Origin of the sequence: Kitasatospora sp. NPDC056731 (assembly GCF_040687675.1) — a bacterium.
Lineage (GTDB): Bacteria > Actinomycetota > Actinomycetes > Streptomycetales > Streptomycetaceae > Kitasatospora.
The window spans coordinates 1-113,061 of record NZ_JBFBNR010000018.1 but is presented as its reverse complement, the minus strand read 5'-3'; the positions used below and the strand labels follow the sequence as shown (position 1 = coordinate 113,061).

The 113,061-nt window shown below is 74.1% G+C and carries 97 protein-coding genes (1 of these 97 only partly in view); 52 read left to right on the top strand and 45 right to left on the bottom strand.

Annotated elements, in window-relative coordinates; all coding sequences use genetic code 11:
- Positions 1-2,476: the 5' portion of a hypothetical protein gene (locus AB0R04_RS20635; protein ID WP_363373091.1), read on the bottom strand. Its footprint begins 347 nt before the window's first position; 2,476 of the gene's 2,823 nt are visible here — the first part of the coding sequence; the start codon lies at positions 2,474-2,476; the stop codon falls past the left edge of the window.
- Positions 2,473-5,838 (bottom strand): FtsX-like permease family protein, encoded by a 3,366-nt coding sequence (locus AB0R04_RS20630; RefSeq protein WP_363373089.1) that lies wholly within the window; start codon positions 5,836-5,838, stop codon positions 2,473-2,475. The genes AB0R04_RS20635 and AB0R04_RS20630 overlap by 4 nt, the downstream gene beginning before the upstream one ends.
- A gap of 394 nt (positions 5,839-6,232) precedes the next feature.
- Here AB0R04_RS20630 and AB0R04_RS20625 point away from each other — a divergent pair, with 394 nt between their 5' ends.
- Positions 6,233-6,958 (top strand): ABC transporter ATP-binding protein, encoded by a 726-nt coding sequence (locus AB0R04_RS20625; RefSeq protein ID WP_363373087.1) that lies wholly within the window; start codon positions 6,233-6,235, stop codon positions 6,956-6,958.
- 105 nt (positions 6,959-7,063) lie between these two features.
- On the opposite strand, the gene AB0R04_RS20620 is transcribed toward AB0R04_RS20625, so the two are convergent.
- From AB0R04_RS20620 to AB0R04_RS20610, 3 genes are all read right to left on the bottom strand, one after another.
- Positions 7,064-7,339: a hypothetical protein gene (locus AB0R04_RS20620; RefSeq protein ID WP_363373084.1), complete on the bottom strand. Its 276-nt coding sequence runs from the start codon at positions 7,337-7,339 to the stop codon at positions 7,064-7,066.
- Positions 7,340-7,396: 57 nt separating this feature from the next.
- Positions 7,397-9,019 (bottom strand): FAD-binding protein, encoded by a 1,623-nt coding sequence (locus AB0R04_RS20615; RefSeq protein ID WP_363373082.1) that lies wholly within the window; start codon positions 9,017-9,019, stop codon positions 7,397-7,399.
- A gap of 498 nt (positions 9,020-9,517) precedes the next feature.
- Complete coding sequence (locus tag AB0R04_RS20610; protein ID WP_208869033.1) at positions 9,518-11,137, bottom strand: alpha/beta hydrolase; 1,620 nt, start codon at positions 11,135-11,137, stop codon at positions 9,518-9,520.
- Between the two features lie 402 nt (positions 11,138-11,539).
- Between AB0R04_RS20610 and AB0R04_RS20605 the strand changes: the two genes are divergently transcribed.
- From AB0R04_RS20605 to AB0R04_RS20570, 8 genes are all read left to right on the top strand, one after another.
- Positions 11,540-12,061, top strand: a complete 522-nt coding sequence (locus AB0R04_RS20605) for a MarR family transcriptional regulator (RefSeq protein WP_363373080.1) — start codon at positions 11,540-11,542, stop codon at positions 12,059-12,061.
- A gap of 125 nt (positions 12,062-12,186) precedes the next feature.
- Entirely contained in the window at positions 12,187-12,669 is a 483-nt protein-coding gene (locus tag AB0R04_RS20600; protein ID WP_363373078.1) for a hypothetical protein, read from the top strand.
- Positions 12,666-13,532, top strand: coding sequence for an NmrA family NAD(P)-binding protein (locus AB0R04_RS20595; protein ID WP_363373076.1), 867 nt, complete (start codon positions 12,666-12,668; stop codon positions 13,530-13,532). The genes AB0R04_RS20600 and AB0R04_RS20595 overlap by 4 nt, the downstream gene beginning before the upstream one ends.
- Before the next feature lie 438 nt (positions 13,533-13,970).
- Positions 13,971-17,927: a Pls/PosA family non-ribosomal peptide synthetase gene (locus AB0R04_RS20590; protein ID WP_363373074.1), complete on the top strand. Its 3,957-nt coding sequence runs from the start codon at positions 13,971-13,973 to the stop codon at positions 17,925-17,927.
- Positions 17,924-19,288, top strand: a complete 1,365-nt coding sequence (locus AB0R04_RS20585; RefSeq protein ID WP_363373072.1) for a M1 family metallopeptidase — start codon at positions 17,924-17,926, stop codon at positions 19,286-19,288. The genes AB0R04_RS20590 and AB0R04_RS20585 overlap by 4 nt, the downstream gene beginning before the upstream one ends.
- Positions 19,289-19,533: 245 nt before the next feature.
- Complete coding sequence (locus AB0R04_RS20580; RefSeq protein WP_363373069.1) at positions 19,534-20,913, top strand: serine hydrolase domain-containing protein; 1,380 nt, start codon at positions 19,534-19,536, stop codon at positions 20,911-20,913.
- A 351-nt stretch (positions 20,914-21,264) separates the two neighbouring features.
- Positions 21,265-22,101 (top strand): GNAT family N-acyltransferase, encoded by an 837-nt coding sequence (locus AB0R04_RS20575; protein WP_363373066.1) that lies wholly within the window; start codon positions 21,265-21,267, stop codon positions 22,099-22,101.
- The gene (locus AB0R04_RS20570) at positions 22,098-22,910 is read left to right on the top strand and encodes a lysophospholipid acyltransferase family protein (protein WP_363373065.1); all 813 of its coding nucleotides are present in this window, start codon (positions 22,098-22,100) and stop codon (positions 22,908-22,910) included. Before AB0R04_RS20575 ends, AB0R04_RS20570 begins: the two co-directional genes overlap by 4 nt.
- 41 nt (positions 22,911-22,951) lie before the next feature.
- Here the strand turns inward: AB0R04_RS20570 and AB0R04_RS20565 are convergent, their stop codons facing one another.
- Positions 22,952-24,577 (bottom strand): MFS transporter, encoded by a 1,626-nt coding sequence (locus AB0R04_RS20565; RefSeq protein ID WP_363373063.1) that lies wholly within the window; start codon positions 24,575-24,577, stop codon positions 22,952-22,954.
- A gap of 181 nt (positions 24,578-24,758) precedes the next feature.
- Between AB0R04_RS20565 and AB0R04_RS20560 the strand changes: the two genes are divergently transcribed.
- From AB0R04_RS20560 to AB0R04_RS20550, 3 genes are all read left to right on the top strand, one after another.
- Positions 24,759-25,436, top strand: coding sequence for a TetR/AcrR family transcriptional regulator C-terminal domain-containing protein (locus AB0R04_RS20560; RefSeq protein WP_363373062.1), 678 nt, complete (start codon positions 24,759-24,761; stop codon positions 25,434-25,436).
- Between the two features lie 129 nt (positions 25,437-25,565).
- A complete protein-coding gene (pip, locus tag AB0R04_RS20555) occupies positions 25,566-26,519 on the top strand; it encodes a prolyl aminopeptidase (protein WP_363373061.1) in 954 nt (317 codons plus the stop codon).
- Between the two features lie 152 nt (positions 26,520-26,671).
- Entirely contained in the window at positions 26,672-27,670 is a 999-nt protein-coding gene (locus tag AB0R04_RS20550; protein ID WP_363373058.1) for a YdcF family protein, read from the top strand.
- 126 nt (positions 27,671-27,796) lie between these two features.
- Here AB0R04_RS20550 and AB0R04_RS20545 read toward each other — a convergent pair whose 3' ends face one another.
- Positions 27,797-28,381 (bottom strand): PaaI family thioesterase, encoded by a 585-nt coding sequence (locus AB0R04_RS20545; protein WP_363373055.1) that lies wholly within the window; start codon positions 28,379-28,381, stop codon positions 27,797-27,799.
- A gap of 201 nt (positions 28,382-28,582) precedes the next feature.
- Here AB0R04_RS20545 and AB0R04_RS20540 point away from each other — a divergent pair, with 201 nt between their 5' ends.
- Positions 28,583-30,025 carry a PHB depolymerase family esterase gene (locus tag AB0R04_RS20540; RefSeq protein WP_363373052.1) on the top strand — a complete coding sequence of 481 codons (1,443 nt, stop codon included), beginning with the start codon at positions 28,583-28,585 and terminating at the stop codon, positions 30,023-30,025.
- A gap of 23 nt (positions 30,026-30,048) precedes the next feature.
- On the opposite strand, the gene mca is transcribed toward AB0R04_RS20540, so the two are convergent.
- Complete coding sequence (gene mca / locus AB0R04_RS20535) at positions 30,049-30,990, bottom strand: mycothiol conjugate amidase Mca (protein WP_363373050.1); 942 nt, start codon at positions 30,988-30,990, stop codon at positions 30,049-30,051.
- Between the two features lie 126 nt (positions 30,991-31,116).
- Here mca and AB0R04_RS20530 point away from each other — a divergent pair, with 126 nt between their 5' ends.
- The 4 genes from AB0R04_RS20530 (at position 31,117) to murQ (ending at position 34,562) form a co-directional block, all read left to right on the top strand.
- On the top strand, positions 31,117-31,863 hold the full coding sequence (locus tag AB0R04_RS20530) for a helix-turn-helix domain-containing protein (protein WP_363373047.1): 747 nt from the start codon (positions 31,117-31,119) through the stop codon (positions 31,861-31,863).
- A gap of 96 nt (positions 31,864-31,959) precedes the next feature.
- Positions 31,960-32,640: a DUF6445 family protein gene (locus AB0R04_RS20525; protein ID WP_363373044.1), complete on the top strand. Its 681-nt coding sequence runs from the start codon at positions 31,960-31,962 to the stop codon at positions 32,638-32,640.
- A 170-nt stretch (positions 32,641-32,810) separates the two neighbouring features.
- On the top strand, positions 32,811-33,428 hold the full coding sequence (locus AB0R04_RS20520) for an HAD family phosphatase (RefSeq protein WP_363373041.1): 618 nt from the start codon (positions 32,811-32,813) through the stop codon (positions 33,426-33,428).
- A 207-nt stretch (positions 33,429-33,635) separates the two neighbouring features.
- The gene (gene murQ / locus AB0R04_RS20515) at positions 33,636-34,562 is read left to right on the top strand and encodes an N-acetylmuramic acid 6-phosphate etherase (protein ID WP_363373038.1); all 927 of its coding nucleotides are present in this window, start codon (positions 33,636-33,638) and stop codon (positions 34,560-34,562) included.
- A gap of 64 nt (positions 34,563-34,626) precedes the next feature.
- Here the strand turns inward: murQ and AB0R04_RS20510 are convergent, their stop codons facing one another.
- A complete protein-coding gene (locus AB0R04_RS20510; protein ID WP_363373035.1) occupies positions 34,627-36,819 on the bottom strand; it encodes an MMPL family transporter in 2,193 nt (730 codons plus the stop codon).
- A gap of 411 nt (positions 36,820-37,230) precedes the next feature.
- Between AB0R04_RS20510 and AB0R04_RS20505 the strand changes: the two genes are divergently transcribed.
- The gene (locus AB0R04_RS20505) at positions 37,231-38,535 is read left to right on the top strand and encodes a sensor histidine kinase (protein WP_363373033.1); all 1,305 of its coding nucleotides are present in this window, start codon (positions 37,231-37,233) and stop codon (positions 38,533-38,535) included.
- 44 nt (positions 38,536-38,579) lie between these two features.
- Complete coding sequence (locus AB0R04_RS20500) at positions 38,580-39,263, top strand: response regulator transcription factor (RefSeq protein ID WP_363373199.1); 684 nt, start codon at positions 38,580-38,582, stop codon at positions 39,261-39,263.
- 282 nt (positions 39,264-39,545) lie between these two features.
- On the opposite strand, the gene AB0R04_RS20495 is transcribed toward AB0R04_RS20500, so the two are convergent.
- On the bottom strand, positions 39,546-40,193 hold the full coding sequence (locus AB0R04_RS20495; RefSeq protein ID WP_363373030.1) for a TetR/AcrR family transcriptional regulator C-terminal domain-containing protein: 648 nt from the start codon (positions 40,191-40,193) through the stop codon (positions 39,546-39,548).
- A gap of 123 nt (positions 40,194-40,316) precedes the next feature.
- Between AB0R04_RS20495 and AB0R04_RS20490 the strand changes: the two genes are divergently transcribed.
- The gene (locus tag AB0R04_RS20490) at positions 40,317-41,645 is read left to right on the top strand and encodes an MFS transporter (protein ID WP_363373028.1); all 1,329 of its coding nucleotides are present in this window, start codon (positions 40,317-40,319) and stop codon (positions 41,643-41,645) included.
- Between the two features lie 38 nt (positions 41,646-41,683).
- Here AB0R04_RS20490 and AB0R04_RS20485 read toward each other — a convergent pair whose 3' ends face one another.
- The gene (locus AB0R04_RS20485; protein WP_363373026.1) at positions 41,684-42,235 is read right to left on the bottom strand and encodes a YcxB family protein; all 552 of its coding nucleotides are present in this window, start codon (positions 42,233-42,235) and stop codon (positions 41,684-41,686) included.
- Positions 42,236-42,455: 220 nt separating this feature from the next.
- Here AB0R04_RS20485 and AB0R04_RS20480 point away from each other — a divergent pair, with 220 nt between their 5' ends.
- Positions 42,456-43,895, top strand: coding sequence for a hypothetical protein (locus tag AB0R04_RS20480; RefSeq protein WP_363373024.1), 1,440 nt, complete (start codon positions 42,456-42,458; stop codon positions 43,893-43,895).
- A gap of 72 nt (positions 43,896-43,967) precedes the next feature.
- On the opposite strand, the gene AB0R04_RS20475 is transcribed toward AB0R04_RS20480, so the two are convergent.
- The 3 genes from AB0R04_RS20475 to AB0R04_RS20465 form a co-directional block, all read right to left on the bottom strand.
- Positions 43,968-45,173, bottom strand: a complete 1,206-nt coding sequence (locus AB0R04_RS20475; RefSeq protein WP_363373022.1) for a hypothetical protein — start codon at positions 45,171-45,173, stop codon at positions 43,968-43,970.
- Entirely contained in the window at positions 45,170-47,791 is a 2,622-nt protein-coding gene (locus tag AB0R04_RS20470) for a hypothetical protein (protein ID WP_363373020.1), read from the bottom strand. The genes AB0R04_RS20475 and AB0R04_RS20470 overlap by 4 nt, the downstream gene beginning before the upstream one ends.
- A 216-nt stretch (positions 47,792-48,007) precedes the next feature.
- Positions 48,008-49,477, bottom strand: a complete 1,470-nt coding sequence (locus AB0R04_RS20465; protein WP_363373017.1) for a glutamate synthase subunit beta — start codon at positions 49,475-49,477, stop codon at positions 48,008-48,010.
- A 206-nt stretch (positions 49,478-49,683) separates the two neighbouring features.
- Here AB0R04_RS20465 and AB0R04_RS20460 point away from each other — a divergent pair, with 206 nt between their 5' ends.
- Both AB0R04_RS20460 and AB0R04_RS20455 read left to right on the top strand, forming a co-directional pair.
- Positions 49,684-50,367 carry a response regulator transcription factor gene (locus AB0R04_RS20460; protein ID WP_363373015.1) on the top strand — a complete coding sequence of 228 codons (684 nt, stop codon included), beginning with the start codon at positions 49,684-49,686 and terminating at the stop codon, positions 50,365-50,367.
- Positions 50,364-51,749, top strand: coding sequence for a HAMP domain-containing sensor histidine kinase (locus tag AB0R04_RS20455; protein WP_363373012.1), 1,386 nt, complete (start codon positions 50,364-50,366; stop codon positions 51,747-51,749). The genes AB0R04_RS20460 and AB0R04_RS20455 overlap by 4 nt, the downstream gene beginning before the upstream one ends.
- 98 nt (positions 51,750-51,847) lie before the next feature.
- On the opposite strand, the gene efeB is transcribed toward AB0R04_RS20455, so the two are convergent.
- From efeB to AB0R04_RS20440, 3 genes are all read right to left on the bottom strand, one after another.
- Entirely contained in the window at positions 51,848-53,176 is a 1,329-nt protein-coding gene (gene efeB, locus AB0R04_RS20450; RefSeq protein ID WP_363373009.1) for an iron uptake transporter deferrochelatase/peroxidase subunit, read from the bottom strand.
- A complete protein-coding gene (gene efeU / locus AB0R04_RS20445; protein WP_363373006.1) occupies positions 53,176-55,236 on the bottom strand; it encodes an iron uptake transporter permease EfeU in 2,061 nt (686 codons plus the stop codon). The genes efeB and efeU overlap by 1 nt, the downstream gene beginning before the upstream one ends.
- Positions 55,237-55,443: 207 nt before the next feature.
- Entirely contained in the window at positions 55,444-55,767 is a 324-nt protein-coding gene (locus AB0R04_RS20440) for a hypothetical protein (protein WP_363373004.1), read from the bottom strand.
- 395 nt (positions 55,768-56,162) lie between these two features.
- Here AB0R04_RS20440 and AB0R04_RS20435 point away from each other — a divergent pair, with 395 nt between their 5' ends.
- Positions 56,163-57,785, top strand: a complete 1,623-nt coding sequence (locus AB0R04_RS20435) for a ubiquinol-cytochrome c reductase cytochrome b subunit (protein WP_363373197.1) — start codon at positions 56,163-56,165, stop codon at positions 57,783-57,785.
- Between the two features lie 85 nt (positions 57,786-57,870).
- Here the strand turns inward: AB0R04_RS20435 and AB0R04_RS20430 are convergent, their stop codons facing one another.
- Positions 57,871-58,269: a cytochrome C oxidase subunit I gene (locus tag AB0R04_RS20430; protein WP_159398309.1), complete on the bottom strand. Its 399-nt coding sequence runs from the start codon at positions 58,267-58,269 to the stop codon at positions 57,871-57,873.
- A 256-nt stretch (positions 58,270-58,525) separates the two neighbouring features.
- Here AB0R04_RS20430 and AB0R04_RS20425 point away from each other — a divergent pair, with 256 nt between their 5' ends.
- The 3 genes from AB0R04_RS20425 to AB0R04_RS20415 all read left to right on the top strand — a co-directional run bounded on the left by AB0R04_RS20425 (position 58,526) and on the right by AB0R04_RS20415 (position 61,222).
- Positions 58,526-59,137 (top strand): TetR family transcriptional regulator, encoded by a 612-nt coding sequence (locus tag AB0R04_RS20425; protein WP_363373001.1) that lies wholly within the window; start codon positions 58,526-58,528, stop codon positions 59,135-59,137.
- Between the two features lie 27 nt (positions 59,138-59,164).
- The gene (locus AB0R04_RS20420; RefSeq protein WP_363372998.1) at positions 59,165-60,715 is read left to right on the top strand and encodes an FAD-dependent monooxygenase; all 1,551 of its coding nucleotides are present in this window, start codon (positions 59,165-59,167) and stop codon (positions 60,713-60,715) included.
- A 69-nt stretch (positions 60,716-60,784) separates the two neighbouring features.
- Positions 60,785-61,222 carry a YchJ family metal-binding protein gene (locus AB0R04_RS20415; RefSeq protein WP_363372996.1) on the top strand — a complete coding sequence of 146 codons (438 nt, stop codon included), beginning with the start codon at positions 60,785-60,787 and terminating at the stop codon, positions 61,220-61,222.
- Between the two features lie 54 nt (positions 61,223-61,276).
- On the opposite strand, the gene AB0R04_RS20410 is transcribed toward AB0R04_RS20415, so the two are convergent.
- The gene (locus tag AB0R04_RS20410) at positions 61,277-62,254 is read right to left on the bottom strand and encodes a polysaccharide deacetylase family protein (protein WP_363372993.1); all 978 of its coding nucleotides are present in this window, start codon (positions 62,252-62,254) and stop codon (positions 61,277-61,279) included.
- Between the two features lie 228 nt (positions 62,255-62,482).
- Between AB0R04_RS20410 and AB0R04_RS20405 the strand changes: the two genes are divergently transcribed.
- The gene (locus tag AB0R04_RS20405; protein ID WP_363372990.1) at positions 62,483-63,004 is read left to right on the top strand and encodes a GNAT family N-acetyltransferase; all 522 of its coding nucleotides are present in this window, start codon (positions 62,483-62,485) and stop codon (positions 63,002-63,004) included.
- Positions 63,005-63,013: 9 nt separating this feature from the next.
- On the opposite strand, the gene AB0R04_RS20400 is transcribed toward AB0R04_RS20405, so the two are convergent.
- Positions 63,014-63,904, bottom strand: coding sequence for a carbohydrate kinase (locus tag AB0R04_RS20400; protein WP_363372988.1), 891 nt, complete (start codon positions 63,902-63,904; stop codon positions 63,014-63,016).
- Positions 63,905-64,268: 364 nt separating this feature from the next.
- On the opposite strand from AB0R04_RS20400, the gene AB0R04_RS20395 reads away from it, so the two are divergent.
- The 3 genes from AB0R04_RS20395 (at position 64,269) to AB0R04_RS20385 (ending at position 67,500) form a co-directional block, all read left to right on the top strand.
- Entirely contained in the window at positions 64,269-65,744 is a 1,476-nt protein-coding gene (locus AB0R04_RS20395; protein ID WP_363373195.1) for a M1 family metallopeptidase, read from the top strand.
- Between the two features lie 384 nt (positions 65,745-66,128).
- Entirely contained in the window at positions 66,129-66,653 is a 525-nt protein-coding gene (locus AB0R04_RS20390; RefSeq protein ID WP_063346063.1) for a SigE family RNA polymerase sigma factor, read from the top strand.
- A complete protein-coding gene (locus AB0R04_RS20385) occupies positions 66,640-67,500 on the top strand; it encodes a hypothetical protein (protein WP_363372985.1) in 861 nt (286 codons plus the stop codon). Before AB0R04_RS20390 ends, AB0R04_RS20385 begins: the two co-directional genes overlap by 14 nt.
- Positions 67,501-67,847: 347 nt before the next feature.
- Here the strand turns inward: AB0R04_RS20385 and AB0R04_RS20380 are convergent, their stop codons facing one another.
- The gene (locus AB0R04_RS20380; RefSeq protein WP_363372982.1) at positions 67,848-68,948 is read right to left on the bottom strand and encodes a chemotaxis protein; all 1,101 of its coding nucleotides are present in this window, start codon (positions 68,946-68,948) and stop codon (positions 67,848-67,850) included.
- Between the two features lie 310 nt (positions 68,949-69,258).
- On the opposite strand from AB0R04_RS20380, the gene AB0R04_RS20375 reads away from it, so the two are divergent.
- Positions 69,259-69,495, top strand: a complete 237-nt coding sequence (locus tag AB0R04_RS20375) for a hypothetical protein (protein ID WP_063346066.1) — start codon at positions 69,259-69,261, stop codon at positions 69,493-69,495.
- A gap of 41 nt (positions 69,496-69,536) precedes the next feature.
- Here the strand turns inward: AB0R04_RS20375 and AB0R04_RS20370 are convergent, their stop codons facing one another.
- The 3 genes from AB0R04_RS20370 to AB0R04_RS20360 form a co-directional block, all read right to left on the bottom strand.
- On the bottom strand, positions 69,537-71,057 hold the full coding sequence (locus tag AB0R04_RS20370; protein ID WP_363372980.1) for a sigma-70 family RNA polymerase sigma factor: 1,521 nt from the start codon (positions 71,055-71,057) through the stop codon (positions 69,537-69,539).
- A 118-nt stretch (positions 71,058-71,175) separates the two neighbouring features.
- Positions 71,176-72,219: a CAP domain-containing protein gene (locus tag AB0R04_RS20365; protein WP_363372977.1), complete on the bottom strand. Its 1,044-nt coding sequence runs from the start codon at positions 72,217-72,219 to the stop codon at positions 71,176-71,178.
- Positions 72,220-72,394: 175 nt separating this feature from the next.
- Positions 72,395-72,862: a GNAT family N-acetyltransferase gene (locus AB0R04_RS20360; RefSeq protein WP_063346069.1), complete on the bottom strand. Its 468-nt coding sequence runs from the start codon at positions 72,860-72,862 to the stop codon at positions 72,395-72,397.
- A 213-nt stretch (positions 72,863-73,075) separates the two neighbouring features.
- On the opposite strand from AB0R04_RS20360, the gene AB0R04_RS20355 reads away from it, so the two are divergent.
- The 5 genes from AB0R04_RS20355 (at position 73,076) to AB0R04_RS20335 (ending at position 77,178) form a co-directional block, all read left to right on the top strand.
- Positions 73,076-74,617, top strand: a complete 1,542-nt coding sequence (locus AB0R04_RS20355; RefSeq protein WP_363372975.1) for an ATP-dependent DNA ligase — start codon at positions 73,076-73,078, stop codon at positions 74,615-74,617.
- Between the two features lie 194 nt (positions 74,618-74,811).
- Positions 74,812-75,030 (top strand): ferredoxin, encoded by a 219-nt coding sequence (locus AB0R04_RS20350; protein WP_363372973.1) that lies wholly within the window; start codon positions 74,812-74,814, stop codon positions 75,028-75,030.
- 178 nt (positions 75,031-75,208) lie between these two features.
- On the top strand, positions 75,209-76,390 hold the full coding sequence (locus tag AB0R04_RS20345) for a cytochrome P450 (RefSeq protein WP_363373193.1): 1,182 nt from the start codon (positions 75,209-75,211) through the stop codon (positions 76,388-76,390).
- Positions 76,391-76,571: 181 nt separating this feature from the next.
- Complete coding sequence (locus AB0R04_RS20340; RefSeq protein WP_159398310.1) at positions 76,572-76,736, top strand: hypothetical protein; 165 nt, start codon at positions 76,572-76,574, stop codon at positions 76,734-76,736.
- 100 nt (positions 76,737-76,836) lie between these two features.
- Positions 76,837-77,178: a hypothetical protein gene (locus AB0R04_RS20335; RefSeq protein WP_363372970.1), complete on the top strand. Its 342-nt coding sequence runs from the start codon at positions 76,837-76,839 to the stop codon at positions 77,176-77,178.
- 38 nt (positions 77,179-77,216) lie between these two features.
- Here AB0R04_RS20335 and AB0R04_RS20330 read toward each other — a convergent pair whose 3' ends face one another.
- The 4 genes from AB0R04_RS20330 to AB0R04_RS20315 all read right to left on the bottom strand — a co-directional run bounded on the left by AB0R04_RS20330 (position 77,217) and on the right by AB0R04_RS20315 (position 79,112).
- On the bottom strand, positions 77,217-78,038 hold the full coding sequence (locus AB0R04_RS20330; protein WP_363372967.1) for a hypothetical protein: 822 nt from the start codon (positions 78,036-78,038) through the stop codon (positions 77,217-77,219).
- A 102-nt stretch (positions 78,039-78,140) separates the two neighbouring features.
- On the bottom strand, positions 78,141-78,425 hold the full coding sequence (locus AB0R04_RS20325; protein ID WP_363372965.1) for a DUF427 domain-containing protein: 285 nt from the start codon (positions 78,423-78,425) through the stop codon (positions 78,141-78,143).
- A gap of 131 nt (positions 78,426-78,556) precedes the next feature.
- On the bottom strand, positions 78,557-78,793 hold the full coding sequence (locus tag AB0R04_RS20320; protein WP_063350858.1) for a DUF6296 family protein: 237 nt from the start codon (positions 78,791-78,793) through the stop codon (positions 78,557-78,559).
- Positions 78,794-78,875: 82 nt separating this feature from the next.
- Positions 78,876-79,112, bottom strand: coding sequence for a DUF2277 domain-containing protein (locus AB0R04_RS20315; protein WP_350886016.1), 237 nt, complete (start codon positions 79,110-79,112; stop codon positions 78,876-78,878).
- Positions 79,113-79,268: 156 nt separating this feature from the next.
- Between AB0R04_RS20315 and AB0R04_RS20310 the strand changes: the two genes are divergently transcribed.
- Entirely contained in the window at positions 79,269-80,483 is a 1,215-nt protein-coding gene (locus AB0R04_RS20310; RefSeq protein WP_363372961.1) for an MFS transporter, read from the top strand.
- Here AB0R04_RS20310 and AB0R04_RS20305 read toward each other — a convergent pair.
- The 3 genes from AB0R04_RS20305 to AB0R04_RS20295 form a co-directional block, all read right to left on the bottom strand.
- Complete coding sequence (locus tag AB0R04_RS20305; RefSeq protein ID WP_063346077.1) at positions 80,480-81,028, bottom strand: gamma carbonic anhydrase family protein; 549 nt, start codon at positions 81,026-81,028, stop codon at positions 80,480-80,482. The two genes, AB0R04_RS20310 and AB0R04_RS20305, sit on opposite strands and share 4 nt — an antisense overlap.
- Before the next feature lie 77 nt (positions 81,029-81,105).
- Positions 81,106-82,308, bottom strand: a complete 1,203-nt coding sequence (locus AB0R04_RS20300; protein WP_363372958.1) for a serine hydrolase domain-containing protein — start codon at positions 82,306-82,308, stop codon at positions 81,106-81,108.
- A 197-nt stretch (positions 82,309-82,505) separates the two neighbouring features.
- Positions 82,506-83,072 carry a DJ-1/PfpI family protein gene (locus AB0R04_RS20295; RefSeq protein ID WP_063346079.1) on the bottom strand — a complete coding sequence of 189 codons (567 nt, stop codon included), beginning with the start codon at positions 83,070-83,072 and terminating at the stop codon, positions 82,506-82,508.
- A 256-nt stretch (positions 83,073-83,328) separates the two neighbouring features.
- Here AB0R04_RS20295 and AB0R04_RS20290 point away from each other — a divergent pair, with 256 nt between their 5' ends.
- Positions 83,329-83,877, top strand: coding sequence for an alpha/beta fold hydrolase (locus AB0R04_RS20290; RefSeq protein ID WP_363372956.1), 549 nt, complete (start codon positions 83,329-83,331; stop codon positions 83,875-83,877).
- A gap of 31 nt (positions 83,878-83,908) precedes the next feature.
- Positions 83,909-84,493 carry a hypothetical protein gene (locus AB0R04_RS20285; RefSeq protein WP_363372955.1) on the top strand — a complete coding sequence of 195 codons (585 nt, stop codon included), beginning with the start codon at positions 83,909-83,911 and terminating at the stop codon, positions 84,491-84,493.
- Positions 84,494-84,501: 8 nt separating this feature from the next.
- On the opposite strand, the gene AB0R04_RS20280 is transcribed toward AB0R04_RS20285, so the two are convergent.
- The 3 genes from AB0R04_RS20280 to map all read right to left on the bottom strand — a co-directional run bounded on the left by AB0R04_RS20280 (position 84,502) and on the right by map (position 88,233).
- A complete protein-coding gene (locus AB0R04_RS20280; RefSeq protein ID WP_363372952.1) occupies positions 84,502-84,798 on the bottom strand; it encodes a hypothetical protein in 297 nt (98 codons plus the stop codon).
- Positions 84,799-84,866: 68 nt separating this feature from the next.
- Positions 84,867-87,284: a transglycosylase domain-containing protein gene (locus AB0R04_RS20275; protein WP_363372950.1), complete on the bottom strand. Its 2,418-nt coding sequence runs from the start codon at positions 87,282-87,284 to the stop codon at positions 84,867-84,869.
- Positions 87,285-87,465: 181 nt separating this feature from the next.
- Complete coding sequence (map, locus tag AB0R04_RS20270) at positions 87,466-88,233, bottom strand: type I methionyl aminopeptidase (protein WP_063346084.1); 768 nt, start codon at positions 88,231-88,233, stop codon at positions 87,466-87,468.
- A gap of 140 nt (positions 88,234-88,373) precedes the next feature.
- On the opposite strand from map, the gene AB0R04_RS20265 reads away from it, so the two are divergent.
- The gene (locus AB0R04_RS20265) at positions 88,374-88,643 is read left to right on the top strand and encodes a helix-turn-helix transcriptional regulator (protein WP_063346085.1); all 270 of its coding nucleotides are present in this window, start codon (positions 88,374-88,376) and stop codon (positions 88,641-88,643) included.
- A gap of 143 nt (positions 88,644-88,786) precedes the next feature.
- Here AB0R04_RS20265 and AB0R04_RS20260 read toward each other — a convergent pair whose 3' ends face one another.
- The 3 genes from AB0R04_RS20260 to AB0R04_RS20250 form a co-directional block, all read right to left on the bottom strand.
- Complete coding sequence (locus AB0R04_RS20260) at positions 88,787-90,178, bottom strand: ABC transporter substrate-binding protein (protein WP_063346086.1); 1,392 nt, start codon at positions 90,176-90,178, stop codon at positions 88,787-88,789.
- Positions 90,179-90,242: 64 nt separating this feature from the next.
- Positions 90,243-91,151, bottom strand: a complete 909-nt coding sequence (locus tag AB0R04_RS20255; protein WP_079135349.1) for a carbohydrate ABC transporter permease — start codon at positions 91,149-91,151, stop codon at positions 90,243-90,245.
- On the bottom strand, positions 91,148-92,068 hold the full coding sequence (locus tag AB0R04_RS20250) for a sugar ABC transporter permease (RefSeq protein ID WP_063346087.1): 921 nt from the start codon (positions 92,066-92,068) through the stop codon (positions 91,148-91,150). Before AB0R04_RS20250 ends, AB0R04_RS20255 begins: the two co-directional genes overlap by 4 nt.
- 280 nt (positions 92,069-92,348) lie before the next feature.
- Here AB0R04_RS20250 and AB0R04_RS20245 point away from each other — a divergent pair, with 280 nt between their 5' ends.
- Complete coding sequence (locus AB0R04_RS20245) at positions 92,349-93,011, top strand: SMI1/KNR4 family protein (RefSeq protein ID WP_363372945.1); 663 nt, start codon at positions 92,349-92,351, stop codon at positions 93,009-93,011.
- Between the two features lie 103 nt (positions 93,012-93,114).
- On the opposite strand, the gene AB0R04_RS20240 is transcribed toward AB0R04_RS20245, so the two are convergent.
- The 3 genes from AB0R04_RS20240 to AB0R04_RS20230 form a co-directional block, all read right to left on the bottom strand.
- On the bottom strand, positions 93,115-93,876 hold the full coding sequence (locus AB0R04_RS20240) for a glucose 1-dehydrogenase (protein WP_363372942.1): 762 nt from the start codon (positions 93,874-93,876) through the stop codon (positions 93,115-93,117).
- On the bottom strand, positions 93,873-95,378 hold the full coding sequence (locus AB0R04_RS20235) for an MFS transporter (RefSeq protein WP_363372939.1): 1,506 nt from the start codon (positions 95,376-95,378) through the stop codon (positions 93,873-93,875). Before AB0R04_RS20235 ends, AB0R04_RS20240 begins: the two co-directional genes overlap by 4 nt.
- Positions 95,379-95,497: 119 nt before the next feature.
- On the bottom strand, positions 95,498-96,079 hold the full coding sequence (locus AB0R04_RS20230; protein WP_363372936.1) for a helix-turn-helix domain-containing protein: 582 nt from the start codon (positions 96,077-96,079) through the stop codon (positions 95,498-95,500).
- A gap of 151 nt (positions 96,080-96,230) precedes the next feature.
- Between AB0R04_RS20230 and AB0R04_RS20225 the strand changes: the two genes are divergently transcribed.
- Positions 96,231-96,716, top strand: a complete 486-nt coding sequence (locus tag AB0R04_RS20225; protein WP_363372933.1) for a DoxX family protein — start codon at positions 96,231-96,233, stop codon at positions 96,714-96,716.
- Positions 96,717-96,831: 115 nt separating this feature from the next.
- Here AB0R04_RS20225 and AB0R04_RS20220 read toward each other — a convergent pair whose 3' ends face one another.
- Positions 96,832-98,316, bottom strand: a complete 1,485-nt coding sequence (locus AB0R04_RS20220; RefSeq protein ID WP_363373191.1) for a SulP family inorganic anion transporter — start codon at positions 98,314-98,316, stop codon at positions 96,832-96,834.
- Positions 98,317-99,142: 826 nt separating this feature from the next.
- On the opposite strand from AB0R04_RS20220, the gene gcl reads away from it, so the two are divergent.
- From gcl to AB0R04_RS20205, 3 genes are all read left to right on the top strand, one after another.
- A complete protein-coding gene (gene gcl, locus AB0R04_RS20215) occupies positions 99,143-100,924 on the top strand; it encodes a glyoxylate carboligase (protein ID WP_363372930.1) in 1,782 nt (593 codons plus the stop codon).
- Between the two features lie 135 nt (positions 100,925-101,059).
- On the top strand, positions 101,060-101,524 hold the full coding sequence (locus AB0R04_RS20210; RefSeq protein WP_063346094.1) for a pyridoxamine 5'-phosphate oxidase family protein: 465 nt from the start codon (positions 101,060-101,062) through the stop codon (positions 101,522-101,524).
- A gap of 83 nt (positions 101,525-101,607) precedes the next feature.
- Positions 101,608-102,096, top strand: coding sequence for a glutathione peroxidase (locus AB0R04_RS20205; protein WP_363372928.1), 489 nt, complete (start codon positions 101,608-101,610; stop codon positions 102,094-102,096).
- Between the two features lie 86 nt (positions 102,097-102,182).
- On the opposite strand, the gene AB0R04_RS20200 is transcribed toward AB0R04_RS20205, so the two are convergent.
- The 3 genes from AB0R04_RS20200 to AB0R04_RS20190 form a co-directional block, all read right to left on the bottom strand.
- On the bottom strand, positions 102,183-103,013 hold the full coding sequence (locus tag AB0R04_RS20200) for a glycosyltransferase family 2 protein (protein ID WP_363373190.1): 831 nt from the start codon (positions 103,011-103,013) through the stop codon (positions 102,183-102,185).
- 391 nt (positions 103,014-103,404) lie between these two features.
- A complete protein-coding gene (locus AB0R04_RS20195) occupies positions 103,405-103,530 on the bottom strand; it encodes a hypothetical protein (protein ID WP_363372925.1) in 126 nt (41 codons plus the stop codon).
- A 163-nt stretch (positions 103,531-103,693) separates the two neighbouring features.
- On the bottom strand, positions 103,694-104,614 hold the full coding sequence (locus AB0R04_RS20190) for a LysR substrate-binding domain-containing protein (RefSeq protein WP_363372922.1): 921 nt from the start codon (positions 104,612-104,614) through the stop codon (positions 103,694-103,696).
- A 96-nt stretch (positions 104,615-104,710) separates the two neighbouring features.
- Here AB0R04_RS20190 and AB0R04_RS20185 point away from each other — a divergent pair, with 96 nt between their 5' ends.
- The 4 genes from AB0R04_RS20185 (at position 104,711) to AB0R04_RS20170 (ending at position 108,717) form a co-directional block, all read left to right on the top strand.
- Positions 104,711-105,415, top strand: coding sequence for a succinate dehydrogenase cytochrome b subunit (locus tag AB0R04_RS20185; protein WP_363372919.1), 705 nt, complete (start codon positions 104,711-104,713; stop codon positions 105,413-105,415).
- On the top strand, positions 105,412-107,355 hold the full coding sequence (locus AB0R04_RS20180) for a fumarate reductase/succinate dehydrogenase flavoprotein subunit (RefSeq protein WP_363372916.1): 1,944 nt from the start codon (positions 105,412-105,414) through the stop codon (positions 107,353-107,355). The genes AB0R04_RS20185 and AB0R04_RS20180 overlap by 4 nt, the downstream gene beginning before the upstream one ends.
- The gene (locus tag AB0R04_RS20175; protein WP_363372913.1) at positions 107,352-108,089 is read left to right on the top strand and encodes a succinate dehydrogenase/fumarate reductase iron-sulfur subunit; all 738 of its coding nucleotides are present in this window, start codon (positions 107,352-107,354) and stop codon (positions 108,087-108,089) included. Before AB0R04_RS20180 ends, AB0R04_RS20175 begins: the two co-directional genes overlap by 4 nt.
- 325 nt (positions 108,090-108,414) lie before the next feature.
- The gene (locus tag AB0R04_RS20170; RefSeq protein WP_363372911.1) at positions 108,415-108,717 is read left to right on the top strand and encodes a hypothetical protein; all 303 of its coding nucleotides are present in this window, start codon (positions 108,415-108,417) and stop codon (positions 108,715-108,717) included.
- 48 nt (positions 108,718-108,765) lie between these two features.
- Here AB0R04_RS20170 and AB0R04_RS20165 read toward each other — a convergent pair whose 3' ends face one another.
- Positions 108,766-109,704, bottom strand: coding sequence for a DUF2797 domain-containing protein (locus tag AB0R04_RS20165; RefSeq protein ID WP_363372910.1), 939 nt, complete (start codon positions 109,702-109,704; stop codon positions 108,766-108,768).
- A gap of 88 nt (positions 109,705-109,792) precedes the next feature.
- On the opposite strand from AB0R04_RS20165, the gene AB0R04_RS20160 reads away from it, so the two are divergent.
- Complete coding sequence (locus AB0R04_RS20160) at positions 109,793-110,464, top strand: maleylpyruvate isomerase N-terminal domain-containing protein (RefSeq protein WP_363372907.1); 672 nt, start codon at positions 109,793-109,795, stop codon at positions 110,462-110,464.
- A gap of 136 nt (positions 110,465-110,600) precedes the next feature.
- Positions 110,601-112,745, top strand: coding sequence for a restriction endonuclease (locus tag AB0R04_RS20155; RefSeq protein WP_363372904.1), 2,145 nt, complete (start codon positions 110,601-110,603; stop codon positions 112,743-112,745).
- The last annotated feature ends 316 nt before the right edge of the window (positions 112,746-113,061 follow it).

Genomic DNA, 113,061 nt, shown 5'->3' with positions numbered 1-113,061 from the left:
GCACCAGGGTCAGCAGGACGGCGAGCAGGGCGAACCCGGCGCCGGCCGCACCCGAGTACCAGAACAGGCGTTCCGCGGAGCGCTGCAGCGGGTCGGCGGCGAGCGTGGCGGCCACCTCGTGGCTGCTGCGGACCGTGTACCCGGGGGGCAGCCCGTAGGCGCCCTTGCCGGCGGCCACGGCCTCGTCCCGGATCAGCTTGGCGAGGCCCGTGGCGGTGGTCAGGCCCTGGTCCAGCAGCAGGTTCCTGACCTGGCCGGCGTCGACGTCGCCGACGGAGAGCCACTTGTTGGTCCGCTTGAGCTCCGGAAGGCGCTCGGAGGCGGGCCCGACGGGCACGACCATGAACGGCTTGCCCGGGTCGGGCAGGGCGGGGGTGCCGGTGACGATCCCGGCGACGGTGGCGCGCAGTTCGCCCCCGTTCGGGGTGCGCAGCCGGGCCGGGCCGTCGGTCAGCTGCTTGGACAGGCCGCTGCTGAACAGCGCCGGCACCGGGCTGTCCGGGCCGCCCGGGGTCCCGGCGAGCGCCGCCGGGTCGAACTCGCCCACCCCGAAGGTCCGGGCGATCTCGGCGTAGGCCTTCGGCTCGGCCACCACGAGGATGGCCGCGGTGCGGTCGCCGCCAGTGCCGATGAAGGAGGCCCCGGGCTCGACCCAGACCCCGGTCGCGGCCCGCACGCCCGGCAGTTCGGCGGCGGCCGTGGTGAACGCCTCCGGCAGGGTGGCGTAGACCGGGAGGGAGACGGAGGCGTCGCCGCCGGTGGTGATCCGGGCGGCGCGCAGCCGGACGCTGTCCACGGTGTCGAGCACGGTGGCCCCGAAGCCGGTCGTGGTGACGGCGATCACCAGGGCGAGCAGCGGCAGCGCGGAGGGCCGGCGGCGGCCCGAGCTGTCGCGGGCGGCACGGGCCAGGCCGAGGAAGCCGATCAGGCCGCGGCCGCGCCCGGCGAGGGCGGCCAGCCAGCCGACCACCAGCGGCTGGATCCGGGCCAGCAGCAGGCCGCCGGTGAGGGCGAGCATCAGCGGGGCGGCCACCAGCAGCGGGTCCAGGCTGTTGCCGGGGGCGACGCCGCGGCGGCGGACCTCGGCCACGGCCGCGGCGGTGACGGCCAGGACGGCGAGTTCGCCGACGAGTCGGCGCCAGCCGGCCACGGCCTTCGGCGGGGACAGCAGTACGGCGGCGCGCGCCGGGAAGGCCAGCACGGCGATCAGGGCGACGGCCAGGGCTGTGAGCAGGGCGTTGCCCCACCGGGGGGTGGGCAGCAGCACCAGGGCGAGGGCCGTTCCGAGCAGGGCGGAGGGCAGCACGGTCGCCGCCCCCTCGCCGAGCAGGCGCAGCAGGATGCCGCCGCGCGAGCCGCCGCGGGCCTGGAGCAGCCGGAGCTCGGCGGTGCGCCGGTCGGCGGTGAGGGCCGCCGCGAGGCACAGCACCACGACGGCCACCCCGGCCACTCCGGCCGGTCCGATCGCGGCCAGCGGGGCCGCGGCGTCGTAGCGGGCGGTGGCCCGGGTGAAGATGTCGGGCAGGAGCGAGGTGACGTGCAGGTCCGGGCGCTTGGTCACGTCGGCGAGGGTGGTGGCGCCGCGCCCGACCAGGAAGGAGCCGACGGTGGCGCGGGTCTCGGCCAGCTGGTCGGCGCGCAGGGCGGCGGAGTCGACGGGCAGCCGCCAGAAGTTCACGCCGCCGTTGCCCCAGAGGATCAGCTGGTGCAGGCCGCTGTCGGTGACGAAACCGGTGGTCGCCCAGTGGAGCTCCGCGCCCTGGCCCTCCAGGCAGGCGCGGGCGGGACAGCCCACGTCGTCCCAGGTCGGGTCGGTGGGGTTGTTGACGCGGTAGAAGCCGACCACGGTGGACCGGGTCCGGCCGGTCAGGTCGCTGCCGTTGTCGACGACGTCACCGAGCTTGACGCCGATGGTCTCGGCGGCCTTCTGGCTGATGATCATCGGCAGGGGTGCGCCCTCGGCCGCAGGGCCCGGCCAGACGCCGTCGGTGAGGGTCACGAGCTCCTTGAGCCCGTGCAGGTACAGCAGGCCGAGCACCGGCGGATGGTCGGAGACACGGGCGTAGCCCTCGTTGAACATCTTGCGCGGGGACTTGGCCCGGCTGCCGTAGAGCTGGCTGGTCTCGGTGAGCGGCAAGTTCCGGCCGATCTCCGCGGTCAGCTTCTGCTGCACGTCGTCGAGGGCGGAGGCCGGGTCGCTCAGGTTCGGCTCGGAGGTGGCCTGCAGGCTGGTCGCGTTGACGCCCTTCTGGTGCACGAAGTCCCGCAGGGCGCTGTCCGCGCTCCGGTCGACGACGCGGGGGAAGGCCGCCGCCATGAACACGGTGACGAAGGCGAGCGCCGCCATGAGCAGGGTGGCCAGCGGCGTCGCGCGGAGCCGGGTGCGGACCCAGGGCGCGGGGCCGTGGGCGGGCGCGGGCTCGGGCTCGGGCTCGGGCGAAGGGGTGGGCACGGTGGTGCCGGCCTTGGTGGTCACATCTCCTCCACGTGGCGCAGCCGGGCGGCCACGTCTCGACGGCGGCGTCCGATCAGGAAGGCCGAGAGCAGGGGAACGACGGCGATCGCGGCCGTGAGCAGCAGGGCCTGGCCGAACGGCAGCTCGATCAGCGCCCCGGGCGTCGGGCGGCGGGCGGCCGGCGTCAGCACGACGAACGGCACGATCAGGTGGACGAGCAGCGTGCCGAGGCCCAGCCCGACGGCCCCGCCGAGGGCGACCAGGAGGGCCTGTTCGGCGGCCATGGTGCGGGTCACCTGCTTGCGGCGGGCGCCCAGGGCGAGCAGCAGGGCGGAGTCCCGGGAGCGTTCGCGGGCGGAGGCGGCCACGGCGGCGCCGAAGCCGATCGCGGCGAGCACCCCGGTGACGACCGCGATGACCATGAGCGCGCTCTGCGGGGCGGCGCCGACCGGGTCGCTGAGGAGGGCCTCGGCGGTCTCCTCGTAGAGCTGGACGTCCTGGGCGCCGGGGGCGGCGCGCAGGGCGGCGGCGGCCTCCGCGGGGGTCCGGTCGCCGGGGCCGGTGGCGGGCAGCCACCACTCGGCGCGGTTGGGCAGTTCGCCGCCCTGTGCGGCCAGCAGCCGGGCCGTGGTGGAGAGGTCGACCATGAGCGCGTTGGGGCCGGCCGCCGGCAGGGCATCGACCACGGCGGTGATCTTGACCGGCAGGACGATCCCGGAGAACGGCACCTGGATGGTGTCGCCGACGGAGCCGCCGACGACCTTCAGGTAGTCGCGGGTGGCGATCCCGGACACGGTGTCCGGCACGCTCGTCCCGGTCGGCTGGAGCACGGCGCGGACCATGTCGCCGAGGCCGTTGGCGAAGCGGTAGCGGATGGTGAACAAGCGGTCGGCGCCGGTCGGTTCGGATCCGAGGACGGCGGCCGGCCCGGGCACCACGTCGCCGACGGCCCGGACGGGGGGCGCCGTCGCCGTCCAGCCGAAGCCGGCCGGCACCTGGACGGCGGTCGCGGGGCCGTCGGCGCTGTCGGAGACGGACAGCCGGTGGACGGTCAGCTCGCCGTTGGACCGGTCGCCGAAGGCGACGATCACGCCGACCACGGTCAACGGCGCGGCGGCCGAGCCGAGCGGGGCGTCGACCAGCGTGGTCAGCGAGGCCGAGACCTTGGCGTCACCGGTCAGCGGGAGCGTGCCCAGCGAGACCTTGTGGATCATGCCGAAGCGGTCGCGCAGCAGCAACCTGGCCTCCGGGTGAAGCGACGGACGGGTACTGCCGCCGGGCGTCCCGGCCTGCTGCTCCGGCTGCTGGACGGTGACCTCCGCGTCGATCCGCAGCGGGTGGCCGGGCAGTTCCAGGCCGGCCGGCGGCCCGGTGGGGGCGGGCTGGGCGAGCGACCCGAACAGGTCCTCGCGGGTGCGCCCGCCGAGCAGGTCGGCGCGGACCGGGACGCGCTCGGCGAAGGCGGAGGTGTCCACGGCGAGCAGTTGGCCCTTGCCGTTGGGCAGGGACTGGTCCTCGCGCACCACCGGGACGATCCGGTCACCGCCGGGCAGCGCGCCGTAGCGGCCGCCCTGGCCCATCAGGGCGTTGTGCGAGGCGGAGATCCGCAGGCCGCCGAGCGTGTTGAAGGCGGCCTGGTCACGCTGGGAGGCGGTCCAGGTGGCGTGCTGGCCGAGCGCCAGCACGCCGGTGGCCACGGCCATCACGAGCAGCAGCACGGGGCCGGTGGCGCGGGCGGGCCGACGGGCCAGCTGCCAGCCCACCAGGGCCGGGCCGAGGCCGCGGCCGCGGGCGGCCACCCGGGCGCCGAGCCGGGCGGCGAGCGGCAGCAGGCGCAGCACCACCAGGGTGCCGGCGCAGAGCGCCAGGGTCGGGGTGGCGACCAGCAGCAGGTCCACGCCGAGCCGGCCGGAGGAGTCGGTGGACAGCCCACCGCCGTACTGGCTGAGCTGCTGGTAGGCGAGCACGGCCAGGGCGAGCACGACGAGGTCGCCGCCGTTGCGCGCGACGCCGGAGACCAGGGCCTGGCGGCGGCCGGAGCGACTGCGCAGGGCGGCTCCGGCCCCGCTCAGAAGGCTGGGCAGGCTGGCCAGCAGGACGCAGGCGAAGGCGCAGAGCACGGCGATCGGCCAGAGCGACCAGCTGATGCCGGTGTCCAGGGGCACCTGGTGGTCGCTCCCGAAGCCGGCCAGGGCGCGGACCAGGAACGGAGTCAGCAGGGGGGCCAGCAGCGCGGCGGGCAGGGCGAGCAGCAGCGACTCCGTCGCGGTGAAGAAGCCGAGCCGGGCGCCGGAGGCGCCGCGGGCGGCGAGCAGCTCGTTCTCGGCCGTCTGCCGGGTCGCGATCAGGTTGACGACCAGCAGCAGCGCCGCGACGGCGAGCACGGCCAGCTGGAGGGCGCCGATCAGCAGGGTGGTCCGGGCGACCATCATGCTGGAGGACAACTCGCGCAGGATGTCGGGCAGTTCGGTCCTTGAGCCGATGCTGGCGCGGGACTGCAGGTCATCGGCGAGGCCCTGGGCGCGGTCGCCCATGGCCTCCGCCGAGGACTGGCCGATGCCCGTGAAGTCGGCGTCGAGCAGCCAGCTGCGGCTGCTCTGCACCAATCCGGCGGTGGTGAAGGCGCTCTGGTCGACCAGCATCGGGCCGTAGGTGGTGAAGCCGCTGACCTCCACCTCGTGACCGCGGACCGGGTCGATGCGCCAGTACGCGTCGGCCGGGTCGACGGCCCGGTAGACGCCGGTGACGCGGACAGTCAGCGGCTTGCCGTCGAGGCGGTCCGCCAGCTGCACATCGGCGGGCAGGGCCTGGTCGGTGAGGCCGAGCCGGGCCAGCATGGTCTGCGGGACGGCGACCTGCGGGGCGGCGGTCCGGACCGGGCCGGAGGCCGCGGCGGGCCACGCGCCGGCGAGCAGGTGGGTCCGGTCGCGGTCGAGGTCGGCGAGGACCGTCAGGTCGGGCTGGGCCCCGACTCCGGGGACCGCGGACCCGGGGGCGCCGCTGGTGCTGGTGGCGCCGCTGGTCCCGGTAGTACCGCTGGTCCTGGTAGTGCCGGTAGTACCGGCGCCGTCCGGCAAGCCGTAGGAGCGGCTGCGCAGCAGGCTGTCGGTGCGCACGGGCAGGTCTCCGAAGAGCCTGCCGCGGTAGGCGGCGAGCTCCGCCTCGTCCTTCGCACGCTGGTCGAGCCCGTGTTCGGCGGTCACCACGACCGTGGTCCGGGCGTGGCCTGTCCCCTGGAGCGCCTGCCGCAGACCGGCCTCGCCGACACTGCGGTTGAACGCCACCAGCGCGGTCAGCACGGCCGTGGTGATCAGCACTGCGAGCAGCACGGCGGCAGCCAGCGGCAGTCGCCCACGCAGTCGGCGCACGACGAAGCCGAGCATCAAGTTCCTCCCCGGTCTTTACGTCCCCAGGTTGCGTCCCAGCCCGGTCCATCGATCCGATTTGGTCACAACTCGGCTACGAACAGACACACTTAGGGCACATCGACGCAATGATCACCGGCATTTGATCACCGGATAGCGGACGACTCTGTCAGATTCGATCCAGGAACGGAAGGGACTTGCGCTAACAAGTAAGTAATGAGCAAATTCCTTGCATTGGCGACTCCCCCACTTCGGGCGCCCGCCAGAATGCCATGAACATTTCACAACTAAGGCTCCACAGCACGCCTTTGGGAACGCCGACCCGCACCCCGGAAATCGCCGCCCGAAACCGTGAACCCGTGGCGCCGCCCGTCCGTAGACACTGGGTAGACACACACAGGGGGAAGCCTCAATGACGCAGCCTCAGGCCACCGCCACCACCAACACCCCGATGGTGGCCGTGACCGACCTCCGGCGCAGCTTCGGCACCGGCGAGCGGACCGTGCACGCGCTGCGCGGCGTCTCCTTCACCGTCGGCCGCGGCGAACTCGCCGCGCTCAAGGGCCGGTCCGGCTCCGGCAAGACCACCCTGCTCAACCTCGTCGGCGGCCTGGACGCCCCGACCGCCGGCAGCATCGCCCTGGACGGCACCGACCTCGCCGCGCTGAACGAGGACGGCCGGCTCGCCCTGCGGCGGGAGCGAATCGGCTTCGTCTTCCAGTCCTTCGGGCTGATCCCGATGCTCACCGCCGCCGAGAACGTCGGCGTGCCGATGCGGCTGCGCAAGGTCTCGGCCGCCGAACGCGAGGAGCGCGCGCACACCCTGTTGGCCCTGGTCGGCCTCGCCGACCAGGCCAACCAGCGACCCGGCGAGCTCTCCGGCGGCCAGCAGCAGCGCGTCGCCATCGCCCGCGCGCTGGCCAACGAGCCCGGCCTGATCATCGCCGACGAGCCGACCGGCCAGCTGGACTCGGAGACCGGCCGCTCGATCATGCAGCTGCTGCGCGCCGTCGTCCGCAGCGAGGGCGTCACCGTGGTGGTCGCCACCCACGACCCGACGCTGATGGAGCTCGCCGACCGGGTGATCGAGCTGCGTGACGGGCGGATCGTCGAAGAGGCGGCGAAGCCGGCCGCGTAGGGGTGGCCCGTCCGGTCCGTCCGTCCGGGCGGGCCGGACGGTCGAGCGGGCCGACGCACCCCGGGCGCGGCCGGTGGTGGAACCGGACGCGCTCCGCGAGCCCGTTCAGGGCGCCTTGAGCACCGTCTCGCAGGCTCGGCACCGCCGGGTGCGCTGGGACGGCGGGTACCAGGGCTCGCCGGGCCCGGCCGGGCGGTAGGGCTCCCGTTCGAGGTCCGCCGTGTCGAGGCCGCAGTAGGTCACCGGCCCCGGATCCTCCGGCACGTCCGGATCCGGCGGCGCCGCGTGCACCCAGCGAATCCGCGCGCCCACGTCGACCTCGCCCGCGTCCAGCACCTCCGTGGACGACTCCAGCTCGACCAGCACGACCACTCCGCTCATACCTCGACCCTGCGCCCCTGCGGCGGCTCGCGCATCCGGTGGCGGGCCCCCTCCCGGTCAGGCCCCGGGGAGGGTGATCGACTGAGCGTGGTGGAACACCCCCGCGCCGTCCCAGTACGCCTTGGTGCGCTGCAACCGCGGGTAGTTCCCCTTGTAGTAGAGCCGCTGGTAGGCCGGGTCCGGCTGGTCGGCCGTGCCCAGGTCGACGTCCGGGTAGTTGACGTAGGCGCCGTCCGTCGCGGTGTCGATCTCCGGGACACCACCGGTCTCCCGGTAGACGTCCCGGTAGAGCCCGCCGAGGTACGCCAGGTGGTCGGCGTCCTGGGCCTCGTCGGTCCAGTACGTCTGGTACTGGAGCTTCATGATCGAGTCGCGCTGGGGGACGGCGGTCTCCTCGGGCCCGCGGGTGTTGATCCGGCAGCCGTAGGAGTCGATCTGCACCAGCGTCTTCGTGAGATCCACGCCCTCGACGTCCCGCACCAGCCAGTCCCAGAAGGTGGCGATCTGGGCCCGGCTGAACGGCTCGCGGTGGTAGGCCGACTTGTACTTGCCGCGCTGGTTGTCGCCCGACGGGTTGAGCGTCATGGTGGCCTGGAACCAGGGCAGTTGGCGACGCTTCTCCGGGTAGGGCAGGAACAGCCCGCCGGCGCTGTGGGTCTGGACCACCGAACGCGTCGCCATCCCGCGCTCGACGGCCGCCAGGAACGCGTCGAGCGGCGCCGGGTCGTCACCGTCCCACTGGCTCACCAGGACGACGTTCCCGTTGGAGCGGTGGGTGAGCTTGAGGATCGCGAACAGGCCCTGGTAGGTCGGCTCCTGCGGGCCGCTGTGCTCGGCCATGAAGGCGCCGAAGTTGCGCACCAGGGTCTCGAAGTCGCCGGGCCGCTTCACCAGTTCGCCCCAGGGCCAGGCGACGCTGCTGAGCCAGACCCGGGGCGGCGGCTTCGGCACGCCGACCGCGAAGTGGTAGCGCAGCACCACCCCGAAGTTCCCGCCGCCGCCCCCGGTGTGGGCCCAGAAGAGGTCCGCCTCCGGGGAGCCCTCGCCGTCGTCGCGGTGCGCCCTGGTCACCACGGCGGTTCCGCCCCGCACGGTGACCACGTCGACCTGGACCAGGTGGTCCACGGTGAGCCCGTGCCGCCGCGAGAGCAGGCCGAACCCGCCGCCGCAGATGTGCCCGCCCGCGCCGACCGAGTAGCAGGACCCGGCCGGCAGCGTCACCGCGTACGCGCGGAAGAGCGTGGTGTAGACGTCCCAGTTGGTGGCCCCGCCCTCCACGCAGTACGTCGGGTGGCCGAACTTGTCCGTGGCGGCGGCGACACCCCGCATCATGCCGAGGTCGAGGATGACGCCCCCGTCGTTGTCGACGAAGCCCTCGTAACAGTGCCCGCCGCCGCGGACGGTCGGCCGCAGCCCGTGGTCCAGCGCCCGGTTCAACTCGCCCACGGCGTCCGCCTCGTCGACCACCAGGCGGATGTAGGCGGGGTTGCTGCGCCAGCGCTGGTTGAAGCCCTGGCCGAGCGTCCGGTAGCGGGGATCGCCCGGCCGGACCGACCGCCCCTCCGGCGGCTCCCGGTGCGCACCGGCCGCGGCCACCGTACCCGTCGAGCCGGCGGACACCCCGGCCGCCGCCGCACCGGCGGTGCCCAGGAATCCCCGTCGGGAGAATGCGCCCTCCATGGCCCGACCTCACTTTCTCGGCGATGAGAGAAGCTGGCGGCGGCACGCTAACACAGGTATTCGAGGGTGGGAATCCTTTAACGAACTAGTGTGACAGTACGTCCTTTTCGGCGAATCAGCGCAGGTCCCGGACCGGTGCGGGCCCGGCGGCCGATTGTCAGTGGTATCGGCTACGGTCCCCGACATCCGAGAAGAATCCGAGAAGAACTCGTTTCCGAGGAGGGCCGGATGGCGATCCACCGTCGCATTCACGCCGCATTTCCCGTTCGCACCGTCATCCGCGCTCACGCCGTCGTCCGCGTTCGCACGGCCATCCGTGTTCACGCCGTCCTCCGGGGGCTCGGCCGGAAAACACGGATGTGGTGGCCGGCGCCGCCGACCACCACATCTGTTCATGCGCACCTCAGGCCCCCGGGGGCCGCCCGGCCAGTCCTGCCGGGCGGGCCCGGCGGGACGTGCAGGCCTTGCGGGCCGGCACCGGCCGGCTGCTCAGCCCCGTCAGGCCGCCGGGAAGATCGCCGCGTCCGGCTTCAGCAGCTGGCCCGGCTTCGGCGCGGTGCCGTCCACCAGGTAGCGGGTGACCAGCGCGTTCAGCGCCTGGCTGCGGCCGACGGCGCAGTGCTCGATCGAGTCCACGCTGACCAGCACGGCGTTGCCCAGCTGCTGCTGCATCCGCTGGGCGAACTTGTACTGGGTGGCCGGGTCGTAGAGGTTGCCGATCACCATGACGGTGTTCGAGGTCTTCTTGTTCCACGGGCCGCTGAAGCGCTCGGCGTCCCGGGCCGGGGCCGGCCAGCTCGCGCAGGCGGGCGCGTCGAAGGCCTGGTAGCGGCCGAAGGTCGGCGACTCCTTCTCCCAGGCCTTGGCGACGTTCGGGAAGACCCGGTCGTTCGACGGGTACGGCTTGTCCTGGCAGTTGACGCCCATGTAGGAGTCGTCGGCGGTGTACTCGGAGTCGACCGGGGCCTCGCGCAGCGCCCGCGGGGCGTTCACCGCGAGGATGTTGGCGTCGTCGTCCGAGACGGTCGCCTTCGGCGCCATCAGGGTGTTCGCGGCCGGCTTCTGGACCAGCTGGTACGTCGCCTGCAGCGACTTGGCCAGCGGCGCCAGCTTGGCCTGCGAGTACAGCGCGCTGGCCACCTCGCTGGTGAAGGTGCTCAGCGTCACCTGGGAGCCGTTCGGCAGGGTGACCGGGCTGGTCCGCAGGTGGTCGCGGAGCTGGTCGAACTTGGCCCGGGTGTCGCCCTCGCCGAAGGCGCAGCGCGGGGCGCCGGCGGCCTGGCAGCGCTTCAGGAACTCGTCCAGGGCCAGCTCGAAGCCGCCCGCCCGCTGACGGTCGTACTCCAGGCCGTCATGCAGGCGCAGGTTCGGGTCGACGTTGCCGTCGACGATGATCGTGCGCACCTTGTTCGGGTACATCCCGGCGTAGGTCGCGCCGATCAGGGTGCCGTAGGAGAACCCGGCGAAGTTGAGCTGGGAGTCGCCGACGGCGCGGCGCATCCGGTCGAGGTCGCGGACCACGTTGATGGTCGACATGTGCTCGATCAGCGGGCCGGCGTTCTTGCTGCACGCGTCGGTGTAGTCCTGGTCCGCGTCCAGCGTCTCGTTGATCTCGGCCTTGGTGACCGGCACGCCGACCATGCGGCCGTTGACCGCGTCGGCGTCCTCCTGCGTCTTGAAGCACTTGAGCGGGTTGCTCCGGGCCACGCCGCGGGGGTCGAAGCCGACCAGGTCGAAGCGCGACTGCACCTCGGTGCCGAATCGGGTGGTGGTCGCCCACAGGTAGCCGCTACCACCCGGGCCGCCCGGGTTGAGGAACAGCGAGCCGATCCGCTTGGACGGGTCGCTCGCCCGCCGGCGCATCATGGCGATGCCGATCTTCTCACCCGACGGGTTGTCATAGTCCAGCGGCACCGGGTACACGGCACAGTCGTAGATGCCTGGGTCCGGCTTGCTCGGGTCGGGGTTACACGGGGTCCAGTTGACAGCGGCGACCTTCGCCTCGGCCGCCGCACCCGGCGCCAGGTCTATCGGCGCCGCCGACGCCGCGACAGCACTACCGGTGACGAGGGCGAGGGCGCAGGTGACCGCTCCGGCCAGCGTGGATATACGGGACAAGGAACCTCCTCAGTACTGAAAGGGCGGCCCCAGCCTGTCAGTCTGAGATCTCCATGTGAAGACCTGGAAGCAGCGTAAATGTTTCGATGGCTTCCATTTTGCGACCGGATTATTCTGTGAATGAACCAACTTGACGGTTGATTGACCTGATGGTTCGTCACCATGGAACCCAGACACCCAGACACCCAGACACCCGGACACCCGGACACCCAGCGCCGCTCGACGGCCGGAGCGCCGCCCGACGGCCGGAGCGCCGCCCGACGGCTGGCAGAGCACCCGCCCGCACACCCGCCCGCCACCGACGCCGGCCGCCCCGCGCAGCGCGGCCGCCTTCGGACGCCGGACATCGAACGCCGGACGGTCGACTTGACCGGGAAACTGATGAGGCGCCATATTACTTTCATGACGCAACGCCCCGACGCCGGCAGCGGCGCCCCCACCCTCGATCAGGCACGCCGCCAGATCGCCCGCTACGGCCTCACGGCCGACCCGCAGGCGATCCTGGTCGCGGCCAGGCTGATGGCGGCGGGTGCCCGGATCGGCCAGGCCGGGGAGGTGCACTTCGCCCGGTTCGGGCTCTCCACCGGCCGCTACCGACTGCTGGCCGACCTGGAGGACCACGGCGGCGAGAAGTCGCCCTCCCAGCTCGCGGCCGGCCTCGGCGTCTCGCGGGCGACCGTGACCGGCCTGGTGGACGGCCTGGAGCGGGAGGGCCTGGTGGTCCGCCGCCCGTCCGCCGAGGACGGCCGCGCCAACGTGGTGGTCCTCACCGCACGCGGCGCACAGCGGCTGCGCGATCTGGCGCCCGAGCACTTCGCCCGGATGCAGGCGCTGGTCGGCGGGCTCTCGGTCGAGGAGCGCGCCACCTTCCTCGACCTCCTGGCCAGGGTGGTCGAGGGCGCCGACGCGCTGACCGCGGACTGACCCGGCCGAGAACGGCGGGCCGCGCAAGGCGGCCCGCCGACTTCACGACCCAATAGTTAGGCACCTAAGCACAAATAGTTAGCCACCTAATCACTTTCACCCCAGCACCTCCGCAGGAGAGGCCCATGAGCAAGAAAGCACCCGGCGCACCGCCCCCCTTCACCCTGTGGCGGGAGGTCCTCGTCGCCTACGCGATGCCCGCCGTGATGGCCGGCATCGGCGGGGCCGTCACGCACCAGCCGCAGCTGATGATCGCCGCGGCCACCACGATCGGCGGCACCTCGGCCGTCGTCGCCACCCTGGTCGGCTCCGCCCTGCGACGCCGGTCCAACCGCTCCCCGGACGGCCGGGCACCGCGCGCCCTGCTGGCCCCCGCACTCGGCCTGGCCGCCGCGGCCGTCGCACTCGCCGTCGGCCTCGCGGCCGCGCACTGGCTGCCGCAGATCCACGGGCTCGCCACCAGCCCCTGGCCCGGCCGCCTTCCGATCGACCTGCCGGTCTCGTCGGCGATCGCGGCCACCGTGATCACCTGGCGCTGGCGCGGCAGCCGCCGGCCCCGATCCCCGCAGCACCGACTCTCCACCCGACCGGAAGGACAGACCTCATGATCGTCGTCATGGGCGCCGGAGGCGCCACCGGCAGTGCCACCCTGCGCAGCCTCGCCGCCCTCGGTGCACCGAGCCGCTCACTCAGCCGCGACCCCGCCCGCCTCGCGGCCGGCCTCGACGACCGGACCCTCGCACTGACCGAGACGCTCCCGGCCGACGCCGCCGACCCGGACTCGCTGCGCGCGGCCTTCCGCGGCGCGCACCAGCTCTTCCTCACCATGGCCAACGGCCCGCACCAGGTCCAGCACGAGCTGGCCGCGATCGACGCGGCGGTCGAGAGCGGCGTGGAGCACATCGTCAAGATCTCCGCACCCGCAGCCGAACCGGACTCCCCCGTGGCCGTCTCGCGCGGCCACCATCTGATCGAGGAGCACCTGCGCGCGTCCGGCGTCACCGCGACGGTGCTGCGGCCGTACGCGTTCATGCAGAAGCTGCTGCTGCTGGCACCCGGCATCGCCGCCGCCGGGGTGGTGCACGGCGCCCTGGGCCAGGCCCGCTGCAACTACGTCGACGCCCGGGACATCGGCGACGCCGCGGCCGGGGTGCTCACCCGCCCGGAGCTCACCGGCGGAACGTATCCGCTCACCGGCGGCCGGGCGTACAGCTACCCGGAGCTCACCGGGCTGCTCGGCGAGTTGCTCGGCCGCCCGGTCCGCTACCTCGACCTGCCCCCGGCCGAGCTGCACGCCCACCTGGTCGAGCGGGCCGGGATGCCGCCCTGGCTGGCCTCCCACGTGGTGGAGATCCAGCAGCTCGCGGTGGTCCGCCAGGAGGCGCCCGACGACACCCTCACCCACCTCACCGGGCACGCCCCGCGCACCCTGGAGGCGTTCCTCCGGGAGCACCTGCACTGCTTCCGCTGACCGTTCGGGCGCCACTCGGGCACCACCCGGGCACCTCTCTGGCGCCACTCGAACACCACTCCGACACCATGGCGGGCCCGGCGGCCGGGCCGGAACCGGGCCGGGAAGCCGGGCCCGCCACCCGAAGGGAGCAGCATTCGCTGTGGCGTGGATCACGATCGAGAATTCGGCCTGACGATCCGTCAATTCGACTGACATCCAGTCACATGACTTCCACGCCTATCCAGTTGTTGACTGACGCAACGTCAGCTCAGGCCATTTCCGGCCTAGTTGGGCCAGGTGTCGGGCCGTACGGCGCCTCGCACCCGGGGCTACCATCAGTCGGGTTGTCCGCTCCGGCCCCGGAGTGGGGTCACCCGGTCAGGCAAGTGCTCCCACCGCCCCGAAGGGCCGGGCATCGGTCGGAACGGGGCGAGGACGAGGAGCGTACGGGCTGCCATGACAGCTGAACCGAGCACGGAGCAGTCCGCCACGCCACCCCGAGCCACACCTCCCCGAGCCACGCCGCCCCACGCCACGCCGCCGCAGGCCCCACCGCCGCACGCCCTCTTCCCGGGCCGTCCGGCCGCCGCACCGCGCACCCTGGTCGACGTCCTGGACGCCGCCGTCCGCGCCCACCCCGACGAACCGGCCCTGGACGACGGGCGCACCGTGCTCGGCTACCGCGCCCTGGCCGCCGAGGTCGAGCAGCTGCGCCGCCGGCTGGCCGCCGCCGGGATCGGCCCCGGCGACCGGGTGGGCGTGCGGGTGCCCTCGGGCACCAACGACCTGTACGTCTCGATCCTCGCGGTGCTCGCCGCCGGCGCCGCCTACGTGCCGGTCGACGCCGAGGACCCGGACGAGCGTGCCCAGCTGGTCTTCGGGGAGGCCGGCGTCGCTGCGGTGCTCGGCGCCGACCGCGCGCTGACCGTCCACCGCGAACGCCCGGTGCCCCACCCCGGCGAGGCGGCCGCGGACCACCGCCCCCGCCCCACCCCGGCCGACGACGCCTGGATCATCTTCACCTCCGGTTCCACCGGCCGCCCCAAGGGCGTGGCCGTCACCCACCGCAACGCCGCCGCCTTCGTCGACGCCGAGGCGACGCTCTTCCTCCAGGACGAGCCGATCGGCCCCGGCGACCGGGTGATGGCCGGCCTGTCGGTGGCCTTCGACGCCTCCTGCGAGGAGATGTGGCTGGCCTGGCGCCACGGCGCCTGCCTGGTGCCCGTCCCCCGCTCCCAGGTGCGCAGCGGCGCCGACCTCGGCCCCTGGCTGGCGGAGCAGGAGATCACCGTGGTCTCCACCGTCCCGACGCTGGCCGCGCTCTGGCCGGCCGAGGCGCTCAACGAGGTGCGGCTGCTGATCTTCGGCGGCGAGGCCTGCCCGCCGGAGCTGGTGCAGCGGCTGGTCACCGAGGGCCGCGAGGTCTGGAACACCTACGGCCCCACCGAGGCCACCGTGGTCGCCTGCGCCGCGCTGCTGACCGGCGACGGCCCGGTCCGGATCGGCCTGCCGCTGGACGGCTGGGACCTCGCCGTGGTCGACGAGGCCGGCGAGCCGGTCGCGGCCGGCGGCACCGGCCAGCTGGTGATCGGCGGGGTCGGCCTGGCCCGCTACCTCGACCCGGAGAAGGACGCCGAGAAGTACGCGCCGCTGGCCTCGCTCGGCTGGGAGCGCGCGTACCGCAGCGGCGACCTGGTCCAGGCCGACCCGGCCGGCCTGCTGTTCCTCGGCCGCACCGACGAGCAGATCAAGCTCGGCGGCCGCCGGATCGAACTCGGCGAGGTCGACGCGGCGCTCCAGGCCCTGCCCGGCGTGGCGGGCGCGGCCGCCGCCGTCCGCACCGCGCGCGGCGGCAACCAGCTGCTGGTCGGCTACCTGGTCGTCCAGGACGGCTTCGACCGCGAGCAGTCCGTCGAGCGGCTGCGCGCCGAGTTGCCAGCCGCCCTGGTGCCGCTGCTCGCGCCGGTCGACACCCTGCCCACCCGCACCTCCGGCAAGGTCGACCGGGCCGCGCTGCCCTGGCCGCTGCCCGAGCTGGAGAACGCCGGGCCGAGCGAGCAGCTGTACGGCACCGAGGCCTGGCTGGCCGAGCAGTGGGCCGAGATCCTCGGTGTGACGGTGAGCGGCCCGCGCGACGACTTCTTCGGCATCGGCGGCGGCAGCCTGGCCGCCGCCCGGCTCACCACGCTGCTGCGCACCCGCTACCCGAACGCCGCCGTGCTGGACGTCTACCAGCACCCGACGCTGCGCAAGCTCGCCCGGCACCTGGAGCGCACCGCCGCCCAGGGCGGCCAGGCCCGCACCGTCGCGCTGGTGCCGACCAGGGCCAAGCTGCTCCAGCTGCTCCTGCTGATCCCGCTGTTCACCGTGGTCGGCCTGCGCTGGACGGTCGCCCTGCTGGCCGCCGGCAACCTGCTCTCCCACCTCGGCGACTACCCGTGGGCGCCCACCGCCTCCTGGTGGGCGGTCGGCGCGGGCGCCCTGGCGCTGTACACCCCGGCGGGCCGGCTGGCGATCGCGGCCGGCGGCGCCCGGCTGCTGCTGCGCGGCCTGCGACCGGGCAGCCATCCGCGCGGCGGCGCCATCCACCTGCGGCTCTGGACCGCCGAGCGGCTCGCCGAGCTCAGCGGCGCCACCGCACTGTCCGGTGCCTGGCTGGTCCGCTACGCCCGGGCGCTGGGTGCCAAGGTCGGGCCCGAGGTGGACCTGCACTCGCTTCCGCCGGTCACCGGGATGCTGAAGCTGGGCCGGGGCTGCGCCGTCGAGGCCGAGGTGGACCTGTGCGGCTACTGGCTGGACGGCGACCGGCTGGAGGTCGGCCAGGTCAAGGTCGGCTCCGGCGCCGTGGTCGGCACCCGCTCGACCCTGCTGCCCGGCGCCCGGGTCGGCAAGCGCGCCCAGGTGCTGCCCGGCTCCAGCGTCACCGGGCAGGTGCCGACCGGCCAGCGCTGGGGCGGCGCGCCCGCCGTCAAGCTGGGCCGCGTCGAGCGGGCGTGGCCCAAGGAGCGCCCGCCGCACCGGGCCTTCTGGGCCGCGCTCTACGGCGCCAGCGGCACGGCGCTCGGCCTGCTCCCGGTGGCGCCCGCGCTGGCCGCGCTCGCGGTCCTCGCCGGTTTCGTCCACCAGGGCGACGACCTCGGCGCGGCGCTCGGCGGCGCGCTGCTCGGCCTGCTGCCCGCCACCCTGGCGTACGGCGCGGTGTACGCGGCACAGCTGGTGGCCGCCGTCCGGTTGCTGAGCCGCGGTCTGGTCCCCGGGGTGCACCCGCTGCACGGCCGGGTCGGCTGGCAGGCGTGGACCGTCACCCAGCTGATGGACCGGGCCCGGGAGGTGCTGTTCCCGCTGTACGCGGGGCTGGTCACGCCGCTGTGGCTGCGGGCGCTCGGGATGAGGGTCGGCCGGGGCGCGGAGGTGTCCACGGTGCTGGCGCTGCCCAGCCTGACCACCGTCGGCGACGGCGCGTTCCTGGCCGACGACACCCTGATCGCGCCGTACGAGCTGGGCGGCGGCTGGGTGCGGCTCGGCGAGGCGAAGGTCGGCGAGCGGGCGTTCCTCGGGAACTCGGGAATGACCGCGCCGGGGCGGGCGGTGCCCAAGCGGGGCCTGGTGGGCGTGCTGTCGGCAACGCCGGAGAAGGCCAAGAAGGGCGGCTCGTACCTGGGCATGCCGCCGATGCGGCTGCCGCGCGCGGCGGACGAGGCCGACCAGAGCCTGACCTACGAGCCGCCGGTCCGGCTGCTCTGGGCGCGCGGACTGGTCGAGCTGGCCCGGCTGCTGCCGGTGCTCGCCTCGGGGGCGCTCGGCATGCTGACCGTCGCGGTGCTGTCCCGGCTGTCCGTCTCCTGGCCGGCGGGCGTGGCCGCGCTGCTCTCGGGCCTGGTGCTGCTGGGCGCCGGCGCGGTGGCCTGCCTGGTCGCGGTGGCGGCGAAGTGGCTGCTGGTCGGCCGGTTCCGGGCGGTGGAGCACCCGCTGTGGAGCAGCTTCGTGTGGCGCAACGAGCTCGCGGACACCTTCGTCGAGGTGCTGGCGGTGCCGTGGCTGGTCGGCGCGGTGCCGGGCACGCCGGTGCTGAACCTCTGGCTGCGGGCGCTCGGCGCGCGGGTCGGCCGCGGCGTCTGGTGCGAGAGCTACTGGCTGCCGGAGGCGGACCTGGTCACCCTCGGGGACGGCGTCACCGTCAACCGGGGCTGCGTGGTGCAGACGCACCTCTTCCACGACCGGATCATGCGGATGGATACTGTGGTCCTCCGCGAGGGCGCCACCCTGGGCCCGGGCGGCATCGTGCTGCCCGGCAGCACGGTGGGCGCGCGCAGCACGCTGGGCCCGGCCTCGCTGGTGATGCGCGCCGAGTCCGTCCCCGCCGACACGCGGTGGCTGGGCAACCCCATCGAGGCGTGGCAGCCCACGCCATGACCACCCGTCCCGGCCCGCAGGAAGTGCCCGCCCCCGTGAAGCCCAAGCACGTCCCGGCGGCCGCCGGCGCCCCCGACCCGTACTTCCCGGCCAGCGGCGACCACCGCTACCGGGTCCACCGCTACGAGCTCGCGCTGGACTACCGGCCCGGGCCGAACCGGCTGGCGGCCTCGGCCCGGCTGAGCGCCGTGGCGGACGCGGCGCTGGCCGAGTTCGCGCTGGACCTGGCCGAGTTCCGGATCGGGCGGGTGCTGGTCGACGGCAAGGCCGCCCGCTACACCCACCGCGCCGGCAAGCTGCGGATCCGCCCGGCCAGGGCGCTGGCGGCGGGGGCGGCGTTCACCGTCGAGGTGCACTACACCGGCAACCCCCGCCCGGTGCGCAGCCCGTGGGGCGGCCTGGGCTGGGAGGAGCTGACCGACGGCTCGCTGGTCGCCAGCCAGCCGATCGGCGCGCCGTCCTGGTTCCCGTGCAACGACCGGCCCGCCGACAAGGCGACGTACCAGATCGCGATCACCACGCCGTCCCCGTTCACCGTGCTGGCGAGCGGCCGGCTGCTGACCCGCACCACCCGGGCGTCCAGCACCACCTGGGTGTACGAGCAGAGCGCGCCGACCTCGCCGTACCTGGTGACGGTGTCGATCGGCCACTACCGGCCGGTGCCGCTGGCGGCCCGCCCGGCCGTGCCGCAGACCGGCTACGTGCCGGAGCGGCTGGTCCCCGCGTTCACCCGGGACTTCGGCCGGCAGCCGGAGATGATGGCGTACTTCGGCGAGGTGTTCGGGCCGTACCCGTTCGGCGAGTACGCGGTGGTCGTCGCGGACGAGGAACTGGACGTTCCGGTGGAGGCGCAGGGCGTCGCCACCTTCGGGACGAACCACCTCGGCGGCGGCTGGCAGCGCGAGCGGCTGATCGCCCACGAGCTGGCGCACCAGTGGTTCGGCAACAGCGTGACGATCGCCGACTGGCGGCACATCTGGCTGAACGAGGGCTTCGCCAAGTACGCCGAGTGGCTGTGGTCCGAGCACGCCGGCGGCCCGGCCGCGGCCACCCACGCCGCCGCCGCGCACGGCCTGCTGGCCGGGCTCCCGCAGGACCTCAGGCTCGCCGACCCGGGCCGCAGGCTGATGTTCGACGACCGGCTGTACCAGCGCGGCGGCCTCGCCGTGCACGCGCTGCGGCGGGCGCTGGGCGAGGACGCCTTCTTCGCGATGCTGCGGGACTGGACGAGCGTCCACCGGCACGGCGTCGTCGGCACCGCCGACCTGCTCGCGCACGCCTCCCGGTACACGACCGCCACGCTGGCGCCGGTCTTCGAGGCCTGGCTGCAGCGGCCCGAACTCCCGCCGCTGCCGGGCTGACCGGACCGGCGGCGACATCGCGGGGCGTTGACGGGGCATTCGCGGCGCGATCGCGGGGCGTTTGCGGAGATAACGGGTGGATCCTTCGGAGCGGCCTGGCTAGGTTGGGTTCGTCTGTCGCCCGTCCGTGTTGACCGGCGGCCCCCGCCTGCGGACCTCGCCGACGGTCTCGCCGGCGGACCTCGTGGCAGACCACACCGACGGGCCTCCCCCGCCGGACCGCGCCGAAGGATTCAGAGGATCAGATGACCGATCAGTCCGACGAACTGCTGCCGACCACCCGCCGCGCCCTGCTGCACCGGATCGCCGTCGCCCAGGCCGAAGGGCGCACGCCCTCCCTGGCCGCCGGAGTGGTCCGGGACGGCCGGCTGGTCTGGAGCGGCGCCCGCAGCATGATCGACGGACACGCGCCGACCCCCGACGTCCAGTACCGGATCGGCTCGCTCACCAAGACCTTCGTCGCCGTGCTGGTGCTGCGGCTGCGCGACGAGGGCCTGCTCGACCTCGCCGACCCACTCGCCCGCCACCTGCCCGGCACCCCGGCCGACGGCGCGACCATCGCGCAACTGCTCGCCCACACCGCCGGACTCGCCGCCGAGACGCCCGGGCCCTGGTGGGAGCGGACCGACGGCTCCCTGCGGCCCGGACTGGACGATCTGCTGGAGCCCGGCGCCGCGATCAAGCACCCGGCCGGGCGCCTCCACCACTACTCCAACCCCGGCTACGCGCTGCTCGGCGCGCTGGTCGAGCGGCTGCGCGGCGAGCCCTGGGGCGAGGTGCTGCAGCGCGAGGTGCTGGCGCCGCTCGGCATGGACCGCACCACCCTGCTGCCCGAGCACCCGCACGCCGGGGGCTTCGCCGTCCACCCGTGGGCCGACGTCATGCTGCTGGAGCCGCTCACCGACACCGGCCTGATGGGCCCGGCCGGCCAACTCTGGTCCACCGTCGCCGACCTGGCCCGCTGGGCGGCCTTCCTCGCCGCCGGGGACGACAAGGTGCTCGCCGCCGACTCGCTCGCCGAGATGCGCCGGCCCGCCACCGGCCCCGACAACACGACCTGGACCACCGGATACGGCCTCGGCCTGCAACTGCGCCGCCACGAAGGCCGGGTGCTGTACGGCCACACCGGCTCGATGCCCGGCTTCACCGGCGCACTGTGGGTCAGCGACGAGGACGGCCTGGCCGCGATCGCCCTGTCCAACGCCACCACCGGCGCCGGCACCACCCAGGTGGCCACCCAGTTGATCACGCTCACCGCCGAGCACGAGCCCCGGCTGCCCGAGCCCTGGCGCCCGCTGCCCGAGGTCGACGAGGAGCTGCTGGCCCTCACCGGCCCCTGGTACTGGGGCACTTCGGCGCAGGCCCTGCGGCTGCGGGCCGACCGCGGCCTCGAACTGACCTCGCTCACCGGCGGAGCCCGCAGCTCCCGCTTCCGCGCCGAGCCGGACGGCACCTGGACGGGACTGGACGACTACTACACGGGCGAGACCCTGCGGGTGGTCCGGGCGGCCGACGGCACGGTCAGCCACCTGGACCTCGGCTCCTTCATCCTCACCCGCGAACCCTACGGCCCCCCACCCGTCATCCCGGGCGACGTCGACCCGAAGGGCTGGCAGGCCTTCTAGGTCCCACCAGGGGCGCGCCCTGCTCGGGGCACGCCGGTCGCACGCAACATCGCACCCGTCCACCGGAGTTCCGGGGGAATCCCGAGGGAGAGAGGCCGGCCCGGGCGCACAGGCGCCCGGGCTGTCCACCCCCGGCGGGCGAGCGCCCGGTGCCCGGCAGGTGACCGGGAGGCGACGGGTGGTCCCATTCAGCAGTTGCACATCTGCGCTCCGCCGCGCCGCAACATGGATGCCAACCGGCTCGGAGAGATATACGGGGACCGGTTCGCGTGCAGGCCCAACGCCTGCGGGCCGGGCCGGTGCCCTGGCGATCCAGGGCGCCGCCGATCGTGCTGCCCTGGAGGGTCCGCCATGACCACCGTCCCCACGTACACTCCGACCGCAGTAGCCCCCACCCAGGACGCCCCCGCCGTCCCCACCCCCCGCCGGCCGCAGGCCCCGGCCGCCTACACCGTCTCCCTCGCCCGCGACGCCGACGACGTGCGCGCCGCCCAGCGGCTGCGCCACCAGGTGTTCGCCGCCGAGCTCGGCGCCGTCCTGCACAGCCCGGTCGCCGGCCTGGACGTCGACCCCTTCGACGAGTACTGCGACCACCTCCTGGTCCGCGAGGGCGAGCACGGCGCCGTCGTCGGCACCTACCGGCTGCTGCGCCCCGAGGCCGCCCGGCGGGCCGGACGGCTCTACTCCGACGGCGAGTTCGAGCTCTCCGCCCTGGCGCCGGTCCGCCCGGGCCTGGTGGAACTCGGCCGCTCCTGCATCCACCCCGACCACCGGGGCAACGGCGCCGTCATCAACCTGATGTGGGGCGGCATCGCCCGCTACCTCTCCGACACCGGCAACACCTGGGTCGGCGGCTGCTGCTCGATCCCCCTGGACGACGGCGGCGCCACCGCGGCCCGGGTCTGGGACACCGTCAGCGCCAAGTACCTGGCCCCCGAGCAGTACCGGGTCACCCCGCGCCGCCGCTGGGACGCCACCGGCGTGCCGCGCGCCGAGCGCGGCGCACTGCCCGCCCTGCTCCGCGGCTACCTGCGGCTCGGCGCCTGGGTCTGCGGCGAGCCCGCGTACGACCCGGACTTCGACTGCGTCGACCTGTACGTGCTGCTGTCCCTGGAGCGCACCGACCCGCGCTACCTGCGGCACTTCCTGTCCGGACTGCCCGCCCGGCCCCTCGGCGCCTCATCATGAGCGTCTGGCTGCCGACGGCCCCCTGCCGGCCCGAGACCTGCCTGGCCGACCCGGCGCCCGCCGTCTCGCACCCCCGGCGGGCGCTGCGGCTGGCGGCCTGCCTGGCGGCGGTGCTGGCGGGCGTGCTGCTCAGCCTGCCCCTGCGCCTCCTCCCGTACGGGACCCGGGAGCGGCTGATCCGGCTCTGGGCGCGCGTCCTGTTGCACACCCTCGGGGTCACCGTCCACCTCGGGACGCCGGGCGGCACGCTCGGCGGCGGGACGCTCGTGGTGGCCAACCACGTGTCCTGGCTGGACATCCCGCTGATCGCGGCGGGCCGCCCGGGCCGCTCACTGGCCAAGACCGAGGTCCGCCGGTGGCCGGTGCTCGGGCCGCTGATCGCCTGGGGCGGCACCGTGTTCCTGGACCGCGACCGGCTGCGCGCGCTGCCCGACACCGTGGCGGCGGTGGCCGAGGTGCTGCGCGCCGGCCAGCCGGTGATCGTCTTCCCGGAGGGGTCCACCTGGTGCGGGCGGGAGAGCGGCCGCTTCCGGCCCGCACTGTTCCAGGCGGCGGTGGAGGCGGGCGCCTTCGTCCAGCCGGTGACGATCCGCTACCGGCTGGCGGACGGACGGCCGACCAGCGTGCCCGCCTTCATCGGCGACGACGGACTGCTCACCTCGCTCGCCCGGGTGGTCGCGGTGCGCGGGCTGGTCGCCGAAGTGACGTTCCTGCCGCCGATTCCGCCGCCCGCGCCGCAGGCCACCCGGGCGGGGGCGCGCCGGGAGCTGGCCCGCACGGCGCAGGCGGCGGTCGAGGGCATCCGCTGACGTGGCGTCGGCACGCGGATCGGTCAGGTCGGTCAGGTCGGTCAGACCGGCCGGGCCTCGGCCAGCGGCTCCGGGCTGGGGCTCGGGTCGGGGCCGGGGTCGGAGCCCGGGTTCGACGCGGAGTCGGGGGCCGATCCCGGGAGGCCGGTGCCGCCCGGGGCGAGCGGGCGGGCCCGGCCCAGCAGGACGGCGACCAGGACGGCGGTGACGGCGAGCGCGGCCGCACCGCAGCGCGCCGCGAGGTGGAGGCCCTCGATGAAGGCGCCGTCCACCGCGTCCTGGACCGGGCCGGGCAGCACGGCGGCCGCGCCGCCACTGCCGCGCCCCGCCCCGGCGGGCGCGTCCGCGATCGGGCCGACGGCGTCCGGCGGCACGCCGAGCCGGTGCAGGGCGGCGGTCAGGCTGCCGGTCATCCGGTTGGTCAGCACGGCGCCGAGCACCGCGATCCCGAGGACGCCGCCCAGCTCGCGCAGGGTGTTGATGCTCGCCGAGGCCATCCCGGTCTGCGCCGGGGCGACCCGTTGGAGCACCGCGATCGACACCGGGGTGAAGGTCATCCCCATCCCGAGGCCCATCGCGAACAGGGTCCACAGGTACTCGACGTAGTGGGCGTGCTCGCCGTAGAGGGACAGCCCGCCGAGGCCTGCCGCACACAGCGCGAGACCGAGCACCAGCGGCAGTCGGGGCCCGTACCGCGAGGTCAGCCCGCCGGAGAGGGGGGCTGCGACGACGATCATCGCGGTCATCGGCAGCCCGGCGTAGCCCGCGTCGGACGGGGACCAGCCGAGCGGGCCCTGCATCAGCAGCGGCAGGAAGAAGAGCGCGCCGAAGATCCCGAAGCTGACCATGAAGCCGCTGAGCAGCGCGCCGCCGAGGGCGCCGTCGCGGAACAGCCGCAGCTCCAGCATCGGTTCGGCGAGCCGCAGTTCGAGCACCAGGAAGGCGGCCAGCAGCACGAGCGCCGCGGCCCCGCAGAGGAGCACCCGGGTGTCCGTCCAGCCTCGGGTCGGCCCCTCGATCAGCGCGTAGACCAGCAGGCCGAGGCCCGCGGCGGAGAGGACGAGGCCGCCGAGGTCGATCCGCCGGGCACGCGGGGGGATGTCCGGGAGCACGCGGGCGGCGAGCACCAGTGCGGCCACGCCGATCGGCACGTTGATCCAGAACACGCTGGCCCACCCGAGGTGCTCGACCATCGGCCCGCCGACCACCGGGCCGATCGACAGGCCCAACGCGGAGACCCCGGACCAGAGGCCGATCGCCTTGGCGCGCTCGCGCTCGTCGGTGAAAACGTGGCGCAGCAGGGCGAGGCTGCCCGGGGTGAGCAGCGCGGCCCCGACGCCTTGCAGCATCCGGGCGCCGACCAGCAGGCCGATCGTTCCGGCGAGCGCGGCGAGCGCGGAGCCGACCGTGAACAGCGCGAGGCCGAACCGGAACACCCGGGTGCGGCCGTGCCGGTCACCGAGCGCGCCGCCGGTCAGCACGAACCCGGCGTAGACAAGGCTGTATCCCTCGACGACCCATTGCAGGCCGCTGATCCCGGCGTCCAGGTCCTGGCCGATGCGGGGCAGGGCGTTGTTGACGATGACGTTGTCCAGCATGGACATGAACATGGTGACGCAGAGCGTCAGTAGCGCGAGCCGTTTGCGCCGGGCGCTCGACTCCTGCATGGGAACCCTCCCGATTCCTAGCCCCTAACAGCGTTAGGGAGTGGTGCGGCACGCACAGAGTGCCCCTAACGGTGTTAGATTGCAAGCGGGATCTCGCGCACGGGCGCTCGCCACGGACAGTCGCCGCGAGACTCGCGACCGGAGAAGACCGGATGAGACCGCTGGAGGCGTCCGCACAGCCATGCCGGAGAACGACGACACGACACCGCCGCTGACCAGGGACGCACTGACCCAGGCCGCGCTGCGGGTACTGGAACGGGACGGCCTCGACGGGCTGTCGATGCGCAAGGTCGCCGCCGAGGTCGGCGTCAAGGCGGCCTCGCTGTACTGGCACGTCCGCAACAAGCAGGAACTGCTCGACCTGCTCACCGACGCGGTGATGGCCTCGGCCGAACCCCCGCCGCGCGAGGGCGGGTGGCGCGAGCAGTTCCACGCCTACTGCTGGCGCTACCGCCGGCTGCTGCTCGACAAGCGCGACGCCGCCAAGATCGTCTCAGGCCGCCTCTCCCCCGGGCCCCACCTGCTCGGCCTGATGGAGGACCAGCTCGACCGGCTCCGCGCGGCCGGCTTCTCCGACGCCGACGCCGCCATGGCCACCTACCTGCTGGGCGCCTTCGTCCAGGGGTTCGTCCTCCAGGAACAGTCCCCGATCTCGGCCGCCGAAGTCCTCGGCACCAGCCGTCGGGACATCGCCGACGCCGCCGGCGACCGCTTCCGTGCCCTGCCCGCCGACACCTTCCCCAACCTCGTCGCCCTGGCCGACGACCTCACCGAACCCGACATGGACACCCGCTTCGAGTTCTGCGTGCAACGCGTCCTCGACGGGCTCGCGACCCTGCTGCCCGCCGAACAGCGCTGACCCCAGCACGGCGGGCCCGGCCGGCCGGGCCCCGCCCCGGGCCCGCCGAAAATCCGCGGCCCGGCCTGCGAGCGCCCGCTAGGGTCTGTCCGGGCACCCCGGCCGCACATCCCACGGAGGAGTTCCGCGATGCCCGAGCTGCACCCCCACTACGAGCCCTACGCACAAGGCCTGCTGGACGTCGGAGACGGGCAGCGGATGCACTGGAACGCCTCCGGCAACCCGGCGGGCAAACCCGCCGCGATCGTGCACGGCGGGCCCGGGTCCGGCCACCGGCCGGGCGCCCGGCGGTACTTCGACCCCGAGCGGTACCACGTGGTCCAGTTCGACCAGCGCGGCTGCGGACAGAGCCTGCCGCACGCCGCCGACCCGGCGACCGGGCTGGAGCACAACACCACCGAGCGGCTGATCGCGGACATGGAGCGGCTGCGCGACCACCTCGGCATCGAGAAGTGGCTGCTGCACGGCGGTTCCTGGGGCTCGACGCTGATCCTCGCCTACGCCCAGGCCCACCCCGAGCGGGTCTCCGAGATCGTGCTCTGCGGCGTCACCACGACCCGCCCCGAGGAGACCGACTGGCTCTACCGGGGCGTCGCCCGCTTCCTGCCCGGCCCGTGGGAGGAGTTCCGGAACTTCCTGCCGGCCGCCGACCGCGACGGTGACCTGGTGGCCGCCTACAGCCGGCTGCTCAACAGCCAGGACGAGACCGTCCGGCGGGCCGCCGCGAACGCCTGGGCCACCTGGGAGGACGCCGTCATCGCGCACGAGGCGCTGGGCAAGCCGAACGCCTACAGCGACCGCCCCACCGACGCGCTGATGGCGTTCACCCGGATCACCGCGCACTACTTCGCGCACCACGCGTTCCTGGCCGACGGCCAACTGCTGCACGACGCCGGACGGCTGGCCGGCATCCCGGGCGAACTGATCCACGGCCGACTGGACCTCGGCTCGCCGCTCGACACCGCGTGGCGGCTGACCCGGGCCTGGCCGGAGGCCCGACTGACCGTCATCGACGAGTCCGGGCACACCGGGAGTCCGGCGATGACGGAGGCGGTCCTCGCGGCGATCGAGCGGTTCGCCTGACCTGCCCGCTCGTCCGGTCCCCTTGTCCGGTCCGTTTGCCCAGTCCCCTTGTCCAGCCCCCTTGTCCAGCCCGTCTGTCCAGTCCGCCCGGCCGGTTCGTCCACGGGCGGACGGGCGGTTCACGCGAACGGCCTCCGCCTACGATACGAAGCATGATCGCCTATGTCCCAGCCGCCCTGTTCTTCCTGTTGTTCGGAATCGGGGTACTACGCGACCGCCGCCAGTTCAGCAATGCCGTCCTGCTCGGCATCGCCGTCTCCCTGCTCGCCCTCGCCCTGCTCACCGAGCTGCGCAAGGCGCCCACACTGGTGATGGAACTGGCGGCGGTGGCGATCATCCTGCTGCCGGCCCTCGGCACGGCGGCCCTGGTCTGGTTCCTGATCGCCAACGGCCTGACCATGATCCGCAAGGAGGGCAGACGGCCCGCCAACCTGCTGTCCCTCCTCGCCGGGCTGGGCATCCTCGCCGTCATCGCACTGCTGCTCGCTGCTCTGGCCACCCGCTCGCCCCGGCTGGGCATACTGGCGGGCACCGCCGTCCTGGTGGTCGGCTACATCTCCTTCCTGTTCGTCTGCTTCGTCGGCTACGCATTCCTCTACGGCCGCCACCGGCCGCGCCGGAACGTGGACTTCGTGGTCGTCCTCGGCTCCGGCCTGATCGGCGGCGAGCGCGTCCCGCCGCTGCTGGCCAGCCGACTCGACCGGGGCCGGGAGGTGTACGACAAGCAGGCCGCGCGCGGCAACCCGCCGGTGCTGATCACCTCCGGCGGCCAGGGCCCGGACGAGAAGCTGCCGGAGTCCCACGCGATGGCCGACTACCTGACCGGGCGCGGCTTCCCGGCCGAACACATCGAGCGCGAGGACCGCTCCCGCACCACCGAGGAGAACCTGCTCTTCAGCAAGGCCATCATGGAGCAGGCCAAGCCCGACTACCGTTGTGTCGTGGTCACCAACAACTTCCACGCCTTCCGGGCGGCGCTCACCGCCCGCAGGACCGGCGTCAACGGGCAGGTGTTCGGCTCGCCGACCGCCGCGTACTACTGGCCGAGCGCGACGATCCGCGAGTTCGCCGCCGTGTTCCTCTCGCACAAGCTGATCAACTTCGGGATCTGCGGCCTCCTCGCGCTCTGTGGGCTGCTCGCGGCCCTCTGAACCGCAGCCGACCCCGGGCCCCGGGCCCCGGCCGCCGAAGCGACCGGGGCCCGGCCGTACCTTCAGCCGAACCTCTGCCCAGGCCTCCGGTCATGCCACCGGTCGGACCACCTGTCAGGCCGCCGCTCAGGCCGCCGGGTGGGGCGCCAGGATCGCGCAGGTGGTGGTGGCGTGCGCGTAGAGCTTGCCGTTCTCCACCCCGACCACCCTCGCCTCGGCCGTCGCCATCGTCCGGCCCAGATGCAGCACCAGGCCCTCGCAGCGCAGCAGCCCCGAGTCGGCGAACAGCGGGCGCAGCATGTGGACGTTCAACTGCGTGGTGGTGTAGCCGATCCCGGCGGGCAGCCGGCTCAGCACGGCGCAACCGAGCGCCGAGTCGAGCAGGGTGGCGAGGTAGCCACCGTGCACGGTGTTCATCGGGTTGTAGAGGTGATCGCCGAGTTCGCCCTCGAACACCGCCGTGCCCGGCTTCACCTCGGTCAGATGGAATCCGAGGGTGCTGCAGATCGCCGGCTCCTGAATCCGGCCCGCGAGGATCTCGTGCAGGATCTCCTCTCCGCTCAGGCGTGGGAAGGCGGAGATCGGCGGGCCGGCCGTCCAGGCGTGGGTCCTGGTCCGGGGCACCTGGCCCTCCAGGGGCTGCCGGCCTTCAAGGAGTTCCTGGCCCTCCGGGGACGTCGCGCCGCCGGGGTCTGCCTCATTCGTCGTCATGGGATCAACCTGCCTTGTTCGCGCACGCCCCTCAAGTGCGTTCCGGGGTACGGCCGGCGCGCGGCCCCCGGGCATCGGACCATGGCGGTCCACGCCATGGCGGGGCGGTGGACCTCGGGTGGCCGTCACATGGCACCGGGGCGCGGGGCGCGCCACGCTGCACGGCATCCGCCCCCACTCCTCCCCCACCCAGGAGCCCCCATGCCTCTCCGTCCTGCCGCCGCCGCGTTGCTGACGGCCGCCGCACTCGCGATCGGCACCACCGCACCCGCCCTGGCTGCGGCCGACACCGTGAGCGGGACCTTCCAGCAGGTCACCGGATTCGGCGCCAATCCGGGAAACCTCGCGATGTACTCCTACACCCCCGCCGGACTGCCGAGTGGCGCGCCGCTGGTGGTCGCGCTGCACGGCTGCCTGCAGACCGCCAACGACTACTACCGCAACTCCGGTTGGACGACCTTCGCCGACCGGTACGGCTTCGCGGTCGTCTTCCCGCAGACCAGCAGTGCCAACAACAGCCTCTCCTGCTTCAGCTGGTTCGACGCGACCAAGGACGCCCGGGGCGCCGGCGAGGCTGAGTCGGTGATCGAGATGGTCACCAAGGCCAAGGCCCTGTACGGCTCGGACGGCCGGCGGGTGTTCGTCACCGGGCTGTCGGCCGGCGGCGGGATGGCCTCCGACCTGCTGGCCGACTACCCGGACGTGTTCGCCGGCGGGGCGATCGACTCCGGCCTCCCGGCCCAGTGCGCGACCACCCAGGGCGCCGCCTCCGGCTGCCAGAACTCCGACCAGGGGCTCACCCCGGCCCAGTGGGGCGACAAGGTCCGGGCCGCGTACCCGGGCTACGCCGGGCCCTGGCCCCGGGTGGCGATCTGGCAGGGCAGCGCGGACACCGTGGTCAGGCCGGTGAACGCGACGGAGCTGCGCGACCAGTGGACCAACGTCCAGGGTGTCGGCCAGAGCCCGACCAGCACCCGGAGCCTGCCGGGCGGCACCACCGAGGAGGTCTACGCCGACGCGGGCGGGCGGCCCGCCGTAGCGCTGTTCAGCATCGCCGGGATGGGCCACGGGCTGGCCGTCAACCCCGGCTCCGCAGCCGACCAGTGCGGGGCCACCGGCAGCTACTTCCTCAACACGATCTGCTCCAGCTACTACACCGCGCAGTTCTGGGGCCTGGACGGCGGCACGGGGCCCACCAACCCCGGTCTGCCCGCCCCGACCGGGCTGACCGCGACCCCGGCGGGCCAGAGCTCGATCGCCCTCGCCTGGCAGGCCGTCAGCGGGGCCGCCTCCTACCAGGTCTACCGGGACGGCACGATGGCGGGCAGTGCCACCGGCCCGTCCTTCACCGACACCGGGCTCGCCCCCGGCACGTCGTACGGCTACACCGTGGCGGCGGTCGACCCGTCGGGCGCGGTGGGCACCCGATCGGCGGCGGTGACGGCGACCACCGGCGGCGGCGCCGCGCAGTGCTTCACCGACAGCAACTACAACCAGGTCCGGGCCGGGCGGGCCACCCAGAGCGGCGGCCTGACCTACGCGCTCGGCTCGGGCCAGAGCATGGGCCTCTGGAACACCTTCGTGACACACACCCTGAAGCAGACCGGCCCGGGCTACTTCGTGCTCGCCGACGGCCAGTGCTGAGCGGGCGAAACCCGACCTCCGGCTCATCCGTCCCCCTCTCCCGGGCGCAGCCCCGCCCCTCCTGAGCGCAGCCCGGCGAACAGGTCGGTCTCGGGCCCCTCGCCCTCGACCGGCACCAGGCTCCGGGCGAGGTGGTAGTCCTCCGTCGGCCAGACCTCGCGCTCGATGTCCCGTGGGTGGGCCATGAACGCGACCCCGGGCTCGATCTGGGTGGCGTGCGCCAGCAGTGCCGCGTCCCGTACGGCGAACTGCTCGGCACACGCGATCCGGGTGGTGGTGGCGAGGGCGGGCGGGGTGTCCGGCCAGTCCGCGAGCAGTGCGCCCATGCCCGAGGGGACGCCCCGCTCCGTCATCGCGTCGTGCAGGGTCTGGAACCAGGCTCTGGAGAGCGCCAGGTGGTAGTAGAGCTTCGCCGCCTGCCAGGGTTCCCCCGTCTCGGCGTGGCGGCCCGGGTCGGCGGCGGCCTCGAAGGCCTCGACCGTGACCTGGTGGGTCATCACGTGATCGGGGTGCGGATACCCCCCGGTCTCGTCGTAGGTGACCACCACGTGCGGACGGAACTCCCGGATCAGGGCGACCAGCGGCGCCGCGGCCGCCGCCACGGGCTGGGCGGCGAAGCAGCCCTCCGGCAGCGGTTCGCCCGGGCCCGGCATGCCGGAGTCCACGAAGCCGAGGAACTGCTGGCGCACCCCGAGGATGCCCCGGGCGGCCGCCATCTCCTCGCTCCGGATCCGGGCGAGGTCCGCCCGGACCTCGGGGCGGTCCATGGCCGGGTTGAGCACCGAGCCGCGCTCACCGCCGGTACAGGTGGCGACCAGGACGTCCACCCCCTCGGCGGCGTATCGCGCGAGGGTGGCGGCGCCCTTGCTGGACTCGTCGTCGGGGTGGGCGTGGACGCTGAGCAGGCGGAGCCGCCCGGCGTGCTGGGTGAACACGGCGCCTCCGTGCGTGGCCGATGTGGTCATGCGCCCTCCCCGGGTCGTCCGTCCGGCGGCCGCTCCGACCGCCCGGAAGAAACTTAGGACGGACCCAGTCATTAGGTCAAGACTAATTTATGGGTCCGACCCAGTGAACTGCGCTACGCTGCCCCCATGACGGAACCCACAACGGAAACCGCGACGGAAACCCTGACGGGAACCGGGGCCACCCCGACCCTGCGCGAGCTCAACAAGCGCCGCACCCGCGAGGCGATCTCGCACGCCGCGACCAGGCTCTTCATCGAGCAGGGCTTCGACCGCACCACCATCGCCGAGGTCGCGACGGCCGCCGGAGTCGCCAAGATGACCGTCACCAACCACTTCCCGCGCAAGGAGGACCTCCTCCTCGACTTGCACGAGGAGATCGTCGGCCGGCTCGCCCGGGCGGTCGCCGAGCGTGCGCCCGGCGAGTCCGCCCTCGCCGCGCTGCGCCGCGACTGCCTGGCCGGCCTCGACCGGCACGACCCACGGCTCGGCTTCTCCGGCCCGGCGTTCGCCCGCACCGTCGCCGACAGCCCCGCCCTGGTCGCCCGGATCCGCGAGCTGCACGAACAGAGCGAGACCGCCCTGGCCGAGGCCCTGGCCGGGGCCACCCGCCCCACGACAACCGGCACTCCGCCCGGCGCATCGCCCGACGCGCCGGGCGGCACACCGGCCGGCCCGCCGGTCGACTTCGAGAGCCGGGTGGCCGCCGGGCTGCTCGCCGCCGTCGACCGCACGGTGTTCACCGAAGTGTTCCGCCGGCTGCTGGCCGGCGACGAGGCCGCCGCCATCACGGCGGCGGTACGCCCCTCGGCCGTCCGGGCCTTCGACCGACTGGAGGGCGCCCTGGGCACCTTCGCCGTCCGACCAGGCTCCTGACCTGCGGCGCGAGACGCCCACCCATGGAGAGCCCTTGACGAAAGGTTGACCTGCTCACGGCAGAAGGTTGACGACCGCCGCCCCTATCGTCGGCCCATGCCCTCACAGCCCATCAAGCCCACCACCCTGCCGGTCCTGCCCTACCGCAAGCCCACCCGAGGCCGGGACTACTGGGTCCTGGACAACGTCCTCCCCGACCCGGACGCCGTCCGCGAGCGCTGTCTGGCCCGCGGCGACTGGACCGAGGGCTACCCGTACCGCCCCGAGACCTGGCCCGGCCTGCGCACCATGCCCGGCCTGGAGCCCGACGAGCTGGCCCGGGTGGAGGCCCTGGTCCGCAAGGCCACCGGCGCTTCCCGGCTCTGGGTGCAGAGCACCCCGGGCGGCGGCACGCTCAACCACAACTGCGTCCAGGTCGTCGGCGCCGGGGAGTCGGAGTCCCGCCCGCACACCGACTCCCGCGCGCTCTGCCGCTACGCCGCCGTGCTCTACCTCAGCCCAGGCGCGCCGAAGGACGCCGGCACCAGCTTCTACCGCCAGCAGTTCCCCGGCGGACGCCTCGGTGGGAACCTCGTCAACGCACCGCACAACAATCTGGTCGAGGCGCTCGGCACCCGCCACGTGCCCGCCGACCACTTCACCGAGGACGTCCGCGTCCCCAACCGCTACAACCAGCTGCTCCTCTACCACGCCAACCTCATGCACAGCGCGACCTCCTACTACGGCGCCGAGCTGCCGGAGCGTCGGATGACGGCCGTCTTCTTCTGGATGGCCTGACGGACCGACAGCACGCCCGACCACCGGACGCGGCAACCGAACGCGGCCGCCGAACGCGGTCTCCGGAGCTGCCGAGGACTCACCGCCCCCTTGACCCGGCCCCGCCCGCACCCCCGAGAGTGGCAGGGGCAGGCCGCGCCACGGCGGCCGCAGCAGAGAGGGGACCACCCGTGAACGCACCCTGTCTCATCCTCGACATCGGCGGCGTCCTGGAATACACGCCGAGGACGGGCTGGCCGGAGCGCTGGGAGCGCCTGTTGGAGCTGCCGCCGCACGCGATCGACGAGCGGCTGCGGGACGTCTGGCAGGCCGGCGCGATCGGTGGCATCACCGAGCCGGAGGTGCGTGAGCAGGTGGCCGCCCGGTTGCACCTCGGTCCGGCCCAGGTCGAGGCCTTCATGGCCGACCTCTGGGAGGAGTACCTGGGCACGCCGAACGAGGAGTTCATCGCCCACGTGCGCGGACTGCGCGGGCGGGCCCGGCTCGGCATCCTCAGCAACAGTTTCGTCGGCGCCCGCGAACGCGAGGTCCCGCTCTACCGGTTCGACGAGCTGGTGGAGCACATCGTCTACTCGCACGAGATCGGGACCGGCAAGCCCGACCCGCGCGCCTACGAGATCACCTGCGCCGAGTTGGGCGTCAGCCCGGTCGACTGCCTCTTCATCGACGACCACGCGCCCAACGTCGAAGCCGCCCGGGCGGTGGGCATGCAGGCCCATCTGTTCGAGGACAACGCCCCCGCCATCGCCCGCATCGCCCGTCACCTCGGCGACGGCGACGTCCGTTGACGGGCTGAACGGGCTGAACGGGCTGAGCACTCACTCCATACGTGGGGGGCAGGACGGACACCCCTGACGCCCCTGACGCCCCTGACGCCCCGGTCGCACCGGCCCAACGCCCGCCACCCCGCCACCCCGCCACCACGACCGAGGCCCCGGAGACCACGCGCGGCCCCGCACCGATTGGCGACCGCCGCGCCCGGGGACGCTGGCCGCATGCACCAGGACGCCGTACCGCCGACCGAGACGATCCGCCCCGACTGGGCCGGGATCGACCAACTGCCGACCACCGACCTGCTCCGCCTGATGAACGCCGAGGACCGCACCGTCCCCGCCGCGGTGGCCGGGGAGTTGGTCCGGATCGCCGCCGCGGTGGACGCCACGGCGGCACGGATGGCGGCCGGTGGGCGGCTGGTCTACGCCGGGGCGGGGTCCGCCGGGCGGCTCGGAGTGCTGGACGCCGCCGAGTGCCCGCCGACCTTCGGCACCGATCCGGGCCTGGTGGTGGGCCTGATCGCGGGGGGCGGGACCGCCGTGACCGAGGCCGTCGAGGGCGCCGAGGACCGCCCGGAGCTGGCGGCGGCCGACCTGGCCGCGCTCCGGCTCACCCCGGCCGACACTGTGGTGGGCGTCTCCGCCTCCGGCCGCACGCCGTACGCGGTGGCGGCCGTCCGGACGGCACGGGCGGCCGGGGCACTGACGGTCGGACTGGCCTGCAACCGGGGCTCGGCGCTGGTGGCGGCGGCCGAGCTGGGGATCGAGGTGGAGGTCGGCCCGGAGGTGCTGGCAGGGTCAACCAGGCTGAAGGCGGGCACGGCGCAGAAGCTGGTGCTCAACATGCTGTCGACGGCCGTCATGGTCCGGCTCGGTCGGACGTACGGCAATCTGATGGTCGACGTCCGGGCCACCAACGCCAAGCTCCGCGCACGGGCCCACCAGATCGTCACGGAGGCCACCGGCGCCGACGAGGCGGCGGTCCGCCGCGCGCTCGCCGCCACCGGGGGCCGGGCCAAGGACGCGATCCTGATCCTGCTCGCGGACGTGGACGCGCCGACCGCCGCCCGGCAGCTCGCCGCCTCCGGCGGGCGGCTGCGCGAGGCACTGCGCGCCCAACGCCGCGCGCTGATCCGACGCGAATTATGAAACACGCCCTGGTACTCCAGCAGGACTTCGATGTTTTCCTGCTGGAGTACTAACGGCTCGCCGGTCAGGGCACCGGGACGCGGTACGGCTCCGGGGCCGGCTCGGCCCGGTGGTGGTGGCGGGCCGGGCGGAGCGGCCACCAGAGGGCGCGGCCGAGCAGGGCGGCGACGGCGGGCACCAGGACCAGGGACAGGACGACGGCGGAGAGCAGGATGCCGAGCGTCAGCGCGAAGGCGACCTGTTCGCTGCCCGGGGTGGCGGCGAGGGTCGCGAAGGAACCGGCCAGGACCAGGCCGGCCGTGGCGATGGCGGGCGTGGTGTGCCGTACGGCGCGGGCGACGGCGGCACGGGGCGGGCCGGGGCGCTGCATCTCCTCGCGGATCCGGTCGGTGATGAGGATGTTGTAGTCGGTGCCCAGCGCCACGACGAACAGGAACAGCACCAGCGGGAGGGTGAAGCTGACGCCCGGTTCGCCCAGCCCGTGCTGGAACAGCAGGGTCGCGGCGCCGAGGGTGGCGGCGAAGCCGAGCCCGACCGAGAGCATCAGGACCAGCGGGGCGAGCAGGCTGCGCAGGAGCAGCAGCAGGATCAGGGCGATCAGGGCGGCCGCGACCGGGAAGACGATCGCCAGGTCGTGGTCGACGGCGGTGGAGATGTCGGCGAAGATCGCCGCCGTGCCGCCGACGTGGGCGCTGGTCCCGGCGGGTGTGTGGGCGGCGACCGCGGCGCGGACCGGGCCGGAGGCCAGGTCGCGGGCGCGCCGGCTCTGCGGGTCTGCGGTCAGGTAGAGGTCGATCCGGGCGGCGCGCCGGTCCCCGTTGAGGACGGTGCCGCCCGTCTTGCCGACGCCCTCGACCTGGGTGAGGGCGTGGGAGAGGCCGTCGAGCCGGCCGGGGGTGAGGGTGGTGCCGTCCGTGGTGACGACGTAGACGCTCGTCGGGTCGGAGACGCCGGCCGGCAGGGTGCGGGAGATCTCGGCGGCGGTGGCGGCGGCCGGGGTCCGGTCGCCGGCGCCGCCGAGGCCGTAGTCCATCCGGATCCCGGTCATCCCGGCGGCCAGCGCGCCGAGCAGGGCGAGGGCGGCGAGCAGCATCGGCAGCGACCGCCGGGCGACGAGCGCGCCGAAGCGGGCGGCGAAGCCCTCGTCCGGCTGGCGGCGCAGGCTGCGGGAGGGCCAGAACATGCCGCGGCCGCAGGCGGCGAGCAGGGCGGGCATCATGGTGAGGCTGCCCAGCAGCATGACCAGGACGGCGACGGCGATGGCCGGGCCGAGCGAGCGGAACTGCCCGAAGCTGGCCACGCCGAGGGTGGCGAAGGCGGCGACGATGGTCAGCGCGGCCGAGGTGATCGCGGTGCCCACCCGGGCGGTCACCTGGGCGGCGGCTTCGCGGGCGGGCTGCTCGGGCCGGGCCCGCAGGTGCTCGCGGAAGCGGAAGAGCAGGAAGAGCAGGTAGTCGACGCCGATGCCGAGCAGGACCACGGAGACCAGCCCGGGGGTGCCGGCGTCGAGTTTGAGGCCGGTCAGCGTCGCGGCGACGGCCACGGCTCCGCCGGCCGCGCTGCCGATCATGGCGACGGCGAGCAGCGGCAGCAGGGCCGCCGCCACGCTGCGGAACACCAGCACGTTGAGCAGGACGATCAGCCCCATGACGAGCGCGCTGCCGACCGTCGCGGCGGTGCGGTGGGAGTCGGCGGTGTCCACGGCGTCGGCCAGTCCCCCGGTGAACCCGGTGCGCATCCCGGCGTCGGCGAACTGGGCCCGGGTGGCGTCCCGGAACGCCCGGTAGACGCCCTGGACGCCCTCGGCCGCGGCGTTGCCGGTCAGTTCGACGGAGAGCAGTTCGAAGCCACGGTCGGGCGCCACCATGGCCGGGGCGACCCGGGGGGTCTGGGACCGGTCGGGGACGAGGAAGGCCGGCTCGTCGTCCTTCCTGGGCATGACGACCCGGCGCTGGGCGAGCTTCGCCGCCTCGGCCTCGACCCGCTGCTGGTCGGCGGCGGTGAGCGCCTGGCCGTCGGTCCTGGCGACCAGCACCGTGACCGTGGTGGCGTCGGGCTTCATCCCGAAGTTCTCCTCGGCGATCCGCAGCGCGGCGGCCGAGTCGTAGCTCTTGGGCAGGAAGTCCCCGGTCTGGGACTGGGTGACGCGGGCGAGCAGCATCGGGCTCAGCAGGGCCAGGGAGAGTCCCAGCACCACCCAGAGGGTGATCACCTTCCACGGGTTCCTGGTGGAGTATCCGGTCAGTGCGCGGATCACGATTTCCTCCGGCGGTGGACGCGAGCGTCCGCAAGGTCGGTCTCGGCTCCGGGGGTTCCCGGCCGGGTTCCAGACCATCACCCGGGGTGGGCCGCGGACGTCCCTGCGACGGACGATCCGCACCGGGGCCCCTGCTCCTCGGCCGGGCCCGGACCCGGGACCGTGGTCCTGGTCCGGGCTCCCGTGATCGGCCGTGGGGACCATGCCGGGGCGGGGTGGGCCGATGCCAGAATGGGGTCATCGGGCCTGTTCAGAGCCTGTTCAGGGCCTGAAACAGGGTCTGATCGGGGCCTGATCGGGCTCATCGGGGCTCGTCAGGGCTCGTCAGGGCTCATCGGGGCTCGTGGCTCGGGGCCCGTCAGGGCTCATCGGTGAGGCGCGGCGCGGGCCGGGCACGGAGGGGGAACGGACATGGGCGGTCATCAGCGCCCCGCGATGGACGCGGCACTCGGGGCGGACCCGGCGCACCCGGCACACCCGGCGAGCGGGAGTCCGGGGCCCGGCGGGGTGGCGGACGCGCCGCCGGAGACCGACGGCGCGCCGTGGACCCACGCCGACGCGCTGGTGGCCGCCGTCGCCTGCACGCTCGACCTGCTCAACTACCTGCTCTTCAGCGAGATGGACGGGGTACGCCGGGTGACCCCGCCGGGCCTGCTCCTCGTCGCGCTGTCGGCCCTGCCGCTGCTCGTCCGGCGCCGCCACCCGATGCCGGCGCTCGCCGTGGTCCTGGCCGTCGAGGCCGCGATCGACCTGTCCACACCGGCGAGCACCCACTTCGGCGCCGTCCTGATGGTCGGCCTGTACTCGGTCGCCCGGGCCCGCCCCGCCCCGGTGACGGCGGCCGCCGCGGCGGCGACGACGGTGCTGACCACGCTGAGCCAGAGCCACCTGCGCGTCCCCTCCTGGCAGGCGCTCGCCGGCACCTCCTGCTCCACCCTGCTCGTGGCCGGCGCCGGCCTCGCCGTGGCGCGCTGGCAGCGGGAGGTCGCGGCCAACCGCAAACTGCTGGCCGAACGCGCGGTGGCCGACGAACGCCGCCGCATCGCACGGGAGTTGCACGACATCGTGGCGCACCACATCACCAGCATGCAGCTGATGGCCGGCGGCGCCCGGGCCAACCTCGCCCACCCGGAGGTGGTCCGGGACGCCCTCGTCACCCTGGAGTCCTCCGGGCGACTGGCCCTGCGGGAGATGCGCCAGCTCCTGGACGTCCTGCGGGCCGGCGACGAACCGGACACCGCCCCGCCCTCGCCCCAGCCCGGGGCCGAGGACCTCGGCCGGCTGGTGGACGAGTCCCGGGTGGCCGGCCTGCCGACCGACTTCGGCGTCCACGGGCCCCGCCGCCCGCTGCCGCCCACCGTCGGCCTGACCGTGTTCCGGATCGTCCAGGAGGGCCTCACCAACGCCCGCAAGCACGCCGGGCCCGCCCGCGCGACCGTCACCCTGACGTACGGTCCGGACCGGGTCACCGTCGAGGTGCGCGACGACGGGGGCACGGCGGGCACGGGCGGCGCCGCACCGCAGGAGGCGGTGCCGGCCGGCGGCCGGAGCGGGTACGGCCTGATCGGCATGCGCGAGCGCGTCGCCCTGCACGGCGGCACCCTGCGGACCGGACCACGTCCGGAGGGCGGCTTCGCCGTCCTGGCCGACCTGCCACTGGCCCCGGAGGAGACGGCCGACGCGGCCGTCCAGCACGGAACGGCGACGGCCCGGTGAGCGGGGACTGCGACGGCCCGGTGAGCGCGTACGACGGCGGCCCGGTGGGCGCGGTGGCACCGGACATCCGGGTCCTCATCGCGGACGACCAGCCGCTGGTGCGGCGCGGCCTGTCCCTGATCCTCTCCCCCGACCCGTCCTTCGAGGTGGTGGGCGAGGCCGAGAACGGGGAGCAGGCCGTCACCGCCGCCCGCCTGCTGCGCCCCGACGTCGTGGTGATGGACATCCGGATGCCCGTGCTCGACGGGGTCGGCGCGACCCGGGAGCTGGCCCGCACCCTCCCCTCCTGCCGAGTCCTCGCCCTCAGCACCTTCGACATGGACGAGTACGTGGTGGCCGCGCTGCGCGCCGGCGCCCACGGGTTCCTGCCCAAGGACGTCTCGCCGGAGGAACTGGGCGCGGCGATCCGCACCGTCCACGCCGGCGAGGCGGTGGTCGCCCCGCGCCTGCTCACCCGGCTGATCTCCACCTACGTCCGGGCCCCGGTCGGTGCCCCGCCGCCGGTCACCGACACGGGCGGGCTGACGCCCCGGGAGGTCGAGGTGTGGCGGCTGATGGCCACCGGCCTCGACAACGCCGAGATCGCCCGGGCCCTGGACATCAGCCTGTCGACGGTGAAGAACTACATCACCAGCATCTTCGGCAAGCTCGACGTCCGGGACCGCGCCCAGGCGGTCATCGCGGCCTACGAGTCCGGCCTGGTCACCGCGCGCACGGGAGGCGGGTAGCGGGGGCTTTCCGTCTGCGGGCCCTTGTCGACCGCGAGCTCTACCTGCCCAGGTCCTGGGCCGAGGACCGGGACCGCTGCCGCGCGGCGAAGATCCCCGGCGCCTGGCAGCGGATCCCGTGCGGTGCCGGCGCAAAGGGACCGCGTATCCACGACTGGGCGGCCATCCGGCTGCCCGCCGTGGCGGAGTTCGACTACCGGGGCGAGGTCCAGGTCCGCCAGCGGTGGGCACCGGCCCGCCGCAGCCTGAGCAGGCCCAGGGTGGTCATGGCGGTCATAGCGGTCACGCGAGCCCATCCGTCCCGAGTGCCTCGCGCGCGATCTCGGCCCGGAAGCCCTCGATCAGGACGCGCAGCCCGTACTCGAAGTCGGCGTCGTGGTCGGTCATGCGCAGCACGTCGGCCGCCTCGCGCAGCAGCGGGAGGTCGCGCAGGGCTTCGTCCGGGAAGGGCGGCCGGGCGCGGTCGGCGGCGTCCTGTCGCCAGGCCTGCTCCTCGGTGACCCAGCCCATGATGTAGCGGTCGATGGTGAGCAGCAGTCGCAGCGCGGTGCGGGGCCGCAGGCCGGCCTGCCGGAGGGCGTCCAACTGGGCTTCGATGGCGGGCAGTTCGTCTTCGGTGGGCAGCGTTCCGGCGTGCACCCGGGCGCCGTCGCGGTAGGCGAGCAGGGCGTGGCGCTTGGCGCGGGCGTCGGCGGCGAGCCAGTCCGGCCAGTGCTCCGGATCCGGGCTGCGGTCGGCCGGGAGGGCCTCGGCGAGCATCGCCTCGGCCATCAGGTCGAGCAGTTCCCGCTTGTTCTTGAAGTGCCAGTACAACGCGGGCGACTGGACGCCGAGTTCGCGGGCCAGCCGCCGGGTGGTCAGGCCGTCGATGCCTTCCTCGTCGAGTACGCGCAGCGCGGTGCGCACCACCTCGTCGCGTTGCAGTGCCACCGCCGGCCGCCTCTCCGTTATTCGCTTGCCCACTCCACCTTATCGCCGCTAAGTTCCCGAGCTGGAATTTATCGGCGATAAGGAGAGCCGTCGTGGTCGACGGCCCGAAGGGACCACCACCCCATGACCTCCGGAACGGACCGCCCCCGGTCCCGACTGTTGCCGAACACCGCGCCCTGGCGGTCCTCCCGCGACTTCCGCCTCACCTGGACGGCCGGCACCGTCACCCTGCTCGGCTCCGTCCTCACCATGACGGCGATCCCGCTCCAGATCGCCGACCTCACCGGTTCACCGCTGGCCGTGGGCGCGGTCGGCGCCGTCGAACTCCTGCCGACCATCGTGTTCGGCCTCTACGGCGGCGTCCTCGCCGACCGTGCCGACCGCCGAACCGTCACCCTGGTCACCGAACTCGCACTCGCCGCACTGAGCGCCCTGCTGCTCACCAACGCGCTGCTCGGCACCCCCGCGCTCTGGCCGCTGTACGCGGCCGCCGGACTGGCAGCGGCACTGCAGGGCCTCCAGCAGCCCTCGGCGGAGGCGATGATCCCCCGGCTGGTGCCACCCGACCAGCTGGTGGCGGCGGGCAACCTGCTCTCGCTGCGCTGGAGCATCGCCGGGCTGGCCGGCCCGGCCACCGCCGGAGTGCTGATCGCCACGGCGGGCGTCCCGGCCGCCTACCTGGTCGACCTCGGCACCTTCCTGGTCTCGATCGCCCTGCTCACCCGGGTCCGGCCCGTCCCCTCGCAGCGGGACGCCGAGGCACCGCGGCTGCGGGAGTTCGTCGACGGCGCCCGGTACGCGGCCCGCCGCCCCGACCTGCTGGGCACCTACCTGGCGGATCTCGCGGCCACCGTCTGCGCCCTGCCGACCGCGCTGTTCCCCTTCCTCGCCCAGGAGTTGGACGCGGTGTGGGCGCTCGGCCTGCTCTACTCCGCCGCTGCGGCGGGCGGCCTGCTCGCGGCCGCCACCGGCGGCTGGACCGAGCGGGTGCACCGGCACGGCCGACTGGTGCTGCTCTGCGCCACCCTCGTCGGCGCGGCGACGGCCGCGGCCTCGTTCGCCCCCGGCCTGTGGGCCGTCCTGCTCTGCCTGCTCGTCGCGGGCGGCGCCAACCAGATCGGCGACACCTTCCGCAGCGCGATCTGGAACCAGTCCATTCCGGACGAACTTCGGGGCCGTGCCGCCGGCCTGGAGATGCTGATCGGCTCCGCCGGCCCCGCCCTCGGGGACCTGCGGGCCGGCGGCCTCGCCGCCCGGCAGGGCATCCGCGTCGCGCTGCGCACCGGCGGCCTGCTCTGCCTGGCCGGCACCGCCACCCTGTCGGCCGCGCTGCCCGCGCTCTGGCGCTACGACCAGCGCGACCAGCTAAACCACCTCGACCAGCCCGCCCAGCCCGACCAGCCCGACCGACACCATCAGCCCGACCGACCCGACCAACAACCCACGCCATGACCGCCCACCCCGACAGCGGCGAACCGGGGCGCCGCCCCTCAACCCCGGGCGGGCACCGTGGCGTGCCGGGCGATCAACGCGCCGAGCCGACCCGGGTCGCCGGTGCCGCGCTTCGGCAGCAGGGTCAGCACGTGCGTCTGCTCGTCCCCGCCCAGCAGGACGAAGAGTTCGGGCGTCTCCAGGTAGTACGGAAGCTCCCGCCAGGCGAGTTCGGTGCTGGACACCGCGTTGGTGACGGTCACCCCGGCCTCGCCGAGGACGATCCGGAACTCGCCCTTGTCCGCCGCCATCCGCCGCACCTGACGCAGTTGCAGCCAGGGCAGTCCGACCACCAGCAGCAGCGCGACCGCGAGCATCACCAGGGCCGGCGGGCCCACCGTCCGGTCGGCGACCGAGGTCAGCACCGCACCGGACGCGGCGCAGGAGGCGATCAGGTACCTCGACCGCCGGGCCCGTCGACCCGCCGCCGTGCCCCGGGCCCGGGCCGCGAAGGCCGCCCGGAAGTCCGCGGTCGTCGGCGTGTAGCGGACCTCGACCGACTCCTCCACCTGCTTGCCGCCCTCCGCCCGCGCCCCCTCCGCACCCTCCACCCGCAACCCCTCCGTACCCTCCACCCGACGCCTCTGCCGCCGGATGCTAGCAAAGGCCGTGTGCACCCGATCCATCACCCTCTCCCTCCCCTCGCGGTGACGCGATTCCGCCGCTCCCGGGCGGGCATCGTTGACCTCCCACCGCACCCGGCGGTTGGCTCACCACGAGCCGGCCGCCGGGGAGTTCGGCGCGGCCAGCCGTACCCAGGGGAGGGATCAGATGACCCGCACACGTTCCGCACCACACCTGCTGCGCGCGGCCGGCGCGCTGGCGGCGGCCGCGCTGGCCGCCGTCACGGTGGCGACGCCCGCCCAGGCGGACGCGCCGCGCGGCCGCACCGAGCGGGTGTCCGTCGGGCTCGGCCAGGCGCAGCCCGACGGCGCCTCGTACGCCGCCGGTCTGAGCGCCGACGGCCGCTTCGCCGTCTTCACCTCGAAGGCCGCGAACCTGGTGCCCGGCGGCACCAACGGCAAGTCGGACGTCTTCGTCCGGGACCTGTGGACCGGCCGGACCGAACGGGCCAACACCGGCGCGAACGGCGCCCAGGCGGCCGACGACTCCTTCGACGCCACGATCAGCGGCGACGGCCGCTACGTGGCGTTCAGTTCCTACGCCACCAACCTCGCCCCCGGCGGGAACCTCGGCTTCGAGGACGTCTACGTCCACGACCGCTGGACGGGGACCACCGAGCTGGTGTCCACCGGCCACGACCCGGCCAAGCCGCAGGCCGGCCGGCAGTCCGGCCACCCGTCGATCAGCTGGGACGGCCGGTACGTCGCCTACCAGTCCAACCGCTCCGACCTGGCCCCCGGCACGGTCACCTGGACGGGCGGCAACATCTACGTCACCGACCGCCGGACGGGCGGAACCCGCCTGGTCAGCGTCGGCGCGGACGGCACCGAGGCGAACGCCTCCTCCGCCGAGCCGGTGATCAGCGGGGACGGCGGCTCGGTCGGCTTCATCTCCAAGGCCACCAACATCATCGGCCAGGACAAGCCCGGCGCCCTCGCCGCGAAGGCCGCCGCCGAACTCGACGCCGTCTCCGACGAGGAGTTCGTCCGCGACTCCTTCCGGCACGACGACCAGCCCGCGATCCTCAAGCCCCGCTTCTACCCCCTCTACGTCCGCGACCTCCGCACCGAGCAGAGCGTCCTGGCGAGCACCGACGGGGCGGGCGGCTACCGCGGGGCGGCCTCCCCGGCGCTCAGCCAGGACGGCCGGTACGCCGTCTACTCGGCGCTGCTCCAGGACGGCAACGGCCCCTGGGGGCACCACTTCGAGGTGTACGTCCGCGACTTGGAGGAGGGCACCGAGACCCTGGTCAGCGCCGGGCTCCCGGGGACGAAGACCTCCGGCGACTCCTACCACGCGCAGATCACCGCCGACGCCCGCTGGGTCTACTTCGACTCCGACGCGGCGAACCTGGTGCCCGGGGACACCAACAACGCCGGGGACGTCTTCCGGCGCGACCTGTGGACCGGCCGCACCGAGCGGGTCAGCGTGGCGACGGACGGCTCGCAGACCGCCGGCGCCTCGGAGCGGCCGTTCGTCGACGCCCTCGGCACCACGGTGCTGTTCACCTCCGAGGACGGCACCCTCGTCCCGGGCGACACCAACCAGGCCCCTGACGTCTTCCTCCGCCGACTGCCGCTGCTCTGACCCGGAGCCGGCCGAACCCGGCCCGTCCTGGTCCGTCCGGGCCGGGCCGGGCCAGGCCAGGCCAGGCCGTGCTCAACGCGCCGGCAGCAGGTACCCCAACTGCGAGACCGCCGGCCACAGTTCGTCCGCCAGCCGGGCCGCGCCCGCCACCGCGCCGACGAACACCTCGGGCGCGCCCGCCGCGGCCACCAGCCCACCCTTGGCCACCGTCGCCAGCCCGGCGACCAGCCCCGCCCCGGCCGCCGCCCAGATGCCCAGCGCGAGCAGCGCACCCGCGCCCAGCCCGGCCAGGAACAGCTCGCCCTCACGGGTGAACAGCCGCTGGTCGCGCTGCACCGCGGTGGCCAGTTCGGGGAGCAGCGTCGGCCCCAGCGTGCGGGCGCGCTGGCGGGCGGCGATCAGCCTGAGCATCGCCTCGCGGATCTTGTCGGGCAGTTGCACCGACCGCAGCGGCACCCGGTGGATGTGGTAGAGCACCAGCCCGTCGTAGCCGGGGCGCCCGTTCGCGGGCCGCGGGTGGTCCTTGAACTCCGCCCGGTTGGTGGGCCAGTAGCAGATCCAGTCGACGGAGGTCTCCCCGTTCGCCTCGGTGACGTTGAGCGGCATCGGCAGCACCATCAGCCCCGCGCCGAGCCGCCAGTCGGTGCCCGCGCCGACCACCGTGTCGGGCAGCTGCTTGACGGCGGTCTGCTGCATGACGGCCAGCCGGTTCCCGATCATCCGGCCGCACGGGTCCCGCAACACCGAGATCTTGCCCTGGAGTTCGCGGTAGGTGTCGAGGGCGCCGCCCTCGGTGCCGACCTCCAGGGCTTCCAGCCTCAGCTCCGGCACGTGGTTCTGGATGCCGAGCATGTCCGGTTTGAGCGCCCCGCCGGGGGTGAGCTCGCGGATCGCCTTGACCAGTTTGACCGCCGGGGTGCTCCGGTCCTTGAGCATCCGGGTGATCGCCTCGACCTTCGCCGCCGGGAAGACGTTGCGCAGGTCCTCGGAGAGCACCTGGAGCACCATCCGCAGCACCGGGTCCGGCGGCTGCTGGGTGAGCCTGGCGTAGGGCAGCGCGTCCTGCTGGTCGAGCCTGCCCCGGCCGGGCGTGCCCCACCACTCGCCGATCCGGTCGAGCTGGAAGGTCACCCAGGTCGCGCCGGGGCGGGCCTCGAAGTCCGTCCCGAAGTGGTGGCGGATCCACAGTTCGGCGGCCAGGTACTCGAAGACCGTGGGCGGCTCCGCGCGTGGCGGGCCCAGCAGTTGGCAGGCGTCCTCGTCGCGCAGGAAGCTCACGACATGTCCTTGAGCGGGCTGCTGACGGCGATGTCGGTACCGGAGGTCGGCGTGTACTCGTTCCACTCGGCGATCAGAGTGCCGTGCCGGCCCGGGCGGCGGACCGGGAACGGTGTCAGGGTGCCGTCGTGGCGGTGGGTGAGGCCGGCCAGCAGCAGGTGCCGCCCGTCGTCCGGGACCCGCACCACCCGGGCGGTCTCCTGGATCCGGCGGTCGTCGTACTCGTCGACGAGCACGACGGCGTCCGCCTCGAAGCCCGCGCTGGACGCCACCGGCACCAGGACGGGCGCTCCCCCGGCGGCCGGTTCGACCGCGGCGGCGCAGGTGGTCACCACCTCGTCCTCCAGCAGCAGCGCGCTGCTGCCGGGGTTGGCCGGCGGGATGCCGGGGTAGTTCCGGTCGTCGTAGGCGGCGATCTCCCGGGCGATGGTGAGGTACGGGTGGTCGGCGGGCAGCGGGGCGCCGTGGAAGCCGCCCTCGGCGAAGCGCACCCAGGCCTCCTCCCAGCCCTTGCGCACGGTGAGCACCACCCGGGCGCTGCCCGCGCGCAGGAAGGCCTGCCGGTTGGCGTCGGGGTGGGTGATCCTGCTGACGAAGCCCCAGGCGGCGGGCGCGTCCCAGAAGTACGAGTAGAGGAAGGTGACGACGTTCTCCCACTCGATGGCCTGGTTGATGAAGGCCACCTCCGCCTCGTGCCCGAGCACGGCCGCCCAGGCCGCGGCGCTCACCCCGATCCCGCCGGTGTCGTCGCCGGGGAAGCCGGCGCCGTGGCGCAGCCGGTCGGGGTCGTTGCCGACGGAGGCCTTGAACGCGTCGACCACCTCCTGCGGCATCACGTGGTAGTCCACGCCGAGCAGGAAGCGCAGCACGCCCTTCATGACCTCGTCGCTCTCCTCGCGCCGGAGCGTGAGGGTGTCCACGCCGTTCAGCCGGTCCCGCAGGGCGGCGGCGCGGGCGGCGAGGTCCTGCTGTTCGGCGTAGTACTTGGTCTGGGCGGCGTTGAACAGGGCCGACCAGACGCCGTTCTGCCACTGCCGCCGGGCCTCGTCGGTGGGTTCGACGACGGCCGTGAGGCTGAGCCAGGTCTGCCGGTTGTTGACCAGGTGGAAGCTCACCACGGACGGCCCGCCCGCGTGCCGCAGCAGCGCGCCGTTGGCCGGGTCGGCGAGGTCGACCGGGCCGTGGGAGCCGAACGGCTCGTTCCACTCGGGGATGGTGCTGCCGAGCACCTTGAGGTTGTAGTTGTAGTCTCCGGTGCGGCTCTCGGAGGCGAACTGGAACCAGAGGTTCTTGATCCAGTAGCCGTCCGGGACGGTGAGCGGCGGCGCGTCGTAGATGCCGGCGCCGTCGTTGTTCGGCGCGGTGGCGTTGACGTGGACGTCCGGGTGCGGGCCGGGGGCGAGCTGCACCACGGCGCCGTACCGCTCGGCGAGCACCAGGTAGTGCGGCTGGCTCTCGCCGGGGCGGACCTCCTCGGTGATGTCCGAGTGCGGCACGTCGAACTGGAACGGCCCCACCTTCGATTCCAGCGCGGCGAGTTCCGCGTAGGCCTCGCGCAGCGCTCCGGCCGGTTCGGGGATCGCCAGGTCGTAGGTGAGGCGCAGCCCGGAGCGGTAGAGCCGGACCCGCCACTTGCGCATCATGCTGAAGTAGTCGATCCGGATCGGGTCGGTGGGGCTGGCGTTCTTCAGTGTGCGGGTGGTGGTCTCCGAGGAGCCGGTGACGGTGGTCGTCGTGATGGTGACCTTGTGCTCCTGCTTGGTGCGGGAGGAGGCCTTCTGGGTGAGCGTGGTCGCGTGCTTGCGGCTGTCGGTGGCGGACTGGGAGTCGGAGTTCTGGCTGGTCATGCCGGAGGTGACGGAGCCGGAGATGAGCGGGATGCCGCCGGAGACGGTGCCGGTGACATTGAACTGGTTGCTGTGCTGCAACTGGTTGGTGGTGGACTGGGAGAGTTCGGTGTTGTCGGTGACGCCGGTCTCGCTGACGTTCTCCAGCGTGTCGGTGACGATCGAGCTGAACTCCTTGGAGGTGACGGACCACTCCTTCTGGGAGACGGCCGTCTCCTCCAGCGGCGCGAGCGGGATGGTGGCGACGAGTTCGCCCCGCTCGATGCCGGCCGGGGCCATCTCCAGGCGTTCCAGGTTCATCATGCCGATCGGGGTGACGGCCGCGTTGTGGTCGTAGGCGGCGTTCGCGGCGGCGGCCCGGGCGGCCAGCGCCAGGCCCTCCTCGGTGCCCGCGGCCCGGCGCACCCGCTCCAGCGCGTCGCCGAGGGCGCGCAGCGCGGCGCCGTCGACGGCGGCGAGGGCGGCGGCCCGCAGCGTGCGATCGGCCGGGGCGGCGGCGCCGGCGGCGAGCAGTTCCCAGGGCAGGTCCGCCGTCACCTGCTCGCGGACGGCGGCCACTTCGCCGGGGCGCAGGTCGAGCCCGCGCAGGTAGGCGTGCCCGGCGAAGGCCGGGCCGCGCTGCGGGCCGTCCACCCGGAGCGGGACGAGGGTGGCCTTCGGGATGCTGCGGGCCGCGTGGCCGAGCACCGGCGGCTGGCCGTCCGGCCACGGTGGTGTGGGCGGGGTGGGCGGCGTCGGCGGTGCGGGTGTGTCCGGGAAGTGGTCGGGCATGGCGGTCCCCTCCGTCCGTCTGCTGCCCCGAGCCCTACCCGGCGCCGCCCGGGGGACGCGCCGCGCCCGAACGGCTCGCGGCGCACGGCGGGTTGCGAGGAAGTGCGGCAGGGCTGCCGGGCCCGCCCGCACGCCCCTCAGAGCGTGAGCGCCCGCGCCGACGCCCAGAGCATGAGCGCCCGCACGCCCCTCAAAGCGTGAACGCCCGCGCGCCCCTCAAAGCGTGAGCGCCCGCGCCGACGCCCGGATCGGCGCCGGGAGTTCGGTGCCGCCGCGCAGATGGCGGTCCACCGCCGCGGCCGCCGCCCGCCCCTCGGCGATCGCCCACACGATCAGTGACTGCCCGCGCCCGGCGTCCCCGGCGACGAAGACGCCCGGCGCGCCGGTGGCGAAGTCGTCGTCCCGGGCCAGGGCGCCGTCCGGGCCGGTGGCGAGGCCGAGTTGGGTGATCAGCCCCTGGTCCGGCTCCGGGCCGATGAAGCCCAGCGCGAGCAGCACCAGCTCGGCCGGGACGCTCCGCTCGGTGCCGGCCCGGGGGCTGCGGTCGGCCGGTTCGGCCTCGGCGAAGCGGACGGCGGCCAGCCGGCCGTCCGGTCCGGCCTCGAAGCCGAGCGTGGTCGCCGCGAACACCCGGGGCCCGGCCGCCGTGGCCCCCGACTCCTCGTGCGAGGTGGTCTCCCGGTACACCTTCGGGTGGACGGGCCAGGGCTGCCCCGGCGCCCGGCACACCGGCGGGCACGGGTTGATGTCGAGCTGGGTGACGGAGGCCGCGCCCTGGCGCAGCGCCGTCCCCAGGCAGTCGGCCGCGGTGTCCCCGCCGCCGACGATCACCACGTGCCGGCCCTCGGCGGACACCGGCGGGGCCGCGCGGTCGCCCTCGTCGACCCGGTTCGCCCAGGTCAGGTAGTCGATCGCCTGGTGCACGCCGGGCAGGGCGCACCCCGGCACCGCCAGCTCCCGGCAGGCGGTCGCGCCGACCGCCACCACCAGCGCGTCGCACCCGGCCCGCAGTTCCCCGGCCGCGAGGTCCCGGCCGACGGACACCCCGGTGCGGAAGTCCGTGCCCTCGGCCCGCATCTGGTCGAGCCGCCGGTCCAGCCGGTGCTTCTCCAGCCGGAACGGCGGGATCCCGTAGCGCAGCAGCCCGCCTGGGCGGTCGGCCCGCTCGTACACCGTGGTGGCGTACCCGGCCCGGGTCAGCTGTTGCGCGGCGGCCAGGCCGGCCGGGCCCGAGCCGACCACGGCCACCCGCCGCCCGGCGCTCCGCTCGGGCGGCTGCGGCAGGTCCCAGCCCTCTTCCCAGGCCCGGTCGGTGATCGCCAGCTCGACGTTCTTGATCGTCACCGCCGCGCCGTCGATCGCCAGCACGCACGCGCTCTCGCAGGGCGCCGGGCAGAGCCGTCCGGTGAACTCGGGGAAGTTGTTGGTCGCCAGCAGCCGGGCGGCGGCGGCTCGCCAGTCCGCGTCCGCCACCAGCCGGTTCCACTCCGGTACCAGGTTTCCCAGCGGGCAGGCGTGGTGGCAGAACGGCAGCCCGCAGTCCATGCAGCGGCCCGCCTGCCCGCCCACCACCGGCAGCAACGTCCGTGGCCGGTACACCTCCCGGGAGTCCCCCAGCCGCTGCTGTGCGTCCCGCCGCTCGCGCTCGGCGCGCGGGGTGGTGAGGAAGGCCATCCGGTCTGCCATCGCGGCCTCCGGCGGGGTGTGCCGACAAGGACCCGGTGGCACCCCCGGCGGACACGCCACCGTGTGGCCACCGTACGCCCGTCCCCGGCGCTGCGAAAGCCGCAGCCGGTACGGCCACCGGCCGGGCCCGGACCCGGGGACCCGACGGAGGCCGTCGCCCCGACCCGCCGGACGCCGCCGCGGGCGCGCCGGGGAGAATCGGGGCCATGACCCACACCGTGCTGATCGCCGAGGACGACCGGGCCATCCGCGACTCCCTCACCCGCGCCCTCCAGTTGGAGGGCTACCGGGTGAGCACCGCCGCGGACGGCGCGCAGACCCTGGCCGCCCTCACGGAGCAGCGCCCGGACCTGCTGGTGCTGGACGTGATGATGCCCGGCCCGGACGGCCTGGAGGTCTGCCGCCGCCTGCGCGCCGACGGCGACCGCACCCCGGTCCTGATGCTCACCGCCCGGGTCGAGGTCCCGGACCGGATCGCCGGGCTCGACGCCGGGGCCGACGACTACCTGGTCAAGCCCTTCGACGTGGACGAGCTGTTCGCCCGCCTGCGCGCCCTGCTGCGCCGCAGCCCGCCCGAACCCGCCGGCGGCGGCGTCCTCGCGGTGGCCGACCTGCGGGTCGAGCCGCACGCCCGGCGGGCCTGGCGGGCCGGGCAGGAGCTGGAGCTCTCCCGGACCGAGTTCGACCTGCTGGAGCTGCTGACCCGGCACGCGGGCTCGGTGCTCGACCAGGCCACGGTGTACGAGCAGATCTGGGGCTACGACTTCGGCCCCGGCTCGAAGAACCTCGCGGTGTTCATCGGCTACCTGCGCCGCAAGCTGGACCGGCCCGGCCTGACACCGCTGATCCACACCGTCCGCGGCGTCGGCTACACGCTGCGCGAGTCGTGACCGGCCGCGGCCGGCCGCGGCTGCTGTGGCCGCGCCCGGGGCTGCGCACCACCGTCTCCCTCGCCTTCGCCGCGATGGCCGCCCTGGTCGCGGTGCTGATCGGCGCGCTCGGCTACCGCTCCGCCGCCCGGCTGATCCGGGACGACGAGGCCGCCGACTTCACCGCGGCCGTCCAGGCGGTGCACCAGCAGGTCGGCCGGGAGATGCTGTTCCCCGGCGACTTCAACGGCACGAGCGGCCTGAGCGAGGATCTGCTGCGCCCGATCCGGGTCACCTCGCAGTCCCTCGGCCCCGACGGGGAGGTGCTGCCCGGCACCGCCCGGATCGACCTCCGGCCGACCCCGGAGGACCGCTCCCTCGCCCGCTCCGACGCCCCCGGCCGGACCTCGTCCGGGCTTCGGCCCGTGCACGGCGACACCTACCGGGTGGCCGTGGTCTCGCTCGGCGGCGGCCGCGGCGCGGTCCAGATCGCCCAGCAACTGGGCCCCACCGAGCACCTGCTGGCGACGCTGCGGATCCGTACCGGGGTGTCGGTGGCGGTGGTCGCGGTGCTCGCGGGCGGGGCCGGCTGGCTGCTCGCCCGGCGGATCACCGGCCGGCTGGTCCGGCTCACCGACGCGGCCGAACTGGTCGCCGCCAGCGGACGGTTGGACGTTCCGGTGCCGGCCGCCGGGACGGACGAGGTCGGCCGGCTCGGCCGGGCCTTCGACCGGATGCTGGGCCGGCTCGCCACGGCGAAGGAGAACCAGCGCCGGCTCGTCCAGGACGCCGGGCACGAGCTGCGCACCCCGCTGACCAGCCTGCGCACCAACCTCTCGGTCCTGCCCAGCCTGGACCGCCTGCCGCCCGCCGAACAGGCCGCACTGATGGCCGATCTGGCCGAGGAGGCACGGGAGTTGACGCTGCTGGTGGAGGAGCTGGTGGCGCTCGCCGCGGACCGGAAGGCCGACGAGGAACCGACCGAGCTGGTGCTGGCCGAGCTGGTGCGCGAGGCCGCCGCACAGGCCCGGCGGCGCAGCGGCCGGGAGATCACCGTGGACGCCGACGACACGGTGGTCACGGCCCGCCCGGACGCGCTGGCCCGGGCGGTGGGCAACCTGCTGGACAACGCCGCCAAGTTCGACCCGGCCGGGACGGCCCCGATCGAGGTGGTGGTGCGCGGCCGCCGGGTCGAGGTGCGCGACGGCGGGCCGGGGATCGACGAGGCCGACCTCTCCCGGGTCTTCGACCGCTTCTACCGGGCCACCGCCGCGCGCAGCCTGCCCGGTTCGGGGCTGGGCCTGGCCATCGTGCACGAGGTGGCCGGCTCGCACGGCGGCGAGGCCTTCGCCGCCAACCGGGACGGCGGCGGCGCCGTGATCGGCTTCACCCTCGGCCCGTAGGGCGTGTCCTCGAAACCGCCGTCCGCGCAACGCCGCCGGGCCCCGGCGCGCGGCAGCGCCCGGGGCCCGGCGTCACGTCGGCCGCCGTGAGACCGCCATCAGACCGCCGCGAGCAGCCCGCGCCCGAGCCAGTCGGCGTTGTCCTTCACGCCCGGCAGGACGAAGAAGTACCCGCCGCCGGTCGGCGAGATGTAGTCGACCAGCGGCTCGTCGATGAGCCGGGTCTGGGTGGCCTCGAACTGCCGCACCACGTCCTGCTGGTAGCAGCAGAACACCAGGCCCATGTCCAGGTTGCCGGCCTTGTCGACGCCCCGGTCGTAGTTGAAGCCGCGGCGCAGGATGCGCGAGGTGTCGGTGTCGGCGGTGCGCGGGTTGGCGAGCCGGATGTGCGCCTTGAGCGGGATCGCCTTGCCCTCCGGGTCCTTGCCGTAGTCCGGCGCGTCGGTCTCCTGGCGGCCGTCCAGCGGCGCGCCGGTGTCGCGGCGGCGGCCGAACATCTTCTCCTGCTCGGCGAGGGTGACGCGGTCCCAGAACTCGATCAGCATCCGGATGATCCGGATCACCTGGTAGCTGCCGCCGGTCGCCCAGGCGGGCTCGCCCAGCCCGTCGGTGACCCAGATCAGCCGGTCCATCTCGCGGGCGGAGGTGGTGTCGGGGTTGACTATGCCGTCCTTGAAGCCGAGCAGGTTGCGCTGGGCGCCGTCCGGGCGGGACTCGTTCTGGAAGCCGTCGATCCGCCAGAGGATCTGCATCGCGCCGCGGGTGTGCCGGGTGATGTCGCGCAGCGCGTGCAGCACGGTGTCCTGGCGGTCGGCGCAGATCTGCAGCGAGAGGTCGCCGTGGAGTTCGGCGGCCTGCAGATTGTCGTTGGGGAAGGTCTTCATCGGGGCCAGCTTGGTCGGCTTGGCCTTGGCCAACCCGTACCGGTCGTCGAACAGCGAGGCGCCGACGCCGACCGTGACGGTCAGGTTGTCGGTGGTCACGGTGGGGCCGAGGATGCCGCTGTCGGCGGGCGGCGCGCCGACGCCGAGGTCGGGCGGGGTGCCGCCGGCGGTGAGGAAGCGGATCCGCTCGGTCAGGGTCTTGAGGAGGTCCTCCAGGCCCTTGCGGTCCTGGGCTATCACCTGGCAGGACAGGAAGGCCGCGTAGCCGGGGGCCGGGGTGGCGACGCCGGCCTGGTGGTCGCCGTGGAACGGGACGGCCCCGCTCTTCGCCTGGCGGCTGTCCCCGGCGGAGGCCGGGCCGGTGGCCAGGGTGAACGCCCCGCCCGCCAGGACGGCCGCCCCGGCGGAGGCGCCGAGGGCGGTCCGGACGAAGCTGCGGCGGGCCGGGCCGGCCGGGCAGCCGCCCTCGGCGACGGCCGGGGCGGGCGCGGCGGCGTGCGGGAACGGGCAGGAGCCTCCGGTGGCGGCGGTGTGGTCGGTCATCAGGCGGCCTTCCGGATCTCGAGCAGGGCGGGGATGGGGGCGAGGTCTTCGAGCAGCTCGCCGGTGGCGCCGTTGAGCTGGCGGCGGGCGTCGGCGGGGAGCTGCTCCAGCGCGGTCCAGCCCTCGGGCTTGTGGGCGGCGGCGACCAGGTCGCCGACCCGCTTCATCCCCGCGTCGACGCGGGTGAGCAGCTGCGGGTCGCGCTCGTCGAGCAGCGGCTGCAGGACGGTCAGCAGTTCCCGGGTGCCAGCCAGGTTGGCCTGGGTGGTGGCCAGGTTGGTGCCGCTGCCCTGGTCGGTGTCGCCGGTGAGCTCGAACTGGAGGGTGTTCTCCAGGATCTCGTGGGCGCGCAGCGGAAGGTCTCCGGGGTCGAAGTCCTGGCCGGGGAAGTCCTGCCCGAGCTTGGCGACATCGGCGGCCAGCTGGTCGGCGACGGGCGTCAGGTCGGCGGCGGACTGGCCGTGCCACAGGCCGTACTCCAGGCGCAGGAAGCCGGTGAAGTCCTTGTCCTGGGCCTTGTCGGCAAGCCCGTCGGGCCGGCCGTCGATCTTGCCGTCGAGGTCGGCGAAGGTGCCGTAGGCGGCGCCGAGCGAGGCGTACTGGAGGTGGGCGGTGAGCCAGTCGGCCTTGGCGGTGGCGAGGTCGCCGCCGTGGACGTCGGCCTGGAGCTTCTGGGTCTGCGTCAGCAGGGTCGCGAGGCCCTTGTTGACGTAGTCCTTGTAGGCGTCGAGCGGGCCCTTGAGGTCGTCCTCGGCGACCGGCTTGACGGCCTTGACCTGGCCGCCGCCGGTGACGTGCACGGCGGCCGAGGTGACGGAGGTGCCGCCGGTGGGTACGCAGCGCCAGGCGTAGTCGCCGGAGCCGATGGTCGCGGTCAGCGCGCGGGTGGTGCCGGGGGCCAGGCCCTCGATCTCGCCGTAGACGGCGCCGCTGGCCGGGTTGACCAGGTAGACCTCGGAGACCTTGTCGCCGGTGTTGTGCATCTGGAACACCTGCTGGCCGGGCAACGGGGTGCTGAAGCCCTTGCCGCACTCCTGCTCGGAGACGGACACGGTGGCGGAGCTGCTCTGTTTGCCGTCGCTGACCGCGATCACGGCCCCGGCGACCACCACCGGCACCGCGACCAGCGCGGTCGGCACGGCCCAGCGCGGCCGTCCGGACCGCACCGGCCCGGCGGCCTCGGGCGCGGCCGCGACCGCCCCGGCCTTCTCGCCCTGCGCCGCCTTCCCGGGGGCCGGAGCGGTCTTGCCGCCGCGGACGCCCTCGACGAACAGCGTCATCACGATGCACAGGTAGGCGAGGTAGCCGACGACCTGGAGGACCGTCATGGTGACGGTCAGGTTGAGGGTGCCCTGCACCAGCGTGGCGTACCAGGAGGAGGCGTCCAGGTGGCCGCTCAGGTCGAAGGCGTACGAGCTGCCGCCGCCGACCAGCCCGGACTCCTGCAGGTCGCGCAGGCCGTAGCCGAGCACACCCGCCGCGACCACGATCAGGCCGGCGCCGGTGATGGTGAAGAACCGGGTGAGGTTCATCTTCAGCGCCCGCCGGTACAGGCCCCAGCAGAGGCCGGCCGAGAGCACCAGGCCGACGGCCGCGCCGAGCAGCGGCCCGGTGGACTCCCCGGCGGTGCGCACGTTGGTCCACAGGAAGAGCGAGGTCTCCAGGCCTTCGCGGCCGACGGCCAGGAAGCTGGTGAGCACCAGCGCGCCGGCGCCCATCGCCAGCGAGGCCTGGACCTTCTCCTTCAGCTCGGCGGAGAGGGTACGCGCCGAGCGGCGCATCCAGAACACCATCGCGGTGACGAAGCCGACCGCGATCAGGCTCAGCACCCCGCCGAACGCCTCCTGGGCGTGGCCGGAGAGGTTGGCGGCGGTGAAGGTGAGCACCGCGCCGAAGCTGAGGCTGAGCGCGATCGCCGCCGCGACGCCGGTCCACACCTGCGGCAACCGGGCCTTGTGCCCGAACCGGACGAGCGTGGCGACCAGGATCGACACGATCAGTCCGGCTTCCAGACCTTCGCGCAGCCCGATCAGAAAGCTGGGAAACGCCTCATCCCACATGCAGCGGGCTCCTCCCCCGGTCACCCCGGGTCGTACCTGAACTCGGCGGCCCGCCGCGGGTGGCGGCGGCGCGGCACAGCCGAACGCCCCGGACACGAGGGTCCGGGGCGCTTCGACTTAGCTTAGGCAAACCTTAGAGCCGCCGTGGTCAACAGGACCCCCCGTTCAGGTAAGGGTTCGGTATGAGGGCTGCCGAGCCGGCCCGGCTCAGCCCCACCACTGCTCCGGCACCGTCTCCGGCTCCGCCGGCACCGCCACCGGCGCGGCGGCGGGCGTCACCAGCAACTCGCCGCCGCCCGTCTCGGCGACCAGGTAGCCGCACTCGCGCAGCACGACGGCGGCCGCACCGCTGACCGCCTCGCGCGCTCCCCGGGAGGGCGGCCCGTCCGGCCCCTCCCCCGGCGACCAGCCGACCGCCACCCCCGGCGGCCGATGGCCGATCCGCAGCAGGGACGGGCCCGACCCGGCGTCGATCCCGGCGCGGGCGAGGGCCGCGGTGACGTCCTCGAAGAGTTCAGGGTGATCCACCATTGGCGCAGCGTAGGCCCGGGATCGCGCGACCTCCGGACGCGGCGCGCGCCGAAACGGTTCAGCGGCACCCGGGCGCAGCACCGCCACCCGTCCGGCGGCCGATCAGACGCCAGGACCCCCCGTACGGACCGACACGAGCGGCCGTACGGACCGATGGACGTGCACAGTCGGCCCCCTGCCGACAGCATGACAGAGTAAGCGCTCCATCACCCTGAGCAACGGGCCAGTGGGTCACCCGCTCCGCGTGCCGGTTCAGCCGGCGGGCCCGTATCGAGAGGTCCCATGATCACAACACTTCGCCGGCCGGCGTCTTTGCCGGCGGGCCTCCAGCCCGGCACGCCGAGGACGCCGGGGAGCCCGTCGTGAGAACCGACCAGCAGTCGCAGCCGGGACCGGTGACCAGCACGCGCGCCAACCCCGCGAACAAGGCCGAGGCCCTGGCCGACTGGACCGACGGCCGGGTCGGCATCTACTCCCTGGCCAAGGCCAATCTGCGCAAGATCTTCCCGGACCACTGGTCCTTCATGCTGGGCGAGATCGCGCTCTACACCTTCGTCATCATCATCATCACCGGCGTCTGGCTGACCCTCTTCTTCAAGCCGAGCATGGGCGAGGTCATCTACGACGGCTCGTACGTCCCGCTCAAGGGCATCCAGATGTCGGAGGCCTACGCCTCGACCATCGACATCAGCTTCGAGGTGCGCGGCGGCCTGCTGATGCGCCAGGTCCACCACTGGGCGGCGATCGTGTTCGTCGCCTCGATGCTGACGCACATGATGCGCGTCTTCTTCACCGGCGCGTTCCGCAAGCCCCGCGAGATCAACTGGGTCTTCGGCGCACTGCTGCTGTTCCTCGGCATGTTCGACGGCTTCATGGGCTACTCGCTGCCGGACGACCTGCTCTCCGGCACCGGCATCCGCTTCATGGAGGGCGCCGTCCTGGCCGTGCCGATCGTCGGCTCGTACCTGCAGTTCTTCATGTTCGGCGGCGAGTTCCCCGGCCAGGACATCGTGCCGAGGCTGTTCACCGTGCACGTCCTGCTGATCCCGGGGGTCATGGTGGGCCTGCTCGCGGCGCACCTGATCCTGGTCTTCTACCACAAGCACACCCAGTTCGCCGGGCCGGGCCGGACCAACAACAACGTGGTCGGCATGCCGCTGATGCCGGTCTACATGGCCAAGGCCGGCGGCTTCTTCTTCCTGGTCTTCGGCGTGGTCGCGTTCATGTCGGCGATCGCCACCGTCAACCCGATCTGGGCCTACGGCCCCTACCGGCCCGACCAGGTGTCCACCGACGCCCAGCCGGACTGGTACATGGGCTTCTCCGAGGGCCTGGTGCGCGTGATGCCCGGCTGGGAGATCAGCGTCTGGGGCGGCCACACCCTGAACCTCGGGGTGTTCGTCCCGCTGATGGTCTTCCCGACCGTGCTGCTGATCATCTGGTGCTACCCGTTCCTGGAGGCCTGGGTCACCGGGGACCGCGGCGAGCACCACATCGCCGACCGGCCGCGCAACGCACCGGTGCGCACGGCCTTCGGCGCGGCCTGGATCGGCCTCTACCTGATCCTGCTGGCCGGCGGCGGCAACGACCTGCTCGCCACCCACTTCCAGCTGTCGATCAACGCGATCACCTACGCGGTGCGCACCGGCTTCTTCGTCGTGCCGGTGGTCGTCTTCGTGGTCACCAAGCGGTGGTGCCTGGGCCTGCAGCGGCGCGACAAGGAGAAGGTGCTGCACGGCCGGGAGACCGGCGTCATCAACCGGCTCCAGCACGGCGAGTTCGTCGAGGTGCACGCCCCGCTCCCGCCGGGCCGGATGTTCACCCTCACCGCGCACGAGCAGCCGCAGCCGGAGGACCTGCCGCCGGAGGTGGACGAGAACGGGGTGGTCCGCAAGGCCGGGCTGTTCGCCCGGGCGAGGGCCAAGCTGTCCCGCGGCTTCTACGGCGAGGGCAGCCAGATCGCCAAGCCCACCGCCGAGGAGCACCAGGAGATCAGCAGCGGCCACGGCCACCACTGATCCCCGCGCACGCCCGAAGGCCCGCCGCGCCGATGACGGCGCAGCGGGCCCTCGGGCGTGCCGGCGGATCGGCCCGGCTCAGGCCTCAGGCCCGCAGGGCCGCCGGGACGACGGCGAACAGCGCCGCCGCCAGGGTGACGGAGAGGCAGAGCGCGGCCCAGCGGGCGCAGATCCGGCGGCACTCGCTGCGGTAGCGGGCGGCCAGCCGGCGGCAGCGCTCGACGGCGCGGTCGACGACCTCCTCGGCGTAGCGCAGGCGGTCGGCGGCGTAGGCCTGCTCCAGGCTCTCCCGCTCCGCGGCGGGCAGCCACGGGAACTGCCCGGCGAAGGCCCGGGCGTCCCGTTCGGCCGCCGCCACCTCGGCCTCCCAGGCGAGATAGCCCTCCAGCCGGGCGATCTCCGCCCGGGCGTTCACCCGGCCGCCCCCGGCGGGCCGGCCCTGCCGAGGGGTCCGCGCTCCCGGCGGACGCTGTCTGCCACCCATGACCGCTCCTCATGTCCTGTCGAGGCGTGCTGTCGGGACGCCCTGTCGAACCGTCCCGCCGAACCGGCGCGGGAGACCGCTCCGCAACCAGGCCACTACTATCAGTGACCACCCGGGCGGGCAGGGCGACTCGCCGAGCCGCCGCGCGACTCCTCGCAACCCCGCCGGGGCGGATCCGCCCGGGGTGTCGGCTCCGAAAAAGTTGCGTGCCACGCACTCTTGCGCGGCCCGCAGGTTTCCGGGGAGAGTGGTGGGCATGACGAAGAGTCAGATCGGTCTGCGGGAACGGAAGAAGGCCGCGACCCGGGAGGCACTGAGCTGGGCCGCACTGCGCCTGGCGGTGGAACGGGGCCTGGAGAACGTCCGGGTGGAGGACATCGCGGCCGCGGCCGGGGTGTCACCGCGCACCTACAACAACTACTTCTCCAGCAAGGCCGAGGCCATCGTCTCCCGGCACTGCGACCGCATCCGGCTCGTCGGCGAGGCGCTGCGCGAGCGGCCCCCGGCCGAACCGCTCTGGGAGGCGCTCACCCGGGCCACCCTCGCACCCTTCGACGGCGCGGCGGAGCAACCGGACCCGCGGTGGACCGCCGCGGTGCGGCTGCTGCTGCGCGAACCGGCCCTCCAGGCCGAGCTGGCCCGCGCCGGCGCGGACGCCGAGGCCGGGCTCGCCGCAGCGGTGGCCGCCCGGACCGGGGCCGACCCCGGCGGCCTCCACCCCAGACTGGTCGCCGCCGGCGTCCTGGCCGCGCTCAGGGCGGCCAGCGACGTATGGCTGCGCGCCGACCCGCCGGTACCGCTGCAACCGCTCCTGGCGGAGGCGCTGCGGCAGCTGGCGGCCGGCCTCCCCGAACCGTCGTCCTCGTGAACTCACCGTCGCACAGGGGGATTTACCATGACCCACGATGTCATCATCGCCGGCGCCGGCCCGAACGGGCTGATGCTGGCCTGCGAACTGGCGCTGGCCGGAGTCCGGCCGGTGGTGCTGGACCGGCTGGCCGAACGCTCGTCGGAGCAGAAGGCGAACGGGCTGGTCGGCCAGGTGATCCGGCTGTTGGACCACCGCGGCCTGTACGAGCGGCTCGGCGGCCCGGACGCCCCGGCCCCGGTGCCCCGCTTCGTGTTCGGCGCGTTCCCGCTGGACCTCCGGGAGCTCGACGGCAACCCGCTGTACGCCCTGCCGGTGCCGCAGCACCGGATCGAGCAGGCCCTGGCGGAGCGGGCCCGCGAACTCGGCGTGACCGTGCACCACGGCCGCGAGGTCACCGGCCTGACCCAGGACGAGGCGGGGGTGACCGTCGAGGTCCACGGACCGGACGGGCCGGAGCGGCTGCGCGCCCGGTACCTGGTCGGCGCCGACGGCGGCCGCAGCACCGTCCGCAAGCTGGCCGGGATCGGCTTCCCCGGGGTCACCTCGCCCGACCCCGTCGCGCGCATCGCCCACGTGCGCCCGCCCGAGGGGGTGCAGGTGCTCGACACCGGCGAGGTGCTGCTGCCCGGATGCCCGACGCCGTTCCGCCCGTTCACCCACACCCGCACCGCACACGGGGTGTTCGTGCTCGCCCCGATGGGCCCGGAACTCGCCATGATGGCCACCATGGAGTGGGACGGCCCGCCCGTCGACGAGACCGTGCCGGCCACGCTGGACGAACTGCGCGCCAGCGTCCGCCGGGTGACCGGCGCCGACCTGCCGCTCGCCCCGGCCGGCACGCCCGGCGCGCACACCCCGCGCCGCCAGGTCGGGCACAACACCCGGCTCGCCGAGCGCTACCGCGAGGGCCGGGTGCTGCTGGTCGGCGACGCCGCGCACGTGCACGCCGCCACCGGCGGTCCGGGCCTCAACCTCGGCCTCCAGGACGCCGCGAACCTCGGCTGGAAGCTGGCCGCCGACCTCCAGGGCTGGGCCCCGCCCGGCCTGCTGGACAGCTACCACCGCGAGCGGTACCCCGTCGGCGAACGGGTCTTCATGCACTCGCAGGCCCAGATGGCCCTGATGTCCCCGGGCCCGGCCGTCACCGCCCTGCGCGCCCTGTTCGGCGAACTGCTCGCGTACCAGGACAACCTCGGGCGGATCGCCGCGCTCATGGCGGGCAGCGACGTCCGGTACGACACCGACTGCCCGCACCCGCTCGCCGGCGGCTTCGCGCCGGACCTCCCGCTGACCACCGCCGCCGGCCCCACCCGGCTCGCCGAACTGGCCCGTGGCGGCCGGGCCCTGCTGCTCGACCTCGCGGGGGGCTCACCACGGCTCGCCGACCTCGCGGCCGGCTGGAAGGGCCGGGTGGACGTGCTCACGGCCGACTGCCCGCAACCGCCCGCCGGCGCGATGCTGGTGCGCCCGGACGGCTACGTCGCCTGGGCCGCCACTCCCGGGGAGGAGGATCCGGACGGGCTGCTGCGCGCGCTGCACTCCTGGTTCGGCGAACCGGACTCCGCCCGCTGCTGAGCACCCGCACCCGGACGCCCCACCGGCCCCGGTCGGGGCGTCCGGGGCCGGGGGGAGAGAATGGACCGCATGTCCCCACGTCGCCCCGCGCCCCGCGCCGCCGCCTCCGCGCCCCGGCTGCTGCCCTCCTCCCCCTGCCCCTGCGGCCTGCCCGCCGCCTACGGCGACTGCTGCGGGCGACTGCACCGCGGCCAGACGGCGGCCACCACCGCCGAGTCCCTGATGCGCTCGCGGTACAGCGCCTTCGCCGCCCAGGACGAGGCCTACCTGCTGCGCACCTGGCACCCGGACACCCGGCCCGCCGAGGTGGACTTCGACCCGGCGCTGCGCTGGACCGGCCTGGAGGTGGTGTCCACCACCGAGGGCGGCGCCTTCCACGCGGAGGGCACGGTCGCCTTCCGGGCGCACTGGACCGAGGGCCGCGAGCAGGGCGTGCTCACCGAGCACAGCCGGTTCGTCCGGCACGAGGGCGCCTGGGTGTACCTCGACGCACTCTCGCTCGGCTGACCCTCGGGGTCCCCGGGTTCCCCGGGTTCCCCGGGTTCCTCGACGGGCGAACTCCTACAGGTAGTCGTCCAGTCGGCCGAGGGCGAAGCCCTGCGCGGTGACGTCGTTGACGACCTTGCGGAGCAGGTCCGGCATCGAGGCCTTCCAGAGGTCGACGCCCCGGAAGTGGGTGAGGATGATGTCGCCCGGGTGGAGCTTCCGGTCGTTGTAGCGCCACTCCATGTGGTCCGGGAAGGCCTCCTCGTTCCACAGCGGCACCGCCTGGACCCCGCAGGACGCCGCCGCGCGCAGCGTGTCGTCGTTGTACTCGCCGTACGGGGGCCGGAACAGCCGGGGGCGGACGCCGATCTGCTTCTCCAGCTGGTCCTGCTGACGGCAGATCTCGTCGCGCTGGGCCCCGTAGTCGAGGACCTTCAGGTTGCGGTGGTTGATGGTGTGGTTGTTGATCTCCACCCCCTGGGCGTGCAGGTCGCGGAAGTAGCCGTAGTTCTCGCGGGCCAGGTAGTCGGAGATGTAGGTGCTGAGCGGGATGCCGAGTTCGTCGGCCATCCGGGAGAACTCCGGGTCCTTCTCGGCGCCGTCGTCGACGGTGAGGAAGACCACCTTCTCGTCGGTCGGCACCCGGTAGACCACCGGCGGCCGCCCCTCCTTGAGCTTCACGCCCTGCGACTGGGCCAGCACCGGCCTGGTCGCCGGGCGTGGCGGCGCCTTCAGCGGCGGGGCCTCCAGGCCCCAGCGGTGCGCGGTCTCCAGGGCCGCCCCGGTTTCCGACTCCTGGCGGGCGACCGCCTCGGTGCCGGCCTCCTCCTCCTTGCGGGCCAAGCCCGGCAGCACCGGCAGCGCCTCGGGCGGGCGGCCGACCCCGTGTTCGACGACGGGCACGGCACCCGGCGCGGGCGGGACGACAGCCGGCCGCGCGGGGTCGACCGGCCCGGCACAGCCGGCGGCGACGGCGGAGAGGCAGACGGTGGCCAGCAGACCGGTCCGCACACCCGCCCGCACACCGGCGCCGCGTCCCTGAATTCCCCTCAAACCCGCATTAATGCGATGATTTGATGATCTGTTCATAGAAGCACTGCTCCCCCGCAGCGCACCCCCGCCAATCCCCTCATCACCCGTGCGGGGCAACGACGCGCCAGGCCCCTTGCCCTTCCTTTGCCGAACCGGCCGGGCACCCGACCGGCCGGGCACCCGAGTCGACCGGGCACCCGCGCGAAAACCCGATTGCGGCCCGGACCAGCGACCACCGATCATGCGCCCATGACCGACACCGCGCCCCGCACCGCCCGCCTCTGGTCCGTCGCCACGGCGGACGTCACCGCACCCGAGGCCCTGGCCCTGCTGCGCGAGTACTACTACGACGTGGCCAACCGCTACTACCGACTGCACCTCGGCCGCGAAGGCACCCCCGAGGAACTGGAGTCGGGGCTGGCCGGCTCCCCCAGCGACGACCTCGCCGCACCGGACGGGCTCTTCCTGCTCGGCCACTACGACGGCGCGGCCCAGTCCTGCGCCGGGCTGCGCCGGCGCGACGCCGACACCGTCGAGCTGACCCGGGTGTTCGTCCGCCCCGGCCTGCGCGGCACCGGCGGCGGCGCCCGGCTGCTCGCCGCCGTCGACGAGGCCGCCCGCTCGCTCGGCGCCCGGCGGATCGTCCTCGACACCCGCCTCGACCTGGTCGAGGCCCGCGCGCTCTACACCCGCCACGGCTACCGCGAGATCCCCGCCTACAGCAGCGGCCCGTACGCCCAGGTCTGGTACGGCAAGGAGCTGGCCGGCTAGGTCGTGCCCTTAACCCGCCTGCGTCAGGGCTGCCGTCAGCTCCGCCGTCGAGGGCGGGTTGGCGCCGGGGCGGGAGACGGTCAGCGCGGCGGCCGTCACCGCCTGGGTGAGGCAGCCGGCGAGGTCGGCGCCGGCCGCGCGGGCGTGCAGGAAAGCCGCCGTGAAGGAGTCCCCGGCGCCGACGGTGTCGGCGACCGGCACCGGAACGGCTGCGGCCCGCGCGTGCCCGCCCTCGGCGGTGAGCGCGAACGCGCCGTCGGCACCCAGGGTCACCGCGACCACGGCCGGGCCGAGGGCGAGCCAGCGGCGCGCGACCGTGTCCGCTTCCTCGCCGGGGTAGAGCCAGGCCAGGTCCTCGTCGCTCGCCTTGACCACGTCGCTCAGCGCCACGCAGCGCTCGACCCGCCGCACGGCCTGCGCCCGCTCGCCCATCAGCGCGGGGCGCACGTTCGGGTCGTAACTGATCTGCGCCCGGCCGCGCCACCGCTCGACCAGCGCCAGCACCGCCGCCGCGCCCGGGTCGGTGACCGCCCCGATCGAGCCGAGGTGGATCGCGCCCGGCGCTTCGGCGAGTTCGGTCGGCGGCAACGTCCAGCCGATGTCGAAGGTGTAGCGCGCCCGCCCCTGTCCGTCGAGGCGCACCACGGCCGAGGGGGTCCGCGCCACCCCCGCGGCCCGGACCACCACCCCCGCCGACTCCAGGTGCGCCCGGATCAGCCGGCCGTTGGCGTCGTCCCCGAGCTGGGTGAGCAGGGTGGCGGGCCGCCCCAACCGGGCCAGGCCGTACGCGACGTTCGCGGGGCTGCCGCCGGGGTGGACGGTGTCCGGGGCGCCATCCGTGCGGACGACGTCGGCGACGCACTCGCCGATCACCAGAACGTGCGAATCGGGGCTGGTCACGGCGGCTCCTGGCATCCGGTACGCGGGCGTCGTCTCGGCCGCCAGCCTACGGGGTGCACCCGGGCATGAAGGACGGCCGCCGGACCTGGCCAGGTTCTCCGACGGCCGTGGCCTCGTCCGTCAGGGGGCGAAGCACTTCGAACGTTAGTCAGCGCGCGGCGGCCCCGCCATCGCTGTAGGCCGTCCGGGGGATGGCCTCGTGTCGACAGCCGTCCGGGCGGCGGCGCCGGGCGGGTGCCCCGGTCCGCTAGGGTCCGTGCCCGGTGCGTCGCGCACGTACCGCCGCCAGGCCCCTCGGGGCCACGACTCCCGAAGTGCGGTGATCGCCCTGTCCAGGCCCCGTCTCGGCCTCGTCCTCCCCCTCGTGCTCAGTGCGGCGCTGCTGTCCGCCGGCACCAGGGCCGCCACCGCCGCGGACGGCCTCGGCGACCCGGTCTTCCCCTCGCTCGGCAACAGCGGGTACGACGCGCTCGCCTACGACCTGTCCTTCGACTACCGGGCCGCTACCCGCACCGTCGACGCGACCGCGGTGATCACCGCCCGGCCGTCCCGCACCCTGGCGCGCCTGGAGCTGGACGCGCTGGGCCTGACCGTGCGCGCCGTCCGGGTCGACGGGCGCCCGGCGGAGTTCGCCGCCCACGACGAGAAGCTGACCATCACTCCGGCCCGGCCCCTGCACCGCGGCACCACCGCACGGCTGACCGTCGAGTACACCGCCGACCCGCGCGCCAGGCTCCCGCACACCGGCTGGGTCCCGACCCCGGACGGCTTCGCGGTGGCCGGCCAACCCGACAGCGCGCACACCGTCTTCCCGTGCAACGACCACCCCAGCGACAAGGCCCGGTTCACCATCGCCGTCACCGCGCCCGACGGCCTGCTGGGCGTCGCCAACGGGGAGTTGGCGCAGACCGAACGGCTCGGCGACGGCCGGACCACCCGGCGGTACGCCTCCCGCGAGCCGATGGCCACCGAGCTGGTGCAGGTCTCCGTCGGGAACTACACCGTCCGCGAGCGCACCGGCCCGCACGGCCTGCCGCTGCGCGACGTCGTCCCGACCGCCCGGGCCGCCGACCTCGAACCCGCCCTGGCGCTCACCGCCGACCAGCTGACCTGGGCCGAGCAGCACCTCGGGCCGTTCCCCTTCGAGACCTACGGCCTCCTGCCGGCCGACACCGACGACCCGGCCGCGTTCGGCTTCACCGGCCTGGAGACCCAGACCCTCACCCTCTACAAGCCGAACTTCCTGCGCCAGCCCGAGTCCGCGATCGGCTCGCACCAGATGCACGAGCTGGTGCACTCCTGGTTCGGCGACAGCGTCTCCCCCGCCAGCTGGGCGGACCTGTGGCTCAACGAGGGGCACGCCGACTACTACGCCCTGGTCTACCGCTACGAGCGCGGCTGGCCGGACGCCTGGGGCCACACCACCCTGGTCGACCGGATGCGGGCCCTCTACGGCCTCGGCGACCAGTGGCGGCACGACTCCGGACCGGTCGCCACCCCCAGCGCCGCCAAGCTCTTCGACAGCCAGCGCTACACCGGCGGCGCGCTGGTGCTGTTCGCGCTGCGCGAGCGGGTCGGCCCCGAGGCCTTCGACCGGATCGAGCGCACCTTCCTGCGTGAGCACCGGTACGGCACCGCCAGCACCCAGGACTACCTGCGCGCCGCCTCCGAGGTCTCCGGCCAGGACCTCTCCGGCTTCCTCACCGACTGGCTGTACGGGCTGCGCACCCCGCCGATGCCCGGCCACCCCGACTGGACGGTCACCCCGGTGACCGCGGACCCGGCGGCGGCCGCCCGCGGTGTCCCCACCGAGGCGCCGCACGGCTCCGGGACGCTCTGACCCACCGTCGCCGGGCCGGCCTGATCCGCGGTCCGGCCTGATCCGTGGTCCGCCCGATCCGTGGTCCGCCGCCCCCTGCGTCCCACCCGTACGCCCCTGGCGCGCCGCATCGTGCGCCCGGACGCCCCGTGAGCGCCTCTGGCCGGACGGGCCCGACGGGGCCATCGTGGTGCCCACGGCCCGCCCGCCGCCCGGCCGAGTCCCGGCCGGCTCGCGGGCCGTCCAACCTCCCCGCGCCGGTCCGCCGAAAATCCCCGTGCCCGGAAGACAACCCGAAACACCGTCCAGCACGTTCATCAGCTGTGAGTAGGACACCACGATCGCGGCCCAGCAGGCCGCCACGGCTGACAGGGACGGCACGGACACCATGGCGGGGACGGCGGGATGAGGGATGGCACACCGGACTTCGAGGAGTTCGTCTCCGCCTGCGGCCCGAAGATGCTGCGGGTGGCCTGGCTGTTGACCGGCGACCCGCACCAGGCCGAGGATCTGCTGCAGACCGCGCTCGCCAAGGTCTGGCCCAAATGGGACCGGATCTCCATCGACCGGCCCGAGGCCTACCTGCGGAAGGTGCTGGTCAACTGCAACGTCTCCTGGTGGCGCCGCCGCTGGACCGGCGAACTGCCGCACGGCGAACTGCCGGAGCCGCCGCCGGCCAGCGCGGACCCGTACGAAGGGGTGGTGCTCGGAGAGGTGGTCGCCCAGGCCGTCCGTGCCCTGCCGCCGCGCCAACGGGCCGTGGTGGTGCTGCGCTTCTTCGAGGACCTCAGCGTCGAGGAGACCGCCGAGGTCCTGGGCTGCAGCACCGGCACGGTCAAGAGCCAGACGCACCGCGCGCTCGCCGCGCTGCGCGGCCGGCTGCCGGCCCGGGAACTGCTGCTGGCGGGGGGACCTCGTGATCGGTACTGACCTGCTGGACCCGGACGACCCGAGGCCGGACGGCGGTGAGGGCGAGGATGAGCTGCGGATCCTGCTCCACCAGGCCGTACCGGAGCTCGCCACGCCCGAGGACCGGATGGAACGGGTGCGCGCCCGCGCCATCGGCACCCAACGCCGACGGCGGGCCGCCGGGCTCGGGGCCGGACTGACCGCCGGGCTGGTCGCCGCGGCGCTGGCCGCCGCGCCCGCGATCGCGCCCACGCCGGAGCGGGGGGTGGCGGCGGCGGGGCCGAGTGTGGCGGCCGGACCGGCCGAGACGGTGCCGGGCGGGGAGCCGCCCGTTCCGACGGCCGGCGCCGGCGCCAGCGCGACACCGACCATGGCGCCGACGGCCAGGTCGCAGGTCCACTTCCCGTCGTACCCGAACGTGGCGCTCGACCTGCCGAGCGGCTGGTACAGCCAGAGCACCTTCAGCGGCGACCCCCGGAACGGCATCGGCTACCTGGCCAACGGGCCGATCGGCCCCGTGTCCCCCTGCCGGACGGCGGGCATCGCCTGCCCGGGCGACACGCTGTTGCCCGTCGGCGGCGCCCTCCTCACCCTCCGGTTGGTGGACCAACCGGACCTGGTCGGGAAGTTCACCACCTCATCGGCCGTCACCTCCGACATCGCGCTCGACAAGGAATGCCTCACGCTCGGCGGCACCCGGGAACTCATCGGCCACCGGGCCGTCGCCCGGACCGGCACGCTGGTGCTGATCCAGCTGACGGCCTGCATGCGGGTGCCGTCGCACGTGACGATCCAGCAGGTGCAGCAGGTGCTGGACTCGATCCGGGCCGCCGAGGGGAGCAGTCCCTCGCCGACCACGACCCGCTGAGGACCGTCCGGGCCGCGCTGGCCGCCCCGCGTTCAGTGTCAGTGGCTCCTGCTAGCGTCCCGAGCACGATCAGAGAACGGGGGTCCTCTCATGGGTGGCGAGCGGCGACGGGCAGATGCCGGGGGCTGCGACCGGTGGACGGCGTGGTGGTACGGCGAAGGTGGCGTGGCGGCCCTGCGCGGTGCGGACGCCCTGCCGATCACCGGCGGGCTGATACCCGGGGTCTGGTCTCTCTCCTCGGGTGCTGCCGGGCGGGCGTTCCACCGGTCCTGACGCGGCCGGGACACGGCGGTGCGGGCCCGGCGGCCGTTGCCGGGCCCGCACCGGGCGGGTCAGTACCGGGCGGCTCAGTACCGCAGGACGGCCGCGATGTGGCCGCGGGCGTCGAGTTCGCCGGTGGGGACGAACTGCACCTTGGCGCCGGTGTCGAGGGCGCGCTCCACGATCTCGTCGACCATGTCCTCGCGGACGTCGGGCTCACCGGCCGCCGCCGGGACGAGGTGGTTGTCCGTCACCCGGACGGGCTGCCAGTAGTCCTCCTCCACCGCGACCAGCGCGGCGCGGCCCTCGGCGACGGTCTGCCAGACCTCGTCGATGCCGGCGGCCAGGCCCTTCACACCCTGGGCCTGGTCGAGGCGCTCGTGCAGCTCGGTGACGGCCTTGCTGCCCTGCTCGGCGACCGTGGACCGGACGGCCTCGGCCACCGCGGCGGCGGCGGCATGGCCGAGGCCGCCGCGCGAGACCTGGGCGGTGGCCCGCTTGGCGGCGGTGCCGACCTCGTCGAGCAGGGAGATCGCGGCGGCCTCGCCGAGCACGTACAGCGGGCGGTTGTCGGTCTCCAGCACGGCGGCCAGCGCGGTGTCGGCCGAACGCAGGAAGCGGCGGGTCTCCTCGTCGCGGAAGGTGCTCGGTACGTCCCCGATCCGCTCCTTGCGCTCGACGTCCCAGTCCGGCGGGACCTGGTCGAGCGGGAAGGCGGCACTCGTGTGCTCGGCCAGGTGCGCCCCGCTGCCGCTGAACAGGGCGACCCGGTCGGCGGCGACGGTCAGCACCCAGTAGGGCGCACCGGCGGTGTAGGCGGAGACCAGGTTGCGGGTCAGGAAGGTCTCGGACAGCACGACCCGGGCGGGCACCGGGCGCGGCAGGGACCACACCTGGTGCTCGCCGGGGGCGGCGTAGATCACCAGGCCGTCCTCGGCGTGCACGAGGTCGACCTCGGTGAGCGCGCGGTCCAGCTGCTCGACGACGTCCAGCCGGTCGGCCCGGCTGACCGCCTCGTCGGCGTGCAGCCGGTTCTTCGCCTCGGCGACGAGATTGCGCAGGCGGACCGGGTCCTGGGTGTTGTCGGGCTCGCTGCGGTGGGTGGGCAGCAGAACGGAGACGGCCGGGTAGCGCCGGGGGCGGCGCAGCTCGGCGAGGACGGCTGGCGTGAGCTCGGCTGCGTGCATCGGGTGCCCTTCGTGTCGCGGTGGGGGGTCCTGGTCGATGAGACCGACGTCGATGAGACCGAAAGTGTGGTGATTCAACCGATTTGCCGGAATCATTCCCGACCCCTCCCCATCCCACCGCCCTCCCACGCCTCCCGCCACCGGAAAAGGCCCGGGGCCCGGCAGCCCGTCCGGCGCCCGCGGTGCCGCCGTTCGGCCGACCGGCCGTCACCGGGCTGCGGCTGTGCCACGGCCCCGGCCGCACGGCCACGGACGAGGGAATCCGCCGCCGCCCTCGTAACCCGCCCGGCGGATCGTCGTTGGACCCGCCATGAAGAAGCGCAGCATGCTCGCCGTCGCCTCGCTCGCCGTGGGTTTCGTGGCCTCGCTCACCGCACCGAGTGCGCACGCCAGTGCCGTCGGGGGGCAGGACGGAATGTCCGGGTCGCTGACCAGTGCGCCGGACGCGTTGCCGGGGCAGGTCGGGGACGCGGGCGGCGTGGTCGGGGAGGCGACCGGGTACGTAACGGGCTCGGCCGACGGACTGGTCGGGGTCACCCCCGCATAGCTCGCAGCAGCGGGGCGTCAGGGCAGCGGGGCGGTACGGCGTCAGGGCAGCTGGGCGCCGAGGTCCTGGGTCCAGTAGACGCCGGCGGGGCCGGTGGCCAGACCGATGCCGACGTCCTTGAAGCCGCAGTCCAGCATGTTGGTCTGGTGGATGCCGCCGTCCATCCAGTGGGCGACCACCGCGGCGGGGGACGTCGGGCCCCGGTCGAGGTTCTCGCCCCACTGGGACCAGCGGTAGCCGACGGCGGTCAGCCGGGCGTCGGTCCGGACACCGTCCGGGTTGACGTGGTCGAAGAAGCCGCGGGCGACCATGTCGTCGGCGTGCTTCTGGGCGGCCGTGTGCAGTCGGGGGTCGATCCGCAGGGGGGCGCAGCCCACCTTGCCGCGTTCGGCGTTGACGAGGTCGACGAGCTGGCGCTCCGGGCTGGGCGGCGGCGGGGCCACCGACCGGGTGGCGGTGGGTGACGGCGTGGCCGTCGCCGTCTCGCTGGGGGTCGGCGTGGGCGTGGCCGCCAGGGTGACCGGGGCGGAGGCCGGGGTCGCGGTGGGCACCGGGGCGGCGGGAGCGGCGACCGGGGTGGTGGGTTCGGGGGCCACCTCCAGCGGGGTTTCGGCGGGGTGCGACCAGACCAGGGCGAGGGTGGTGACGGTCACCACCGCCACCGCACCGCTCGCCAGGACGGCCTTGCGCGCGGCCGTCCCGGCCCAGCCGCCGTGGGTGCTCGCGGCGGTCGGGGCGGCGGTGGCAACGGTGGCCGCGGTGTGCTGGAAGTGCAGCAGCGCGGGCGAGCCGAGCGGGATCGGCACCAGGGCGAGGCCGGCCAGCAGCCCTTCGGCGGGGAAGAGGTCGCGGCCGAGGCGGTCGCAGGTGGCGCAGCCGCGGATGTGGCGGGCGATGCGCTTGCGCCACACGGAGTTGGGGGTGCCGTCGAAACCGGTGGTGACGTCGGCGAGTTCGGGGCAGCGGGGGTAGGCGCCGAGGGCGCGGACGACGATCCGGCCGGCTTCGAGCTGCTTCTTCATCCGCTGCACGCGGACGGCGGTGTGCTGCGGGGTCAGGTCGAGGGCTTCGGCCAGTTCGGCGCGGGTGAGTTCGCCGCTGGCCTCCAGCCACCAGAGGGCGAGGAGTTCGCGGTCGTCGGGGTCGAGCCAGCGGGTGGCCTCGGCGACTTCCCGGCGCTGGCCGGAGAGGCCGAGGCGCAGGACGGTGAGGTCGGTGAAGTCGGCCCTGGGGTCGGCGAGTTCCCAGGTCTCGTCGAGGCCGCCGACGGTGGGCTGCTGCTGGCCGGCAGCGTGGCGGCGACGGATCTGGTTCATGGTGATGGCGACCAGCCAGGAGCGGAAGGACTCCGGCTCGCGCAGCCCGTCCAGGCCGTCCAGGGCGCGGATCATGGTCTCCTGGGCGACGTCGTCGACGTCGGCGTGACCGTCCAGGGCGCGCCCGGCGACGTTGTAGACGAGCGGCAGCCAGGCGGCGACCAGCGCCTCCTGGGCCTGCCGGTCGCCCGCCTGGGCCGCGCGTACCAGGGTGGTCCCGGTCCTGTTCTGCACGTCAGCGTTCATGGTCCGCACTCCGTCTTGCCGTGTTCCGTCCGCCGCTGCCTCCTCGGAGACCTGTGGTGAGTGATCAGATAACAACAATTTGCGCGGAATCGGAAAACGGGCCCTGCCGGAGGGCCGGTCAGGCCGGGGCGGCGAAGACCTGGGTCCACCAGGGGCCGCCGGAACCGGTCCGCACACCGACCCCGAGCTGCTTGAACGCGCAGTTCAGGATGTTCGCACGGTGACCGGGGCTGTTCATCCAGGACTCCATCACCGCGGCCGGGTCCTTCTGGCCGCGGGCGATGTTCTCGCCCCAGGTGCTCCAGCGGTAGCCGGTCGCCTCGATGCGGTGGTCGGCGTGGTCGCCGTCGGGGCTGGCGTGGTCGAAGTAGTTGCGGTCCGCCATGTCGTCGCTGTGCGACTGGGCGGCGCTGGCCAGCCGGGGCTCGGCGCTGACCGGGCCGCAGCCGGCCTTGGCGCGTTCGACGTTGACCAGGTCGACGACCTGCTGGGCGGAGGAGGGCGCGGCGCCGCCGCCGACCGGGGTGGGCACCGAGGCGCCCGTAGGGGCGGGGGCGCCGGTGCGCTGCGCGGCGGCCGGGGTGCCGGTGGGCTTGGCGGGAGCGGGAGCGGTCACGGGCGTGCTCGGGCCCGGCTTCCCGGTGGCCGTCGGGGTCGGCGTCGCCCTCGCGGTCGCCGGGGCCGTCGGGGACGCCGGGGCGGCGGGGGTGGTCGCGGCGGCACTGGCCGGAGCCGACGCCGGGTCGGTGGCGGCCGAGGTGGCCGGGGTGGCCGGCGGCGCGGCGACGTCGGGGCCCGCTCCCCCGGCGCCGGGGACCTGGATGCCGTCGTGGGTGCCGGCCTCGGCGGCTATCAGGGCGGCGTCCGCCGCCATCGCCTGGCCGGTGGTGTCCCGGTCGGCCTGCTTGCCGCCGTAGGCCGCGTAGCCGGCGCCGACCAGGGCGGCGAGCAGTCCGGTGCCGGCCACGGCGGCGGCGACGGCGGCGACCGGGCCGACCGGACCGCGCCGTCGGGCCCGGCGGCCCCGGCCTCCAGGGCGTTCCGTGTGCCGCTGGGCGGCCCGACGCGCGGCGCGGCCGCCGGGTCGGCCGGAGGCTCCGCTCCGTGCACCGCTCTCGGCACCGATCGCCGGGAGGATGGTCGTCCTGTCGTCGCTGTTCACGTGCCCACGCTTTCTGTCCGGGTCGGCGGGTCGGGTGCCGACACCTGGGAGACCGCCCGGCGGCGCGCCGATAACAGAAAGTCCGAACGAATGTCCGGCGGCAGGATCACGGACCCGCCGCGACCGCACCCTGGGCCCGCTCCCGAGGCACGACCTCAGGCCGCCCGGACACGGGTCACGGGGCGTCCGGGGCCATGTCGTAGGTGACGAACATGGTCCGGGTGGCGACCTGGTCGTACTTGCTGCGGGCGCGGTGGTTGTCGTCGGCGGTGATCCAGCGGACGGTGTTCCAGCCGCGCTCGGCGGCGATCGCCCGCAGCCGGGCCAGCAGCTGGTCCACCGCGCCGCCGCCGCGCACCTCGGGCGCGACGAACAGGTCGTCGAGGAAGCCGCCGACGGCGCCGTGCAGGGGGCGGGCGAACGGGCGGTAGTGGGCGAGTCCGACCGGCGTGCCGTCGCCGTCGCGGACCAGCAGGCCCTCCAGTTCGTGGTCCGGGTCGTGGAGCCAGGACCAGACCAGTTCGGCCTTCTCCTCCGGCATCGGCACCCGGTAGAACGCGCAGTAGCCACGGAAGAGTTCGCGCCAGGCGGGGTAGTCGGCGCGCTCCGGCGCGCCGACGCTCCAGCGGGTCGTGGTGGTCAACTCGGTCTCCCTCGGTCGGGCGGGCCCGGGGTCGCCGGGCCGCGGTGTGGCGCCAGCATGACGGGCCATCGGCTCCGCGCCGAACTCCACCACGGCCAAGACCGGCCGCCCGCGCACTCCACTCCGGCGCGGTACGGGCGCGCCGCCCGCCGTGCGCCGGCCGGTCGGGTGGCCGATCCTGGACGCCCGGCCACGCACCACCCGAGGAGCGCCATGCGGCTGCGGCACCTGGCCCAGACGTCCCGCGCCGTCGCCGCCGAACCCGGACGGCGGGCCAAGACGGCGCTGCTCGCGGACTGCCTGCGCGCACTGGGCCCGGCCGAGGCCCCGGCGGCGGTGGGCCTGCTGTCGGGCGAGTCGCAGCGGCTGCGCACCGGCGTCGGCCCGGCGGGCCTGCGCGACCTGCCGCCGCCCGCCGCCGAGGCCTCGCTCGGCGTCCGGGAGACCGAACGGGAATTGGAGCGGATTGCCGGGGTGCACGGGCCCGGCGCGCAGGCCGAACGGCGGCGGCTGCTGGCCGGGTTGTTCGCCCGGGCGACCGAGGTCGAGCAGGCGTTCCTGCGCGCGGTGCTGGTCGGCGAGCTGCGCCAGGGCGCGCTCGACGCGCTGGTCGGCGACGCCGTCGCCCAGGCCGCCGGGGTGCCCGCGGCGGCGGTGCGCCGGGCGCTGATGTTCCGTGGCTCCGCCCGGGCGGTGGCGGAGGCGGCGCTGACCGGCGGGGCGCCCGCGCTGGCCGCGTTCCGGCTGGAGGTTGGCCGGGCGGTGCGGCCGATGCTGGCCGCCTCCGCGCCCGACGTGGCCTCGGCGCTGGAGCGCACCGGCCCGGCCGCGCTGGAGTGGAAGCTGGACGGCGTCCGGGTGCAGGTGCACCGGGACGGCGCGGAGGTCGCGGTGTTCACCCGCGGCCTGGACGACATCACCGCGCGCGTCCCCGAGGTGGCCGAGGCGGCGCTCGCGCTGCCGCTGCGCTCGGCGGTGCTGGACGGCGAGGCGATCGCGCTCGGGCCCGACGGGCGGCCGCGCCCGTTCCAGGAGACCGCCGCGCGCACCGCCTCCCGGCGGGATCCGGAGCGGCTGCGCGCCGAAGTCCCGCTCAGCGCCTTCTTCTTCGACCTGTTGCACCGGGACGGCGAGGACCTGGTGGACCGCCCCGGCCGGGAGCGGTGGGCGGCGCTGGACGAGGCGGTGCCGGAGGGCCTGCGGGTGCCCCGCACCGAGACCGGGGACGGCGAGCGGGCACTGGCGTTCTTCCGCGAGACCCTGGCCCGCGGTCACGAGGGCGTCCTGGTCAAGGACCCGGCGGCCGGGTACGCGGCCGGGCGGCGCGGCGCCGGCTGGATCAAGGTGAAGCCACGGCACACGCTGGACCTGGTGGTGCTGGCCGCCGAGTGGGGCAGTGGCCGGCGGCGCGGTCTCCTCAGCAATCTGCACCTGGGCGCCCGGGCGGCGGGCGAGCCCGGGCTTGGCCCGTGGGTGATGCTCGGCAAGACCTTCAAGGGCCTCACCGACGAGACGCTCGCCTGGCAGACCGCCGAACTCCTCGCCCGCGAGAGCGGGCGGGACGACTGGACGGTGCGGGTCCGGCCGGAACTGGTCGTCGAGATCGCCTTCGACGGTCTCCAGCGCAGCCCCCGCTACCCGGCGGGGCTGGCCCTGCGGTTCGCCCGGGTGGTGCGCTACCGGCCGGACAAGGGCGCGGCCGAGGCCGACACCGTCGCCACCGTCCGGGAGATCGCCGCCGCCGAGGGGCTGTGAGCCGCCCTTTGGCGGAGTAACGTCAATTTCAAACCCCTTTGCGGCGGCGCTGGACCGGCTCCGAACCGAATCGGCCATTCTGGACGATCCCCGCATCGCCCCTCCGTGGACGCAAGGGTGGCGGTTAGGTTGGCAATGACAACGAGAGGCGGCCGCCGGACGCCCGGCGCCGCACTGGCGAGAGGTGCTCGACCATGAAGGTGAGCGTCGACCGGGACCGCTGCTGCAGCTCCGGGATGTGCGTCCTGAACGCTCCGGAGATCTTCGACCAGGACGAGCAGGACAGTCTGGTGATCCTCCGTCAGACCGAGTTCAAGCCCCCGCAGTTCGCCGTGCTGAGGCTCGCCGCCGAGCTCTGCCCGGGCGGCGCGATCACCGTCACCGAGGAGGACTCCGCCGAGGACGCCAGCTGACGCCCCCACCGGCTCCCGACGGCCCCCTGCCCGCGCCGACCCCGGCCACCGTTACGACCGCCGCTCCCGGCCGCCGTCGCGCGAACCGTCGACCCCGGCGCCACCCCACCCACCCGAGGACATTGCGACGCAAGGAGACCCCACCTTGACGAGCACACCCACCGCCCGGACCTTCCCGATGCCAGCCCCGCGCGACGCCGGCTGCCCGTTCAGCCCGCCGCCCGCCTACACCGAGGCCGCCGCGACGGCGCCCATCACCCGTGCCGCCCTGCCCGACGGCGAGTCCTGCTGGCTGGCCACCGGCTACGCCGAGGTCCGCACCATCCTGTCCGACCGCCGCTTCAGCGCGGACGCCCGCCACCCGGGGTTCCCGATGCTGGTGCCCGGCCGCCGGGAGGCCCTCCTCGCCAACCCGAGCTTCCTGCGGCTCGACGACCCCGAGCACGCCCGGCAGCGCCGGATGGTCACCGGCGATTTCCTGGTCAAGCGGGTCGAGGCGATGCGCCCCGGCATCCAGCAGATCGTCGACGAGGCGCTCGACCGGATGACCGACGGCCGGACCGAGGCCGACCTGGTCGCCGACTTCGCGCTGCCCGTCCCCTCGCTGGTGATCTGCCTGCTGCTCGGCGTCCCGTACGAGGACCGGGACCGCTTCCAGGGCCTCAGCCGGACCCTGCTCAACAAGCACAGCTCGGCCGAGGAGGTCCAGGCCGCCTCGGACGAACTGCGCGAGTACCTGGGTGGTCTGGCCGCCCGCAAGCGGGAGGAGCCGGGCAACGACATACTCAGCCGGCTCGCCGTCCGGGACGACCTCACGCCGGACGAGGTCGCCACGACCGGCATCCTGCTGCTGATAGCCGGGCACGAGACGACCGCGAACATGATCTCGCTCTCCACCGCCCTGCTCCTCGACCAGCCCGAGCAGATCGCCAGGCTGGCCGACCCGGCCGCGCTGCCCGGCGCCGTCGAGGAACTGCTGCGCCACCTGACCATCGTGGACCACGGGCTGCCCCGGGTCGCCTTGGAGGACATCGAGCTGGGCGGCACCGTGATCAAGGCCGGGGAGGGCGTGATCGCGCTGATCTCCACCGCCAACCAGGACGAGGAGATGTTCGGCGGCGCCGACCTGCGGCCGGCCGACGAGCTCGACCTCGACCGGGACGCCCGGCGGCACATGGCCTTCGGCTTCGGCGTGCACCAGTGCCTCGGGCAGCCGCTCGCCCGCGCCGAGCTCCAGATCGCCCTGGCCACCCTGTTCCGGCGGCTGCCCGGCCTGCGGCCGGCGGCCACCGGGGAGGGCCGGAAGTTCCGCTCGGAGGCGTTCATCTACGGAATGCGGTCGCTGCCCGTCACCTGGTGACGGCCGTCGGACGGAGGGCGGGGCCGACCGGCGACCGGCGACCGGCGACCGGACAGGGTCTAGGCCGTTCGGCTGGCCCCGGGGCCGGGGCGGGGGCAGGCTGGGGGGTGAGAGACAGACCCGGCCCTGCCGCACCCCGGCTCGGAGCGCGCCCGGACCGGCCGAGGAGACGGAGCCCGCCATGACCGACATGAGCGAACGGGCCGAGATGAGCACGGACCGTGACGAGGACGTCCGCGCCGCGGATCCCGAAGAGGGCATCACCTCGATGCAGAACCTGCACGCGCAGGACACCTCCCAGGCGGAGGGCGAGCCCACCCTGGAGGAGTCCGGTCCGGACCGCTGAACAGCTGTGAGCACCCGACCGCCCGGTGGGACCGGGCGGTCTTCGCGACCGCAGGTGTCGCTGCCCGGACAGCGGCTCACCGGCGGGGGAGGATAAGCGCATGACCGAACACGATCAAAACGGCAGGCAGGCCCGACCGCCCGTCGACCCGCGCACGTCGTGGGCGACCTGGACCACGCAGTCGATCATCAGCGGCCCCGGCGGGGTCACCACCACCGAGATCGGCCCCATCTCCGGCGACCTCACCGTGCACACCACCTGGGTGGACGGCGAGGCCCGGCTCACCGTCCAGTACTCCGGCGCGCTGGACTGGTACACGGTGACCGGCAGCCCCGTCCCGGCGGCCGACGAGACCACCGCGCGGGCGATACACCAGGCGATGGTGAACGGCGTCAAGGCCGGCCGGGGCGCGGCCGCCCCGGCCCCGCCGGACAGGCTCTAGCCAGGAGCCCCCCGCCGGACAGGACCCAACCAGAAACCTCAGTCCCCCGGGACGACCTCGCCCCGCACCGCCGGCGCCGCGGCGGCCCAGTAGGCGCGGTCGACCGGGGGACGCGCACGCAGGTCCGCGCGGACCTCGCCGGCCAGCCGGCGGGTGTCGCGCCGGTTGACGGTGGCGCCGATGCCGGCGCCGACCAGCAGCGGGGTGAGCGACGGCAGGCGGCGCAGCGAGCTGCGGGTGAGCCGGCGGCTGAGCTGCTGGCGCACCTCCGCCCCGAGCGCCAGGGCGGCGAACCCGGCCGGCCGGGACAGCAGCCTCGCGTCGATCCCCCGGCGGTTGGCCCAGGCGCTCAGGTAGGCCCCGGCCCGCTGGGTGACACTGCCCGGCGCCCGGGCGCCGTAGACCTCGTGCAGTTCGGCGATCAGCTTGATCTCCACGGCCGCGACGGCGAGCGTCTCGGCCGCGATCTCCACCGGCATCGCGGGCGGCACCGGCAGCATCGCCGCCGCGCCCACGCCGGCGCCGAGCGCGCCGGAGGCCCGGGCCGCGCCGGTGACCAGCAGGTCGGCCAGCGCCTCGGGGTCGGCCGCGCCGGGGTGCTGGGCGCGCAGCGTGGCGAGGTCGCGCACGGGGATCCGCGGCGCGGCCTGCACCAACTGCTCGGTGAGGGCCCGGCCGCCGAACGCGGCACCCTTGGCGGCGACCCGGCCACCCCGGCCGAGCAGGTGGGCCACGTTCGCCACCAGGGCCCGGCCGCGGCCACGGCCGGCCCGGTACTCGGCGATCTGCCACTCGCCCTCGGGCTGCTCGGCCTGCTCGACCAGTTCGGCGAGCTCGCCGGCCAGGCCGGCGTCGGGCACGGCAGCAGGGGTGGGGGCGGGCTCGGGGGCTGGCCTGGAACGTCCGGGTTTACGGAAGACTGCCATGGATGTCCGGTACCCCCTCCGCCCCCGGGGTACGCCCTACCCGGTGATCTCGACCCCGCGCCAGAACGCCACCCGGCCGCGGATCTCCTCGGCCTCCGGCTTCGGGTCGGCGTAGTACCAGGCCGCGTCGGGATTGGTCCGCCCGTCCACGTCCAGCGTGTAGTAACCGGCGGTACCCTTCCAGCCGCAGACGGTGGTGGTGTCGGACGGACGCAGGAATTCGGTCCGGACGGATTCGACCGGAAAGTAGTGGTTGCCCTCGACGACGACGGTCTCGTCGCTCTCGGCGACGACGGTGCCCTGCCAGCGCGCTGTGGTCATGCCGCCGATTCTGCCCCAGGGGCGGACGGCACCCGGGTGGTTCGCGGAAATCGTCCGCGGATGCCGGACGGCCAGGACGGCGGTCAGGGCAGCGGTCAGGGCAACGGCCAGGGCAACGGTCAGGGCAGCCGTCAGGGCAGCGGCTCGGCGTGGACCGGCAGGTGCGGGGACTGGTGGCCGCCGCTGGCGAGCATCCGGACCTCGCCGGCGTTGCTGATCTCGGCACGGACGATGCCGCTGGCGTCCTCGTACACCGGGTGTCCGCCCGGGCCCGTCGCGCTGGTGCGGACGACCACGACGACGTCCTGCGGGGCCTGGGTGCCGGGGGTGCCGGGGAAGGTGAGCACGTAACGGTTCGCGGGGGTCATCTCCATCTCCTGTCCCGATTGTCCCGATCTCCTGGTCCCGATGCGCGGCCGCGGTCGGCGGGCCCGCCGAACGGCGGTCGGCCTACGCGGTCGCCTCGGCGGCCCGGGCGGGCGCGCCGCGGACCTCCAGCTCGGTGAGCAGCCGGGCGGTGGCCTCGGCGACCGCGTCCACGGCCCGGTCGAAGGCCTCGCGGTTGTGCGCCGCCGGGGCGCGGAACCCGGACACCTTGCGGACGTACTGCAGCGCGGCGGCGCGGAAGTCGTCCTCGTCGGCGTCGAGCGTCACCGGCGGGCGCAACGTCTTGATGTTGCGGCACATGCACCCAGTCTCGCGCGTGGACGCCGTACTGGCGACCCCCTCCCGTCACACGCACCTCACGGCGGCGTCATCCGGCCGGATTAGGATGCCGGACGAACGAATCCCCCCGTCCCGCCGCGCCTCCCCGTCCGCGGGCGTCACCCCGGAGTCACCCCCTTGCCTCTCGCGCTGCTCGCGCTGGCCGTCACCGCGTTCGCCATCGGCACCACCGAATTCGCCGCCATGGGCCTGCTCCCCCAGGTCGCCGACGATCTGCACGTCTCCATCCCGCAGGCCGGCTGGCTGATATCCGCGTACGCGCTGGGCGTGGTCATCGGCGCCCCGCTGCTCACCGCGCTGGCCTCCGGCCGGCCGCGCAAGGCGGTGCTGGTGGCGCTCGCCGGGCTGTTCGCCACCGGCAACCTGCTGTGCGCGCTCGCACCGGACTTCTGGACGCTGGCCGCCGCCCGGCTGGTCACCGGACTGCCGCACGGCGCGTTCTTCGGGGCCGGCGCGGTGGCCGCGGCCGAACTGGTGGCCCCCCACCGCCGGGCCCGGGCGGTGGCCGTGATGTTCTCCGGCCTGACCATCGCCAACATCGTCGGCGTGCCGGCCGCCACGCTGCTCGGCCAGCACCTGGGCTGGCGGGCGACCATGCTGGTGGTCGTCCTGATCGCCGCCGCCGGGACGCTCGCCATCGCCCGGCTGGTGCCGTCGCTGCCCTCCCCCGGGCAGGCCGGGCTGCGGCACGAGCTGCGGGCCTTCCGGGACGGGCAGCTGTGGCTGGCGCTGGCCACCGTGGTGTTCGGCTGCGGCGGCTTCTTCGCCTGCTACAGCTACATCGCGCCGCTGCTCACCGAGGTCTCCGGGTACGCCACCGGCTCGGTGACGCTGGTGCTGGCGCTGTTCGGGGTGGGGATGACGATCGGCAACGTGATCGGCGGGTTCGCGGCCGACCGGGCGCTGCGCCCGACGGTCTGCGCCGCCTTCGTGCTGCTGGCCGCCACCCTGGCGCTGTTCGCGGTGACCGCGCACGCCCGCTGGTCGGCCGCCGTCACGGTGGTGCTGATCGGGCTGTTCGGCTTCGCGATCGTGCCGGCGGTGCAGACGCTGGTCCTGCAGAAGGCGCGCAGCGCGCCGACGCTGGCCTCGGCGACGGTGCAGGGCGCGTTCAACCTGGCCAACGCGCAGGGCGCCTACTTCGGCGGGCTGGCCCTGGACGCCGGGTTCGGCTGGACGGCGCCGACCCTGGTGGGCGCCGGCCTGGCCGCTGCGGGCGCGCTGATCGCGGTGCTCGCCTGGGCGGCCGACCGGCGCCGGCCCGTGCCCGCCGCACCCGAGCGGGCCGCGGCGGCTCCGGCCACGGCGGCTCCGGTCGGCGTCCAGAATTAGGCCTGGGGCTGGGGCTGCGCCAGGGGTTCGAGCTCGCGGTGGGCGGCGGCCAGCAGCAGGTAGCCCTCGCCGTTGGCCTTGATGCCGGCCTTCTCGTCCTCGGTCAGCTCGCGGCGGACCTTGGCCGGGACTCCGGCGACCAGCGAGCCGGGCGGCACCCGCATGCCCTGCGGCACCACCGCGCCCGCCGCGACCAGCGAACCGGCGCCGATCCGGGCGCCGTTGAGCACGGTGGCGTTCATCCCGACCAGGGCGTCGTCCTCGACCACGCAGCCGTGCAGCACCGCGTTGTGCCCGACCGAGATCCGCTCGCCGACCACCAGCGGGAAGCCGGGGTCGGCGTGCAGGGTGCAGTTGTCCTGGATGTTGCTGTCCTGGCCCACGGTGATGGACTCGGCGTCGCCGCGCAGCACCGCCCCGTACCAGACGCCCGCGCCGGGGCCGATCGTCACGTCCCCGACCACGACGGCGTTCGGTGCGAGGAAGGCGCTCGGGTCGACGGTGGGCGCCTTGCCCCCGACTGCGGCGATCAGCGGCTCTGCCATGTCTCGTCCTCCTGGTGGCGGTCGGCCGTTCCTGTCGCCGGACAGCGTAGGGGGCGGTCCGACCCGCGGCACCCGCCCTACCCCTGCCCGCCGCAGACGCCGGCGTTCACCACCCGCTGCCAGGCGGCGAGGGCCGCGGCCGGATCCGGCGTGTCGTAGAAGGTCGTGCTGTTGGCGAACTGGCGCTTCCCGTCGAGCGAGCCGAGCATCATCGTGCTGTAGCCGGGGATCCCGCCGGCGTGGCCCCAGAACGCGCCGCACGGGGTGTCCACCCGCTGGAGGCCGAGCCCGTAGGCCTGGCCCCCGCCGTGGGCGGTGGTCTTCTGCATCTCGGCGAGTTCGGCGGGGCGCAGCAGCCGGCCGCCGAGCAGGGCGCGGATGAACGTCGTCAGGTCCGCGGTGGTGGAGATGCCCGCGCCGGAGGGGCCGGCCATGGAGGGGTTGAGCGCGGTGACGTCGGCCGGGCCGCTGTCGAGCTTGAGGTAGGCGTGGGCGTGCGGGCCGGGGATGGCCGGGGAGTAGAGCGGCATCGAGGTGCCCGTCAGGCCGAGCGGGCGGATGATCCGGCGTTCCACCTCCTCGTTCCAGCCGTGGCCGGTGAGGTGTTCGATGATCAGTGCGACCAGGGCGTAGTTGGTGTTGGAGTACTGCCAGTCCTGGCCGGGGCGGAAGGCGGGCGGGTACTTGTCGGCGAGGTCCACCTGGTCCTGCGGGCTGTAGGACGTGTAGCGGCCGGTGTCGAGCCAGTTCTGGTCGTAGGAGTTGAAGGCCTGGTCCTGGGTGTAGTCGGCGACGCCGCTGGTGTGGTTGAGGAGTTCGCGGACGGTGATGTCCGCGCTGTTCGGCACCGCGCCGGGCAGCAGGCTCTCCAGGCGGTCGTCCAGTCCCAGCCGTCCCTCGCCGACGAGTTGGAGCAGCACGGTGGCCACGAAGGTCTTGGTGGTGCTGCCGATCCGGAAGCGACCCGCGGGGTCGGCGGGGGTGTCGGCGCCGAGCCGGGCGACGCCGCCGGCGGCGCGGTGGACGAGCCGGCCGTTCTCCCGTACGCCGGCGAGGGAGGAGGTGGCGACGTTCTTCGCGGTCAGGTCGGCGAGGGCGGTGTCGAGGGCCGTCCAGTCGGCGCTGCGGTCGCTGGCACTCGCCGGGCGGGCCGCGTCCTGGGCGGCGGCGGCCGGGGCGAGCGCGGCGATCAGGCCCGCGCCCGCGAGGGCCGCGACGGCGGCGCGCAGGGCCGGCCCGCGTCGGCGGCGCGGGGTGGTGGCGGCTGGGTCGGTGGTCATGACGTCCTCCCTGGTCCGGCCGGCAGGGCTGTCAACCTCCGCCGCTGCCATGGTCTTTGACACCATGGCAGGGCGGCTGCGGGGCGGTCGTCAGCCTCCGGGGCGGCGCGTCTGCTACCTGGGGAGGGGCGTGACCCTGACGGGGTCCCGGAGCCGCGCCCCCGAGACGGGTCGGGGGCGCGGCGGGCCGGAGCGGGTCAGGAGGCCGGTGCCTTGGTGCGCAGGATCTCGATGAACGCGCGCAGCCACGCCGGGTGGTCGGGCCAGGCGCGGGCCGAGACGACCACGCCGTCCACCACCGCCTCGCCGTCGACGAACTCGGCGCCCGCCGCCTTCACGTCCGGTGCCAGCGCCGGGTAGGCGGAGCTGCGGCGGCCGGACAGCACCCCGGCGGCGGCGGTGATCAGCGGGCCGTGGCAGATCTGCGCGACCGGCTTGTCGCCGGCGAAGAAGTGCTGGACGATCCGCTGCACGTCCGGGTCGTTGCGCAGGTACTCGGGGGCGCGGCCGCCGGGGATGACCAGCGCGACGTAGTCGGCCGGGTCGACGTCGGCGAAGGCGAGGTCGGCGGGCCAGGTGTAGCCGGGCTTCTCGGTGTAGGTGTCGTAGCCGTCGACGAAGTCGTGGACGACGAACTGGAGTCGCTTCCTGGTCGGGGCGGCGATGTCGACCTGGTAGCCCTCCTCGCGCAGCCGCTGGTACGGGTAGAACACCTCCAGCGACTCGGCGGCGTCCCCGGTGACGAGCAGGATCTTCGATGTCATCGCCGACATCCCTCCACATGGTCGAGCGTCCGACACGGCGTGGACCCCGGCCGGTGGCCACCGGCCGCGGGCCCGGACCAACCTCCCGCACCGGCCGCGCCGTTGGCAACAGGGCGCACCGGGCGTACTGCGGCGCGTCACCGGGCGTACGCGCCCGCCGGGGGCCGTGCGCTCCCGGTCACCGCCCGGCTGCGGGCCGCGGCTGCCCGCGTCCTAGACTCCTGCTGCCCGCCACGACCGCACACCGGAGGAGCCCATGCCGGACCGCACCACCTACCTCGTCCTGCCCGGCTACCAGGACTCGGGCCCCGAGCACTGGCAGACCCGCTGGGAGGCCGCCGAACCGGACGCCTTCCGCCGGGTCCAGCAGGCGGACTGGGACCACCCCGACCAGAGCCACTGGATCGCCCGGGTGGACGCGGCGGTGGCCGAGGCCGCCGCCGACGGGCCGGTGGTGCTGGTCGCCCACAGCCTCGGCTGCGTCACGGTGGCCCGCTGGGTGGCCGCCGCACCCGCCGGGCGGACCGCCGCGGTGCGCGGCGCGCTGCTGGTCGCCCCCGCGGACATCGACACCGCCGAAGTCCCGGAGCTGACCGGCTTCCGCCCGGTGGCCCTGGCGCCGTTCCCGTTCCCGGCCGTGGTCGTCGCCAGCACCGACGACCCGTGGGTCAGCCCCGAGCGGGCCCGGCTGTTCGCCGGGGCCTGGGGCGCCCGGTACGTCGAGCCGGGCGCGTACGGGCACCTCAACTCGGGCTCCGGGCTGGGCGACTGGCCGGAGGGCCGCAAGCTGCTCGCAGAGCTGTGACGCATCGGACGGGGGGACGATGAGGAACCGGATGCCGAAGGGCAGGCGCGCCCTGGTCCGGCTGCTGCTGGCGGGCGGGGCGGCCGCCGTGCTGCTCTACACCGAGGGGCAGTGGGAGAGCCGCTCGGGCGGGCTGATGCTGGTCGCCGACCTGCTCAACCGGCCCGAGCTGCTGCTCGGCGCGGCGCTGGCCGCGCTGATCGCCGCCGCCTGGCTGGGCGACCGGCGCACCGCCGTACGGACGGCCACCCGGGCGGTCACGGTGACGGCCGGGGTGGTGTTCCTGCTCGGCGTGCTGGCCGCGCACAAGGTCTCGGCGGCCGAGACGCGCAGCCGGGAGACCGCCCCGGCCCGGCCGGAGCTGGCGCTGGTCGTGGTGCACCGCTCGTACGCCACCGCGCCGAAGGACAACGACGACTGGCAGGTGCTGCTGGAGGTCGGCGCGGGCTGGTCCGGGCGGCGCTGGTCACTGGCCCAGATCGGCCGGGCGCCGGACGACGCCCGGCTGGTGGAGGCGAGTTGGACCGGCCGGGACCAGATCACCGTGGTCACCGACTCCTACCGGCGGGTCTTCAACCTGGACCAGGACACCGGCGAGCCGGTCGAGGCGCGGTAGCGTCCGCGCTACGGCAGCCCCACCGCGTGGGCGAGCAGGGCGAGCAGCGCCGCGTTGCCCGCCGCGCCCACGGCGGTGGCGGACAGGAAGCGGGCCGCACTGCCGTCCGGGAACGGGTTGACGACCATCGCCGGCAGGAAGCCGGGCATCGTCCAGACGACGGCGGTCCACTGGCGGACCCCGTTGGCCGCGCTGGTGCCCGCGCGCAGTTCGCGGGCGGCGGCGAGCCCGATCACCAGGTACCCGGCCAGGTAGCCGATCGAGGGCCAGAACACGGCGGGGACGCCGAGGATGCTGTGCGGCATGGCACCCATCGTCCGCCGCCGGGCCGCGGCCCCGCCTGAGTACGGGTACTCAGGCGGGGCCGGGCGGTTCACTGGTCCTGGTTGTCGCCGGGGTCGGCCGGCGCGGCGGGGGCCAGCGGGGCGGACTGCCCGGACTGCCCGGACTGCGTGGACGGCGCGGAGCGGCCGACCGGACTGTTCGGGTTGAGCGGGCCGACCGGGTTGCCCGTGCTGCCCGGGGTACTCGCGTTGCCCGGAGTGCTCGCGTTGCCGGGGCTGCTCGGGTTGCCGGGGCTGCTCGGGCGCTGCTTGCCCGAGCCGCTCCCGCAAGTGCCGGTCGGCGAGCCGCTGGGGGTGGCGCAGTTCGGGTCGCGCTTGGGCGGGTCCGGGATGTAGACCGTCGGGAACTCCTTCTCCGGCATGTCCCGGACGGCGTCGCTCATCGCCTGCTCCCAGATCGGGCCCGGGCCGGTCGCGCCGAAGACCTCCTGCTGGTAGTGGCCGCCGATCCGGATGTTCTTCATCGGCACCTTGGTGCCCGGGCTGCCCAGCCAGACCGAGCCGGCCAGGTTGCCGGTGTAGCCGGTGAACCAGGCCGACTTCTTCTCGTCCGTCGTCCCGGTCTTGGCCGCGATCTGCCGGCGGTCGTCCAGCCTGAGGTCCTTGGCGGTGCCCTTCTCCGTCACGCCGAGCAGCACGCTGTTGATCACGTCGGCGGTGTCCGTGGACATCGCCTCGGTGCACTTGGCCGGGCTCACCGGGACGTCCTTGCCGTCCACCGTGGAGATCTTGTTGATCGCCAGCGGCGCGCAGTAGGTGCCGCGGGCGGCGAAGCTCGCGTACACGTTCGCCATCGTCAACGGGCTCACCTCCTGGGTGCCGAGGCCGAGGGCGGGCAGCTCCTGCAACGGGTCACCGCTGGCCTTGCCGGTGACGCCCAGCTTGTTGGCCATCTGCTTGACCGCGCAGAGCCCGATCTCCTGCTCCATCTGCACGAAGTAGGTGTTCACCGAGAGGGCCATCGCCTCCTTGAGCTCGTACGGGCCGACCTCGCGCGCGCTCTCGTTCGGGATGCTGCCCTCCTTCTTGCCCTTGCTCAGGTTCTTCCAGGTGCCGTCGCAGGTCCTCATCGTCGGCCAGTCCATGCGGTTGGGCGAGTCGTACCGCTGGGTGGGCGGCAGGCCGGCCTCCAGGGCGGCGGCGGCCACGATCGGCTTGAAGTTGGAGCCGGGCTGGAAGCCGATGCCGCCGCCCATCGCCGCGTCCACGTTGTAGTTGACGACGGTCTGGTTCTTCTCCTTCGCCAGACCGTAGGGGCGGGTCTGCGCCATCGCCAGGATCTTGCCGGTGCCGGGCTCGACCATCGTCATCGCCGCCGAGACCGGGTCGGTCACGTACACCTGCTCGGAGACGGCGTTCTGGGCGGCGGCCTGCTTCTCCGGGTCCAGCGTGGTGTAGATGTTGAGGCCGCCGGTGTCCCACAGCTTCTTGCGGTCGGCGACGCTCTTGCCGAACACCGGGTCCTGCTTGACCACGTGGCGCACGTAGTCGCAGAAGAAGCCCATGCCGGCCTGGGCGGTGATGCAACCGTTCTGCGGGTCCCGGTACTTCAGGCCCAGCGGGGCGGCCTTCGCCTCCTTGGCCTGGTCCGCGGTGATGTGCTTGTTCTCGACCATCTTGTCGATGACGGTGTCCCGGCGCTTCTGCGCGGCCACCGGGTGCAGCTTCGGGTCGTACTGGGACGGGTTCTGCACCAGCCCGGCGAGCATGGCCGCCTCGGGGAGGGCGAGGTCCTTCGCGTCCTTGCTGAAGTAACGCTGGGCGGCCGCCTGTATGCCGTACGCCTGATGGCCGTAGAAGGTGATGTTCAGGTAGTTGGTGAGGATCTGATCCTTCGTCAGGTCCTCCTCCAGCTTGATGGCGTACCGGAGTTCCTGGATCTTGCGGCCGAGCGTCTTGCGCTGCGCCTCCAGGACGGCCACCGGGTCGTCGCCGGCCTTCTCCACGTTGACGTTCTTCACGTACTGCTGGGTCAGCGTCGACGCGCCCTGGACGGCGGCGCCGCTCTCCGCGTTCTTGGTGATCGCCCGCAGGATGCCCTTGAGGTCGACGGCGCCGTGCTCGTAGAAACGGGCGTCCTCGATGTCCACCTGCGCCTGGCGCATCAGCGGTGACATCTGTTCGGCGGGTATCACCGTGCGGTCCCGCTCGTAGACCTTGGCGATCAGGCCGCCCTTGGCGTCGAAGACCTGAGTGGCCTGCGTCAGCGCCGGCGCCTTGAAGTCGTCGGGGATGCTCTCGAAGCCCTCGGCGCTGCTCTTGGCCCCGAGCCCGACGGCGCCCGCCGCGGGAAGGATGAGGCCGGCCAGCAGGACACCGCCGAGAGTGCAGCAGCCGAGGAACGTGACCGTGTGACCCAGGAATCCGACCGGGGTCTCACGGCGCCGCGGGCGCGGCACCCAGGTGTCGCCCGCGTCCGGGGCAGGTATGCGGCTCTTCGGTGACATAACTGGAACACTACGGCCGCGAATACCGTGCCAGGGCAGGGTGTTGGCGAAGCTTTGTCACAAATCCGCCACAGATTCGGCTCATTCCAGCCGGTCGGACGGGCGCCCGGGTTCGGACAAGGACCGTTCGCCTACGGCCTGTTGCTCCCGCCCGGATGCGCACCCGCCCGCAATGCTCCGGCTACCGGAGGGTCAGGACGCGCGGGCCGTCCTCGGTGATGGCGACGGTGTGCTCGATGTGCGCGGCGCGGCTGCCGTCCGTGGTGCGCAGCGTCCAGCCGTCCGGGTCGGTGCGGTAGTCGCCCCGGCCGCCCGCCGTCAGCATCGGCTCCAGCGCCAGCACCAGGCCGGGGCGCAGCGGGTAACCCCGACCCGGGCGGCCCTCGTTGGGCACGTGCGGGTCCTCGTGCATGCTCCGCCCGATGCCGTGCCCGCCGAAACCTTCGAGCAGGCCGTAGCGCCCGGCGCGGGCGACCTTGCCGATGGCGTGCGCGATGTCACCGATCCGGTTGCCGACCACGGCGGCGGCGATCCCGGCCTCCAGGGCGCGCCGGGTGGTGTCGATCAGCGCCGCGTCCTCGGGCCGGGCGGCGCCGACGGTGAAGCTGACGGCGGAGTCCCCGGCCCAGCCGTCCAGGAGGGCGCCGCAGTCGATGCTCACCAGGTCGCCGTCGCGCAGCCGGTAGCCGCCCGGGATGCCGTGCACGACGGCGTCGTTCACCGAGGCGCAGATGACGGCCGGGAACGGCACGGGCGCGAAGGACGGCCGGTAGCCGAGGAACGGCGAGGTGGCTCCGGCCGCCCGCAGCACGCCGTGTGCCACCTCGTCCAGCTCCAACAGGCTGACGCCCACGGCCGCCGCGTCCTGCACGGCGGCCAGTGCGTCCGCCACCACCCGCCCGGCTTCGCGCATCGCGTCCAGGGCGGCGTCCGACTTGATTTCGACCATGGTGGGTCGTCTCCCCTCGATCCAATTCTTATACCGGTATTTGTATCACGGTCGGAGGTGGGGCGGCCGCGCGGCCGGACGGGAGCACCGAGGCGGGGCACACGGCATGACCCCGGCAGGGAGGGCCTAGTATCGAAGGCATGGTGAGGACTCCACTGACCCCGTGGGAGCGCGAGCGCGGGGAGCGCTTCGGGGCGCTGCTGCGCGAGGCGCGCGGCGCACGCAGCATGGTCGAGGTGGCGGCGGTGGCCGGCGTCTCGGCGGAGACGCTGCGCAAGATCGAGACCGGACGGGCGCCGACGCCGTCGTTCTTCACCATCGCCGCGCTGGCGTTCGCGCTGGATCTGTCGCTGGACGAGCTGGCGGCCGTGTGCGCGCTCCCGGAGGACGGCGAAGCCCTCTCGGCGTGACGCCTCAGCGCCTTGACGCCGACGACTGAGCCCCCGAGCGGCGCTCCCGACCGGCGGTCCCGGACGGCGGCGGCCCGCCGGGCGCGTACTGCGCCGGGCGGGCCGTCGTAGGGCGGGCCGGTGGCCGTGGGGCAGGGAGGCGGTCAGCTCACGGAGCTGTTGTAGCTGTCGATGGCCGGCTGGAGTTCCTTGGCCGCGTCGGCCAGGGCCTGCTGGGCGGTCTTGGAGCCGGCGATGGTCTGCTCGATGGCGGTCTCGACGCCCTTGCGGGCCTGCGGCATCACGCCGAGCAGGCAGCCGGCGGTGGCCGGGGAGGGCTTGGTGGCCTTGAGCTGCTCGATGGCCGTCTGGAACTGCGGGTACTTGGCGACCCACTCCTTGTCCTTGGGGTCGTCCAGGGACTTGCGGTTGACCGGGAAGTAGCCGGTGCCGGTGTGCCAGGCGGCCTGCTGCTCGGGGGCGGTGACGAACTTCTCGAACTCCCAGGCGGCGCGCTTCTCGGCGTCGGAGTGGCCGGGGCCGCTGATCCACAGCGAGGCGCCGCCGATGACCGGGCCGCCCTGGTCGGCGGCGGCGACCTTGGGGAAGGCCGCGGTGCCGACGGCGAACTTGGCGGCCTCGGTGTAGCCGCGCAGCACGCCGGTGGACTCCAGGTGCATGGCGACGGTGCCGGCCTTGAACGCGGCCTGGGCGTCGTCGGTGTTGCGGCCGGTGTTGGCCGCGTAGCCGCCCTTGACGAGGTCGGCCCACCACTGGACGATCTGCGCGCCCTGGGCGGAGTCGAAGACGGCCTTGCCGGCCTTGTTGCTGCGGCCGTTGTCCTGGTCGCAGTACATGGTGCCGGACTCGGCGAGCAGCTGCTCGACGAACCAGCCGTAGATGGCGGCGCCGAAGCCGTAGCGGACGGTCTTGCCGTCGGCGTCCTTCTTCGTCAGCTTCTTCGCCAGCTCGCCGAGTTCGGCGAGGTCCTTGGGCGGCTGGGCCGGGTCGAGGCCGGCCTCCTTGAAGGCGTCGGCGTTGAGGTAGAGCAGCGGCATGGAGGAGTTGAACGGCATCGAGACGAGCTTGCCGCCGACGGAGTAGTAGTTGCGGATGTTCGGGTCGAGGTCGTCGAGGGCGAAGCCGTCCTTGTCGGCGAAGGCCTGGGCCGGGACGGTCTGCTTGGAGTCGATCATGAACCGGGTGCCGATGTCGTAGACCTGCACCAGGGCGGGGGTGCCCTTCTGCTGCACCGCGGCCTTGTACTTGGCGACCAGGTCGTCGTACTTGCCCTGGAACTGCGCCTTGACCTCGATCTTGCCCTGGTGGGCGGCGTTGAACTGGCCGACCAGACCGGTGAGGACCTCGGCGTTCTTCCCGGTCATCGAGTGCCAGAACTCGACGCCGGTGACGCCCGAGGCCTGGTCGAGCGCCTGGGCGCCGGGGGCGGCGTCGGAGGAGCCGCCGGAGCCGGAGGTGGAGTCGCCGGAGCTACAGGCGGTCAGGGACAGGCCGGCCACCAGCAGGGCCGCGAGCGCGCGGGCACTCTTCTTCACGGGAGGGTTCTCTCTCTGTCGGGAGGGACGTGCTCGAAGGAGCGGGAGGAGGCGGCGCAGCGGGTCAGCGGACGGCGCCCGCGGTGAGACCGCGGACGATGAAGCGCTGGCCGAAGACCACCAGGGCGAGCGTGGGCAGCAGGGAGAGCACGACGCCGGCCAGGATCAGGCCCGGGTCGGACATCTCGGAGTCGCGCAGCGAGGTGAGGCCGATCTGCAGGGTCTGCATGTTCGCCGTGCGGGTGATGATCAGCGGCCAGAAGTACTGGTTCCAGGCGGACAGGAAGACGTAGATCGACAGCGCCGCCAGGGCCGGCTTGTTGAGCGGGACGACGATCCGCCACAGGAACCGCCAGTGGCCCGCGCCGTCGATCCGCGCGGCGTCGCGCAGTTCGCCGGGCAGCTGCCGGAAGGCCTGCCGCAGCATGAAGGTGCCGAAGCCGGAGGCGAGGAAGGGCAGCACCAGGCCGAAGTAGGTGTTCCCGAGCCCCCAGCCGGACAGCGTCAGGTAGTTGGGGATGATGATGGCCTCCCACGGGACCATCAGCGTCGCCAGGAACACCCCGAACACCACGGCCCGCGCCTTGAGCGGCAGGAACACGAAGGCGTACGCGGCGAGGACCGAGGTGAACAGCTGGGCGAGCGTGATGACGGTCGCCACGATCGCCGAGTTGGCGTACTGCCTCGCCAGCGGGACGGTGTCGACGGCGCCGGAGAAGTTCCGCCCGGTCACCGAGTGGGGCACCAGCGCCGGCGGGTAGGAGGAGAGTTCGGACGGGCTCATGAAGGCGCCGGCGATCGCGTAGTACACCGGGAAGGCCACGGTGACGACGGCGACGGCGAGCAGCAGGTAGACGGCGGCGCGGCCGAGCAGGTCGCGCGGCGAGCGGCCGGCCAGCACGCGGGGGCGCGGGCGCGGCGCGGCGGCCCCGTCCTGGGCCCCGGGCCCGGCCTCGGTGGCGGTCACGGTCATGCGTAGTGCACCTTCCGCTCCAGGACGCCGAACTGGACGGCCGTGCAGGCGAGGACGACCACGAGCAGCACCACGGCCTGGGCACTCGCGGTGCCGAAGTCGCTGGAGCCGTAGGCGAAGGCCTTCTCGTAGACGGAGTAGACGAGGGTCCGGGTGGCGCCGTCGGGGCCGCCCTTGGTGAGGATGTGGATCTGGCCGAAACTCTGCAGCGAGTGGACGGTGGAGACCACGGTCAGGAAGAACAGGTTCGGGCCGAGCATCGGCACGGTGATCGAACGGGCCAGTCGCAGCCCCGAGGCGCCATCGATCCGCGCGGCCTCCAGGATCTCGCCGGGGATCGAGCCGATGCCGGCGGACAGCACCAGGACGTTGTAGCCGAGGCTCATCCACACCGTGGTGACGGCCACCGAGACCAGCGCGTACCGGGAGTCGGTCAGCCAGCCGATCGGGCCCAGCCCGACGTGCGAGAGCAGGCCGTTGAGCACCCCGCTGGCGGGGTTGAAGAACACCGCGAAGACCACGGACGCGCTGGCCACCGAGAAGGCGAAGGGCAGCGCGAACGCGGAGCGCAGCAGCCGCACGCCCCGGATCCGGTTCTCCAGGAGCAGCACCAGCACCAGCGCGCCCAGCACGCCGGGCACCACGGTGAGCAGCGTGAACAGGGCGGTGGTGACGAGCGTGCGCCGGAAGTCCGCCGAGGTCAGCAGCTCGGTGTAGTGCTTCAGCCCGACGTAGCGCGAGGGCGCGCCGAACAGGTCGTTGGCGTGTCCGCTCAGGTAGACGGTCCGTCCCAGCGGGTAGCCGATGAAGAGGACGAAGACCACCAGGGAGGGCAGCAGGAAGGCCCAGGCGAGGCCGTGCTCACCCCAGCGGCTTCGGCGGCCCGGGTGGGGCTTGGTGTGCGGTGCGGTCGGCATGGGTTTGCGCGTCCCGCCTTTCGTTGCGTCGGTTCCGGCCGAAACCGTGTCCTGCCCACACGACGGGTTGGAAACCCCACGGTGAGCAACGGGTGTCGGTGGGATTACGCGTTCGCGTCAGATTCGGCCGGTCGTGGGCGGACGGGCGTTGGGGCGCGTCCCCGGCCCGTCGCGGGCGGGCGAGGTGTGCGCCGCGCCCCCGCCCGTTCCGGTACGCCCTCCGGTGGCCCCGGACTGTCGGTGGGACGGGACTGTCGGTGGGGCGTCGTACGGTTCCCGGATGGACGACACCGAATTCGACATCCGGGCCGCGATGGCCGAATCCCTGCGGGGCCGCGCGGGCACCCGGGCCCTGGTCGAGGGCTTCGCCGCCTACTGGGGTGAGCCGCTGCGGCCCGGGGACGGCTTCACCGACGCCGAACTCGACGCTGCCGAAGGGCGCCTGGGCCTGCGGCTGCCGGCCGCGCTGCGCGAGGCGTACCGGCTGTTCGGCCGCCGGGAGGATCTCACCGGCAACCACAACCGGCTGCTGCCGCCGGAGGAACTGTTCGTCCTGGAGGGCGCTTTGGTGTACCAGGAGGAGAACCAGGCGTGCGTGCACTGGGGCGTCCTGCTGGCCGACCTCGACCAGGACGATCCGCCGACGGTGGGCCGGCTCGACCTCGCGGACAAGTCGGCGGAGTGCTGGGAGCCCTGGGAGGAGCGCTTCTCGACGGCCGCGGCGGCGATGGTGATGGTGGAGAAGCTTTTGCAGGACGACGAGTTGAGCGTGTTCGCCGAGTCCGGGGCGGAGGTGCCGGAGGGGCTGGCGGAGCTGCCCCGGCTCGGCCGTGGCTGCCGCTGGTTCACCGGGCCGGACGTGCTGGTCGTCGAGCTCGACGAGGACTTCGTGGTGGCCCGGGCCCGGACCGAGGAGGCCCGGGACGCACTGGCCGAGCAGTGACCTGATGGCCCAACGACTGGTCGCCGCGCGGCCGTTGGGCCACGGAATGGTCGGGCGATGGCCCAACGACCGTGCTTTGCGCGGTCGTTGGGCCACGGGCGGATCAGGCGGTGGCGCCGCCGTCCAGGACGAGGTCGGCGCCGACGGTGAAGCCCGCCTCGGACGAGGCCAGGTACAGCACCGCGGCAGCGACCTCCTCGACCGCACCCGCCCGGCCGACGGGGAGGCTGTCCTTCATCCGCGCGGCCTTGTCGTCGGCGTTCTCGCCGGGCCGGGTGGACATGCTGGTGTCCACCGGGCCGGGGCTCACCATGGTGATCCGGACGCCGTCCGCGATGTGGTCGAGGGCGGCGCTGCGGGTCAGCGCGGTGACGGCGGCCTTGCTCGCGGCGTAGGCACCGAGGCCGGGCACCCGCATGTGGACGCCGAGGTTGGACGACACGTTGACGATCGCGCCGCCGCCGTGGGCCCGCATGTGGCCGATCTGGTGCTTCATGGCGAGCCAGGTGCCGGTCAGGTTGACCGCGAACACCCGGTGCCACTCGTCCTCGTCGATGTCGGCGACCGGGCCGACGGCGCCGAACACGCCGGCGTTGTTGACGGCGACGTCCAGGCCGCCGAGGAGTTCGACGGTCTCCCGGACCAGCCGGGCGGCGTCCTGACCGTCCGCCACGTCGCCGGTCAGCGCGACGGCCTTGCCGCCCGCCTGCCCGATCAGCTCGACCGTCTCGGCGAGCGGGCCCGCGCTGCGGCCCGCGACCGCGACCCGGGCGCCCTCCCGGGCGAAGGCGAGCGCCACGGCCCGTCCGATACCGCTGCCGCCGCCGGTGACCAGGACGGACTTGTCGGTGAAACGCGTGGTCATGAGAGGTGCTCCTTGATCTGGATGGTGCGTTCTGGGGCGGTGTCGGTCTCTGTGGCGGCCTCGGGAGTCGCCCGCGCCAGCGTGGCGACGGCGAGGGCGGTGAGCGCCAGGGCGGTGCCCGCCGCCGCGAAGGCCGTGGCGTAGCCGCCGACCACGCTCGGGCGGGTGGCGGCGAGCGCCATCAGGGCGGCCACCCCGGCGGTGGGGCCGAGTTCCATCGCAGTGTTGAGCACGCCCGCGGCGAGGCCGGTCCGTTCGGGCGGCACGCCCGCGGTGGCGAGCACGGCCGCGCCGGCGAAGGCGGCCGCGGCCCCGCCAGGCAGCAGGAGCAGCCCGGGCAGCAGCCCGGTGGCGTAGTCGCTGCCGGGCGCGAGGCCCGCCAGCAGGCCGAGCCCGGCCGCCGCGAGGGCGAGCCCTCCGGCGGTGACCGCGACGGCGCCGTAGCGGGCGGTCAGCGGCCCGGCCAGGCGGCCGGCCGTCAGCAGCGCCGCCGCGTACGGCAGGAAGGCGGCGGAGGTGGCCAGCACGCCCCAGCCGCGGACCTGTTGGAGGTAGAGCGCGAGCAGCAGGAAGGTCAACGCGGTGCCGGCGGCGGTCGCCATGACGGCGGCGAGGGCGGTGGCCCGGCGGCGGTCGGCGAGGAAGCCGGGCGGCAGCAGCGGGTCGGCGGTGCGCCGTTCGACGGCGGCGAAGGCGAGCAGCAGGGCGAGCCCGGCGGCCAGCGGCAGCAGTGTGCCGGGGCTTCGCCAGCCGTGCTCGGTGGACGCCACCAGGCCGTAACTGGCCGCGCAGACACCGGCGGCGGCCAGCGCGGCGCCGGGCAGGTCCAGGGCCGGCCGGCGGTCGACGGACGGTCGGCCGGGCGGGTCGGCGGGCGGTCGGCCGGGCGGGTCGGCGAGCGGTCGGCCGGGCGGGTCGGCGAGCGGTCGGCCGGGCGGGTCGGCGGGCGGCAGCGAGCCGGAGCGGGCCAGGCCGACGAGGGCGACCAGGACGGGCACCGCGAACAGCCAGCGCCAGGAGACCCAGGCGGCGACGGCGCCGGAGAGCAGGTTGCCCGCCGTGGCGCCGAGCACCGAGAGGCCGCCCCAGGCGGCCATCGCCCGCCGGTAGTCGGCGGGTTCGGGCCGCAGCACCCGGACCACGGCGACCGCCGCCGGGGCGGCCAAAGCCGCGCCGACGCCCTGGGCGAAGCGGCTCGCCAGCAGGACGGGGTAGCCGGGCGCGAGGGCGCAGGCGATCGAGGCGGCGCCGAGCAGGGCCAGGCCCACCCGCAGCAGCCGGCGGCCGCCGTGGCGGTCGGTCAGCCGCCCGCCGAGGAGCAGCAGGGCGCTGAAGGAGAGTCCGTAGGCGGCGCTCAGCAGCAGCACGCCGGACGGGCCGAGCCCGAACTCCCGGGCCACCAGGGGCAGCGGCACGGACAGGATCATGATCGTGAAGATCAGCGTGGCCTGCACGCCGCCGAGCAGCGCGAAGCCGGGCCGGTCGGCCGTGGCGACACTCATGGAAACCCCCCTCCTCCACAAAATGACCGTTCGGTCCAGTATTGAGACAGCAAGAGGCGACCTCCACCGTCACCCCACCACCGCCCCACGATCCGCAAGTCGATCCGCAAGTCGATCCGTCAGTCGAGCAGCACCAGCGCCTGCTCGGCGGCGTCCCGCACCCGGGACGCGCCGTCGGCCGTCTTCCCCATCACCCGCATGCCCTGCATCAACACCATCAGCATCCGGGCCAACGCCCGGGGTTCCCGCCCTGCGGGCAGCTCCCCCCGCGCCTCGGCACGCACCAGGGCGGCGGTCAGCACCGTCTCCAGGTGGGCGAGGCTGGCTCCCACCTGGCGGGCCGCCGAGGGATCGTGCGGGGCGAGCTCGACGGCGGTGTTGGTGACGAAGCAGCCGCGCTCCCGGCCGTCCCCGGCCGACTCCGCCGCGAACCGGCGGACCAGCGCGCGGACGGCCGGCAGCACCGGGCCGGGCTGGGAGAGCTCGGCCAGCAGCACCGGGTCGGCCTGCTCGCCGTACCGCTCCAGCGCCCGCAGGAACAGTTCGTGCTTGCTGCCGAAGGTGGCGTAGATGCTCGCCCGGGCGATCCCGAGCTCCTCGACCAGGTCGGCCATCGAGGTGGCCTCGTAGCCGCGCCGCCAGAACAGCTCAAGGGCCGACTGGAGCACCACGTCCGGGTCGAATTCCTTCGTTCGCGCCATGGGTGAACGCTAACCCTTTCCAGAACGATCGGTCAAGATCCTCCCCGAAGGTCGCACACGTGGGATCTGACGGAGCATTGCCAAGTGGACTAGACCAAGGCTACCCTTACCGCCCCGTACCTCCTCCTCCCCCCACAGGAGGCCTTTCCCCATGCCCGCGAACCTTCCCACCTCTCCCCAGCAGGCGGCCGAGGCCGCCCGCCCGCTCGTCCTGACGGCCTTCCGGGTCGTCGTCGGACTGCTCTTCGCCTGCCACGGCGCCGCCTCGCTCTTCGGCGTCCTCGGTGGCGCCAAGGGCGGCGGCACCGTCCCGCTCGGCCAGTGGCCCGGCTGGTGGGCCGCGCTGATCCAACTGGTCGGCGGCGCCCTGGTGCTGCTCGGCGTCGGCACCCGGACCGCCGCCCTGCTCTGCTCCGGCTCGATGGCGTACGCCTACTTCACCGTCCACCAGGAGCACTCCCTGCTGCCGCTGCAGAACGGTGGCGAACCCTCCGTCATGTTCTGCTGGGCCTTCCTCGCCATCGCGGTGCTCGGCTCCGGCCCGTACGCCCTGGACCGGCTGCTGATCCGGCGCACCACGGCCGATCCGGCCGCCCAGCCCGCCCCGGCCGGGGCACACCCGGGCCAGACCGGCTGAGCGCCCCCGGCCCGGCGGACGGCTGAGCTCCCAGCCCAGCGGACGGCCGGACGGCTCGACGGACTGACTGTGCGGGGTCAGTCCGTCGACAGGCCCGGGCCGCGTCCGCCCGGCCTCACACCACGGTCGGCAGCGGCGGTTCGACCGCGAGCGGAGCGGTGGAGCGGGCCCGGTGCTGGGCGGCCCACGCGGTGAGGGCCACCGTGCAGGCGTGGTCCAGGTGGCGCAGCCCGGACCAGTCGAGTTCCACCGGCCGGTCGGCCGGCAGCCGTTCCAGGGCGTCCAGCAGCCGGGGCAGCCGCAGGAAGGTCGCGTTGCCGCTGAGCCGGACGCGCTGCAGGGCCTCGCCGGACGGCAGGACCAGCTCCTCCAGGCCGATCTGCAGGTGCGAGGTCTGCCAGGCGGACTTGGCCACGGCCAGGCCGATGCCGATCAGCACACCCTCGAACAGGTCGGTGGCGATGATGGCGCCCGCGGTCACCGCGAGCACCAGCGCCTCGCCCCGGTGGCCGCGGCAGAGCGCGGCGATCCGCCGCAGCGGGACGAGCTTGGCGCCGGCGTGGACCAGGACGGCGGCCAGCGCGGTGAGCGGGACGAGCCCGAGCACGCCGGGCAGCAGCGCGGTGAACAGCAGCAGCCAGAGCCCGTGCAGGGTGCGCGAGGCCTTGGTCCGCGCCCCCGCCTGGACGTTGGCCGCGCTGCGGACGATCACCGCGGTCATCGGAAGGGCGCCGAGCAGCCCGCAGACGGTGTTGCCGATGCCCTGGGAGGTCAGCTCGCGGTCGTAGTCGGTGCGCCGGCCGTGGTGCATCCGGTCGACGGCGGCGGCGCTGAACAGCGTCTCGGCGGAGGCGATCAGGGTGAAGGCGACGACCGTACCGAGGCCGGCGGTGCCCGCCACCGCGCCGAGCGCGGCACGGTCGGGCAGGTGGACGACGTCGAGCAGGCCGGACACCCGGACCCTCGCCACCGGCAGGTCGGCGGCGGCCGTGACTGCGGCGGCCAGCCCGACCGCGGCCAGCGGCGCGGGGACGCCGCGGGCGACGCGCCCAGGCAGGTACTTCCAGCCGACCAGCACGAGCAGGGTGGCCAGGCCCAGGGCGACCGCGCTCGGGTTGGCCACGCCGGTGACCACGTCCGCCAGCAGGTCGGGCAGTCCGGCGATCTTCTCCGGCCCGGCGGCCGGGGCGCGGCGGTCGGCGAGCGCGTACAGCTGGCCGAACAGCAGGGTCAGCCCGATGCCGGCCAGCATGCCGTGCACCACCGAGGCGGACATCGCCCGGAACCAGCGGCCGAGCCGGAGCGCTCCCATCGCGATCTGGAGCAGCCCGGTGCCGAGGACGAGCAGGCCGAGGGCGGTGACGCCGAAGCGCTGGACGGCCTCGTAGACCAGGACGGTCAGCCCGGCGGCCGGGCCGCTGACCTGGAGGCTGCTGCCGGGCAGGACGCCGACGACCAGGCCGCCGACGATGCCGGTGACCAGACCCAGCTCGGCGGGGACGCCGGAGGCGACCGCCACCCCGACGCACAGCGGCAGGGCGACCAGGAACACCACCAGCGAGGCGGGCAGGTCGTAGCGCCAGGGGACGGCGCGCAGCACGGCGAGCGGGGGCCGGCGGCGGCCCGGCGGGGCGGCCTTACCGGGGTGGCCCGGCGGGGCCTTGCGGCGGCGGGGCGTTCGGCTCACCCGGTCACCACCGGGGGGCGGGCAGGGAGACAGCGCATGGCGGCGTTCCTTTCGCGCGCCCGCCGCTGCGGGCACGCCGTCACAGGGGGGTGAGGAAGTCGCAGGGGGGTGAGCAGGTCGCGGGGCGGTGAGCAGGTCGCGGGGGAGGCGAGGAGAGGGAAGGGAGGTGGGCCGCACGGGGGGGCGACAGCGGTACGGCCGCAGGTCCGGACGGACCGGACGGCGGCGGCGGGTGTCGGGTCGGTGCGGCCAGGGGGTGCGTCCCTCGCTCGGGTGCGGCGGACCGGGCACGCTGGTCCTGGACGGGACCGGCCGCCGGAGCTCCCCCGCTCCCGGACCGTCCCGAATCCCCCTTGCCGCGGCCTCAGTTGGACATCACGGGCCCGGCGTGCCACCGACGGTACCCAGGGGTGCGGGGTGGGCCGACCTCGGACACCGTCCCTTCACCCGCACTGCACACCGGCCGCGCTTTCCGCCGCGGAACGGCCGGTTCCCCGGGTACACCAGCGCGATCGGCGCAAACCTGTACGAACCCGGCCCCGTCTCCCCTCCCCCGGACCGCCGCAGCGACCTGCGGTTTCACCCCCTGGGCCGGCTTCCACATTCTGTTGAACCTCCCCTTGACGCCCCGCCGAGCCCGGCCGTACCGTATTTCCGCATACAGAAACCATTCTTCCGTATGGTGGAATTCTGGAGATGAGCCCTCCGAGCCACTGCGGGCCGACGCAGGAGAGACCCGATGCCTCGTATGACAGCCGCCCGCGCGGCCGTGGAGATCCTCAAGCTCGAAGGCGTTGAGGTCGCGTTCGGCGTGCCGGGCGCAGCCATCAACCCCTTCTACGCCGCACTCAAGGCCTCCGGCGGGATCAGGCACACGCTGGCCCGGCACGTCGAGGGCGCCTCCCACATGGCCGAGGGCTACACCCGCGCCAAGGCCGGCAACATCGGCGTCTGCATCGGCACCTCGGGCCCGGCCGGCACCGACATGATCACCGGCCTGTACTCGGCGATCGCCGACTCCGTCCCGATCCTGTGCATCACCGGCCAGGCCCCCGTCGCCCGCCTGCACAAGGAGGACTTCCAGGCCGTCGACATCGCCTCGATCGCCAGGCCCGTCACCAAGGCCGCCACCACCGTGCTGGAGGCCGCACAGGTCCCCGGGGTGTTCCAGCAGGCCTTCCACCTGATGCGCTCCGGCCGTCCGGGCCCGGTCCTGATCGACCTGCCGATCGACGTCCAGCTGACCGAGATCGACTTCGACCCCGAGGCCTACCAGCCGCTCCCCGTCTACAAGCCGGCCGCCAACCGGATCCAGATCGAGAAGGCCCTCGCGCTGCTCCAGGCGTCCGAGCGCCCGCTGATCGTCGCCGGCGGCGGCGTCATCAACGCCGACGCCGCCGAGCTGCTGCGGGAGTTCGCCGAGCTGACCGGCGTCCCCGTGGTCCCGACCCTGATGGGCTGGGGCATCGTCCCCGACGACCACGAGCTGAACGCCGGCATGGTCGGCCTGCAGACCTCGCACCGCTACGGGAACGAGAACTTCCTCGCCTCCGACTTCGTCCTGGGCATCGGCAACCGCTGGGCCAACCGCCACACCGGCGGCCTGGACGTCTACACCGCGGGCCGCACGTTCGTCCACGTCGACGTCGAACCCACCCAGATCGGCAGGATCTTCGCCCCCGACCTCGGCATCGCCTCCGACGCCAAGGCCGCGCTGGAGCTCTTCCTCCAGGTCGCCCAGGAGCTCAAGGCCGCCGGGCGGCTCAAGGACCGCAGCGCGTGGGCCGCCGCCACCCAGGACCGCAAGGCCCGGCTCCAGCGCCGCACCCACTTCGACGACGTGCCGCTCAAGCCGCAGCGCGTCTACGAGGAGATGAACAAGGCGTTCGGCCCGGAGACCCGCTACGTCACCACCATCGGCCTCTCCCAGATCGCCGGCGCGCAGCTGCTGCACGTCTACCGGCCGCGGCACTGGATCAACTGCGGCCAGGCAGGCCCCCTCGGCTGGACCATCCCGGCCGCGCTCGGCGTCGCCACCGCCGACCCCGAGGGCCAGGTCGTCGCGCTCTCCGGCGACTACGACTTCCAGTTCATGGTCGAGGAGCTGGCCGTCGGCGCCCAGCACCGCATCCCGTACGTCCACGTGCTGGTGAACAACGCGTACCTGGGCCTGATCCGCCAGGCGCAGCGCACCTTCGACATCGACTTCCAGGTCAAGCTGGAGTTCGAGAACATCAACGCGCCGGAGCTGGGCGTCTACGGCGTGGACCACGTCCGGGTCGCCGAGGGCCTGGGCTGCAAGGCGATCCGGGTCACCGAGCCCGAGGGCCTGCTGCCGGCCTTCGAGGAAGCCAAGAAGCTGGCCGCCGAGTTCCGCGTCCCGGTCGTCGTCGAGGCGATCCTGGAGCGGGTCACCAACATCTCGATGGCCGCCGCCGACATCGACAAGGTCAACGAGTGGGAGGAGATCGCCACCCTCCCCGAGCACGCGCCGACCGCCGTCAAGCCGCTCGCGCTCTGAACCCGCCGTGGGCCACTCGGGGCGGGCGCCGTGCTGCGCCCGCCCCGAGTGGCCCGGAGGCGTACCGGGTACAAACCGGAAGACGCTCGCGCCCGACCTCCATGCGCGGGCCCGGAGCCCCCGGGAGCGCACACCATGCCCTTCACCATGGACAGGGCCGAGCGCGAGCGGTTCCTCGCCGCACCGCACGTCGGCGTGCTGGCCGTCGACTCCGGCACCGGACCGGACCGGGGACCGCTGGCCGTACCGGTCTGGTACTCCTACGTCCCGGGCGGCCTGCTCACCGTCATCACCGGCCGCGACTCCGTCAAGGCCCGACGGATCCGGGCCGCCGGGCGGTTCACCCTCTGTGCCCAGCACGAGCAGCACCCGGCCGCGTACGTGAGCGTCGAGGGCCCGGTGGTGGCAATCGAGGACCGGCTCGACCCGGACGAGTGGGCCGCCCTCGCGAACCGCTACCTGCCACCCGAGGCCGCGCGCGACTACCTCGCCTCCGCCCGGGAACAGTTGGCCGCCGACATCACGCTCCGGATGCGCCCCGAGCACTGGTCGAGCGCCGACTTCTCCGCCTTCGGGGCCGATCTGCCGGAAGACCGGTAGGTCGGGCCCGGTCCAGGTGGTCACGGCCACTACGGTGGCTCGGCGAGACTCCGTTCCACACACCTGCCGAAAGGACCACCACCGTGAGCCTGTACGACATCCCGCTGCGCACCCTCACCGGCGAGCCCACCTCCCTGGCCGAGTACAAGGGCAAGGCGCTGCTGATCGTCAACGTCGCCTCCAAGTGCGGCCTGACCCCGCAGTACACCGGCCTGGAGAAGCTCCAGCAGCGGTACGCCGCGCGCGGGTTCACCGTGCTGGGCTTCCCCTGCAACCAGTTCGCCGGGCAGGAGCCGGGCAGCGCCGAGGAGATCCAGACCTTCTGCTCCACCACCTACGGCGTCACCTTCCCGCTGTTCGAGAAGATCGACGTCAACGGCGACGACCGGCACCCGCTGTACCGGCAGCTGACCCAGGTCGCCGACGCCGAGGGCGAAACCGGTGACGTCAGCTGGAACTTCGAGAAGTTCCTGGTCTCCCCGGACGGCACCGTGGCCGCCCGCCTGCGGCCGCGCGTCGAGCCGGAGTCGGCCGAGCTGACCGCCGCGATCGAAGCCGTCCTGCCGGCCTGATCCGCCCGCCGACGGACCGGCCCCGGGCACCCGCCCGGGGCCGGTCCGTCGTTTCCCGGGGAGTGGATGCGCCAGGCGGCTGCGGCCTAGATGATCGGGGGCCGACCGAGCCGGGTCATGGTCCACACCGTGCGCCAGCGCATCGGCTTTCGCCGACCGCACGGTGTGCGCCAGCCCTCGGCGAAGCCCGAGAACCAGGCCTTCAACCCGGTGGCGTTCCGGGTGCGGGCGACCGTGAGCGCGACCCACACGCCGAGGTAGACCGGCACCAGCAGCGCGGGCAGGTGGCGGCGCGCGAGGTACACGCGGTTGCGGGCGTTCACCCGGTAGAAGAACGCGTGCCGGGTCGGGCTGGTCCGAGGGTGCTGCAGCAGCAGCTCCGGTGCGTACAACACCCGCCAGTCCGCGTCGAGTGCCCGCCAGGCCATGTCGGTCTCCTCGTGCGCGAAGAAGAACGCGTCCGGCCAGTCCCCGACCTGCCGCAGCATCTTCGTCGACAGACCATGGCCGCCGCCGAGAAAGCTGGTCACCTCGCCACCGCGCATCGGATCGCCGGCCCGCAGCCGGGGAACGTGGCGGCGCTGGGTAAGCCCGGTCTCGTCGGCGATCCGGAAGGACACGATGCCCAGCCCGGGGTCCGCCTCGTACAGCGCCTCGATCCTCGCGAACACGTCGTCGGCGACGAGCAGGCCGTCGTCGTCCAGGTCGATCACCACGTCCAGGTCGCGCAGGTGCTCCAGCGCCACGTTCCGGCCACCGGTCACCCCGAGGTTCTCGGCCAGCTCGACGCCCTCCACCCACGGCAGCAGCTCCGGCAACGGGCAGCCCTGGGCGACCACCACCGTCCGCGCCGGCCTGACGGTCTGCATCTCCACCGAGGCCAGCAGCTCGGCCAGTTCCTTCGGCCGCGTGCCCATGGTCAGGATTGCCACGCCCAGCTTGACGCCCACCGAAACTCATCCCTTCGAGGAAGCACACATGACCCAACGAACGCACCGCTCGGGCGCCGCGCCGCTCGGGGAACTCGCCGAGAGGCGGATGCTTCCGGACCACCAGGTCATGGACCAGCCCACACTGAACCGGATCGCCGGGATGCGGCCCGAGGTCTCCGCCGCGCCGCCCACCCTGCCACACTCGCCACTCATGTCGGTACCGGACGCCACTTGGTACTACCAGTCTCCGAACTGCGAAAACGCACCAGAAGGGGCCCTGTCGGCGGCGACCGACAGGGCCCCTTTCATAGCTGCGCAACACCCCGTTCCGGAATGGGCGAAGATCAGCCCGAACCGAAGCGTGGACGAGGGCCCATCACTCGTCGTCGGTGCCTACCGGGACCTGGTCCTCCCGGATAATGACGTGCTCCTCACCGTCGACCGTGATTTCAGTGCCTGCGTACGTGCCAGACGGAGTCTTGTCCTTGCTGTCCTCAGCCATGTCTCCTCCTTCAGTTCGACACGTTGTCGACCCGCACCGATCCTGCCATGACTGACAGTCACCGAACTATCAGCCTTGACAGATCGAAGGGAGCCCCCGTCGATGCCGACTAGTCGCCAGCATCCAGGACCTGATGGAACGTCGGAATTTCGAGAAGTCCCCGTCACAGCAACAGGCGTGTCCCCGGCGGGAGTTCACCCGACCCAGCAGCATGGTGCAGATGCGCAAGCAGGGTCGTGCGCAGGGCCTCCGCGGCGCGGGTCAGCGGCACCTCGTGGCCGTGTGCGACGGCGATGGTGCGGCCCAGGCCCGGGGCGGCGAAGGGTGTGACCGCGAGGCCCGAGCGGGCCGCGACCATTCCGGGGACGACCGCGGGGCCGAGTCCGGCCCTGACGAAGCCGAGGACGGCGTCCATCTCGCCGCCCTCCACCGCGAACTCCGGCTCGAAGCCGGCCGCCCTGCAGGCCGCCAGGGTCGCCTCCCGGACGTCGTAGCCCTCCCGGAACATCACCAGCGGGCGCCCCCGCAGCTCCGCCACCCGCGCCTTGCGCCGGGTCTGCCGCTCGGCGGAGACCAGCACCAGTTCCTCGTGCAGCAGCTCGGTGACGGCCAGCGCCGGCGCGGCCTCCCCGCTCGGCGGGGTGATGATCAGCGCGAGGTCCAGCTCCCCCGCCGCCAGCGAGCGGACCAGGTCGCGCGAGCCGCCCTCGCGGACCGCCAGTGCCACCCCCGGGTGGCGGTCCCGGAACACCCGCAGCACGTCCGGCACCAGGCTGGTGCACAGGCTCGGCGGCGCGCCGAGCCGGACCCGGCCGCGGCGCAGCTGGACCGTCTCCTGGACGGCCAGCCGGGCGCTCTCGGTGTCCGCGAGGATGCGCCGGGCCAGTGGCAGCAGCGCCTCCCCGGCGTCGGTCAGGGCGATGTTGCCCCGGGTGCGGTGGAACAGCTCGGCGCCCAACTCCCTTTCCAGTGAACGGATCTGCTGGGAGAGCGAGGGCTGGGCGACGTGTGCCGCCTCGGCGGCCCGGGTGAAGTGGCGGGTCTCGGCGACGGCCAGGAAGTAGCGGAGTTGCTGGAGCTGCACCCGACCAGGATAGGCCGCATTGATAGGCCACACCTATTGTCGTGAGCCGCAGCATGTCTTGGACGTACCCTGGTGGCCGTCCCTACCGTTGCAGCCATGACAACCGCGACTCGGACGGCCCGGCATCCGTCCACCCTGGCGACGCTCTGGCGGTCGACCGTCGGCAAGAAGGCGGTCATGGCCGTCACCGGACTGGCCATGCTGCTCTACCTGGTCGCGCACATGCTGGGCAACCTCAAGGTGTTCGCCGGCCCGGACGACATCAACGGCTACGCGGCCTGGCTGCGCACCATCGGACAGCCGTTCCTGGGCCACGAGTGGTTCCTGTGGATCGCCCGCTTCGGCCTGCTGGCCGCCGTCGTGCTGCACGGCGTCTCGGCCTACCAGCTCAGCCGCCGCGACCTCGCCGCCCGGCCGAGCAAGTACGTCCACAAGCGCCGCCGGGCGAGCTACGCGACCCGGACCATGCGCTGGGGCGGGGTGATCCTGGCGCTGTTCATCGTCTGGCACATCCTCGACCTGACCACGCTGACCGTGAACCCCGCCGCCGAACACGGCCGCCCGTACCAGAACATCGTGGCCTCCTTCGGCCAGTGGTACAGCTGCCTGATCTACATCGTCGCGATGCTCGCCGTCGGCCTGCACATCCGGCACGGCTTCTGGAGCGCCGCGCAGACCCTCGGCGCCAACAACGCCCGCCGGGACCGGGTGCTCAAGCTGACCGCCAACGGCCTGGCGCTCGTGCTGACCGTCGGCTTCCTGTCCGTCCCCGTGGCCGTGATGTTCGGAGTCGTCAAATGAGCTACCTGGACTACACCGTCGGCGAGCCCGTCGCCGACACCAAGGCCCCCGCCGGGCCGATCGAACAGCGCTGGGACCAGCGGCGGTTCGAGGCCAAGCTGGTCAACCCGGCCAACCGGCGCAAGCACACCGTGATCGTGGTCGGCACCGGCCTGGCCGGCGGCGCGGCCGGCGCCACGCTGGCCGAACAGGGCTACCACGTCGTCCAGTTCTGCTTCCAGGACTCCCCGAGGCGGGCTCACTCGATCGCCGCCCAGGGCGGCATCAACGCGGCCAAGAACTACCGCAACGACGGCGACTCGGTCCGCCGGCTGTTCTACGACACCGTCAAGGGCGGCGACTTCCGCGCCCGCGAGTCCAACGTGCACCGGCTCGCCCAGGTGTCGGTCGAGATCATCGACCAGTGCGTCGCCCAGGGCGTCCCGTTCGCCCGCGAGTACGGCGGTCTGCTGGACACCCGTTCCTTCGGCGGCGTGCAGGTCTCCCGCACCTTCTACGCGCGCGGCCAGACCGGCCAGCAGCTGCTGCTCGGCGCCTACCAGGCGCTGTCCCGGCAGATCGCCGCCGGGAATGTGGAGATGCATCCGCGCACCGAGATGCTCGACCTGCTGGTCGTCGACGGCCGGGCGCGCGGTGTCGTCGCCCGCGACCTGGTCACCGGCGCGATCAGCACCCACACCGCCGACGCCGTGGTCCTCGCCAGCGGCGGCTACGGCAACGTCTTCTACCTCTCCACCAACGCCAAGAACTCCAACGCCACCGCGATCTGGCGGGCCCACCGGCGCGGCGCCCACTTCGCCAACCCGTGCTTCACCCAGATCCACCCCACCTGCATCCCGCGCTCCGGCGACCACCAGTCCAAGCTCACCCTGATGAGCGAGTCGCTGCGCAACGACGGCCGGATCTGGGTGCCCAGGGCCCAGGGCGACACCCGGCCGCCGGCCGAGATCCCCGAGGACGAGCGGGACTACTACCTGGAGCGGATCTACCCGGCCTTCGGCAACCTGGTGCCGCGCGACATCGCCTCCCGGGCCGCCAAGAACGTCTGCGACGAGGGCCGCGGCGTCGGCCCCGGCGGGCAGGGCGTCTACCTGGACTTCGCCGACGCCATCCGCCGGCTGGGCCGGGACGCCGTCGCCGCCAAGTACGGCAACCTGTTCGACATGTACGAGCGGATCACCGCCGAGGACCCGTACCGGGTGCCGATGCGGATCTACCCCGCGATCCACTACACGATGGGCGGACTCTGGGTCGACTACGACCTGCAGACCACCGTCCCCGGCCTGTTCGCCGTCGGGGAGGCCAACTTCTCCGACCACGGCGCCAACCGGCTCGGCGCCAGCGCGCTCATGCAGGGCCTCGCCGACGGCTACTTCGTCCTGCCGCCCACCCTGAACGACTACCTGGCCCGCAACCCGCTGCCCGCCGTCCCCGCCGACCACCCGGCGGTCACCGAGGCCGAGGCCGAGGTCGAGGACCGGCTGAACCTCATCCTCGCGGTCGACGGCGACCGCACCCCCGACTCCTTCCACCGCGAACTCGGCGAACTCCTCTGGGACGAGTGCGGGATGGCCCGCGACGAGGCCGGACTGCGCCGGGCCCTGGCGCGGATCCCGCAGCTGCGCGAGGAGTTCTGGCGCCGGATCAAGGTGCCGGGCACCGGGCAGGAGCTCAACCAGTCGCTGGAGAAGGCCAACCGGCTCGTCGACTACTTCGAGCTCGCCGAACTCATGTGCCTGGACGCCCTGCACCGCGCCGAGTCCTGCGGCGGCCACTTCCGCACCGAGAGCCAGACGCCCGACGGCGAGGCCGCCCGGCGCGACGAGGAGTACGGCTACGCCGCCGCCTGGGAGTTCACCGGCACCGGCGCCGCCCCCGTCCTCCACCGCGAGGCCCTCGACTTCGCGTACGTCCACCCCACCCAGCGGAGCTACGCATGAACCTCACCCTGCGCATCTGGCGCCAGCCGGGCCCGGACGCCCCCGGGTCGATGACGACCTACCAGGTCGGCGGCATCAGCCCCGACATGTCCTTCCTGGAGATGCTCGACAGCCTCAACGAGGAGCTGATCACCAGCGGGGACCAGCCCGTGGCCTTCGACCACGACTGCCGCGAGGGCATCTGCGGCGCCTGCGGCATGGTCATCAACGGCCAGGCCCACGGCCCCGAGCGGACCACCACCTGCCAGCTGCACATGCGGCACTTCCGGGACGGCGACACCATCGACGTCGAGCCGTGGCGGGCGGCGGCCTTCCCGGTGGTCAAGGACCTGGTGGTGGACCGCTCCGCCTTCGACCGGATCATCGGCTCCGGCGGCTACATCTCCGCCCCCACCGGCAGCGCCCCCGACGCGCACGCCACGCCCGTCCCCAAGGAGGCCGCCGACACCGCCTTCGAACACGCCGAGTGCATCGGCTGCGGCGCCTGCGTGGCGGCCTGCCCGAACGGCTCGGCGATGCTGTTCACCTCCGCCAAGGTAGTCCACCTCAACGTGCTCCCCCAGGGCGCGCCGGAGCGCGCCTCCCGGGTGCGGGACATGGTCACGGCCATGGACGCCGAGGGCTTCGGCGGCTGCACCAACACCGGCGAGTGCGCCACCGCCTGCCCCAAGGGCATCCCGCTGCCCAGCATCGCCGCGATGAACCGCGAGTTCCTGCGGGCCGCGCGCGGTTGACGGGCCGCTCCGACCGGCCCCGCGCCCCGGGTGCGGGGCCGACGGCGTGCGGTGAGGCGTGCGGGGCATTCGCACGCCCCTCCGAGGGGTGGTGGATCGTCAGGTCCCGCGCCCGCGCCCGGGAATTCGCGCTACCGTGGTCCTCCGCTACGGAAGGACGGCATATGCCCGAGGTTCAGTCCTGTTCCGGTTGCGGCGGGTCCGGGGGGACCCAGAAGACCGAAGCCACGGTCGAACGGGACGAGGAAGGGAGCATGGTGCCGAGGATCCACACCTTCTGGTCGCCCTGCGGTCGGTGCCACGGATCCGGGACGGTGATCGCCGGATGAGGCTGGTCTTCGAGTGTGTCGAGTGCGGCGGACACTACCTGCCGCCCGAGAGCATGGCGTACCCGGACGGGCCCGCCTCCCCGATCTGGTGCTCGCACTGCCAGGCGGCCAAACGGTCCGCCGGCGTCCAGGAGGACCCGCTGCTCACCCGCGTGGCCCTGGCCGCCGCCCGGGCCGCACTCGCCCGGCGCACCGCCGAGGGCGAGCCCACCGCGCGCGCCGACGTCCGCCCGTCCCGGCCGCCGCTGTCCCGCCGGGCCCGCTCCGGCCCGGGCGGGGTGCGCAGCAAGCTGGGCTGAGCCCGCAGCCCCCGGGCTCGTGGGGAACCACCCCAGCCCGGATTCACTCTAGAAGAGCGCCTCCTGGGTGTCCGGCTCCGGCGGGCGGACCCGCTCCTCCAGGGCCACCCCGGACGTCGGGCGGCCGGAGACGGGCGCGAGCGTCCAGCCGGTGAGCAGCCGGGTGTCCAGCAGCAGCGGCCCCGAGCCGTCGGCCTGGTCCAGGAACAGGTGGCGGCCCACCGGCGGCCGCAGGGTGCCCGCGATCACCGCCCCGTCGGCCAGGCCGCCGACCTGCCGGTACGCCTCCGGTGCGCCGTCGGACAGCCCGAACCGCGCCACGTGGTCGACCACCGGGCGCTCGGCGAGCAGCTCCAGCGCGTGGCCGGCCAGCAGGCGGTGCGCCTGGGCCCGGGCCTCGGCCAGCACGGCCCGGCGGTACGGCTCGTCGCCGTGCGCCCACCAGTGCTCGGTCTTCAGCCTGGCCTTGAACCGCTCGCGGGCCAACCCGGAGGCGGCGACGGTGAGTTCGGCGCGCCGGACGGCCGGCAGCCCGCCCCGGGCGGTGAACGCGTAGGCCAGTGCGCCCTGTTCGAGCAGTCGGCTGTCGCCGCGCTGTTCGGCCGTCAGGCCGACCTTCAGCAGGCCGTCGCCGAACCAGGCGAGGTAGAGCAGGTACGTCCGGCCGTCGTCGAGGATCTGGTCCCGGGCGAGGGCCAGGCCCCGGTCGACGCTCTGGCAGGCCGGGCACTGCACGGCGGCGCCGTCCGGCGCGATCACCGCGTGGTGCGGGCACGGGGTGCGCTCCGTCGCCCCGGCCAGCCAGGCGCCGGTGCAGCGGCGCGGCCCGCCCAGCAGCCAGCCGACCTCCGCGCCGGGCGTGACGGCCCGCTCGTGCGCCTGGCCGCCGCGCACGGCGCCGAGCAGGGCGCGGCCCTCGTGCCAGCTCAGCCCGGTGGAGACCCAGCCGGCGGGCCGGTCCGGGTGGTGCTGTGGTGCGATCGTCACGGGCATGCCTCCCTCTCGAACCAGTGCAGAGTACCCGCCACCCCTGACAGTGCTCCCGTGACAGTGCCCCCTGCTAGCCTCCGCGACCATGACGCCCGACACCGCCGTCCAGCCCGCCGAGACCGCCGACGACCTCGCGCTCGTCCTCCGGCTCGCCGCCGCCACCCTGCGCGCGGCGCCCGCGGACGCCGACTGGTCCCGGCCCGCCGGGACGGTCACCTGGGACTGCTGGACCACCGTCGAGCACCTCGCCGACGACCTGCTCGCCTACGCCGCCCAGCTCGGCCCGGCCGCCCCGCCGCGCGAGCGGTACGTCCCCTTCGCCACCGAGCGCCGCTTCCCCGGCGGGCCGAACAACTTCGTCCGCGCCGACCGCGCGAGCGGGCCCGACGGGCTGGTCGAGGTGCTGGAGGCGAGCGGCGGGCTGATGGTCGCGATCGCCCGCGCCGCCGCACCCGAGGTCCGCGCCTACCACCCGTGGGGTGTCGCCGACCCGGCCGGGTTCGTCGCGATGAGCCTGGTCGAGACGCTGGTGCACCTGCACGACGTCACCCAGGGCCTCGGCCTGCCCTGGGACCCCCCGGCCGACCTCTGCCGCCGCGTCCTGGCCCGCCTCTTCCCCGACGTCCCCGTCACCGCCGCCGACGCCCCCTGGCCGACCCTTCTGTGGGCCACCGGCCGCGCCCCGCTGCCCGGCCGGCCGCTGCGCACCGACTGGCGCTGGCACGCCCAGCCCGGGGACGCGCCCCAGGTGCACTGACCGGTGCAGTGCAGCCGTGCTGCTCGCGGGGCTTGGCCCGGTGGGGTGTTCACGTTCTATTGTTGCGGGCGCGGTTGGCGGCGCGGCCGGGAGGCGGGCGACGCGACCGGTCCGGCGTGCAATGAAGGGGTGGACGGTGGCGGGGCGGCGGAACGACGGAGTGCTGGCGATCTGGGCGGAGGCGCAGCGACAGCAGCAGCGCCGGGAGGAGGCCCGCTGGCGTGCCGAGGCGGCGCAGCAGCGCCGACTGGAGCGCGAGCAGCGGGATGAGCAGCGGGCGACGGCCCGCAACGAGCGGGAGGCACAGCGGGCCTACCAGCAGTCCCGGGAGGCGGAGGCGGCCCGGCTGACGGCCGAACTGGACGCCCGGGTCGAGGAGTTGCGCGGGTTGCTGGCCGCAGGGCTGGCGGCTCCGGCGTTCGGCCCGCAGGCGCTGCTGGCGCCGCGCCCGGTGCCGCCGTTCGACCCGGGCCCGCTGGGTCGGCCGGTGGAGCTGCCCGATCAGGGCGGCCCCAAGTACCACGTGCCGCCGCCGGACCAGGTGCAGGCGCGCAATCCGGGGGTGCGGCGGCAGTACGAGCAGTACCTGGCGCAGGCCCGGACCCGGTTCGAGCAGGACTGGTACGCCGCCCAAGCGCAGGAGGCCGACCGGCAGCGCCGGCTGGCCGCGTACCACCAGGAGTACCTGGCCTGGGCGGCGCAGTGCCGCCGCCAGGACGAGGACCGCGCCGCCCGTACCGAGGAGTTGCTGCGGCGGCTGCGCGCAGGCGAGCCGGAGGCGGTGCAGGAGTACTTCACCGCCGGCCTGTACGCCTCGGCGGCCTGGCCGGAGGGCTTCCCGCACCGGCTGGTGGCGGCCTGGGAGGCGTCGACCCGGCAGCTGGTGGTGAACTGGGAGCTGCCCGGCCCGGACGTGGTGCCGGCCGCCGGCCGGGTCCGGTACGTGAAGACGGACGACCGCGAAGCGGAGGTGGCCCGCCCGGCGACGGAGCGCAAGGCGCTGTACCGGGAGGTGCTGGCGCAGTCGGCGCTGCGGCTGGCGGCGGAGCTGTTCCGGGCGGACCGGGACGGGATGCTGGACTCGGTGGTGCTGAACGGTTTCGTCCTCGGCATCGACCCGGCGACCGGCCGGGAGGCGGAGCGCTTCCTCGCCACCCTGACCGCCTCCCGGGCCGAGTTCGCCGGGCTGGCGCTGGACCGGGTGGCGCCGGTGGACTGCTTCCAGGGCCTGGGCGGCAAGCTGTCGGCGCGCCCGGAGCGGCTGGACGAGGTGCGGCCGGACCGGCTGCCGGAGACGGTCGGCGGGAGCCTGGCCGGGCACGGCGGCGACGACGACCCGGACCTGTTCGAGATGGACCCGATCGAGTTCGAGGAGCTGATCGCCGAGCTGTTCCGGCTGCGCGGCTTCCGGGTGATGACCACGGCCCGCAGCGGCGACGTCGGGGTGGACGTGGTCGCCGAGGACCTGGACCCGGTGACCGGCGGCAAGATCGTGATCCAGGCCAAGCGCTACCGCAAGACGGTGTCCCCGACGGCCGTGCGCGACCTGGAGTCGACCGTCCGGCACCACGGGGCGAACAAGGGCATCCTGGTGACCACCGCCGGCTTCGGCCGCGGCTCGTACAGCTACATCGAGGGGAAGCCGCTGACGCTGGTCAGCGGGCCGGAGCTGGTGGAGCTGCTGGCCGAGCAGGGGCTGCGGGGGCGGCTCGGCGGCGGCTCCGCGGAACAGGAGAAGCCCGCACCGGCGGCCGCGCCGACGGACCGTCACAGCAGCCTGACGGTCAGCTGGCAGAGCCGGACGGCCGGCGGCGACGCGGTGGAGCTGGACGTCACCGCGTTCCTGTGCGCCGCCGGGCGGGTGCTGAGCGACGAGCACTTCGTGTTCTTCAACAACCCGCAGGACCCGGACGGCGCCGTGCGGCTGCACCCGACCCACTCGGTGCCGGGCGAGCCGGCCCGGGCGGTCCGGCTGACCCTGGACCTGGAGCGGCTGGCGGCCACGGTGGACGAGGTGGTGGTCGCCGTCTCCACCGAGGAGGAGGAGCCGCGGGCCCTGCCGCTCGGCTACGTGCACGGTGTCGCCCTGGCGGCGACGTACGGTCCGGGCGCGGCCGGTCCGGTGGAGTGGGCGGCCGGCACCGGCGGCGTGCCGGACAGCGCGATGCTCATGGGTTCGTTCCAGCGTGCGGGCGGCGAATGGCAGTTCAGCCCGTCGGGCCGCTCGGTGACGAACGGTCTGCTCGGGCTGGCGGGCGCGTTCGGCGTCGCGGTGGAGTAGCACGGGGACCATCGTCCGCAGCACAGGGACCATGGTCCTCAGGGATCGGTGTCATACCTGAGGAGGAGAAGACCCCCGCCGAGCCGCCGAGACGGCGGGGGTCGCCCCTCCTCGGGACATACGCATCGCGCTCGAACGGATTGGGAGGATGGAACGGAACCCGAATGTCCGTTCCCGCCCTCAGGAGCACCCCCGTGACGACCCCCGCAACCGCCGTCCGTACCGGCCTGGCGGCCGCCCGCGCCACCGGCCTCAACAAGGTCTACGGGGACGGGGAGACCCGCGTCGTGGCCCTCGACAACGTCAGCGTCGACTT

Excerpts from the sequence above, each read along its gene's own strand:
- AB0R04_RS20480 (WP_363373024.1), top strand. The coding sequence starts at position 42,456 with ATGACCCGCACACGTTCCGCACCACACCTGCTGCGCGCGGCCGGCGCG.
- AB0R04_RS20250 (WP_063346087.1), bottom strand. The coding sequence starts at position 92,068 with ATGCCGACCGCACCGCACACCAAGCCCCACCCGGGCCGCCGAAGCCGC.
- AB0R04_RS20415 (WP_363372996.1), top strand. The coding sequence starts at position 60,785 with ATGTCCCCACGTCGCCCCGCGCCCCGCGCCGCCGCCTCCGCGCCCCGG.
- AB0R04_RS20340 (WP_159398310.1), top strand. The coding sequence starts at position 76,572 with ATGACCGACATGAGCGAACGGGCCGAGATGAGCACGGACCGTGACGAG.
- pip (WP_363373061.1), top strand. The coding sequence starts at position 25,566 with ATGCCCGAGCTGCACCCCCACTACGAGCCCTACGCACAAGGCCTGCTG.
- AB0R04_RS20425 (WP_363373001.1), top strand. The coding sequence starts at position 58,526 with ATGACGAAGAGTCAGATCGGTCTGCGGGAACGGAAGAAGGCCGCGACC.
- AB0R04_RS20210 (WP_063346094.1), top strand. The coding sequence starts at position 101,060 with ATGCCCTTCACCATGGACAGGGCCGAGCGCGAGCGGTTCCTCGCCGCA.
- AB0R04_RS20620 (WP_363373084.1), bottom strand. The coding sequence starts at position 7,339 with ATGAGCGGAGTGGTCGTGCTGGTCGAGCTGGAGTCGTCCACGGAGGTG.
- AB0R04_RS20315 (WP_350886016.1), bottom strand. The coding sequence starts at position 79,112 with ATGTGCCGCAACATCAAGACGTTGCGCCCGCCGGTGACGCTCGACGCC.
- AB0R04_RS20300 (WP_363372958.1), bottom strand. The coding sequence starts at position 82,308 with ATGACCACCGACCCAGCCGCCACCACCCCGCGCCGCCGACGCGGGCCG.
- AB0R04_RS20460 (WP_363373015.1), top strand. The coding sequence starts at position 49,684 with ATGACCCACACCGTGCTGATCGCCGAGGACGACCGGGCCATCCGCGAC.
- mca (WP_363373050.1), bottom strand. The coding sequence starts at position 30,990 with ATGACCACATCGGCCACGCACGGAGGCGCCGTGTTCACCCAGCACGCC.
- AB0R04_RS20470 (WP_363373020.1), bottom strand. The coding sequence starts at position 47,791 with ATGCCCGACCACTTCCCGGACACACCCGCACCGCCGACGCCGCCCACC.
- AB0R04_RS20595 (WP_363373076.1), top strand. The coding sequence starts at position 12,666 with ATGATCGTCGTCATGGGCGCCGGAGGCGCCACCGGCAGTGCCACCCTG.
- AB0R04_RS20375 (WP_063346066.1), top strand. The coding sequence starts at position 69,259 with ATGAAGAAGCGCAGCATGCTCGCCGTCGCCTCGCTCGCCGTGGGTTTC.
- map (WP_063346084.1), bottom strand. The coding sequence starts at position 88,233 with ATGGTCGAAATCAAGTCGGACGCCGCCCTGGACGCGATGCGCGAAGCC.
- AB0R04_RS20390 (WP_063346063.1), top strand. The coding sequence starts at position 66,129 with ATGAGGGATGGCACACCGGACTTCGAGGAGTTCGTCTCCGCCTGCGGC.
- AB0R04_RS20465 (WP_363373017.1), bottom strand. The coding sequence starts at position 49,477 with ATGGCAGACCGGATGGCCTTCCTCACCACCCCGCGCGCCGAGCGCGAG.
- AB0R04_RS20405 (WP_363372990.1), top strand. The coding sequence starts at position 62,483 with ATGACCGACACCGCGCCCCGCACCGCCCGCCTCTGGTCCGTCGCCACG.
- AB0R04_RS20335 (WP_363372970.1), top strand. The coding sequence starts at position 76,837 with ATGACCGAACACGATCAAAACGGCAGGCAGGCCCGACCGCCCGTCGAC.
- AB0R04_RS20440 (WP_363373004.1), bottom strand. The coding sequence starts at position 55,767 with ATGGTGGATCACCCTGAACTCTTCGAGGACGTCACCGCGGCCCTCGCC.
- AB0R04_RS20505 (WP_363373033.1), top strand. The coding sequence starts at position 37,231 with ATGGGCGGTCATCAGCGCCCCGCGATGGACGCGGCACTCGGGGCGGAC.
- AB0R04_RS20530 (WP_363373047.1), top strand. The coding sequence starts at position 31,117 with ATGACGGAACCCACAACGGAAACCGCGACGGAAACCCTGACGGGAACC.
- AB0R04_RS20180 (WP_363372916.1), top strand. The coding sequence starts at position 105,412 with ATGAGCTACCTGGACTACACCGTCGGCGAGCCCGTCGCCGACACCAAG.
- AB0R04_RS20305 (WP_063346077.1), bottom strand. The coding sequence starts at position 81,028 with ATGGCAGAGCCGCTGATCGCCGCAGTCGGGGGCAAGGCGCCCACCGTC.
- AB0R04_RS20255 (WP_079135349.1), bottom strand. The coding sequence starts at position 91,151 with ATGACCGTGACCGCCACCGAGGCCGGGCCCGGGGCCCAGGACGGGGCC.
- AB0R04_RS20525 (WP_363373044.1), top strand. The coding sequence starts at position 31,960 with ATGCCCTCACAGCCCATCAAGCCCACCACCCTGCCGGTCCTGCCCTAC.
- AB0R04_RS20345 (WP_363373193.1), top strand. The coding sequence starts at position 75,209 with ATGCCAGCCCCGCGCGACGCCGGCTGCCCGTTCAGCCCGCCGCCCGCC.
- AB0R04_RS20240 (WP_363372942.1), bottom strand. The coding sequence starts at position 93,876 with ATGACCACGCGTTTCACCGACAAGTCCGTCCTGGTCACCGGCGGCGGC.
- AB0R04_RS20280 (WP_363372952.1), bottom strand. The coding sequence starts at position 84,798 with ATGCCGCACAGCATCCTCGGCGTCCCCGCCGTGTTCTGGCCCTCGATC.
- AB0R04_RS20355 (WP_363372975.1), top strand. The coding sequence starts at position 73,076 with ATGCGGCTGCGGCACCTGGCCCAGACGTCCCGCGCCGTCGCCGCCGAA.
- AB0R04_RS20275 (WP_363372950.1), bottom strand. The coding sequence starts at position 87,284 with ATGTCACCGAAGAGCCGCATACCTGCCCCGGACGCGGGCGACACCTGG.
- AB0R04_RS20580 (WP_363373069.1), top strand. The coding sequence starts at position 19,534 with ATGACCGATCAGTCCGACGAACTGCTGCCGACCACCCGCCGCGCCCTG.
- murQ (WP_363373038.1), top strand. The coding sequence starts at position 33,636 with ATGCACCAGGACGCCGTACCGCCGACCGAGACGATCCGCCCCGACTGG.
- AB0R04_RS20605 (WP_363373080.1), top strand. The coding sequence starts at position 11,540 with ATGACGCAACGCCCCGACGCCGGCAGCGGCGCCCCCACCCTCGATCAG.
- efeU (WP_363373006.1), bottom strand. The coding sequence starts at position 55,236 with ATGTGGGATGAGGCGTTTCCCAGCTTTCTGATCGGGCTGCGCGAAGGT.
- AB0R04_RS20540 (WP_363373052.1), top strand. The coding sequence starts at position 28,583 with ATGCCTCTCCGTCCTGCCGCCGCCGCGTTGCTGACGGCCGCCGCACTC.
- AB0R04_RS20320 (WP_063350858.1), bottom strand. The coding sequence starts at position 78,793 with ATGACCCCCGCGAACCGTTACGTGCTCACCTTCCCCGGCACCCCCGGC.
- AB0R04_RS20235 (WP_363372939.1), bottom strand. The coding sequence starts at position 95,378 with ATGAGTGTCGCCACGGCCGACCGGCCCGGCTTCGCGCTGCTCGGCGGC.
- AB0R04_RS20225 (WP_363372933.1), top strand. The coding sequence starts at position 96,231 with ATGCCCGCGAACCTTCCCACCTCTCCCCAGCAGGCGGCCGAGGCCGCC.
- AB0R04_RS20550 (WP_363373058.1), top strand. The coding sequence starts at position 26,672 with ATGATCGCCTATGTCCCAGCCGCCCTGTTCTTCCTGTTGTTCGGAATC.
- AB0R04_RS20590 (WP_363373074.1), top strand. The coding sequence starts at position 13,971 with ATGACAGCTGAACCGAGCACGGAGCAGTCCGCCACGCCACCCCGAGCC.
- AB0R04_RS20350 (WP_363372973.1), top strand. The coding sequence starts at position 74,812 with ATGAAGGTGAGCGTCGACCGGGACCGCTGCTGCAGCTCCGGGATGTGC.
- AB0R04_RS20575 (WP_363373066.1), top strand. The coding sequence starts at position 21,265 with ATGACCACCGTCCCCACGTACACTCCGACCGCAGTAGCCCCCACCCAG.
- AB0R04_RS20325 (WP_363372965.1), bottom strand. The coding sequence starts at position 78,425 with ATGACCACAGCGCGCTGGCAGGGCACCGTCGTCGCCGAGAGCGACGAG.
- AB0R04_RS20585 (WP_363373072.1), top strand. The coding sequence starts at position 17,924 with ATGACCACCCGTCCCGGCCCGCAGGAAGTGCCCGCCCCCGTGAAGCCC.
- AB0R04_RS20290 (WP_363372956.1), top strand. The coding sequence starts at position 83,329 with ATGCCGGACCGCACCACCTACCTCGTCCTGCCCGGCTACCAGGACTCG.
- AB0R04_RS20230 (WP_363372936.1), bottom strand. The coding sequence starts at position 96,079 with ATGGCGCGAACGAAGGAATTCGACCCGGACGTGGTGCTCCAGTCGGCC.
- AB0R04_RS20175 (WP_363372913.1), top strand. The coding sequence starts at position 107,352 with ATGAACCTCACCCTGCGCATCTGGCGCCAGCCGGGCCCGGACGCCCCC.
- AB0R04_RS20285 (WP_363372955.1), top strand. The coding sequence starts at position 83,909 with ATGCCGAAGGGCAGGCGCGCCCTGGTCCGGCTGCTGCTGGCGGGCGGG.
- efeB (WP_363373009.1), bottom strand. The coding sequence starts at position 53,176 with ATGACCGACCACACCGCCGCCACCGGAGGCTCCTGCCCGTTCCCGCAC.
- AB0R04_RS20185 (WP_363372919.1), top strand. The coding sequence starts at position 104,711 with ATGACAACCGCGACTCGGACGGCCCGGCATCCGTCCACCCTGGCGACG.
- AB0R04_RS20615 (WP_363373082.1), bottom strand. The coding sequence starts at position 9,019 with ATGGAGGGCGCATTCTCCCGACGGGGATTCCTGGGCACCGCCGGTGCG.
- AB0R04_RS20380 (WP_363372982.1), bottom strand. The coding sequence starts at position 68,948 with ATGCACGCAGCCGAGCTCACGCCAGCCGTCCTCGCCGAGCTGCGCCGC.
- AB0R04_RS20195 (WP_363372925.1), bottom strand. The coding sequence starts at position 103,530 with ATGGCTGAGGACAGCAAGGACAAGACTCCGTCTGGCACGTACGCAGGC.
- AB0R04_RS20490 (WP_363373028.1), top strand. The coding sequence starts at position 40,317 with ATGACCTCCGGAACGGACCGCCCCCGGTCCCGACTGTTGCCGAACACC.
- AB0R04_RS20295 (WP_063346079.1), bottom strand. The coding sequence starts at position 83,072 with ATGACATCGAAGATCCTGCTCGTCACCGGGGACGCCGCCGAGTCGCTG.
- AB0R04_RS20160 (WP_363372907.1), top strand. The coding sequence starts at position 109,793 with ATGACGCCCGACACCGCCGTCCAGCCCGCCGAGACCGCCGACGACCTC.
- AB0R04_RS20430 (WP_159398309.1), bottom strand. The coding sequence starts at position 58,269 with ATGGGTGGCAGACAGCGTCCGCCGGGAGCGCGGACCCCTCGGCAGGGC.
- AB0R04_RS20565 (WP_363373063.1), bottom strand. The coding sequence starts at position 24,577 with ATGCAGGAGTCGAGCGCCCGGCGCAAACGGCTCGCGCTACTGACGCTC.
- AB0R04_RS20170 (WP_363372911.1), top strand. The coding sequence starts at position 108,415 with ATGAGGCTGGTCTTCGAGTGTGTCGAGTGCGGCGGACACTACCTGCCG.
- AB0R04_RS20570 (WP_363373065.1), top strand. The coding sequence starts at position 22,098 with ATGAGCGTCTGGCTGCCGACGGCCCCCTGCCGGCCCGAGACCTGCCTG.
- AB0R04_RS20545 (WP_363373055.1), bottom strand. The coding sequence starts at position 28,381 with ATGACGACGAATGAGGCAGACCCCGGCGGCGCGACGTCCCCGGAGGGC.
- AB0R04_RS20370 (WP_363372980.1), bottom strand. The coding sequence starts at position 71,057 with ATGAACGCTGACGTGCAGAACAGGACCGGGACCACCCTGGTACGCGCG.
- AB0R04_RS20600 (WP_363373078.1), top strand. The coding sequence starts at position 12,187 with ATGAGCAAGAAAGCACCCGGCGCACCGCCCCCCTTCACCCTGTGGCGG.
- AB0R04_RS20560 (WP_363373062.1), top strand. The coding sequence starts at position 24,759 with ATGCCGGAGAACGACGACACGACACCGCCGCTGACCAGGGACGCACTG.
- AB0R04_RS20625 (WP_363373087.1), top strand. The coding sequence starts at position 6,233 with ATGACGCAGCCTCAGGCCACCGCCACCACCAACACCCCGATGGTGGCC.
- gcl (WP_363372930.1), top strand. The coding sequence starts at position 99,143 with ATGCCTCGTATGACAGCCGCCCGCGCGGCCGTGGAGATCCTCAAGCTC.
- AB0R04_RS20200 (WP_363373190.1), bottom strand. The coding sequence starts at position 103,013 with ATGGGCACGCGGCCGAAGGAACTGGCCGAGCTGCTGGCCTCGGTGGAG.
- AB0R04_RS20420 (WP_363372998.1), top strand. The coding sequence starts at position 59,165 with ATGACCCACGATGTCATCATCGCCGGCGCCGGCCCGAACGGGCTGATG.
- AB0R04_RS20630 (WP_363373089.1), bottom strand. The coding sequence starts at position 5,838 with ATGCTCGGCTTCGTCGTGCGCCGACTGCGTGGGCGACTGCCGCTGGCT.
- AB0R04_RS20245 (WP_363372945.1), top strand. The coding sequence starts at position 92,349 with ATGGACGACACCGAATTCGACATCCGGGCCGCGATGGCCGAATCCCTG.
- AB0R04_RS20265 (WP_063346085.1), top strand. The coding sequence starts at position 88,374 with ATGGTGAGGACTCCACTGACCCCGTGGGAGCGCGAGCGCGGGGAGCGC.